Origin of the sequence: Citrobacter sp. MGH103 (assembly GCF_001034475.2) — a bacterium.
GTDB classification, from domain to species: Bacteria; Pseudomonadota; Gammaproteobacteria; order Enterobacterales; family Enterobacteriaceae; genus Citrobacter; species Citrobacter freundii.
This window is the reverse complement of record NZ_CP073043.1, coordinates 4,664,380-4,779,722: the sequence shown is the minus strand read 5'-3', so window position 1 is coordinate 4,779,722 and position 115,343 is coordinate 4,664,380. Positions and strand designations below refer to the sequence as shown.

107 protein-coding genes and 2 pseudogenes (2 of these 109 only partly in view) are annotated in these 115,343 nt (G+C 52.0%); 54 read left to right on the top strand and 55 right to left on the bottom strand.

The genetic code is table 11. The annotated features are described in order from the left end of the window. The 3 genes from SK33_RS22995 to tnpA all read left to right on the top strand — a co-directional run. Window positions 1-373, top strand: partial view of a serine/threonine protein kinase gene (locus SK33_RS22995; protein ID WP_003028618.1) — the end only. Its footprint begins 614 nt before the window's first position; the window shows 373 of its 987 coding nt (coding positions 615-987); the start codon falls outside the window, past its left edge; the stop codon is at window positions 371-373. Window positions 374-389: 16 nt separating this feature from the next. Further along, window positions 390-1,013, top strand: coding sequence for a thiol:disulfide interchange protein DsbA (gene dsbA, locus SK33_RS22990; protein WP_032950650.1), 624 nt, complete (start codon window positions 390-392; stop codon window positions 1,011-1,013). Between the two features lie 153 nt (window positions 1,014-1,166). Further along, window positions 1,167-1,601: an IS200/IS605 family transposase gene (gene tnpA, locus SK33_RS22985; RefSeq protein WP_041162689.1), complete on the top strand. Its 435-nt coding sequence runs from the start codon at window positions 1,167-1,169 to the stop codon at window positions 1,599-1,601. Window positions 1,602-1,656: 55 nt separating this feature from the next. Here the strand turns inward: tnpA and SK33_RS22980 are convergent, their stop codons facing one another. Next, window positions 1,657-2,592 carry an acyltransferase gene (locus tag SK33_RS22980; RefSeq protein ID WP_048220127.1) on the bottom strand — a complete coding sequence of 312 codons (936 nt, stop codon included), beginning with the start codon at window positions 2,590-2,592 and terminating at the stop codon, window positions 1,657-1,659. A gap of 363 nt (window positions 2,593-2,955) precedes the next feature. Between SK33_RS22980 and polA the strand changes: the two genes are divergently transcribed. Then, complete coding sequence (polA, locus tag SK33_RS22975) at window positions 2,956-5,742, top strand: DNA polymerase I (RefSeq protein WP_003840413.1); 2,787 nt, start codon at window positions 2,956-2,958, stop codon at window positions 5,740-5,742. A 166-nt stretch (window positions 5,743-5,908) separates the two neighbouring features. After that, a complete protein-coding gene (locus SK33_RS26815; RefSeq protein WP_071892919.1) occupies window positions 5,909-5,956 on the top strand; it encodes a spot 42 RNA, inhibition of DNA synthesis in 48 nt (15 codons plus the stop codon). 118 nt (window positions 5,957-6,074) lie between these two features. Here SK33_RS26815 and yihA read toward each other — a convergent pair whose 3' ends face one another. Next, entirely contained in the window at window positions 6,075-6,707 is a 633-nt protein-coding gene (gene yihA / locus SK33_RS22970; RefSeq protein ID WP_049003219.1) for a ribosome biogenesis GTP-binding protein YihA/YsxC, read from the bottom strand. A 209-nt stretch (window positions 6,708-6,916) separates the two neighbouring features. On the opposite strand from yihA, the pseudogene SK33_RS26510 reads away from it, so the two are divergent. From SK33_RS26510 to hemN, 3 genes and pseudogenes are all read left to right on the top strand, one after another. Continuing rightward, window positions 6,917-7,102, top strand: a pseudogene (locus SK33_RS26510) (hypothetical protein). A gap of 168 nt (window positions 7,103-7,270) precedes the next feature. Then, the gene (gene yihI / locus SK33_RS22965; RefSeq protein WP_191229400.1) at window positions 7,271-7,780 is read left to right on the top strand and encodes a Der GTPase-activating protein YihI; all 510 of its coding nucleotides are present in this window, start codon (window positions 7,271-7,273) and stop codon (window positions 7,778-7,780) included. Window positions 7,781-7,968: 188 nt separating this feature from the next. After that, window positions 7,969-9,342, top strand: a complete 1,374-nt coding sequence (hemN, locus tag SK33_RS22960) for an oxygen-independent coproporphyrinogen III oxidase (protein WP_048220075.1) — start codon at window positions 7,969-7,971, stop codon at window positions 9,340-9,342. An 89-nt stretch (window positions 9,343-9,431) separates the two neighbouring features. Here the strand turns inward: hemN and SK33_RS22955 are convergent, their stop codons facing one another. From SK33_RS22955 to glnA, 4 genes are all read right to left on the bottom strand, one after another. Continuing rightward, window positions 9,432-9,542, bottom strand: coding sequence for a YshB family small membrane protein (locus SK33_RS22955; RefSeq protein WP_003028631.1), 111 nt, complete (start codon window positions 9,540-9,542; stop codon window positions 9,432-9,434). 111 nt (window positions 9,543-9,653) lie between these two features. Then, a complete protein-coding gene (glnG, locus tag SK33_RS22950; protein ID WP_003028633.1) occupies window positions 9,654-11,063 on the bottom strand; it encodes a nitrogen regulation protein NR(I) in 1,410 nt (469 codons plus the stop codon). A gap of 10 nt (window positions 11,064-11,073) precedes the next feature. After that, the gene (gene glnL, locus SK33_RS22945) at window positions 11,074-12,123 is read right to left on the bottom strand and encodes a nitrogen regulation protein NR(II) (RefSeq protein ID WP_003028636.1); all 1,050 of its coding nucleotides are present in this window, start codon (window positions 12,121-12,123) and stop codon (window positions 11,074-11,076) included. Window positions 12,124-12,404: 281 nt separating this feature from the next. Beyond that, complete coding sequence (glnA, locus tag SK33_RS22940; RefSeq protein WP_003028638.1) at window positions 12,405-13,814, bottom strand: glutamate--ammonia ligase; 1,410 nt, start codon at window positions 13,812-13,814, stop codon at window positions 12,405-12,407. Window positions 13,815-14,194: 380 nt separating this feature from the next. Between glnA and typA the strand changes: the two genes are divergently transcribed. After that, window positions 14,195-16,018: a ribosome-dependent GTPase TypA gene (gene typA, locus SK33_RS22935; RefSeq protein ID WP_003028641.1), complete on the top strand. Its 1,824-nt coding sequence runs from the start codon at window positions 14,195-14,197 to the stop codon at window positions 16,016-16,018. Window positions 16,019-16,088: 70 nt separating this feature from the next. Here the strand turns inward: typA and ompL are convergent, their stop codons facing one another. The 8 genes from ompL to yihU form a co-directional block, all read right to left on the bottom strand. Then, window positions 16,089-16,781 carry a porin OmpL gene (ompL, locus tag SK33_RS22930; RefSeq protein ID WP_003028643.1) on the bottom strand — a complete coding sequence of 231 codons (693 nt, stop codon included), beginning with the start codon at window positions 16,779-16,781 and terminating at the stop codon, window positions 16,089-16,091. Window positions 16,782-16,847: 66 nt separating this feature from the next. Then, complete coding sequence (locus tag SK33_RS22925; RefSeq protein WP_003028645.1) at window positions 16,848-18,269, bottom strand: MFS transporter; 1,422 nt, start codon at window positions 18,267-18,269, stop codon at window positions 16,848-16,850. A gap of 46 nt (window positions 18,270-18,315) precedes the next feature. Then, a complete protein-coding gene (locus SK33_RS22920) occupies window positions 18,316-19,698 on the bottom strand; it encodes an MFS transporter (protein WP_003028647.1) in 1,383 nt (460 codons plus the stop codon). A 45-nt stretch (window positions 19,699-19,743) separates the two neighbouring features. After that, window positions 19,744-21,780 carry an alpha-glucosidase gene (locus SK33_RS22915; protein ID WP_048220077.1) on the bottom strand — a complete coding sequence of 679 codons (2,037 nt, stop codon included), beginning with the start codon at window positions 21,778-21,780 and terminating at the stop codon, window positions 19,744-19,746. A 48-nt stretch (window positions 21,781-21,828) separates the two neighbouring features. After that, entirely contained in the window at window positions 21,829-22,671 is an 843-nt protein-coding gene (locus SK33_RS22910) for an aldose-1-epimerase (RefSeq protein WP_048220078.1), read from the bottom strand. A gap of 18 nt (window positions 22,672-22,689) precedes the next feature. After that, entirely contained in the window at window positions 22,690-23,931 is a 1,242-nt protein-coding gene (gene yihS, locus SK33_RS22905; RefSeq protein WP_048220080.1) for a sulfoquinovose isomerase, read from the bottom strand. Window positions 23,932-23,945: 14 nt separating this feature from the next. Beyond that, on the bottom strand, window positions 23,946-24,821 hold the full coding sequence (gene yihT / locus SK33_RS22900; RefSeq protein ID WP_048220082.1) for a sulfofructosephosphate aldolase: 876 nt from the start codon (window positions 24,819-24,821) through the stop codon (window positions 23,946-23,948). A gap of 10 nt (window positions 24,822-24,831) precedes the next feature. Beyond that, a complete protein-coding gene (gene yihU, locus SK33_RS22895; protein ID WP_048220084.1) occupies window positions 24,832-25,728 on the bottom strand; it encodes a sulfolactaldehyde 3-reductase in 897 nt (298 codons plus the stop codon). A 166-nt stretch (window positions 25,729-25,894) separates the two neighbouring features. Here yihU and SK33_RS22890 point away from each other — a divergent pair, with 166 nt between their 5' ends. The 6 genes from SK33_RS22890 to fabY all read left to right on the top strand — a co-directional run bounded on the left by SK33_RS22890 (window position 25,895) and on the right by fabY (window position 30,619). Then, a complete protein-coding gene (locus SK33_RS22890; RefSeq protein ID WP_032950674.1) occupies window positions 25,895-26,791 on the top strand; it encodes a sugar kinase in 897 nt (298 codons plus the stop codon). Between the two features lie 33 nt (window positions 26,792-26,824). Continuing rightward, entirely contained in the window at window positions 26,825-27,628 is an 804-nt protein-coding gene (locus SK33_RS22885; RefSeq protein WP_003028661.1) for a DeoR/GlpR family DNA-binding transcription regulator, read from the top strand. A 105-nt stretch (window positions 27,629-27,733) separates the two neighbouring features. After that, window positions 27,734-28,333, top strand: coding sequence for a glucose-1-phosphatase (gene yihX, locus SK33_RS22880; RefSeq protein WP_003028663.1), 600 nt, complete (start codon window positions 27,734-27,736; stop codon window positions 28,331-28,333). Next, window positions 28,327-29,199, top strand: coding sequence for a virulence factor BrkB family protein (locus SK33_RS22875; RefSeq protein WP_003028669.1), 873 nt, complete (start codon window positions 28,327-28,329; stop codon window positions 29,197-29,199). The genes yihX and SK33_RS22875 overlap by 7 nt, the downstream gene beginning before the upstream one ends. Next, window positions 29,196-29,633, top strand: coding sequence for a D-aminoacyl-tRNA deacylase (gene dtd / locus SK33_RS22870; protein ID WP_003028671.1), 438 nt, complete (start codon window positions 29,196-29,198; stop codon window positions 29,631-29,633). Before SK33_RS22875 ends, dtd begins: the two co-directional genes overlap by 4 nt. A gap of 44 nt (window positions 29,634-29,677) precedes the next feature. Further along, a complete protein-coding gene (gene fabY / locus SK33_RS22865; protein ID WP_003825286.1) occupies window positions 29,678-30,619 on the top strand; it encodes a fatty acid biosynthesis protein FabY in 942 nt (313 codons plus the stop codon). A gap of 150 nt (window positions 30,620-30,769) precedes the next feature. On the opposite strand, the gene SK33_RS22860 is transcribed toward fabY, so the two are convergent. Further along, window positions 30,770-31,678 (bottom strand): alpha/beta hydrolase, encoded by a 909-nt coding sequence (locus SK33_RS22860; protein ID WP_032950680.1) that lies wholly within the window; start codon window positions 31,676-31,678, stop codon window positions 30,770-30,772. 205 nt (window positions 31,679-31,883) lie between these two features. Here SK33_RS22860 and SK33_RS22855 point away from each other — a divergent pair, with 205 nt between their 5' ends. Together SK33_RS22855 and SK33_RS22850 are read left to right on the top strand one after the other, a co-directional pair. Continuing rightward, on the top strand, window positions 31,884-32,126 hold the full coding sequence (locus SK33_RS22855) for a CopG family transcriptional regulator (RefSeq protein ID WP_043018956.1): 243 nt from the start codon (window positions 31,884-31,886) through the stop codon (window positions 32,124-32,126). Continuing rightward, complete coding sequence (locus SK33_RS22850) at window positions 32,126-32,500, top strand: type II toxin-antitoxin system VapC family toxin (RefSeq protein WP_003028682.1); 375 nt, start codon at window positions 32,126-32,128, stop codon at window positions 32,498-32,500. Before SK33_RS22855 ends, SK33_RS22850 begins: the two co-directional genes overlap by 1 nt. 36 nt (window positions 32,501-32,536) lie before the next feature. Here SK33_RS22850 and fdhE read toward each other — a convergent pair whose 3' ends face one another. Genes fdhE through fdnG form a run of 4 tightly spaced genes read right to left on the bottom strand, consistent with a single transcriptional unit; the run spans window position 32,537 to window position 38,060 of the window. Continuing rightward, the gene (gene fdhE, locus SK33_RS22845) at window positions 32,537-33,466 is read right to left on the bottom strand and encodes a formate dehydrogenase accessory protein FdhE (RefSeq protein ID WP_048220087.1); all 930 of its coding nucleotides are present in this window, start codon (window positions 33,464-33,466) and stop codon (window positions 32,537-32,539) included. Then, the gene (gene fdoI, locus SK33_RS22840; RefSeq protein WP_003028686.1) at window positions 33,463-34,098 is read right to left on the bottom strand and encodes a formate dehydrogenase cytochrome b556 subunit; all 636 of its coding nucleotides are present in this window, start codon (window positions 34,096-34,098) and stop codon (window positions 33,463-33,465) included. The genes fdhE and fdoI overlap by 4 nt, the downstream gene beginning before the upstream one ends. Beyond that, the gene (gene fdoH / locus SK33_RS22835) at window positions 34,095-34,997 is read right to left on the bottom strand and encodes a formate dehydrogenase O subunit beta (RefSeq protein WP_003028691.1); all 903 of its coding nucleotides are present in this window, start codon (window positions 34,995-34,997) and stop codon (window positions 34,095-34,097) included. The genes fdoI and fdoH overlap by 4 nt, the downstream gene beginning before the upstream one ends. A gap of 12 nt (window positions 34,998-35,009) precedes the next feature. Then, window positions 35,010-38,060 carry a formate dehydrogenase-N subunit alpha gene (gene fdnG / locus SK33_RS22830; protein ID WP_085952512.1) on the bottom strand — a complete coding sequence of 1,017 codons (3,051 nt, stop codon included), beginning with the start codon at window positions 38,058-38,060 and terminating at the stop codon, window positions 35,010-35,012. A gap of 192 nt (window positions 38,061-38,252) precedes the next feature. Between fdnG and fdhD the strand changes: the two genes are divergently transcribed. After that, window positions 38,253-39,089 (top strand): formate dehydrogenase accessory sulfurtransferase FdhD, encoded by an 837-nt coding sequence (gene fdhD / locus SK33_RS22825; protein WP_003028711.1) that lies wholly within the window; start codon window positions 38,253-38,255, stop codon window positions 39,087-39,089. A gap of 128 nt (window positions 39,090-39,217) precedes the next feature. Beyond that, the gene (locus SK33_RS22820; RefSeq protein WP_003825262.1) at window positions 39,218-39,430 is read left to right on the top strand and encodes a DUF1471 domain-containing protein; all 213 of its coding nucleotides are present in this window, start codon (window positions 39,218-39,220) and stop codon (window positions 39,428-39,430) included. A 42-nt stretch (window positions 39,431-39,472) separates the two neighbouring features. On the opposite strand, the gene SK33_RS22815 is transcribed toward SK33_RS22820, so the two are convergent. Beyond that, window positions 39,473-39,796, bottom strand: a complete 324-nt coding sequence (locus SK33_RS22815; protein WP_003028717.1) for an AzlD domain-containing protein — start codon at window positions 39,794-39,796, stop codon at window positions 39,473-39,475. Further along, window positions 39,796-40,455, bottom strand: coding sequence for an AzlC family ABC transporter permease (locus SK33_RS22810; RefSeq protein WP_048220089.1), 660 nt, complete (start codon window positions 40,453-40,455; stop codon window positions 39,796-39,798). The genes SK33_RS22815 and SK33_RS22810 overlap by 1 nt, the downstream gene beginning before the upstream one ends. Window positions 40,456-40,556: 101 nt before the next feature. Between SK33_RS22810 and SK33_RS22805 the strand changes: the two genes are divergently transcribed. Beyond that, window positions 40,557-41,105, top strand: coding sequence for a helix-turn-helix domain-containing protein (locus SK33_RS22805; protein ID WP_003028726.1), 549 nt, complete (start codon window positions 40,557-40,559; stop codon window positions 41,103-41,105). Between the two features lie 57 nt (window positions 41,106-41,162). On the opposite strand, the gene rhaM is transcribed toward SK33_RS22805, so the two are convergent. From rhaM to rhaB, 5 genes are all read right to left on the bottom strand, one after another. Next, a complete protein-coding gene (gene rhaM / locus SK33_RS22800) occupies window positions 41,163-41,477 on the bottom strand; it encodes an L-rhamnose mutarotase (RefSeq protein ID WP_032950683.1) in 315 nt (104 codons plus the stop codon). After that, window positions 41,474-42,622 (bottom strand): lactaldehyde reductase, encoded by a 1,149-nt coding sequence (gene fucO, locus SK33_RS22795; RefSeq protein ID WP_032950685.1) that lies wholly within the window; start codon window positions 42,620-42,622, stop codon window positions 41,474-41,476. The genes rhaM and fucO overlap by 4 nt, the downstream gene beginning before the upstream one ends. A gap of 11 nt (window positions 42,623-42,633) precedes the next feature. Beyond that, on the bottom strand, window positions 42,634-43,458 hold the full coding sequence (rhaD, locus tag SK33_RS22790; RefSeq protein ID WP_032950687.1) for a rhamnulose-1-phosphate aldolase: 825 nt from the start codon (window positions 43,456-43,458) through the stop codon (window positions 42,634-42,636). Between the two features lie 143 nt (window positions 43,459-43,601). Further along, entirely contained in the window at window positions 43,602-44,861 is a 1,260-nt protein-coding gene (rhaA, locus tag SK33_RS22785; protein WP_003028731.1) for an L-rhamnose isomerase, read from the bottom strand. Continuing rightward, window positions 44,858-46,327 carry a rhamnulokinase gene (gene rhaB / locus SK33_RS22780; protein WP_048220092.1) on the bottom strand — a complete coding sequence of 490 codons (1,470 nt, stop codon included), beginning with the start codon at window positions 46,325-46,327 and terminating at the stop codon, window positions 44,858-44,860. Before rhaB ends, rhaA begins: the two co-directional genes overlap by 4 nt. A gap of 303 nt (window positions 46,328-46,630) precedes the next feature. On the opposite strand from rhaB, the gene rhaS reads away from it, so the two are divergent. The 4 genes from rhaS to SK33_RS22760 all read left to right on the top strand — a co-directional run bounded on the left by rhaS (window position 46,631) and on the right by SK33_RS22760 (window position 50,012). Continuing rightward, window positions 46,631-47,479 carry an HTH-type transcriptional activator RhaS gene (gene rhaS, locus SK33_RS22775; protein ID WP_048220094.1) on the top strand — a complete coding sequence of 283 codons (849 nt, stop codon included), beginning with the start codon at window positions 46,631-46,633 and terminating at the stop codon, window positions 47,477-47,479. Window positions 47,480-47,610: 131 nt separating this feature from the next. Then, complete coding sequence (rhaR, locus tag SK33_RS22770; RefSeq protein WP_032950692.1) at window positions 47,611-48,450, top strand: HTH-type transcriptional activator RhaR; 840 nt, start codon at window positions 47,611-47,613, stop codon at window positions 48,448-48,450. A 182-nt stretch (window positions 48,451-48,632) separates the two neighbouring features. Then, window positions 48,633-49,346 carry a hypothetical protein gene (locus tag SK33_RS22765; RefSeq protein WP_032950695.1) on the top strand — a complete coding sequence of 238 codons (714 nt, stop codon included), beginning with the start codon at window positions 48,633-48,635 and terminating at the stop codon, window positions 49,344-49,346. 186 nt (window positions 49,347-49,532) lie between these two features. Further along, a complete protein-coding gene (locus SK33_RS22760) occupies window positions 49,533-50,012 on the top strand; it encodes an Hcp family type VI secretion system effector (protein ID WP_032950696.1) in 480 nt (159 codons plus the stop codon). Window positions 50,013-50,101: 89 nt separating this feature from the next. Here the strand turns inward: SK33_RS22760 and rhaT are convergent, their stop codons facing one another. After that, window positions 50,102-51,136, bottom strand: coding sequence for an L-rhamnose/proton symporter RhaT (rhaT, locus tag SK33_RS22755; protein ID WP_003840477.1), 1,035 nt, complete (start codon window positions 51,134-51,136; stop codon window positions 50,102-50,104). 288 nt (window positions 51,137-51,424) lie between these two features. Here rhaT and sodA point away from each other — a divergent pair, with 288 nt between their 5' ends. Continuing rightward, a complete protein-coding gene (gene sodA, locus SK33_RS22750; protein WP_008323178.1) occupies window positions 51,425-52,045 on the top strand; it encodes a superoxide dismutase [Mn] in 621 nt (206 codons plus the stop codon). A gap of 233 nt (window positions 52,046-52,278) precedes the next feature. Further along, window positions 52,279-53,262, top strand: coding sequence for a 2-keto-3-deoxygluconate transporter (gene kdgT, locus SK33_RS22745; RefSeq protein ID WP_003028743.1), 984 nt, complete (start codon window positions 52,279-52,281; stop codon window positions 53,260-53,262). 41 nt (window positions 53,263-53,303) lie between these two features. Here kdgT and SK33_RS22740 read toward each other — a convergent pair whose 3' ends face one another. Beyond that, on the bottom strand, window positions 53,304-54,200 hold the full coding sequence (locus tag SK33_RS22740) for a dihydrodipicolinate synthase family protein (protein ID WP_003028746.1): 897 nt from the start codon (window positions 54,198-54,200) through the stop codon (window positions 53,304-53,306). Between the two features lie 152 nt (window positions 54,201-54,352). Between SK33_RS22740 and yiiM the strand changes: the two genes are divergently transcribed. From yiiM to SK33_RS22720, 4 genes are all read left to right on the top strand, one after another. Further along, window positions 54,353-55,027, top strand: coding sequence for a 6-hydroxyaminopurine reductase (yiiM, locus tag SK33_RS22735; RefSeq protein WP_046671344.1), 675 nt, complete (start codon window positions 54,353-54,355; stop codon window positions 55,025-55,027). A gap of 228 nt (window positions 55,028-55,255) precedes the next feature. Next, window positions 55,256-55,960: a GntR family transcriptional regulator gene (locus SK33_RS22730; protein ID WP_048220096.1), complete on the top strand. Its 705-nt coding sequence runs from the start codon at window positions 55,256-55,258 to the stop codon at window positions 55,958-55,960. 8 nt (window positions 55,961-55,968) lie between these two features. Further along, the gene (locus SK33_RS22725) at window positions 55,969-56,925 is read left to right on the top strand and encodes a sugar phosphate isomerase/epimerase family protein (protein WP_048220098.1); all 957 of its coding nucleotides are present in this window, start codon (window positions 55,969-55,971) and stop codon (window positions 56,923-56,925) included. A gap of 117 nt (window positions 56,926-57,042) precedes the next feature. Further along, window positions 57,043-58,293, top strand: coding sequence for an MFS transporter (locus SK33_RS22720; protein ID WP_113772705.1), 1,251 nt, complete (start codon window positions 57,043-57,045; stop codon window positions 58,291-58,293). 43 nt (window positions 58,294-58,336) lie between these two features. On the opposite strand, the gene cpxA is transcribed toward SK33_RS22720, so the two are convergent. Continuing rightward, complete coding sequence (gene cpxA, locus SK33_RS22715) at window positions 58,337-59,710, bottom strand: envelope stress sensor histidine kinase CpxA (protein WP_003028758.1); 1,374 nt, start codon at window positions 59,708-59,710, stop codon at window positions 58,337-58,339. Beyond that, complete coding sequence (gene cpxR / locus SK33_RS22710; RefSeq protein ID WP_003028763.1) at window positions 59,707-60,405, bottom strand: envelope stress response regulator transcription factor CpxR; 699 nt, start codon at window positions 60,403-60,405, stop codon at window positions 59,707-59,709. Before cpxR ends, cpxA begins: the two co-directional genes overlap by 4 nt. Before the next feature lie 150 nt (window positions 60,406-60,555). Here cpxR and cpxP point away from each other — a divergent pair, with 150 nt between their 5' ends. Then, complete coding sequence (gene cpxP, locus SK33_RS22705; protein WP_048220101.1) at window positions 60,556-61,056, top strand: cell-envelope stress modulator CpxP; 501 nt, start codon at window positions 60,556-60,558, stop codon at window positions 61,054-61,056. A gap of 206 nt (window positions 61,057-61,262) precedes the next feature. Here cpxP and SK33_RS22700 read toward each other — a convergent pair whose 3' ends face one another. From SK33_RS22700 to SK33_RS22690, 3 genes are all read right to left on the bottom strand, one after another. Further along, window positions 61,263-61,622: a putative T6SS immunity periplasmic lipoprotein gene (locus tag SK33_RS22700; protein WP_032950704.1), complete on the bottom strand. Its 360-nt coding sequence runs from the start codon at window positions 61,620-61,622 to the stop codon at window positions 61,263-61,265. Between the two features lie 117 nt (window positions 61,623-61,739). After that, a protein-coding gene (locus SK33_RS22695) for an IS3-like element ISSen4 family transposase (protein WP_096147877.1) occupies window positions 61,740-62,860 on the bottom strand; the annotation gives its coding sequence in 2 pieces (ribosomal slippage) (window positions 61,740-62,602 and window positions 62,602-62,860; 1,122 coding nt in all). 49 nt (window positions 62,861-62,909) lie between these two features. Next, the gene (locus tag SK33_RS22690; protein ID WP_211140409.1) at window positions 62,910-63,407 is read right to left on the bottom strand and encodes a type IV secretion protein Rhs; all 498 of its coding nucleotides are present in this window, start codon (window positions 63,405-63,407) and stop codon (window positions 62,910-62,912) included. Window positions 63,408-63,734: 327 nt separating this feature from the next. Here SK33_RS22690 and fieF point away from each other — a divergent pair, with 327 nt between their 5' ends. The 6 genes from fieF (at window position 63,735) to SK33_RS22660 (ending at window position 70,794) form a co-directional block, all read left to right on the top strand. Further along, entirely contained in the window at window positions 63,735-64,637 is a 903-nt protein-coding gene (gene fieF / locus SK33_RS22685; protein WP_003028775.1) for a CDF family cation-efflux transporter FieF, read from the top strand. Between the two features lie 183 nt (window positions 64,638-64,820). Then, on the top strand, window positions 64,821-65,783 hold the full coding sequence (gene pfkA, locus SK33_RS22680; protein ID WP_003028778.1) for a 6-phosphofructokinase: 963 nt from the start codon (window positions 64,821-64,823) through the stop codon (window positions 65,781-65,783). 203 nt (window positions 65,784-65,986) lie between these two features. Continuing rightward, window positions 65,987-66,976: a sulfate/thiosulfate ABC transporter substrate-binding protein Sbp gene (gene sbp, locus SK33_RS22675; RefSeq protein ID WP_003028779.1), complete on the top strand. Its 990-nt coding sequence runs from the start codon at window positions 65,987-65,989 to the stop codon at window positions 66,974-66,976. A 104-nt stretch (window positions 66,977-67,080) separates the two neighbouring features. Then, on the top strand, window positions 67,081-67,830 hold the full coding sequence (locus tag SK33_RS22670; protein WP_003028780.1) for a CDP-diacylglycerol diphosphatase: 750 nt from the start codon (window positions 67,081-67,083) through the stop codon (window positions 67,828-67,830). A gap of 73 nt (window positions 67,831-67,903) precedes the next feature. Further along, entirely contained in the window at window positions 67,904-69,208 is a 1,305-nt protein-coding gene (locus SK33_RS22665; RefSeq protein ID WP_048220104.1) for an SLC13 family permease, read from the top strand. Window positions 69,209-69,321: 113 nt separating this feature from the next. Continuing rightward, window positions 69,322-70,794, top strand: coding sequence for a DASS family sodium-coupled anion symporter (locus SK33_RS22660; RefSeq protein ID WP_048220106.1), 1,473 nt, complete (start codon window positions 69,322-69,324; stop codon window positions 70,792-70,794). A gap of 39 nt (window positions 70,795-70,833) precedes the next feature. On the opposite strand, the gene tpiA is transcribed toward SK33_RS22660, so the two are convergent. Further along, a complete protein-coding gene (tpiA, locus tag SK33_RS22655; protein ID WP_003028783.1) occupies window positions 70,834-71,601 on the bottom strand; it encodes a triose-phosphate isomerase in 768 nt (255 codons plus the stop codon). Between the two features lie 111 nt (window positions 71,602-71,712). After that, window positions 71,713-72,309: a YiiQ family protein gene (locus SK33_RS22650; RefSeq protein ID WP_003028785.1), complete on the bottom strand. Its 597-nt coding sequence runs from the start codon at window positions 72,307-72,309 to the stop codon at window positions 71,713-71,715. A 100-nt stretch (window positions 72,310-72,409) separates the two neighbouring features. On the opposite strand from SK33_RS22650, the gene SK33_RS22645 reads away from it, so the two are divergent. Further along, complete coding sequence (locus tag SK33_RS22645) at window positions 72,410-72,838, top strand: DUF805 domain-containing protein (RefSeq protein WP_048220107.1); 429 nt, start codon at window positions 72,410-72,412, stop codon at window positions 72,836-72,838. 63 nt (window positions 72,839-72,901) lie between these two features. On the opposite strand, the gene fpr is transcribed toward SK33_RS22645, so the two are convergent. The 4 genes from fpr to SK33_RS22625 form a co-directional block, all read right to left on the bottom strand. Continuing rightward, complete coding sequence (gene fpr, locus SK33_RS22640) at window positions 72,902-73,648, bottom strand: ferredoxin--NADP(+) reductase (protein WP_048220108.1); 747 nt, start codon at window positions 73,646-73,648, stop codon at window positions 72,902-72,904. 95 nt (window positions 73,649-73,743) lie between these two features. Further along, window positions 73,744-74,754 carry a class II fructose-bisphosphatase gene (gene glpX / locus SK33_RS22635; RefSeq protein ID WP_003840506.1) on the bottom strand — a complete coding sequence of 337 codons (1,011 nt, stop codon included), beginning with the start codon at window positions 74,752-74,754 and terminating at the stop codon, window positions 73,744-73,746. A 135-nt stretch (window positions 74,755-74,889) separates the two neighbouring features. After that, window positions 74,890-76,398, bottom strand: a complete 1,509-nt coding sequence (gene glpK / locus SK33_RS22630) for a glycerol kinase GlpK (RefSeq protein WP_003028792.1) — start codon at window positions 76,396-76,398, stop codon at window positions 74,890-74,892. A 21-nt stretch (window positions 76,399-76,419) separates the two neighbouring features. Further along, window positions 76,420-77,265: an MIP/aquaporin family protein gene (locus SK33_RS22625; RefSeq protein WP_003028793.1), complete on the bottom strand. Its 846-nt coding sequence runs from the start codon at window positions 77,263-77,265 to the stop codon at window positions 76,420-76,422. Window positions 77,266-77,693: 428 nt separating this feature from the next. Between SK33_RS22625 and zapB the strand changes: the two genes are divergently transcribed. The 3 genes from zapB to SK33_RS22610 all read left to right on the top strand — a co-directional run bounded on the left by zapB (window position 77,694) and on the right by SK33_RS22610 (window position 79,086). Continuing rightward, on the top strand, window positions 77,694-77,939 hold the full coding sequence (gene zapB, locus SK33_RS22620) for a septal ring assembly protein ZapB (protein ID WP_088732415.1): 246 nt from the start codon (window positions 77,694-77,696) through the stop codon (window positions 77,937-77,939). Window positions 77,940-78,031: 92 nt separating this feature from the next. Beyond that, the gene (locus SK33_RS22615; RefSeq protein WP_048220110.1) at window positions 78,032-78,700 is read left to right on the top strand and encodes a hypothetical protein; all 669 of its coding nucleotides are present in this window, start codon (window positions 78,032-78,034) and stop codon (window positions 78,698-78,700) included. Further along, window positions 78,697-79,086 carry a hypothetical protein gene (locus tag SK33_RS22610; protein WP_048220112.1) on the top strand — a complete coding sequence of 130 codons (390 nt, stop codon included), beginning with the start codon at window positions 78,697-78,699 and terminating at the stop codon, window positions 79,084-79,086. Before SK33_RS22615 ends, SK33_RS22610 begins: the two co-directional genes overlap by 4 nt. Window positions 79,087-79,122: 36 nt before the next feature. On the opposite strand, the gene rraA is transcribed toward SK33_RS22610, so the two are convergent. The 7 genes from rraA to priA all read right to left on the bottom strand — a co-directional run bounded on the left by rraA (window position 79,123) and on the right by priA (window position 87,115). After that, complete coding sequence (gene rraA, locus SK33_RS22605; RefSeq protein WP_003028798.1) at window positions 79,123-79,608, bottom strand: ribonuclease E activity regulator RraA; 486 nt, start codon at window positions 79,606-79,608, stop codon at window positions 79,123-79,125. 92 nt (window positions 79,609-79,700) lie between these two features. After that, on the bottom strand, window positions 79,701-80,630 hold the full coding sequence (gene menA, locus SK33_RS22600; RefSeq protein WP_003028801.1) for a 1,4-dihydroxy-2-naphthoate polyprenyltransferase: 930 nt from the start codon (window positions 80,628-80,630) through the stop codon (window positions 79,701-79,703). Between the two features lie 67 nt (window positions 80,631-80,697). Next, a complete protein-coding gene (gene hslU, locus SK33_RS22595) occupies window positions 80,698-82,029 on the bottom strand; it encodes an HslU--HslV peptidase ATPase subunit (RefSeq protein WP_003028803.1) in 1,332 nt (443 codons plus the stop codon). 9 nt (window positions 82,030-82,038) lie between these two features. Beyond that, window positions 82,039-82,569 (bottom strand): ATP-dependent protease subunit HslV, encoded by a 531-nt coding sequence (hslV, locus tag SK33_RS22590; protein WP_003028805.1) that lies wholly within the window; start codon window positions 82,567-82,569, stop codon window positions 82,039-82,041. 91 nt (window positions 82,570-82,660) lie between these two features. Further along, window positions 82,661-83,641: a cell division protein FtsN gene (gene ftsN / locus SK33_RS22585; RefSeq protein WP_003840513.1), complete on the bottom strand. Its 981-nt coding sequence runs from the start codon at window positions 83,639-83,641 to the stop codon at window positions 82,661-82,663. A 93-nt stretch (window positions 83,642-83,734) separates the two neighbouring features. Next, window positions 83,735-84,760 (bottom strand): DNA-binding transcriptional regulator CytR, encoded by a 1,026-nt coding sequence (gene cytR, locus SK33_RS22580; RefSeq protein ID WP_003028807.1) that lies wholly within the window; start codon window positions 84,758-84,760, stop codon window positions 83,735-83,737. Between the two features lie 156 nt (window positions 84,761-84,916). Next, window positions 84,917-87,115 (bottom strand): primosomal protein N', encoded by a 2,199-nt coding sequence (gene priA / locus SK33_RS22575; protein ID WP_048220113.1) that lies wholly within the window; start codon window positions 87,113-87,115, stop codon window positions 84,917-84,919. A 204-nt stretch (window positions 87,116-87,319) separates the two neighbouring features. On the opposite strand from priA, the gene rpmE reads away from it, so the two are divergent. From rpmE to SK33_RS22560, 3 genes are all read left to right on the top strand, one after another. Then, window positions 87,320-87,532: a 50S ribosomal protein L31 gene (rpmE, locus tag SK33_RS22570; RefSeq protein WP_003028810.1), complete on the top strand. Its 213-nt coding sequence runs from the start codon at window positions 87,320-87,322 to the stop codon at window positions 87,530-87,532. 336 nt (window positions 87,533-87,868) lie between these two features. After that, window positions 87,869-88,549 carry an oligogalacturonate-specific porin KdgM family protein gene (locus SK33_RS22565; RefSeq protein WP_003028811.1) on the top strand — a complete coding sequence of 227 codons (681 nt, stop codon included), beginning with the start codon at window positions 87,869-87,871 and terminating at the stop codon, window positions 88,547-88,549. A gap of 78 nt (window positions 88,550-88,627) precedes the next feature. Continuing rightward, window positions 88,628-90,052, top strand: a complete 1,425-nt coding sequence (locus SK33_RS22560) for an MFS transporter (RefSeq protein ID WP_003028813.1) — start codon at window positions 88,628-88,630, stop codon at window positions 90,050-90,052. A 52-nt stretch (window positions 90,053-90,104) separates the two neighbouring features. Here the strand turns inward: SK33_RS22560 and metJ are convergent, their stop codons facing one another. After that, entirely contained in the window at window positions 90,105-90,422 is a 318-nt protein-coding gene (gene metJ / locus SK33_RS22555; RefSeq protein WP_003028816.1) for a met regulon transcriptional regulator MetJ, read from the bottom strand. A gap of 264 nt (window positions 90,423-90,686) precedes the next feature. On the opposite strand from metJ, the gene metB reads away from it, so the two are divergent. After that, the gene (gene metB / locus SK33_RS22550; protein WP_003028818.1) at window positions 90,687-91,847 is read left to right on the top strand and encodes a cystathionine gamma-synthase; all 1,161 of its coding nucleotides are present in this window, start codon (window positions 90,687-90,689) and stop codon (window positions 91,845-91,847) included. A 2-nt stretch (window positions 91,848-91,849) separates the two neighbouring features. Then, window positions 91,850-94,282, top strand: coding sequence for a bifunctional aspartate kinase/homoserine dehydrogenase II (gene metL / locus SK33_RS22545; RefSeq protein WP_003028820.1), 2,433 nt, complete (start codon window positions 91,850-91,852; stop codon window positions 94,280-94,282). Window positions 94,283-94,317: 35 nt separating this feature from the next. Here metL and SK33_RS22540 read toward each other — a convergent pair whose 3' ends face one another. After that, a complete protein-coding gene (locus SK33_RS22540) occupies window positions 94,318-95,493 on the bottom strand; it encodes a hypothetical protein (RefSeq protein ID WP_048220115.1) in 1,176 nt (391 codons plus the stop codon). A gap of 133 nt (window positions 95,494-95,626) precedes the next feature. On the opposite strand from SK33_RS22540, the gene SK33_RS22535 reads away from it, so the two are divergent. Next, a complete protein-coding gene (locus SK33_RS22535) occupies window positions 95,627-97,183 on the top strand; it encodes a bifunctional metallophosphatase/5'-nucleotidase (RefSeq protein ID WP_048220117.1) in 1,557 nt (518 codons plus the stop codon). 38 nt (window positions 97,184-97,221) lie between these two features. Here the strand turns inward: SK33_RS22535 and SK33_RS22530 are convergent, their stop codons facing one another. Next, entirely contained in the window at window positions 97,222-97,599 is a 378-nt protein-coding gene (locus SK33_RS22530; RefSeq protein WP_003028825.1) for a carboxymuconolactone decarboxylase family protein, read from the bottom strand. 89 nt (window positions 97,600-97,688) lie between these two features. On the opposite strand from SK33_RS22530, the gene SK33_RS22525 reads away from it, so the two are divergent. The 3 genes from SK33_RS22525 to katG all read left to right on the top strand — a co-directional run bounded on the left by SK33_RS22525 (window position 97,689) and on the right by katG (window position 101,989). Next, the gene (locus SK33_RS22525) at window positions 97,689-98,597 is read left to right on the top strand and encodes a LysR family transcriptional regulator (protein WP_048220118.1); all 909 of its coding nucleotides are present in this window, start codon (window positions 97,689-97,691) and stop codon (window positions 98,595-98,597) included. Between the two features lie 157 nt (window positions 98,598-98,754). Then, complete coding sequence (gene metF / locus SK33_RS22520; RefSeq protein WP_003028830.1) at window positions 98,755-99,642, top strand: methylenetetrahydrofolate reductase; 888 nt, start codon at window positions 98,755-98,757, stop codon at window positions 99,640-99,642. A 166-nt stretch (window positions 99,643-99,808) separates the two neighbouring features. Then, complete coding sequence (katG, locus tag SK33_RS22515) at window positions 99,809-101,989, top strand: catalase/peroxidase HPI (protein WP_003028832.1); 2,181 nt, start codon at window positions 99,809-99,811, stop codon at window positions 101,987-101,989. An 86-nt stretch (window positions 101,990-102,075) separates the two neighbouring features. Here katG and gldA read toward each other — a convergent pair. The 6 genes and pseudogenes from gldA to argE all read right to left on the bottom strand — a co-directional run bounded on the left by gldA (window position 102,076) and on the right by argE (window position 111,119). Next, a pseudogene (gldA, locus tag SK33_RS22510) lies at window positions 102,076-103,179 on the bottom strand (bifunctional L-1,2-propanediol dehydrogenase/glycerol dehydrogenase). Window positions 103,180-103,190: 11 nt separating this feature from the next. Beyond that, on the bottom strand, window positions 103,191-103,853 hold the full coding sequence (gene fsa / locus SK33_RS22505) for a fructose-6-phosphate aldolase (RefSeq protein WP_016151282.1): 663 nt from the start codon (window positions 103,851-103,853) through the stop codon (window positions 103,191-103,193). 247 nt (window positions 103,854-104,100) lie between these two features. Further along, on the bottom strand, window positions 104,101-104,949 hold the full coding sequence (locus tag SK33_RS22500; protein ID WP_032950728.1) for an AraC family transcriptional regulator: 849 nt from the start codon (window positions 104,947-104,949) through the stop codon (window positions 104,101-104,103). 151 nt (window positions 104,950-105,100) lie between these two features. Next, complete coding sequence (locus SK33_RS22495) at window positions 105,101-106,834, bottom strand: phosphoethanolamine transferase CptA (protein WP_048220121.1); 1,734 nt, start codon at window positions 106,832-106,834, stop codon at window positions 105,101-105,103. A 212-nt stretch (window positions 106,835-107,046) separates the two neighbouring features. Then, the gene (ppc, locus tag SK33_RS22490) at window positions 107,047-109,698 is read right to left on the bottom strand and encodes a phosphoenolpyruvate carboxylase (protein WP_044714678.1); all 2,652 of its coding nucleotides are present in this window, start codon (window positions 109,696-109,698) and stop codon (window positions 107,047-107,049) included. 269 nt (window positions 109,699-109,967) lie between these two features. Next, window positions 109,968-111,119: an acetylornithine deacetylase gene (gene argE, locus SK33_RS22485; protein ID WP_003028848.1), complete on the bottom strand. Its 1,152-nt coding sequence runs from the start codon at window positions 111,117-111,119 to the stop codon at window positions 109,968-109,970. 155 nt (window positions 111,120-111,274) lie between these two features. Here argE and argC point away from each other — a divergent pair, with 155 nt between their 5' ends. The 4 genes from argC to oxyR form a co-directional block, all read left to right on the top strand. Continuing rightward, window positions 111,275-112,279 carry an N-acetyl-gamma-glutamyl-phosphate reductase gene (gene argC, locus SK33_RS22480; RefSeq protein WP_048220123.1) on the top strand — a complete coding sequence of 335 codons (1,005 nt, stop codon included), beginning with the start codon at window positions 111,275-111,277 and terminating at the stop codon, window positions 112,277-112,279. 10 nt (window positions 112,280-112,289) lie between these two features. After that, window positions 112,290-113,063 carry an acetylglutamate kinase gene (gene argB / locus SK33_RS22475; RefSeq protein WP_032950733.1) on the top strand — a complete coding sequence of 258 codons (774 nt, stop codon included), beginning with the start codon at window positions 112,290-112,292 and terminating at the stop codon, window positions 113,061-113,063. A gap of 108 nt (window positions 113,064-113,171) precedes the next feature. Continuing rightward, window positions 113,172-114,545 carry an argininosuccinate lyase gene (argH, locus tag SK33_RS22470; protein WP_032950735.1) on the top strand — a complete coding sequence of 458 codons (1,374 nt, stop codon included), beginning with the start codon at window positions 113,172-113,174 and terminating at the stop codon, window positions 114,543-114,545. A gap of 263 nt (window positions 114,546-114,808) precedes the next feature. Further along, window positions 114,809-115,343, top strand: partial view of a DNA-binding transcriptional regulator OxyR gene (gene oxyR, locus SK33_RS22465; RefSeq protein ID WP_003028858.1) — the 5' portion only. 383 nt of this gene lie beyond the right edge of the window; only the first 535 of its 918 coding nucleotides appear in the window; its start codon is at window positions 114,809-114,811; the stop codon falls past the right edge of the window.

Sequence of the window (115,343 nt, the reverse complement as noted above, 5' to 3'; positions counted from 1 at the left end):
TAATATTCTGTGGCGCGATGGCCCGATGTTTGTCGATTTAGATGATGCCCGCAACGGTCCGGCTATTCAGGATTTATGGATGCTCCTCAATGGCGATAAAGCTGAACAACGTATGCAGCTTGAAACCATTATCGAGGCTTATGAAGAGTTTAGTGAGTTCGACATCTCTGAAATCGGACTGATAGAACCTTTACGCGCTATGCGTTTAGTTTATTATCTTGCCTGGCTAATTCGACGTTGGGCTGACCCTGCATTTCCAAAAAACTTCCCGTGGTTAACCGGGGAAGATTACTGGCATCGTCAGACCGCGACCTTTATTGAGCAGGCAAAAATTCTGCAAGAGCCCCCCTTACAATTAACGCCAATGTATTAACCGGAGAAACTTGAACATGAAAAAAATATGGCTGGCGCTGGCTGGTATGGTCTTAGCTTTTAGCGCATCTGCAGCGCAGTTCCAGGATGGCAAACAATACATCACTCTGGAAAAGCCAGTTGCGGGTGAACCGCAAGTGTTGGAGTTCTTCTCCTTCTACTGCCCGCACTGCTACCAGTTTGAAGAAGTGCTTCACGTATCTGATAATGTGAAGAAAAAGCTGCCGGAAGGCACCAAGATGACCAAATACCACGTCGAGTTTCTCGGGCCTTTGGGTAAAGATCTGACGCAGGCATGGGCGGTTGCAATGGCGCTGGGTGTTGAAGATCAGGTCACCGTTCCGCTGTTTGAAGGCGTTCAGAAAACCCAGACCGTTCAGTCTGTCGCTGATATCCGTAAAGTGTTTGTCGACGCAGGTATTAAAGGCGAAGATTATGATGCGGCATGGAACAGCTTCGTGGTGAAATCACTCGTGGCACAGCAGGAAAAAGCGGCGGCTGATTTACAGCTGCAGGGCGTTCCGGCGATGTTCGTGAATGGCAAATATCAGATCAACCCGCAGGGTATGGATACCAGTAGCATGGATATCTTCGTACAACAGTATGCGGATACCGTGAAGTACCTGGTTGGTCAGAAATAAAAGCAAAAGCCGGTCACTGACCGGCTTTTTTATTGTCACCCCTAAACCACCTCCTAGGGAGGTGGTGATTGATCCTGTAAGGCTATAGCCTGAAGAATGCCCATGCCGGAATATCTCTGCTTACTCACCACAAGTAAAAGGAGACAAACCAACATGGGGCTTTACAGGAGTTCATCACATGTATATTGGCGTTGCAAATACCACATAGTCTGGACACCAAAATATCGATTCAGGATCCTCAAAGACAAGCTGGGCAAGGAGCTTTACAGGACAATCTACATTCTCTGCGGAATCAAGGATTGTGAAGTTCTGGAGTTAAATGTCCAGCCAGATCATGTACATCTAGTCGTCATCGTCCCACCTAAAATCTCAATATCAACGCTAATGGGCCATTTGAAAGGTCGCAGTGCCATCAGGCTCTACAATCGTTTTCCACACATCAGGAAGAAGCTCTGGGGAAACCATTTTTGGTCGCGTGGTTACTTTGTAGATACGGTAGGAGTGAACGAGGAAATTATCAGAAGATATGTGCGGCATCAGGAGAAAACGGAACAAACACATGAACAACAGATGGAATTGCTAGAGTAGTAAGCGAAAGGTGAAAGTAGCCCCCCTTACAGGGGGCATTTTCAAAAGCCACCTTCTAAGAAGGTGGTCTTTTACTTGAGGCTTTAATCGCGTCGAGCTGCGCGTCTTTCTCACTCCATAGCGTATTTAGCCAGAGCTGAAACCGACGCTTGAATCCCTTATCGTTCACGTAATCACCGTGCAACTCTTCATGAATTGGCTCCAGATTCACCCGCACGACAATCCGCGTTAACTTACCGCTCAGCATGTCGTAGAACGGTCGACTGCTGTTTTCCGGATAGCACAACGTGACGTTCAACATTTTATCGAACTGTGAACCCAGTACATTCAATGCCATTGCAATACCGGCCGCCTTAGGTGGGAGCAGGTTTTGATAGGGCGAGCGGGTTTGCTCACGTTTATCTTTGGTAAAGCGCGAACCTTCGACAAAATTCACAATGGTTGTCGGGTGTACGCGAAATTTCTCGCAGGAACGACGCGTTGTTTCGACATCTTTACCACGGCGTTCCGGATGGCGAAGCAGATAGCCACGTGAATAGCGTTTCATAAACGGCATATCCAGCGCCCAGCAGGCTAGGCCAATAAAGGGTACCCAGGCCAACTGCTGCTTGAGGAAATATTTATTCATCGGGATGTGCTTACGGAACAGAACGCAAAGCACAACGATATCGGCCCAGCTGTAATGATTACAAATGAGCAGATACCAGTTTTTCTTGCTAAGACCTTCCAGTCCTTCAACATCCCACTTTAGCCGTGGATTAAGGTGCAGCAGTAGCGCCAGACCTTCACACCAGCAGTACATCATGAAATTACAGAAGACAGAAACCTTGCGCCAGACGACAGGAATAGGCAAAAGGAGTTTCACAACCCCGGCAAGGATGATCGGCACAGAACAAAAAATCGTGACCAATATGGTCAATACGATACTCAGCAACAGCGTTATCGCAGCGAGTATTCTCGTCATAATTAAATTATTCAAAAGGTTAGCCATAGACAGTGCGCGAAAGAGGCGCAAGGGGCTGATTTTATCAGAAAACGAACCAAATGATGGATCTTCCCTCAATAGAAAAAAGAGGAATATCTATCCACATCAGGATATAAGCTGTAAAAATGGGATAAAATGCTGTGTATTTATTTAATTCATTGAAATACATATAAAAATATTATGAGGCAGTAATTGCCTTGTTATATTTAAAGAGCTGTAAATTATTTATTCACAAAGTTATCCACAGATGTCTTTGCGAGCAAAGCAGAAGATCTACAAAAGTTTTTCGACAAATGCGGCGAAAAACTCATGTTTTCATCCTGTCTGTGGCATCCTTTACCCATAATCTGATAAACAGGCACGGACATTATGGTTCAGATCCCAGAAAACCCACTTATCCTTGTAGATGGCTCATCTTACCTGTATCGCGCATACCACGCGTTCCCACCGCTGACTAACAGCGCAGGAGAACCTACGGGCGCGATGTACGGTGTCCTCAACATGCTGCGTAGCTTGATTTTGCAATATCAGCCGACCCACGCGGCGGTGGTATTCGACGCCAAGGGTAAAACCTTCCGTGATGAGTTATTCGAACACTATAAGTCGCACCGCCCACCCATGCCGGACGATCTGCGTGCGCAGATTGAACCTCTGCATGCGATGGTAAAAGCGATGGGGCTGCCATTGCTGGCGGTTTCTGGCGTGGAGGCGGATGATGTCATCGGTACGCTGGCGCGGGAAGCGGAGAAGGTGGGTCGTCCGGTGCTGATTAGCACTGGTGATAAAGATATGGCTCAGTTGGTGACGCCGAATATCACTCTTATCAACACCATGACCAATACGATCCTCGGCCCGGATGAAGTGGTGAATAAATACGGTGTCCCGCCGGAACTGATCATCGATTTCCTGGCGCTGATGGGGGATTCCTCAGATAACATTCCTGGCGTTCCAGGCGTAGGTGAAAAAACTGCGCAGGCTCTGCTGCAGGGGCTGGGTGGGCTGGATACTCTCTATGCTGAATCAGACAAAATTGCGGGGCTGACTTTCCGTGGTGCGAAAACCATGGCGGGCAAACTCGAGCAGAATAAAGAGGTGGCGTACCTCTCTTATCAATTGGCTACTATCAAAACGGATGTTGAGCTGGAGTTGACCTGCGAGCAGCTGGAAGTCCGTCAACCGGCAGCAGAAGAACTGCTTGGCCTGTTTAAACAATATGAATTCAAACGTTGGGTTACTGACGTTGAAGCGGGTAAATGGCTACAGGCGAAAGGGACGAAGCCGGCGGCAAAACCGCAAGAAACTATTGTCGTCGATGAAACGCCTGAGGAGCCGGCTACGGTTCTTTCGTATGATAACTATGTGACGATTCTGGACGAAGCGACGCTGGAAGAGTGGATCGCGAAGCTGAAAAAAGCACCTGTCTTTGCCTTCGATACTGAAACTGACAGCCTGGACAATATTTCCGCGAATCTGGTTGGCCTGTCTTTTGCCATTGAACCGGGTGTGGCGGCATATGTTCCTGTTGCCCACGATTACCTGGATGCCCCCGATCAAATAGCTCGCGATCGCGCGCTGCAGCTGCTGAAGCCGCTGCTTGAAGATGAGAACGCGCATAAAGTTGGGCAGAACCTGAAGTACGATCGCGGTATCCTGGCGAACTATGGCATCGAGCTGCGCGGCATCACCTTTGACACCATGCTTGAATCCTACATTCTTAACAGCGTTGCTGGCCGACACGATATGGACAGCCTGTCGGACCGCTGGCTTAAACATAAAACTATCACCTTTGAAGAGATCGCTGGAAAAGGCAAAAACCAGCTGACCTTTAACCAGATAGCATTGGAAGAAGCCGGGCGCTACGCTGCGGAAGACGCCGACGTTACGCTACAGCTGCATCTGAAAATGTGGCCAGAATTACAGCAGCATAAAGGGCCACTGAACGTCTTTGAAAATATCGATATGCCGCTGGTGCCTGTTTTGTCTCGTGTTGAGCGCAACGGTGTGAAAATCGATCCGGCTGTTCTGCACAAGCATTCAGAAGAACTGACGCTGCGTTTGAACGAGCTGGAGCAAAAAGCGCACGAGATCGCCGGAGAAGCGTTTAACCTGTCTTCCACCAAGCAACTGCAAACCATCCTGTTTGAAAAGCAGGGTATTAAGCCGCTGAAGAAAACGCCGGGCGGCGCACCATCAACGTCGGAAGAGGTGCTGGAAGAGTTAGCGCTGGATTATCCGTTGCCGAAAGTTATCCTGGAATATCGTGGGTTAGCCAAACTGAAGTCGACCTATACGGATAAGCTTCCGTTGATGATTAACAAGAAGACCGGGCGCGTGCACACTTCCTATCATCAGGCAGTTACCGCAACGGGTCGCTTGTCTTCAACGGATCCGAACCTGCAAAACATCCCGGTACGTAATGACGAAGGTCGTCGTATTCGTCAGGCGTTCATTGCGCCAGAAGACTACGTGATTGTCTCTGCGGACTACTCACAGATTGAACTGCGTATCATGGCGCACCTTTCACGTGATAAAGGTCTGCTTACCGCGTTTGCCGAAGGGAAAGATATTCACCGCGCAACGGCGGCAGAAGTCTTTGGTTTACCGCTTGATTCTGTGACCAGCGAGCAACGCCGCAGCGCGAAAGCCATTAACTTCGGTTTGATCTACGGGATGAGCGCCTTTGGTCTGGCGCGCCAGTTGAATATTCCGCGTAAAGAAGCACAGAAGTACATGGATCTCTACTTCGAACGCTACCCAGGCGTGTTGGAATATATGGAACGCACCCGCGCGCAGGCGAAAGAGCAGGGTTATGTAGAAACGCTGGAAGGTCGCCGTCTCTATTTACCGGATATTAAATCCAGTAATGGTGCTCGTCGTGCAGGTGCAGAACGCGCGGCAATTAACGCCCCGATGCAGGGTACTGCCGCAGACATTATCAAACGAGCGATGATTGCGGTGGACAGATGGCTGCAAACCGAGCAACCGCGTGTGCGTATGATCATGCAGGTACACGATGAACTGGTGTTTGAAGTGCATAAAGATGACCTCGAAAGCGTCTCTAAAAAGATCCACCAACTGATGGAAAACGAGACCCAGATTGACGTGCCGTTGCTGGTGGAAGTCGGTAGTGGCGAAAACTGGGATCAGGCGCACTAAGGGTTTACTGAATAACGGCTCTTTTTCGTAACTAAGCAACATAAGAGAGAACTTTTTGTGATGTCCATTAGAATTCCCTATGTAAGGAATGAAAAAAAATTACAAAAAGTGCTTTCTGAGCTGCTCAAAAAAGAGTAAAGTTATTCACGTAGGGTACAGAGGTAAGATGTTCTATCTTTCAGACCTTTTACTTCACGTAATCGGATTTGGCTGAATATTTTAGCCGCCCCAGTCAGTAATGACTGGGGCGTTTTTTATTGTGCGAAAGAAGGTTTCGCACATACTGTAGGCCGGATAAGACGCACAGCGGCGCCATCCGGCAATACGGTGGGTTATTCCCCTTCCTGCATCTCTTCAACCGGTGCCAGTTCACTAAACCAGCTATCCAGTTTTTGCCGCAGTTTGTCCACACCCAGCTTTTTCAGCGATGAAAATGCTTCTACCTGCACATCACCGTTAAATGCCAGTACGGCTTCGCGTACCATATTCAACTGCGCTTTGCGTGCACCGCTGGCCAGCTTATCTGCTTTAGTCAGCAGTACCAGAACCTGAACGTTGCTCTCAACCGCCCACAGGATCATCTGTTGATCGAGATCTTTTAACGGGTGACGAATATCCATCAGTACCACCAGACCCTGCAGGCTCTGACGTTTTTCCAGATATTCAGCCAGCGCGCGCTGCCATTTACGCTTCATCTCTTCTGGAACTTCGGCATAACCGTATCCTGGCAAATCGACCAGGCGTTTGCCGTCAACGACTTCAAACAGGTTGATGAGCTGAGTACGACCTGGCGTTTTAGATGTACGTGCCAGACCCTTTTGATTCGTCAGGGTATTTAGCGCACTGGATTTGCCTGCGTTGGAACGGCCAGCAAAAGCCACTTCTATACCGGTGTCGGAAGGTAAGTGGCGAATATCAGGCGCACTCATCACAAAGTGCGTCTGTTGATAATTCAAGTTAGTCAAAGCAGTCCTCTCCATCAATCAGGGCTTTGCAGCGATTATACCTGAACCCCAGCAAAAGGCTGGTTTTTCGACGAGTGGGCTGTGAGAGTAAAAACCACGCGCTTTGTGAGACATTGCCGACAGTTTCTATACGAGATGACAGAGTAAAAAATGACAGAACTAAAATAAATCATAGAGTTATATTTGGGCGCTATTCTTAAAATCAGAAATTGTTACCCAGGTTACTTGTACGTTTAAACCAAAACGGTAAAGTAGCGTCCATAGCGAGGAAGCTGACAGGATAGACGACTCAGGATGAGGGTCCGGAGCGCCAGGAGGCGAAGACACAGGATTGTCAGGAAGACAAACGTCCGGAGACGTTAGTAAAAGGAAATGGAAACAACACGGAATGTTAGAGGCTAAGGGAAAAACAGGGTGTGTTGATAGCCAACAGGGATTGTAGAGCCCGTAAGGGTTGAGAGTCAGGAAAAAAGGCGACAGATTACTCTGTCGCCTTTTTTCTTTATTTCTGCTAGATTCCGGCGCAATTATATACTGAATAAAACAGCCAAAGACGAATCATGATGAAACCAACTTCTACACCACGCGGTAAAGGTCCTGCAAAAGCGCGTCGTAAAACACGCGAAGAAATTAACCAGGAAGCTCGCGACCGTAAGCGCCAGAAAAAACACCGTGGTCATGCGGCAGGTAGCCGTGCGTCCGGTAGCGAAGGCGCATCTGGTGGCGGAAACCAAAATAAGCAAAAAGATCCTCGTATTGGCAGCAAAACCCCCATTCCATTGGGCGTGACCGAAAAAGTCACCAAACAGCACAAACCGAAGAGTGAGAAACCTATGCTTTCACCACAGGCTGAGTTGGATTTACTGGAAACGGATGAGCGCCTGGATGCGCTGCTGGAGCGTCTTGAAGCAGGAGAGACCCTGAGCGCGGAAGATCAGTCCTGGGTTGATGCCAAGCTGGACCGCATTGATGAGCTGATGCAAAAGCTGGGTCTTTCTTACGATGACGAGGAAGAAGGGGAAGAAGAAGAAAAACAGGAAGACATGATGCGCCTGCTGAAAGGCGGCAACTAACGGTTTTACACCGTGGGTCTTCCCGTCCTGCTTATAACCCTTCCGGTTATATGTTATCTGGTGTGGTTATTCGTTAAACTACAGCGGTTGTCGCGGCGACAGAAGTGGCTGCGCAACCGACTTATCACCCGTACTGGGGTTAAGTCGGTACGCCGTACCCGCCAGAGACGCCATCGGAAGGAGTGAGCATGTCAGAGCAGTTAATAGACTGGGACCTGGCCCTGATCCAGAAATATAACTATTCCGGGCCACGATATACCTCGTACCCGACCGCGCTGGAGTTTTCTGAAGACTACGGCACTGAAGCATTTCTAAAGGCCGTGGCACGTTATCCTGAGCGTCCTCTCTCGCTGTACGTTCACATCCCGTTCTGCCACAAGCTGTGTTATTTCTGCGGCTGTAACAAGGTCGTGACTCGCCAGCAGCATAAAGCCGATCAATACCTCGATGTCTTAGAACAAGAAATTATTCATCGCGTACCGCTGTTTGCCGGACGTCATGTCAGTCAACTGCACTGGGGCGGCGGCACGCCAACGTATCTGAATAAAGCGCAAATCAGCCGTTTGATGTCGCTGCTGCGTGGCAACTTTAACTTTAACGACGACGCCGAAATCTCGATCGAAGTGGATCCGCGTGAAATTGAGCTGGATGTGCTCGATCATTTACGCGCTGAAGGTTTTAACCGCCTGAGCATGGGGGTGCAGGACTTCAATAAAGAAGTTCAGCGCCTGGTGAACCGTGAGCAGGATGAGGAGTTTATCTTTGCGCTGCTGAATCATGCGCGTGAGATTGGCTTTACCTCAACGAATATCGATCTGATTTATGGTTTGCCAAAACAGACGCCGGAAAGTTTCGCCTTTACCCTGAAACGCGTTGCTGAGCTGAATCCAGACCGACTGAGCGTCTTCAACTACGCGCACCTGCCGACGCTGTTTGCCGCTCAGCGCAAGATTAAAGACGCCGACCTGCCCAGCGCGCAGCAGAAGCTGGATATCCTGCAGGAAACCATTTCTTCACTGACCGAAACCGGTTATCAGTTCATTGGTATGGATCACTTTGCTCGGCCGGATGATGAGCTGGCGATTGCTCAACGCAAGGGTGTGCTGCATCGTAATTTCCAGGGTTATACCACCCAGGGTGATACCGATCTGCTGGGAATGGGCGTGTCAGCCATTAGTATGATTGGTGACAACTATGCGCAGAACCAGAAAGAGCTGAAGCGCTATTATCAGCAGGTAGACGAGCAGGGGGACGCACTGTGGCGCGGAATTGCCCTGACCCGCGATGACTGCATTCGTCGTGATGTTATTAAGCTCCTGATCTGTAACTTCCGCCTCGACTATGCCGCTGTGGAACAGCAATGGGATCTGAACTTCGCTGACTATTTTGCCGAAGACCTGAAACTGCTGGCACCACTGGCGAAAGATGGGCTGGTGGATGTGGATGAGAAGGGGATTCAGGTTACGCCGAAGGGGCGCCTGTTGATCCGTAATATTTGCATGTGCTTTGATGCTTATCTGCGGCAGAAAGCACGCATGCAGCAGTTCTCCCGCGTCATTTAACCGGGTTGCCCGGTGGCGCTACGCTTACCGGGCCTACACGTCGCAATAATCTGTAGGCCGGATAAGCGTTAGCGCCATCCGGCGCGCCTTCAGCTGAACAGCCCAACCAGCGCTGCACACAGCACTGCGGCAACCGCAGTTTGTGGCGTATGGCTTTCGACCGCACCGCTCGACAGCAGATTAATCATTGATTCCAGCATGATGACTTCCCCCGTTTGCCGGGCACGATCATACTTAACTCATCGGAACAGTAAAGCGCAAAATAGCAGCAATTTGCGCTCAATTATCAATCTTTACACTGTGACGAATCGTCACTCCATTCCGAGTTCTTTTAACTTACGCGTCAAGGTATTACGGCCCCAGCCAAGCAGGCGTGCGGCTTCCTGTTTGTGCCCCTGGGTATGACGTAGCGCGGTGGTCAACAGCGTGCGCTCCATTTCCGGTTGAGCCTCAGAAAGCAGGTTTTGATGACCGGAACGCAAGGCCCGGTCTGCCCACTGTGCCAACAGGGTTGCCCAGCTGTCTGGCTGCATATGGGACGGTGCGTCAGGCACGGTGGTTTCAAACAGCTCGGCTGGTAAGTCCTGAATCAGTACTTCCTGGCCGGCGGCCATGACGGTTAACCAGCGGCATGTGTTCTCAAGCTGACGCACGTTACCCGGCCAGGCCAGACGGGTCAGCGCCGCCTCGGTCTCCGGGTGTAATTGTTTGGCTTCAACCCCCAGTTCGTGCGCGGCCTCCTGCAGGAAATGGCGCGCCAGACGTGGGATATCTTCCCGACGTTCACGCAGCGGCGGCAAATGCACGCGGATGACGTTCAGACGATGGAATAAGTCTTCGCGGAATTTGCCTTCCTGTACGCGTAGTTCCAGATTCTGGTGCGTGGCGGCGATAATACGTACGTCCACCTTCACGGGCGCATAGCCGCCAACGCGGTAAAACTGTCCATCGGCTAATACGCGCAGTAAACGCGTTTGCACGTCCAGCGGCATATCGCCAATTTCATCGAGGAACAGCGTACCGCCGTCAGCCTGTTCAAAGCGCCCCTGGCGAATCGTATTCGCCCCGGTAAATGCCCCTTTTTCATGACCAAACAGCTCAGATTCGATCAAATCTTTCGGAATAGCCGCCATGTTCAGGGCGATAAACGGCGCTTTGACGCGCGGGCTATGACGATGCAACGCATGGGCGACCAGCTCTTTACCGGTCCCGGACTCCCCGTTAATCAATACGCTGATTGACGACCGGGACAGTCGGCCAATAATGCGAAAGACGTCCTGCATTGCCGGCGCTTCGCCGATGATGTCAGTTGTTGGGCCATTGATCTGAACATTGCGCGGCTGCTGCTGTTCCTGATAATGGCTGATGGCACGTTCGACCAGCGCCACGGCTTCATCAATATCAAAAGGTTTGGGCAGATAATCAAACGCCCCTTGCTGATAGGCGCTGACGGCAGCATCCAGATCGGAGTGCGCGGTCATTATGATGACCGGAAGCATCGGATGCCGCTGTTTAATCTGTTTTAACAGCGTTAGACCGTCCATGCCCGGCATGCGAATATCCGACAACAGTACGTCAGGCGTTTTGCTGGCCAGCGCGTCCAGCACCTCTTTACCACTTTCAAATGTGGTACAGCTTAGCCCTGCCCCTGCGAGCGCACGTTCAAGCACCCAACGGATGGAACTATCGTCATCAACGACCCAGACTATTCCTCGTTGCATAAACGTCACCTTATTTCCTGATAGGCAGGTAAACCGAGAACTCGGTATGACCCGGCCAACTGGTAAATTCAATTTTGCCGGAATGTTGATCAATTAAATTGCGGGCGATGGATAATCCAAGCCCGGTACCGCCTTCGCGACCGCTGACCATTGGGTAGAACAGCGTGTCCTGCAAATGCGAGGGAATACCCGGACCGTTGTCCTCAACATCAATCCGTGCCGCCAGGCGATAACGTACGCCGTGCAGCGTGAGCTGAAACGCGGTGCGGGTACGCAGAATGATCTCACCGCCTTCCGCTCCCAGCGCCTGCAAAGCATTGCGCACGATGTTTAACAGAACCTGCTCGATCTGGTCCGGGTCGTGCAGTAATTCGGGCAGACTCGGGTCGTAATCACGAATCAGCGTGACGTTTTCCGGGAGCTCCATTGAGACCAGCGCCACCACGCGCTCCGCCACCTTGTGAATACTTTCCGTGACATGCATGCCAGGCTGTTGTGGTCCCAGCAGACGGTCGACCAGATTACGCAGGCGGTCGGCCTGCTCAATAATGACTTTGGTATATTCGGTCAGCGCCGGGTCCGGAAGCGCTTTGCTGAGTAGCTGCGCTGCGCCGCGTAATCCACCTAAAGGGTTCTTGATTTCGTGCGCCAGACCGCGCACCAGATCGCGGGCGGCAATCTGCTGGGCGTGCTGGAGCTGCTCCTGACTCAGACGGCGCTGGTTATCCATTGGCGCCATCTCCAGCAGGATAAGGCCATCAGGCAGCCTCTGAGCGGTCACTGACAGGATATGTGAGTGGCTGTCTATCACCAGCGTCACTTCGTTATCCGTAAAGCCCTGGCCTGCTTCCAGGCTCTCTCGCATCAGTCCGATGTTTAAGGAGAAATAACTCAACAGATCGGGAAGCGGTGTACCAAACAGTTTGCGGGAGCTTTGGGCGAGCAGCTGCTGTGCCGCCGGATTGGCGTAATGTACCGCCAGCTCATCGTCGACGAGCAAAATGCTGTTGATTAAAGAATTGAGGATCTGCCCAGCATCGGGCAGCGTGCCGGTTGCCATTCAGCAGTCTCCTGAAAAGTGTTGCACCAATTTAGTGCATTATAGCTTTTTACATCAAAAAAGCGCGAGAAAGCAGGTTGTTAGTGGAGAAAAAAGCCCATCCTGGGATGGGCTACAGATGACTGGCAAACGCAGATGCCGGATGGCGGCTTTGCTTTATCCGGCCTACAAGGTGATGTTACCGGTAGGCCTGATAAGCTTGCGCCATCAGGCGTCCTATCATTCGCCATCGATCTCAAGCCTGCCTGAGCAGGCTAAAAGTTCCACGGCAACTCAAACGATTAAACGCTGTAGTACAGCTCAAACTCTACCGGGTGCGGAGTCATACGCACACGGTCATCTTCTTCGCGACGCAGCGTAATGTACGCATCGATCGCTTCATTGGTGAACACGCCGCCTGCAGTCAGGAACTCACGGTCCAGATCCAGTTCTTTCAGTGCTTCTTCCAGAGAACCAGCAACCTGTGGGATCTCTTTCGCTTCTTCCGGCGGCAGGTCATACAGGTTTTTGTCCATGGCTTCGCCCGGGTGGATCTTGTTCTTGATACCGTCAAGACCAGCCATCAGCAGCGCTGCGAAGCACAGGTACGGGTTAGCAGCCGGGTCCGGGAAACGCACTTCGATACGACGCGCTTTCGGAGAAGCAACTACCGGAATACGGATAGAAGCAGAACGGTTACGGGCAGAGTAAGCCAGCATTACCGGCGCTTCGTAGCCTGGGACCAGACGCTTATAGGAGTTGGTGGTCGGGTTAGCCAGGGCGTTGATCGCTTTAGCGTGTTTGATTACGCCGCCGATGTAGAACAGCGCCTGCTCAGACAGACCCGCATATTTGTCGCCAGAGAACAGGTTTACACCGTTCTTGGACAGGGACATGTGGCAGTGCATACCGGAGCCGTTATCACCGAACATCGGTTTTGGCATAAAGGTCGCGGTTTTACCGAAACGGTGCGCAACGTTGTGCACAACGTATTTGTAGATCTGAATTTCGTCCGCTTTTTTGGTCATGGTGTTAAAGCGGGTCGCGATTTCGTTCTGGCCAGCGGTCGCCACTTCGTGGTGATGCGCTTCAACAACCAGGCCCATTTCTTCCATGATCAGACACATGGTAGAACGGATGTCCTGAGAAGAATCTACCGGAGGAACCGGGAAGTAACCGCCTTTCACACCAGGACGGTGGCCTTTGTTACCACCTTCGTATTTGGTGGAGGAGTTCCATGCGCCTTCGATGTCATCGATTGCCACATGGGAACCGGAAATAGACGCGCCGAAACGGATGTCGTCAAACAGGAAGAATTCTGGCTCTGGCCCGAACAGAACGGTGTCTGCGATGCCGGTAGAACGCAGATACTCTTCAGCGCGTTTTGCGATGGAGCGCGGGTCGCGGTCATAGCCCTGCAGCGTACCCGGTTCCAGGATATCGCAACGGATGATCAGGGTAGACTCTTCATAGAACGGGTCGATGAGTGCAGTCGACGCATCTGGCATCAGAACCATGTCTGATTCGTTAATGCCTTTCCAGCCACCGATTGAGGAGCCGTCAAACATTTTGCCTTCTTCAAAGAATTCGGCATTTACCTGATGAGCAGGAATAGTGACGTGCTGTTCTTTACCTTTGGTATCAGTGAAGCGCAAATCAACAAACTTCACTTCGTGTTCGTTCAGCATCGTCAAAACGTGTTCAGCGGACATACTTACTCTCCCGGATTGGTCATGGTCGTCGTGGTAACGAAGTCTTCAATTCTGCAAAAAATTGGCCGTGTCGCCGTAAAAAATATAAAGCGAAATCTGTGCCAACTTTTAAATTGCCCCTAAAAGGCGTTATCATGCGCACTATCGTGCAAAGGGGCTGCACCATGAAGGTTGTATTGCACCATTATAGTGCTTTAATGTGAACATTAAGCACCATATTGGTGCAAAGCATGTCAGATTACCCCTTTTAACGCTCCGTGAATGTGATCACAAAGAAACTCTGCAATACTTGTTTGCGGAGGATGTTTGTGATCCTGTTTTGTACTGCGATTAATCCGTGTACAATAACGCGCTATTTCTAAAATGCCTGAGGCAAAGTTGTGATCGAAAATTTGCGTAACATCGCCATCATCGCGCACGTAGACCATGGTAAAACGACCCTGGTAGACAAGCTGCTCCAACAATCCGGTACGTTCGATGCACGTGCTGAAACCCAAGAGCGCGTGATGGACTCCAACGATTTGGAGAAAGAGCGTGGGATTACCATCCTCGCTAAAAACACCGCTATCAAATGGAATGACTACCGCATCAACATCGTTGATACCCCGGGGCACGCCGACTTCGGTGGTGAAGTTGAACGTGTAATGTCCATGGTCGACTCCGTGCTGCTGGTGGTGGATGCAATGGATGGTCCGATGCCGCAGACGCGCTTCGTGACCAAAAAAGCCTTTGCCCATGGCCTGAAGCCAATTGTTGTTATCAACAAAGTTGACCGTCCTGGCGCTCGTCCTGACTGGGTTGTTGATCAGGTATTCGACCTGTTCGTTAACCTCGACGCTACCGACGAACAGCTGGACTTCCCGATCGTTTACGCTTCCGCGCTGAACGGTATCGCAGGTCTGGATCACGAAGATATGGCTGAAGACATGACTCCGCTGTATCAGACCATCGTTGATCGTGTACCGGCTCCGAACGTAGACCTTGATGGCCCGCTGCAGATGCAAATCTCTCAGCTGGACTACAACAACTACGTTGGCGTAATCGGCATCGGCCGTATTAAACGCGGTAAAGTTAAACCGAACCAGCAGATCACTATCATTGATAGCGAAGGTAAAACCCGTAACGGTAAAGTCGGTAAAGTTCTGACTCATCTGGGTCTGGAACGTATCGAGAGCGATATTGCCGAAGCCGGCGATATCATCGCGATTACCGGTCTGGGCGAACTGAACATCTCCGACACCATCTGCGATCCGCAGAACGTCGAAGCGCTGCCGGCTCTGTCCGTTGATGAACCGACCGTAACCATGTTCTTCTGCGTAAACACCTCTCCGTTCTGTGGTAAAGAAGGTAAATATGTTACCTCTCGTCAGATCCTTGACCGCCTGAACAAAGAGCTGGTGCACAACGTTGCGCTGCGCGTTGAAGAAACCGAAGATGCGGATGCGTTCCGCGTATCCGGTCGTGGTGAGCTGCACCTGTCTGTTCTGATTGAAAACATGCGTCGTGAAGGTTTCGAAATGGCGGTTTCCCGTCCGAAAGTTATCTTCCGCGAAATCGATGGCCGTAAACAAGAGCCGTTCGAAAACGTAACGCTGGACGTCGAAGAGCAGCATCAGGGTTCTGTCATGCAGGCTCTGGGTGAGCGTAAAGGCGACCTGAAAAACATGAATCCAGATGGCAAAGGCCGCGTACGTCTTGACTACGTGATCCCAAGCCGTGGTCTGATCGGTTTCCGTTCAGAATTCATGACCATGACTTCCGGTACCGGTCTGCTGTACTCCACCTTCAGCCACTACGACGATGTTCGTGCGGGTGATGTGGGTCAGCGTCAGAACGGCGTACTGATCTCTAACGGCCAGGGCAAAGCAGTTGCGTTCGCACTGTTCAGCCTGCAGGACCGCGGTAAGCTGTTCCTGGGTCACGGTGCTGAAGTTTACGAAGGCCAGATCATCGGTATTCACAGCCGCTCTAACGACCTGACTGTAAACTGCCTGACCGGTAAGAAACTGACCAACATGCGTGCGTCCGGTACTGACGAAGCAACGGTTCTGGTTCCGCCGGTTAAGATGACTCTGGAGCAGGCTCTGGAATTCATCGATGACGACGAACTGGTAGAAGTTACTCCAACCTCTATCCGTATTCGTAAGCGTCACCTGACTGAAAACGATCGTCGCCGTGCAATGCGTGGCGCGAAAGAAGAGTAATTAACGCTCTTTCTCAGGTAAGCATAAAAAAGCCGCTGATTATCAGCGGCTTTTTTTATCATCAGCAGTATCAGAAGAAATACTTTGCCCCAACACGAATCTGGTTTTGTTCGCGATGATAAGGTTCAACATTGCGATCTAACCAGCGTAATTCCAGGTAGGGCAACCAGTGTTCATTGATCCGATATTTAAAGGTATTGGTAATTTCCCAGTGATGATCTTTTCCGTTGCTGCTATTGAAGTCATTGACTCGCATAAAATAGTGCGGTTCAAAGGTATAGGAAAATTTATCGGTAATGGCAAAGTTCCAGTAGTTACCTATTTCATAGGTATCATTATTATCCAGGTCACCGTTCAGGTCGGTTGAACTGTAGTTATTATGATTATATCGATTACGCACGGTAAGATTAAACCATGGTGTAAATTTATAGTTAACATCCAGATAAACAGCACCGCCAGAACCAATACTCTTATCGTTTATTAGCCCGCCAGGTTGGATTGTTAATTTATCTGTCGGTTTAAATAACGGATACCAGCCCTCTATTTCGTTATAGCCGTGTTTTAGCTCATCCTTGCGTTGCATCGTGTAGGTGTTGGTGAGCATGATACCTGCGCCCATATCAGAGTTATAGCCGACGCGCATCATGACCTCTATTTGATCGGACGCCAGATTATATGCTTCCCGGTTTTCTACATAGGCTCCAGCGAAAGCAGAGGTTGATACCACAGAGGATAAGAAAATTATTGTCGTTAATTTTTTCATGATAAATCCATTTTTTAAGCGTAGGGAGGCCGCCATCCATTGGGATGGAATAGGCGGCTATTATTTTTATACGTTTACAGCAGAGGTATTCTTTTTATTGGTAATAGGGTCCGGTTGGATGTTGTTTTTCTTCCGTTGGCTGATTTCCTCAATAATAAAAGCAAAACGTGTTTCGTTGAGTTTATAAAAGAAGCCCATTGTGAGTGCTGCAATAATTGCAAGTCCGCAAGGCCAGAGAAAAATGAGTTGACGCAAACCGAGCAGGGTAGCATCGCTCTGGGCTATGTTGGGGATATAACCGATTTGTGTCAGCATAATCCCAGGCAGGAAGCCTGCGAGCGCCGCGGAAATTTTGCGAGAAAAGGTATAACCCGTATATACCGAACCTTCCGCACGGATCCCCGTCTTCCATTCGCCATAATCGACCGTATCCGGAACCAGCGCCCAGTTCAGGCTGTTAACAAAAGCGGTTCCGAAGAAGGCCATGCAAGAAAACATCACGAATAAAAATGACGTGCTGCCCCAGAAAAAGTTCAGCACATCGCCGATTGCCCATAGCGCCAGACCGCCGAGGTAAACCTGTTTTTTACCGAAGCGTTTTACAGCTGTGGGAACCAGCAGTACCCCAACCAGAATGCATCCCATGCTGAAGAAACCCATCCACGACAGTAGATGTATATCGTTCAGCACGTACTGGGTGTAATACACCTGAATCGCAAGCTTAATGTTGAATGCCGCCAGCGTGCACAAGTTGGCAACACATAGCACCAGTAGTGGAGGGTTACGGAAAATGGCGCAGAACGATTTGAGAATACTGGGCTTATGATGGTCCGGCACGATTTCGATATAGCGTTCCTTCACACCGCTAAAGCACCACCACATACTGAACAGTCCGCAGACAGAGAAGAGCAGTGCGGCAATCAGATAACCCAGCGAAGGTGAACTGACAAATAGCGCCTGAATTGGCATAAAGCCAACGGTACACAGTAACAGGCCTACGGTAGCGCCGCCCTGACGCCAGGCGGCGAGCTGAGCGCGTTCATGTGGATTTTTAGTAATTGCAGGCACCATCGCGCCGTAGGAACAGTTCATCAGGCTATAGAACAGGCCGAACAGCATGAACAACACCGTTGCCAGCCCCGTTTTCACTGTTAGCGTAAATCCTGTCGCTAAAAACTGCGCGCTGGCGACGACGGCGACAGGAAATGACGCATACAAAATAAAGGGTCTGAATTTCCCCTTTGCGCCAATATTACGCCTTGAGTCCAGCAACACGCCGGTCAGAATATCGGTGAAGGCGGTGAAGAACTTCGCTACTAAAAAGATAATCCCACCGTACCAGGCCGGCATCCCTAGTTCATCGGTATAAAATTTAAGCAGATACAGCGTGCCGATACACAGCATCAAATTTGAGCCGAAGTCACCCACTCCGTAGGCGAATTTTTCACGCAGGCTCAGTTTTAGCGTTAGCGGATCATGAAAAGACATAATCGCTCCTCAATAGCGCCCCGTAGAGCGCTATTCATTATTATTATCAAACGGTTTGTTTACGCGCTTCTATCTCTTCAACGATGCGGACATACATCTTCTCGTTAAGGTTGTAGAAACAGCCCATAGCTACAATGGTGATCACCGCCAACGCGCAGGGATAAATAAAGATCAGCTGACGCAATCCTTCGACCGTACTGGCAGATTGCACCACGTTGGGGACATAGCCGATTTGCGTCAGCATCCAGCCGGGGAAGAATCCTGCCAGCGCTTGTGACACTTTACGAAAGAAGGTGAAGCCGGTGTATACCGTTCCTTCCGAACGTACGCCGGTACGCCATTCGCCATATTCCACCGTGTCAGAAACCAGTGCCCAGTTCAGGCTGTTGACGAATGCTGAGCCGAAGAACGCCAGGCACGAGAAAGCGACAAAGCTGACGGAACCGCCGCCAAAGAAGTAGTTCAGCAGATCGCCCGCGACCCAAATCAACAAACCGCCGATGTAGACCTTTTTCTTGCCGAAACGTCTGACCATTCCCGGCATCAAGAAGACACCGATGAAGATACAGCCCATGCTGAAAAAGCCCATCCAGGAAAGGAGGATCGGGTCGTTCAGTACGTACTGGGTGTAATAGACCTGAATCGCCAGCTTGACGTTAAACGCGCCAAGTGTGCAAAGGTTGGCAACGCACAGAATAAACAGCGGGCGGTTACCTGCGATGGCGCGGAAGGATTGCAGCAATCCCGGTTTTTGCGCGGCATCAACGGGTTTCACTTCCACGTAGCGTTCTTTAACCCCGGCATAGCACAGCCACATAAACAGCAAGCCGAACAGAGAGAATAAGGTGGCGGCGAAGATATAACCCAACTGTGAGTTGCCTTCGATCAGGTTCATTACTGGCACAAAACCGACGGTGCACAGCAGCAGGCCAAGAGTGGCTCCGCCCTGTCGCCAGGCTGCCAGCGAGGCGCGTTCGTCCGGGTTTTTGGTGATCGCGGGGACCATCGCACCGTAAGAGCAGTTCATCATACTGAAGAACAGTCCGTACAGCATAAACAGTACCGTTGCCATCACCGTTTTACCGGTGACTTCAAATGGTGTACCGACAAAGTTCGCAATCGCCAGCAGCGTCACTGGAAATGCGGCATACAGAACGAACGGGCGGAATTTGCCTTTCGGGCCGATTTTGCGGCGCGAGTCGAGCATAATCCCAGTCCCCATATCGGTAAACGCGGTAAAAAACTTGGCGATAAGGAAAATGATACCGCCATAAGTTCCAGGTAAACCAAGAACATCGGTATAAAACTTGAGTAAATAGAGCGTACCTATGTCCAGCAGGATATTGGAACCTAAATCACCCATCCCATAGGCGAGTTTTTCTTTGAACGGCAAGCGTAGGGTTGCCGGATTAGAAGAGGTCTGACTCATTATTATTCTCCATGTGCCCGTGAGTCTCCTCACGGGCGAGCCGTATTAGATGTTGCGTAAAGTGGCAAACAGTGGCGCCCATTCACTCTTCGCGCGATAAAACACCGGAGGCTTGCCAATAGGCGCATCCACGGTAATTTCACCGCCCTGATAGGTTTCCCCGGTCCAGACATTTATCCAGCTATCTTCCGGCAGATACAGGGTCCAGTCGGATTTGCCTTGCTCGTGAACTGGCGCGACCAAAAGATCTTGTCCCAGCAGATACTGATATTTCAGGGTATAGGTACGCGCATCGTCTTCGTAATGCAGGAACAGCGGACGCATCACCGGCAGACCGGTAGCGCTGTTTTGCGCGACGGCCTGTTTGAGATACGGTTTCAGGGTGGTAAACACGGTGGTCATTCGTGCAAAGTGGGCGATGGTTTCAGCATCACCATCAAACTGCCAGTTATCGCTTGGGCGGTTACCCTCGTGGGTACGCATCATCGGCGTGAAGGCGCTGAAGTCACACCAGCGCAGCAGCAGTTCTTTGCTGCGTTTCATGTCAAACAGGGTGGTGTAGCCGCCGATATCGCTGTGGTGCAGACCGTGGCCGGTCATCGCCAGCGACAGCGCCGCAGGAACGACGGAAGCCAGACCGTCGTCAAGGCTCCAGTCCACGTTCTGATCGCCCGCCCACATCATGGTGGAGTATTTCTGGCTGCCGGTGTAACCCGCACGCATAAAGAACAGGATCTCGCCGAGTTTGCCGGTCTCCTGTAGCGCTTCGTAGTTACATTTCGCCCACAGTGCGGGCCAGGCGTTGTGCATGATCTCGGCGCTGACGCCGTTGTGCAGATACGTATCTGTCGGCAGGTATTCGCCAAAATCTGCCATCCAGCCGCCGCAGCCCAGTTCGATCATGTTTTTCTTGATGACCTCTTTGAACCAGTCGTAGGCTTCCGGGTTGGTCAGATCGACCACGCCGCCGTAAAACTCGCCAAACTCTACGAGGTAATCGCCGCCGGATGCATCTTTCGCCAAATAACCGTGTTTGGCTGCTTCGGCACAGAGATCTTTATCGCTGGCAACATACGGATTGATGTAGGAGAGAAACTGCACGCCTTCTTCTTTCCACTGCTTAATACGGCTATCCAACTGCGGATAATTGTCGCTGTTCCATTTCCAGTTCCACATCACGCGCTTGCCAAAGGAGGTCATGCGGATCCCGGACCAGTCCTGCGCCCAGATGCCGTTTACTTTCACGCCTGCGTTACGCATGGTGTCCAGTTTGCTCTGGCAAACCTCAGTACCGCCCTGAATACCGAGCGTGACGCCATCGTAGATCCAGTCCGGCAGCTCCGGCTGGCGTCCTAACAGCGCAGTCAGTTTTTCCAGCAGAGAGATGTAGGTATCAGCGCACTCAAAGCGCAGGGTGGTTTTGTCCTCCCACAGCGCCAGTTCGTGATACTCCGGCGCGCTGAAGTCGAAATTCATATAGCAACTGTTATCAACGTGGCAGTAGTACTTCTGCGTGCTGACGAAGGTCGGCTGTGGGAAGAAGGTCCAGTAGTAGTCGCCACCGGCGTTCTCTTTACAGTCGGCTTGCCAGGTGACATAGCTGTTTTTGTTTCGGCCCACGCCCTGTTCGCTGGTCCACAGCGGGAACGGCTTACCGCGTAAGTCGAAATAAGAGAACTGTTCGCCGCAGCCGTAAATATGATCGTCCGCCCTGGCGGCCAGACGCAGCCAGATGCGGTTATGGTTGAGATCGCCGTTGTGCAGATCCAGCTTCAGGCGACCCTGTTCATCGGTGGAAATATGCAGCGTGGCGTTGATGGTATCACCGCGGCTGAAATGCACCCGCCAGCCGTCTGGGGACTCGCTTACAGTGGCGCCAGTTAGAGCAATCTTCTCATTGAGCCTGTCTTTAATGCTGAAGTTGCCGCGAAACATGTCAATGTCGGCAACGCCAGCGCCGACCCACAGGCAGGGCGTTTCTGTGCTGTGGCGTAAAATCAGGCGTTGGTGGTACGTTAAAGCAAATCCATCAGGTAATGATGTGAGTTCTATGGCGGTTGACCGTTGTTGTAGCGAATTCATTGTCGTCTCCGTAAAAATAGGGTAATTCGGTAATTTGTCGGAAATCTGTTATTCACTGCCGATTAAAAAATGCATCTGATGTTGTTCTCCGGGCGCGAGATGAATCAGGCTTATTCCGGAGTTATAGGCGTCGGGCGGGCAGGTCATCGGTTCAACCGCCAGGCCGCGCCGTGCTAATTTTTCGCCGGTATACACTTGCAACCAGGGCTGGTGGCTGCGTAAAAAAGTGGACATGTTTTGCGATGGACTGGTCATCCTGACTTCCCACTCAGCGTCAGGTGGCATAGTCCTGAACGTATGATCGATAGCGGTCTGCGCAATGCGTTGCGGCGTGGTGAAATATCGTTCATCACATGTTTCTTCACTCACCGGGAGTGTTAATTCACAGTCATCAATGGGTTGCAGATTGCAGGTCAAATAGGGATGTGCTCCCACGCCATACGGCGCGATTTCGTCACCCACATTCTGTGTGTGGATAAAAACTTGCAGTCCACGGGTTGCCTCCAGTCGGTAAATCACCTCTGAAACCAGCGCGAAGGGATAACCATAAGAAGGCGGCAGAAAAATCGTCAGCGACACTTCCGATGCCGACTGCTGGTTAATCTGCCAGTCCCGCCAGGCCAGTAACCCATGAATGGCGGTATGTGAAACCGAGTCGTTAACGGCAAGCTGGTAATCCTTGCCGTTATAGTGATAGCTGCCGTCTACAACGCGGTTTGGCCAGGGGATTAACACTTTCCCCAAGTGTGCTAGCGGCATTTCTTCCGGTTTGTGGGGAATAACGATATGACGTCCACGGTGCGTCAATTCCGCTAGCCCAGCGCCAACCGTGACGATTTTCGCCTGATAGTGTCCGGCCTGAAGATGAATGGTTTTTCCACCGCTATGCATGGCAGCCCACCTTGTTACTTATTTAGCGTTGATATCCAGCAGACCGGCGGCAACAGCCGGAGCAAGGCCCGGAGCCAGTGGCAGACGTGGGATTACCAGGCAGTGCAGCAGGTGATAAATATCCTGCTTGCCGTCCCAGACTTTGGTGGTCACCTTGTTATCGGTGTCCAGCTCCTGCCACCATGAACCGGTCTCGTAATCCATCAGGTAGGTGATGCAGTAATCCCACCATTTCTGGTACCAGGCTTCGTACTGGCTGTCGCCTGTGAGGGTGTACAGGGCGTAGGCGGTACCCATCGCTTCGACTATCGGCCAGCGCACTCTTTCGCGAACGATCGGTTTGCCATCCCAATCCACCGAATAGACAAAACCGTCTGCGCCGTCCGGTGCCCAGGCGTCGCGGATAGTGGCGTGGAAAAGTCCTTTTGCATCTTCCAGCAGCCAGGCAGGAGGCGTTTCGAAGCGAGCTTCCAGCGCGGCATGTAGATGCAGCATCAGGCGGCCCCACTCGATCCAGTGACCCGGCGTGCCACCGTAGGCGCGGAAACGGTGAGCTGGGTTGTCCTTGTTGTAATCGCGGATTGGATTCCACTGTGAATCGAAGTGTTCATTGACGCGGTACTCCCCACTACGGGCCACGTCGTGAATAATCACCGAAGCGATACGCAGTGCGCGATCGAGCCATTTACGGTCATGAGTCACGTCATACACGATCAGGAAAGCCTCGACCGCGTGCATGTTAGCGTTGCCGCCGCGATAATCTTCTGTCTGGCTGAAGGCTTCGTCCCAGGACTCCAGGCACATTTGTTCGTCTTCGCTCCAGAAGTACTTCTCAATCACCTCGATGGCGTCATCCAGCAATTTTCTGGCCTGTGGATGACCGGTAGTGACTGCGCTTGCCGCGCCAAGTAAAACGAAGAAATGCTGATAACCCTGCTTGGAGGCATCCATCACGCCTTCGTCATTGACGCAGGCGTACCAACCGCCGTAGCGTGTGTCGCGTAGCGCGCCGTTCAGCGCCTTAATGCCGTGGTCGACGAGTTGATATGCACCTGGGCGACCCATGGAGGTGGCAACGGAATAGACGTGCAGCATGCGGGCGGTGATCCACAGATGTGTTCCCATATCCGCTCTGACCTGACCACTGTTTCCTAACCAACCAAACCCGGTGGGCACCGCCGCGTTCTTACCAAAGTTAAAGATGCGATCGGTTTCTTGTTCCAGCCAGCGGTTGTGGCTTAGGGTGTTAAACCATTTCATGCTTTGATCCTCTATTAGCGGCGGGCCATCATTTCGTCGACGATATCGCCCAGACGCTGCAACTTCGGTGCGGAAACATCACGCAGCATCAGTTCGGTATCCGGCAGACCCACGACGGATGACCAGACCGCACGCCCGGCCAGGAAGCCGGATGCGCCTGCGGTCATTGCTACGCTGACCGCGCGTGGGAACAGTTTTTCATCCACACCAGAGGAGAGAATGACCCACGGCATGCTGATGTTTTCATTCAGGCGCTGAGAGGCGCTAAGCAATTCCTGTTGGGTTCCTTTGCCGTACAGCGGCATTTCGACCTTGTAGAGATCGGCACCGCTGTCGCCCAGCTCTTTCGCGGCATCGATGATGGCCTGTTCACGGCAGAACTTATCGCCACGACGCGGTGGGCGAACAACCGGCTCGATGATGCTCAGTAGCCCATTGGAATGGCATAACTCATTGAATTCTTTCACCATGTCCAGGCGCTGTTGGGCATCTTCATCGCTACGCCACAGCACCAGCAGTTTGAGAGCCTTAGCACCATCTTGCTTCACAGCCTGCGGGTTGATTTTTTTATCAATCACTACGCTATCGACCGGAATTCCGTTACCCGGAATAAACTCATCAGCGGCCACAATCATGGCGCAGCTTTTGGCTACCGCGTTTTGCTCTACAACCTGGCGGTAGCAGAACTGCTGATCGACCAGAATGGCGGAGGCATAGGGGGACAGGATCTTTGCCGCATTGACTTTGAAATCGGTCAGCACGCTGTCATTGACCGGGGATTTTGCACCCGCAGCGGCAAACATTAAGCGCATGGCTTCGCGCTGATCGACCGCCAGCATGGCAAAACCGCCGGAAGCTCGGGTGATATCTTTCAGGGTGTACTTCGTCATTGTTCAGTCCTTACTTATCTGTGTGTTTATTTAGCCCGGCGGATGCGCGAACCTGTTCAAGAATGGCCGTCCAGTCTTCCCGGCCACGGCCAGCGGCGCGTGCCTGGTTATAGACTTCGCGAGATGCGGCACCGAGCGGCATCGGCACATGTAGTTGGTTGGCAACGTCCAGCGCGATGCCAAGATCCTTGTGAGCTAAATCGATCATGAAGGCCGGGGAAAGATCGCCTTTCAGCACTTTGTTCGGCCAGGACGTCGTGAAGTGGCCTTTCCCGGCGGGAGTGCCGCTCATGACTTGCAAGGCCACATCGAAGGAGAGGCCGAGCGCTTCGCACAACACGGCGGCTTCAGCAGACAAGGCGTTTAACGCGATGCTCATGTAGTTGTTGATGAGCTTGACGCGAATGCCCATGCCGGGACCGCCTGCGTTGATCAATTCATTACCCATCGCCATCAGAACCGGTGTGGCGCGTTCTACCTGCTGTGCCGTTCCACCTGCCAGCAGCAACAGCGTTCCCGCGATAGCGTGATCGGAGGTACGTCCAACCGGGCAATCCATCATGTCGAAGCCTTTGTCACGCATACCGGCGATCAGTTTGTCGGTTTGCAGTGGGTGAATAGTCGACATATCAATCACTAATGCCTGTGGGGAAAGGCTTTCACAGATACCCTGCTCGCCGAACAGTACGCTGCGCACTAGATCGCCGTTTGGCAGCATTGTGATGACAAATTCTGCCCCTTTTACTGCCTGAGCCGGGCTACTGGCAGGTTGAGCTCCTTTTTCCACCAGGAGCTGAACGGCATCCGGGTTAACGTCAAAGACGCTGAGTTGATGACCCTGCTTCAGCAAGTTGCTCGCCATGGGTGAACCCATCTGACCTAATCCGATAAATGCTATAACTGCCATAACGTTCTCCTGAGACGTGGATGTCATTTTTTGTCATTTAAGGTCGTTTGTTTTTGTCTGTTTTTGATCGTATTTGTAATTTATGGTCAAAAAATTGACAGCCGTCACTTTTTAAACATTTTGTGAAATTAAAATGATCCCATCTTGAAACGCCTAAGGAATGACCATGATTCGTATTGCTTGTGTAGGTATTGCCGTGATGGATCGCATCTATTACGTGGAAGGTTTACCGACCGAAGGAGGTAAGTATGTGGCGAAGCGTTATACGGAAGTGGGCGGCGGGCCTGCTGCAACGGCCGCAGTGGCTGCAGCGAAGCTGGGCGCGCAGGTGGACTTTATTGGCCGTGTGGGCGATGACGACACCGGAAATAGCCTGCTGGCGGAGCTGGAATCCCTGGGGGTAAACACCCGCTACACCCGGCGCTATGCGGGGGCAAAGTCTTCGCAATCGGCAATTATGGTTGATGCGCAAGGAGAACGGATTATCGTTAACTATCCCAGCCCGGATTTACTGCCGGATGTTGCCTGGCTGAATGAGATCGATTTTTCCCAGTGGGATGTGGTGTTGGCGGATGTTCGCTGGCACGAAGGCGCCAGGCAGGCGTTCACGCTGGCGCGTCAGGCGGGAGTGATGACGGTACTGGATGGTGACGTCACGCCACAAGATATCAGTGAGCTGGTGGCGTTGAGCGATCATGCGGCGTTCTCTGAACCGGGTCTGGCGCGTTTAACCGGGATAAATGATTCTGAAGCTGGACTTAAACAAGCAAAAACGCTCACAAATGGTCATGTCTATGTGACACGAGGGAGCGAAGGCTGTGACTGGATAAAAAATAATACGTTGCAGCATCAATCTGGATTTAAAGTCGATGTTGTGGATACTACGGGAGCTGGGGATGTTTTCCACGGTGCGCTCGCATTCAGCCTGGCGGGTGGCGATGCTCCAGAAGAGGCCGTCAGGTTTGCCAGTGGGGTTGCTGCGTTAAAATGCACTCGCCCGGGAGGAAGGGCCGGAATCCCTGACTGTGATCAAACCCGATCTTTTCTGTCACTTTTTGTATAAAATGCCAGGGCAATGGTTTTTCGAGGAAATTTCATGAGTCTTACCGAACTGACCGGTAACCCGCGGCACGATCAGCTGTTGATGCTGATTAGCGAGCGCGGTTATATGAATATCGACGAGCTGGCGAGCCTGCTGGACGTGTCCACGCAAACTGTGCGTCGTGATATTCGTAAACTCAGCGAGCAGGGATTAATTACGCGTCATCATGGTGGCGCGGGCAGAGCCTCCAGCGTGGTGAATACGGCGTTTGAGCAGCGTGAAGTTTCCTGGACGGAAGAGAAGAAGGCCATCGCGGAAGCGGTGGCTGACTACATTCCCGATGGATCAACGGTGTTTATTACCATTGGCACCACCGTTGAGCAGGTGGCCCGCGCGCTGTTAAACCATAATCATTTGCGCATTATTACCAACAGCCTACGCGTGGCGCACATTCTGTATAACAACCCACGTTTTGAAGTTATGGTACCAGGTGGAACGTTACGCCCGCACAACAGCGGCATCATTGGCCCTTCTGCTTCAGCATTTGTGGCTGATTTTCGGGCCGACTACTTGGTTACCAGCGTTGGTGCGATCGAAAGTGATGGCGCGCTGCTGGAGTTTGATGTCAATGAAGCCAGCGTAGTGAAAACGATGATGTCCCATTCAAGACACATTCTGCTGGCAGCGGATCATACGAAATATACGGCTTCTGCCGCGGTAGAAATTGGTAACGTGTCTCAGGTGACTGCGTTGTTTACTGATGAATACCCAGATCCGGCATTACACAATTTACTCCAGTCACAGCAGGTTGAAATTGTGCAGGTGAGTCCTTCACAGGATGATGCTCTGGCCGTGTAATTCCTTCTAATGATGGCTTGATAAGTTCGTAGCCATCACTCTCGCATAGTCAAACTTCTCCTTTCCCGCTACAGTTATTCATCCACGGCGAATAAGGAGAAGGGCATGCTCTATATCTTTGATTTGGGTAATGTGATTGTCGATATCGACTTCAACCGCGTGTTGGGCACATGGAGCGATCTAAGTCGTGTACCGTTGGCTTCGCTAAAGCAAAGTTTCACCATGGGGGAGGCTTTTCACCAGCACGAGCGAGGTGAAATAACGGATGAAGCCTTTGCCGAGGCGCTATGTCATGAGATGGCGCTGCCGCTAAGTTACGAGCAGTTCTCTCACGGCTGGCAGGCCGTTTTTGTCGCCTTGCGCCCTGAGGTCATCGACATCATGCAAAAGCTGCGTGAGCAGGGGCATCGGGTGGTCGTCTTGTCGAATACCAACCGCCTGCACACCACGTTTTGGCCGGATGAATATCCCGAGATCCGTCAGGCTGCTGACCATATTTACCTTTCCCAGGAACTGGGCATGCGTAAACCGGAAGCGCGGATTTACCAGCACGTCCTGCAGTCTGAAGGTTTTTCTGCGCACGATGCGGTCTTTTTTGACGATAACGCCGATAATATTGAAGGGGCTAACCGGTTAGGGATCACCAGTATCCAGGTCGTCGATAAAAAGACCATTCCTGACTATTTCGCGACGTTGTTATGCTAAAAAATGTTCAGCAGCAAGCCAGGCATCATACGCGTCCTGTCCGAGACTGGCTGAAGCTACTATGGCAGCGGATTGATGAGGACAACATGACGACGCTGGCAGGGAATCTTGCCTACGTTTCATTGCTCTCATTAGTGCCGCTTATTGCCGTCGTATTTGCGCTTTTCGCCGCATTTCCGATGTTTTCCGACGTCAGTGTCCAGTTACGTCATTTTATTTTCGCAAACTTTATCCCGGCGACGGGAGACGTCATTCAACGTTATATCGAACAGTTTGTCGCCAACTCGAACAAAATGACGGCAGTCGGGGCATGCGGGCTGATTGTCACAGCGTTATTGTTGATGTATGCCATTGATAATGCGTTGAATACTATCTGGCGCAGTAAGCGTACTCGCCCTAAAGTTTACTCTTTCGCCGTCTACTGGATGATTTTAACGCTGGGGCCGCTGTTGGCGGGGGCCAGTCTGGCGATCAGCTCTTATCTGTTGTCATTGCGCTGGGCCAGCGATCTCAACACGGTGATTGATAACGTCCTGCGTATTTTCCCGCTGGTGCTTTCCTGGCTCTCGTTCTGGCTGCTTTACAGCATTGTACCGACTACGCGTGTACCCAACCGTGATGCGGTTATTGGTGCCTTTGTGGCTGCTGTGTTGTTCGAAGCCGGAAAGAAAGGATTTGCGCTCTATATCACGATGTTCCCGTCTTATCAGCTCATTTACGGTGTTCTGGCGGTGATCCCCATTTTATTTGTCTGGGTATACTGGACCTGGTGTATCGTCTTGCTAGGCGCGGAAATAACTGTCACTCTCGGGGAATACCGCAAACTTAAACAAGCCGCAAAAGAAGAAGAAGCAGAGCAACCATGATTGCATTAATTCAGCGCGTAACCCGTGCCAGCGTTACCGTGGAGGGTGAGGTGACGGGTGAAATTGGCCCAGGACTTTTGGTCCTGTTAGGTGTCGAAAGGGATGATGACGAACAGAAAGCGAATCGCCTGTGCGAGCGTGTACTCGGTTATCGAATCTTTAGCGATGCCGAAGGTAAAATGAACCTCAACGTGCAGCAGTCAGGCGGCAGCGTGCTGGTGGTTTCACAGTTTACGCTGGCGGCAGATACCGAGCGTGGCATGCGCCCGGGGTTTTCGAAAGGCGCAGCGCCCGAGCGTGCAGAAGCGCTGTATGAATACTTTGTTGAGCGTTGCCGCCAACAGGAAATGAATACGCAAACTGGTCGATTCGCTGCGGATATGCAGGTTTCACTGGTTAATGATGGCCCGGTGACGTTCTGGTTACAAGTATGAACCAGCTACCGGTATGGCCGCGGACAACAAGAGAGAATACGACTATGTATCACCTTCGAGTACCGCAAACAGAAGAAGAATTGGAGCGCTACTACCAGTTTCGCTGGGAGATGCTGCGTAAACCATTGCACCAGCCAAAAGGCTCCGAACGGGATGCATGGGACGCGATGGCGCATCACCAGATGGTGGTGGACGAAGAGGGGAATCTGGTTGCGGTAGGGCGTCTGTATATCAATGCGGATAACGAAGCTTCCATACGCTTTATGGCCGTAGATCCTTCCGTGCAAGAGAAAGGGTTGGGCACGCTGATGGCGATGACTCTGGAGTCTGTGGCGCGTCAGGAAGGGGTCAAACGCGTAACCTGTAGTGCCCGTGAAGATGCGGTCGAATTTTTCGCCAAGCTCGGTTTTGTGAGCCAGGGGGAAATCACCACGCCACAAACCACGCCGGTGCGCCACTTTTTGATGATTAAGCCCATTGCGACGCTGGACGATATTCTCCATCGCGGTGACTGGTGCGGACAGCTACAACAAGCCTGGTACGAACATATTCCATTGAGTGAGAAAATGGGCGTACGCATTCAGCAGTACACTGGGCAGAAATTTATCACCACGATGCCCGAGACAGGCAATCAGAATCCGCACCATACCCTGTTTGCCGGTAGCCTGTTTTCACTGGCTACGCTAACGGGCTGGGGACTTATCTGGCTGATGCTGCGCGAGCGTCATCTGGGTGGGACAATAATCCTGGCCGACGCGCATATCCGATACAGCAGGCCGATCACCGGGAAACCAACTGCTATTGCCGATCTGGGGTCGTTGAGCGGTGACCTCGACCGCCTGGCAAGAGGTCGCAAGGCGCGCGTTCAGATGCAGGTCGGGGTGTTTGGCGATGACACACCGGGCGTCGTGTTTGAAGGCACTTACATTGTGCTACCTGCGAAACCGTTTGGCGCATATGAAGAAGGCGGTAACGAGGAAGAGTAGGTCCTCTGGCTAAAATGTAATGTTGGGTTCATTTGCTGATGTAAAATGCGGATTATGAAAATGCCATAATCCGCATTTTGATAAAAATCGCATGCTGTCGATGATTGTATTGACGGGTACCTTCCTTAATTTCAGAACTCATGAACATCCTTATTGGCCAAGCCTCCAGGCCACATCTCGCATCACATTTCGTGCCGCCGGGCTCACCCCTGCCAACTGGAAAAAACCGTGGATGACGCCGAGATAGCGTTGGCAAGAGCACTCCACGCCTTGCTCCAGGAACCGTTGATACAGGGCTTCACCCTCATCTCGCAGTGGGTCGAATTCAGCAGTAATGATGTGCGTGGGCGGTAAACCGTTGAAGTCTTTGCGCCAGAGTGGGCTGACTTCGGGATGTAATGGATCGGTTTTCGGCATATACATTTCGTAGCCCGAAAGCAGTGTATCGCGAGTGATAATGTAATCCCGTCCATTATGGTCATAGCTCGCAAAGCTGGCAGTTGCGTCCAGCATCGGGTAGATCAGCATAAGCTGTGCAGGTTGCCATTGCCTGGCCGCTTTCAGGCGTAGTGCGGTGACTAGCGCCAGGTGTCCACCTGCGCTGTCGCCAGCAAGCGTAATGTTGTCCCGGTCTACCCCCAGTTTCTGGGCATACTTCCAGATAATGTTGGCCCCGGTTTCAGCATCGTTATGTGCTGCCGGGAAGGTATGCTCTGGTGCGAGGCGATACTGCACCGCAATGACCCGACAGCCGCTGTACCAGGCGAGTTGCCTTAGCTGGTTATCATGTGTGGCAAATCCACCGCTGACAAAGCAGCCACCGTGATAATAGATAACGCAGGGGAGATTTCCCGTGCTGCCCCGCGGCGAAATAACGCGAAATGCCATGGCATCGAGTTCAATATCTTCAACCTGTACGCGGGTTTCAGTTTCTCCGGCCAGCGCCGTACTGGCAATATAGGCCGCTCTCCGGTCATCAATATTCTGCTCACGGGAAGAAGGGCGTCCCGCCGCGATAAATGCCTCAACTAACTGCGCAATCCCGCTTTCCAGTGCCATTTTTAAATACTCTTATCTGTATGGATATACAGTTTTATAACCTGGATTACTAAGAATGAAAATGGGAAAAATAGGGGTGGGAATGAATCTGGAAAGCGGCTCGCAAAAGTAAAAATCGTTCGCGTGGAGGCTATTTTCTCGCTTTTTTCAGGTGTATGTTGTGTGGAAATTAATCGCTGATGATATACTGGAGGTATATATGAGTATGATGGCTGGGATGGATATGGGCAGAATTTTACTCGATTTATCAGATGAAGTGATTAAACGTCTTGATGATCTCAAGGTGCAGCGCAACCTGCCGCGAGCAGAACTTTTACGGGAGGCCGTTGAACAGTATCTTGAGAGGCAGGATCAGGCTGAAACCACAATTTCACGTGCTCTTGGGCTGTGGCAAGGCTGTGAGGAAGATGGTGTTGAATACCAGCGTAAACTCCGTGAGGAATGGTAATGGTCAAAGGATCCGCGCTTTTTGATACCAACATCCTCATCGATCTGTTTAGTGGGAGAAATGAAGCAAAACTAGCGATAGAAACATGGCCGCCGCAGAATGCAATCAGCCTCATTACATGGATGGAGGTGATGGTGGGTGCAAAAAAATACCATCAGGAAGCCCGTACTCGTGTTGCGCTAGGTGCTTTTAACGTGATCGGCGTTTCACAGGATATTGCTGAACGAAGCGTGAGTATCAGACAGGAATATGGGATGAAATTGCCGGATGCCATTATTTTGGCAACAGCACAGATTCATCGTCTTACGCTGGTTACGCGAAATACTAAGGATTTTGCAGGCCTATCCGGTGTGGTCACACCGTATACATTATAACCCGGGCGACTTACGCCGCCCGGTAGTGCGAAGAACTTACTCCCCTTCACCCGGGAACAGGAACGGGTTGATGGAGCTGCGGGCAAAGCCCTCTTGCTCCATGTGCGCGTCCAGCATCAGTGAAGCGAGATCGTCGGCCACGGCTTCGACTTTCGGGTCTTTTTCCTGATAGAGAATCTTCAGGTATGTCCCGCAGTCGCCGCAGCTTTCAGCTTTGATTGCCGCCTGTTCGTTATCCAGTGACCAGTAGTTCAAATCACGGCTCTGCTCGCAGTTGCTGCACTTCACGCGCACCACGTGCCACTCGGTTTCGCACAGGTTGCAGTGCAAATAACGCAGACCTTGGGTGGTACCGATTTGCACCATGCTGGAGACCGGCATTGAACCACACACCGGGCAGTACTGACGCTGTTCACCGTATTCCGCACGGGCTTTGCCGGGGATCAGGCTTGCCATCTGGGCCCAGTAGAGCGACAGGGCAGCCCAAATGAACGGTGCTTTGTCGCTGCTGACGGAGGCAAAATCAGAGGCAAACAGCGCGCTGGCTATCAGCTCCAGTTCTTGCTCTGAGGCTTTTTCCAGATTCTCGATCACCGCTAACGCGGGACCGCTCATCTCTGGCTTCAGCTCAGCAATCAACGACTGCAGCAGCTTTTGCCAGTGCTTGTCGCGTGGCAGGACGTGGATATCCAGCGGCGGTTTGCCCTGATCGTTCGCTTCTTTGATGCGCGCGGTCAGATCCATCTGCAGCGGATGGTCGTACAGCACCACTTCCTGCGCGTGGGCGATCAGCGCGGCAAAGCGCAGGTAGTCGCCCAGCGGGTTGTTCTCGGCCAGCTCGCGCAGGCGCTCAGCGCGGCGGTTATACAAATTTTTGAGTCTGGGGAATAATAACGGCGGAATCATATCCGCCGTGCGTTTCTCGCTCTTCTCCAGCTCATCTTGCGGGATTATGCGAATACTCATTCAGATGACTTTTCCTGTTTCTGGCGGACTTCACGGTACCAGCGCGGGTGATGTTTCTTCGCCCATGAGCTGGTAACCCATCCTTCCACCATCGCGGTAATGGTGCCTTTCACCCAAAGGGCGGCGTAAATGTGCACCATGATAACCACAATTAGCGCTACTGCGGCAAATGAATGCAGCATTAACGCGAATCGGATCACCGGGATTGAGAAAGCAGGTGCAAAATACGGACGCCAGATGACCACTCCGCTCACCAGCAACAGGACCAGGAAGATAATCGCCGCCCAGAATACGCATTTCTGGCCGAAGTTATAACGTCCCGTGTCACCTACTTCCTCGTTGACGACAATCTTACGAATATTCTTCGCCCAAAAGATATCATCCCGATTGATTAGATTGTGGTGCCAGTAACGGAAAAACATGATGATAAACGAGGCAAACATGATCACGCCGACAAACGGGTGCACAATTCGCGCCAGTTGCGGAGTGCCCATGATGTGCATTAGCCAGTTAAAAGACGGGAAGAGAAAGCCCATCCCGCTCACTGCCGCCAGAATGAAGCAGAAGGCAGTGATCCAGTGGTTGATGCGTTCCGGCGCCGTGTAGCGCACGATGGTGTCACGTCGTTTCATTTGCGCACCTCGTCTTTTTCTTCATGCAGGTTGTCTTCTTCCTCTTCCGCGCGGTTCGGGCCTACACCGACGTAGTGGAAGATACTGGCCGCAAATGTCGCTGCAAAGCCGACGGCTGCGAGAGGTTTCCAGATGCCTTTCCAGAATTTCACGGTGGCGCTGATTTCCGGGTTCTCCGGCAGGCCGTGATACAGATTCGGCTTGTCAGCATGGTGCAATACGTACATGACGTGCGTACCGCCAACGCCTGCCGGATCGTACAGACCCGCGTTTTCGTAACCACGCGTTTTCAGCTCCGCCACACGCTCGCCTGCCAGCGTTTTCATCGACTCTTTAGTACCGAAATGAATCGCGCCGGTTGGGCAGGTTTTCACGCAGGCCGGTTCTTGCCCGACCACGACACGGTCAACGCACAGCGTACATTTGTAGACGCGATTGTCTTCCGGGTTGAGGCGCGGCACGTCGAACGGACAGCCTGCGATACAGTAGCCACAGCCGATACACTGCTCGGACTGGAAGTCGACGATACCGTTGGCATACTGAATGATTGCGCCTTCAGCCGGACACGCCTTCAGGCAGCCCGGATCGGCGCAGTGCATACAGCCATCCTTGCGGATAAGCCACTCCAGTTTGTCGTTTTGTTCCACTTCTGAGAAACGCATCACCGTCCAGGATTTAGCGGTCAAATCAGCCGGGTTGTCGTACACCCCAACGTTGTTGCCCACTTCATCACGGATGTCGTTCCATTCTGAACACGCCACCTGACACGCTTTACAGCCGATACAGGTGGTGACGTCGATAAGCTTCGCCACCTCTTCCTGATGGTCCCGCGCCTGAGGCGCGGGGGTGAAACCGTTAGTGGCGGAACGACGAATGATGTCTTGCGATTGATAAGCCATAGGTCGTCTCCGTTACACCTTTTCCACGTTCACGAGGAAGGACTTAAATTCCGGCGTCTGCGTGTTCGCATCACCGACGAATGGCGTTAACGTGTTAGCGATAAAGCCTTTTTTCGCCACACCTTCGTAGCCCCAGTGAATCGGAATACCGATGGTGTCGATATCCTGACCGTTGGCCTTCAGCGTGCGAATACGTTTAGTCACCACTGCTTTGGCTTTAATGTAGCCGCGGTTAGAGGAGACTTTGACGGTATCGCCATGAGAGATACCGAGTTTATTCGCCAGCTTCTCGCCAATTTCCACAAACTGTTCCGGCTGTGCGATGGCATTGAGCAGCGCATGCTTGGTCCAGTAGTGGAAGTGCTCGGTCAGACGATAGGTCGTACCGACGTACGGGAATTTATCTGCTTTACCCAGTGCTTCCGCGTCACCTTTAAAGATGCGCGCGGCAGGGTTAGAGATAACGTTCGGGTGCAGCGGGTTAGTCCCCAGCGGCGTTTCAAACGGCTCGTAGTGTTCCGGGAACGGACCTTCCGCCATCTTATCGATAGCAAACAGGCGTCCCATCCCTTCCGGTTGCATGATGAACGGCCCAACGTTGCTGCCAGGTGCGGCGGCGCTGTAGTCCGGAATATCCATCCCGCTCCATTTCGCCCCATCCCATTTCAGGATCTGACGTTTTGGATCCCACGGATTCCCCTGCGGATCAGCGGAAGCGCGGTTATACAGAATGCGTCGGTTGAGCGGCCACGCCCATGCCCAGCCCAGCGTGTTGCCAAGGCCTGATGGGTCGGCGTTATCGCGACGTGCCATCTGGTTGCCTTCCGGCGTCCAGCTACCGGCAAAAATCCAACAGCCGCTGGAAGTGGTGCCGTCGTCACGCAGTTGGGCGAACGAGCTAAGCTGTTGGCCTTTCTTAACGATGACTGCACCTGTTGCCGGGTCGATAATGTCGGCCAACGCTTTACCGTTGCTCTCCATCGCCACTTCTTCCGAAGCCGGTTCGTGTGGTGTGGAGTAGTTCCAGGTCATGCTCAGCACCTGTTCCGGGTTCGCGCCACCCTGCTCGGCATACATCTTGCGCATGCGCAGGAAGATACCGGCGAGGATTTCACCATCGGTAACGGCAATCCCCGGGGCGTCCGCGCCTTTCCAGTGCCACTGCAACCAGCGACCGGAGTTGACGATAGAACCGTTCTCTTCGGCGAAGCAGGTGGACGGCAGACGGAATACTTCGGTCTGGATTTTCGACGGGTCAACATCGTTCGACTCACCGTGGTTCTGCCAGAAGGTAGACGTTTCGGTGTTGAGTGGGTCGATGGTGACCAGGAATTTCAGTTTGGACAGTGAAGCCACGACCTTGTTTTTATTCGGGAATGACGCGACCGGGTTAAAGCCCTGGCAGATATAGCCATTCACTTTGCCCTGGTTCATCATCTCGAAGTACTGCAGCACGTCGTACCCTTTATCCCACTTCGGCAGCAAGTCGAAGCCCCAGCTGTTTTCCGCTGTCGCTTTATCGCCAAAGAAGGCTTTCATCATCGAAACGAAGAATTTCGGGTAGTTGCCCCAGTAGTTCACCTGACCTTCCAGCAACGGTTTTGGCGTGTTGGCGGCAAGGTAGGTTTGCAGGTCAGTCTGTTTTTCGCTCGGCAGCGTCATATAGCCCGGCAGGCTTTGTGACAGCAGGCCTAAGTCGGTCAGACCCTGAATGTTGGAGTGACCGCGCAGGGCGTTAACACCGCCGCCGGCCATCCCCATGTTGCCAAGCAGCAACTGGATCATCGCCATGGTACGGATGTTCTGCGCACCTACGGAGTGTTGTGTCCAGCCAAGGGCGTACAGGAACGACGCGGTTTTATCTTTGGCACTGGTTTCTGCAATGTACTCACAGACCTTCAGGAAGTCAGCCTTTGGCGTACCGCAGATATTTTCTACAACGTCCGGCGTGTAGCGGGAGACGTGCTGTTTCAGCAGGTTCCACACGCAGCGCGGGTGTTGCAGGGTGACATCGCGTTTGGCGAAGCCTTTTTCATCCAGCTCGTAGTTCCAGCTGGTTTTGTCATACTTGCGTTTGTCCGCGTCGTAGCCAGTGAACAGGCCATCTTCGAAACCGTAATCCTCACGCACGATCAGGCTGGCGTTGGTATAGGCCTCAGTGTATTCGCGGTTGAATTTTTCGTTGTTCAGCAGGTACAGCAAGACGCCTGACAGGAAAGCAATGTCAGTACCGGAACGAATCGGCGCATAGAAATCAGCCACCGCTGCGGTTCGCGTAAAGCGCGGATCGATCACAATCAGCTTCGCGCCGTTGTGAATTTTAGCTTCCATCGCCCAGCGGAATCCGACCGGGTGAGCTTCAGCGGCGTTACCGCCCATCACCACAACGAGGTTGGCGTTTTTAATGTCGACCCAGTGGTTGGTCATCGCACCGCGACCAAATGTTGGAGCAAGACTTGCTACCGTTGGTCCGTGTCAGACGCGTGCCTGGTTATCGACCGCGAGCATACCGAGCGCGCGGGAGAATTTTTGCGTTAAATAGCCGGTTTCGTTACTGGAAGCGGAAGCACACAGCATCCCGGTGGAAAGCCAGCGGTTAACGGTTACGCCTTCGGCGTTTTGTGCAACGTAGTTTGCGTCGCGATCTTCTTTCATCAGTTTAGCGATGCGGTCAAATGCCTCATCCCAGCTAATCTGTTGCCACTTATCAGAGCCTGGTGCGCGGTATTCCGGGAATTTCAGGCGACTTTCGGAGTGGATGAAGTCCACAAGTCCTGCCCCTTTCGGGCACAGCGCGCCACGGTTAACCGGGTGATCCGGGTCCCCTTCGATATGGAAGATGGATGCTTTGGCGTTTTTTGCTCCGTCACCGAGACTGTACATTAACAGTCCACAGCCAACGGAACAGTAAGTGCAGGTGTTACGGGTTTCGCGGGTACGCAGCAGTTTATATTGCCGTGTTTCCGCGAGCGCTACGCCGGGTGCAAAACCCAGTGCCGCTGCCGTGGTGCCTGCCATACCGCCAGCGCAGATCTTAAAGAACTGCCTTCTGCTGACCTGCATGGTTTGCTCCTTTTTCGACATTGTCACGTTCCCTCACTTTTACGTTACTCGAGCGTGAGGGAAGTGGTTGTTATTTTTCTTTGCGGACGGGACCGCAAAGGTCCAGAATTGGGTGAATTTCCCTCCGTCTAGGAGGGGTTTGTAAAGAATACCACAATGTTGGTATGCGTGTTCCAATATGGTTAAAAGAAAGTGAATAAGATTATTCGAGAAAACATCAAAAATGTGACGACTTTGACAGGATCGCGCCAGTTGACCCTCTGGAAACGCGAGGATTTGCAACATCCTCAGCCGGATGTCGTCGCTGAAGAAGTACCGGTTGCGCTGGTTTACAACGGGATTTCGCACGTGGTGATGATGGCGTCACCGAAAGATCTTGAGCACTTTGCGATGGGCTTTTCACTTTCTGAAGGCATTATTGAGCGCCCACAGGATATCTACGCAATGGAAGTGGTTCCTTCCTGTAACGGATTAGAAGTGCAGGTTGAGCTGTCCAGTCGTCGATTTATGGGGCTGAAGGAGCGTCGTCGCGCGCTGGCCGGTCGCACCGGTTGCGGCGTTTGTGGCGTGGAGCAGCTCAATGACATTGGCAAGCCAGTCCAGCCGCTGCCGTTTACCCAGACATTCGATCTGGTGAATCTCGATCACGCTTTACGACATCTCAATGATTTTCAACCTGTGGGGCAACTGACAGGCTGCACGCACGCGGCTGCCTGGGTACAGCCGTCAGGTCATCTGGCGGGCGGGCATGAAGATGTTGGGCGTCATGTTGCGCTGGATAAACTGCTGGGGCGACGCGCAATCGAAGGCGAAACCTGGCAACAGGGTGCGGTATTAGTCTCCAGCCGCGCCAGCTACGAGATGGTGCAGAAGTCGGCGATGTGCGGCGTGGAGATCCTGTTTGCTGTTTCTGCAGCGACAACGCTGGCGGTAGAAGTTGCCGAGCGCTGCAACCTGACGCTGGTGGGCTTTTGCAAACCGGGCAGGGCGACGATTTATACACACCCCGAGCGTCTGATAGCTGAATAACAAGCATTCAATTATTTTGAATAAGACTGGCAAATCCTTCCGCTTTTAGTTGTGCGATGTGAGGGCTATTATTTATCACATCAAGGCACGGTGCCTTACTCAAACAACTAAGTTAAAGGGTTTATATCATGAAAAGCATCAAAACTTTTGTCGCAGTTATCGCTCTGGCTACTTCTTTCGGTTCTTTCGCTGCTCAGACAGTTACCGCAACCGGTTCTACGCTGGAAAGTGCTGAAGCAAAAATTGCCGCCCAGGCTGAACGTGCAGGCGCCAGCGATTATAAAATCACTCAGGCTTACACCGGCAACCGCGTGCACATGACTGCTGAACTGCTGAAATAAGATACCTCAGTACTGTCGAAAGAGCGCCCTTGAGGCGCTTTTTTAGTTTATGCCCGCTATTCTCAGCAATGCGGTCACCACCGCGGCGGCAACGATCACCACAATTAGCGGCAGCTTGCGCCAGGCGAGAAATACCGCGAAGCCAACCCCAAGAACCCGCGCCATACCGGCAAAGTGCTCGCCTTCATAAAAGGTGGTCGCCAGCGCAACGGAGAACAGTAATACCGTTGCGGCGTCGGAAAGCAGCGCCTGCGAGCGTTCCGAGAACGCTAAACGACCCCCAAGCTTCGCTCCGCCTAAACGCATTAAATAGGTTCCCAGAGATAAGATGGCGATACCGATGATAAACAGCGTCATGTTGCCCATTATTTTTTCCTCGTCAGTAAGCCAAACAGTGAGAGCAAAACCGGTAAACCGACCGGCGCAAAGGGGATGGCGGCAAGCGACAACCCGGCACCGCTACAGGCGCGAATCAGCGTGGTGCGGTTTTTAAAGGCCGGGACCACTAAGGCCAATAAAATAGCAGGGAAGACGGCATCCAGACCGATGGTTTCTGGGGCGGGGAGCAGTTTGCCGACGCCCGCGCCGATCAGTGTGCCAACAGGCCAGAAAATCGCGACGCCCAGACCGCACAGCCAATAGGCTGCTTTACGTTGTTCGGGCGTTTTTTGCGACAGGCCGAATACTACACTTTCGTCGTTCATGATATGACAACCGAGGAAACTCGCAGCCCGGGAGCCCACAAGATCGCGCACCGTGACGCCAAACGGGACGTGTCGGGCGTTGACCAGTAAACCGGCAGCCGCAGCCGCCAGTGGGTTACCGCCGCTGGCGACGATGCCGATAAACATAAACTCGGATGCACCCGCCAGCACGGTAATAGAGAGCACAAACGGTACCCACAGCGGGAAGCCGTAGGCCATTGCCAGCGAGCCGTATGACATGCCGACTACGCCGACGGCCAGACAGACTAAAAATATTGCTTTTATTGTGTCGCTTTTGAGACTGGAAAAATAATGTTGCATACCATTTTAGCCATATCGAACGAATTTCCATTATAATGAACGCGACCAGTCAATATTACAAGTCGAACGATTCGTTCGATATAAAGAACATGGAGTCGTGAATGACCCAGCCCATCAGTATGATCGCGAAAAGCCTGGTGCGTGAACGTCAGCGCACCGGTTTGTCACTGGCAGAGATTGCCCGTCGCGCAGGGATTGCAAAATCGACACTCTCGCAATTGGAAGCGGGCAATGGCAATCCTAGCCTGGAAACGCTCTGGTCGCTGTGTGTGGCGTTGGATATTCCCTTTGCGCGCCTGCTGGAACCACAGGAACAAAAAACGCAGGTGATTCGCCGTGGCGAAGGAACAAAAGTCGTGGCTGAGCAGGCCCACTATCAGGCCATTTTACTGGCCGCCTGCCCACCGGGGGCACGGCGGGATATCTATCTGCTGCTGACGCAGCCGGGCGCGGATCGGATTTCACAGCCGCATCCGCCGGGATCGGTTGAACACATCATCGTGACGCAGGGTAAGGCGATGGTGGGATTGACGGAAGCACCGGAGGAGTTAGGCGAGGGCGACTATATTTGTTACCCCGCTGACCAGGCGCATATCTTTAAAGCGCTGGAGCCTGACACCCAGGCGATTCTGGTTTCTGAGCAGAACTAACTGTTATGTTGCGTTGTGCCGGATGCGGCGCGTTAGCGCCTTATCCGGCCTACAAGACTACTGCAAATAAAACACTTCTTTTAGCTCTGCGCTGACCGGACTGTTGTCTGGGTTTGCTGGCATTACGTCACGCATATGCTTCCACCAACGTTGGCAAACGTCGGTGCTGGCAACGGCATTCCAGCGTTCTTCGGACTCAATCTCAACGGTGGCGAACAGCAGATTGCGCTCCTCGTCGAGATAAATCGCGTAGTGATGGGCGCCGTGTTCTTTCAGCACTGTTTCCAGTTCTGGCCAGATGGGGTTATGACGACGCTGGTACTCAACGTGTGCGTCGGCATTCACCTGCATTATAAAGGCCTTGCGGATCATAACGCCTCCAGATACAGCTCGCGGACCTCGTCGCGGCTGGCGGTGCGCGGGTTGCACGGCGCACACGGATCGGCCAACGCTTTATCCAGCCAGCCCTCAATATCCTCTTTCGTCACGCCAAGTGAACTAAAGCCCGCAGGAATACCGACACGCTTGCTGAGTGCACGAATCGCGTTGATGGCCTCCATACTTGCCGCTTCATCGCTCATGTCACGGATATCGACGCCCATCGCCTGCGCCACGCGGGCAAAGCGCGCCACGGCGTTCGGGCGGTTAAAGTTTTCGATTACCGGCAGCAGGATGGCGTTGCAGACGCCGTGTGGCAGATTATGGGTTGCGCCCGGCTGATGTGCCAACGCATGTACCAGACCCAGGCCAGCGCTATTAAATGCCATCCCCGCCAGATACTGACCAAACGCCATTTGCTCACGAGCTTCGAGGTTATGACCGTCGTCGACCGCTTTTGGTAGCCACAGGTTGATCAGGCGAATCGCTTCCAGCGCGTTAGCGTCGGTGAGCGGATGCGCACCAACGGAAACATAGGCTTCCACCGCGTGGGTTAAGGCGTCCATACCGGTTGCGGCGGTGACGGATGCCGGAATGTCCAGCATGACGCTGGCGTCATCCACGGCGATATCCGGGATGATATTCGGGTCGATGATCACCTCTTTGACCTTACGGGCAGAGTCGATAATGACCGCGTTGCTGGTCATCTCTGCTGCCGTTCCGGCGGTGGTATTGATGGCGACCAGCGGTACACCTGCATTTTTCACTTTGCCTACGCCGGAGTAAGCGGTAGAAGGGCCGGGGTTGGCGGTCAGGATCTTCACCGCTTTAGCGGTATCGATCGGGCTACCGCCACCGAAGGCAATAATGTAGTGACATTCTGCGTCCTGATACGCCGCGAAACCTTTCTGCACCAGCTCTTCCGTCGGGTTTGGAAACACTTCATCAAACAGGTGGTAAGACATCTGATGTTCATCCAGCGCGGCAAACAGGCTATCCAGCAGGCCCAGTTTTACCAGTTGACCATCGGTGACGATCAGCGCTTTACCCCATTGCTTATTCGCCACGAGGTTCACCATATCGGCAATCGCGCCGGCGCCATGCAGGCTAATTTTTGGCAGTGCCAACATAAAGCTCATCATTATTCTCCTTACAATGCCAGTGCGCTGGCCAGCGGCGTCACGCCGAAGCGTTTGCCAAGTGCGATCAGCTCTTCACGCGTAATGGTCTGCTTCATACCGCCCATCGAATAGATTTTGACTAAAACTTCTGCAGATTTCTCTGCGGTATCGATCAAACCGAACGCTTCGTCGAGGGTGGGTCCACTGCCGAACACGCCGTGGAATGGCCACAGTACCAGCGAGTGTTTCTGCATTTCCTCGGCGGTCGCCTGACCAATTTCATCTGTACCTGGCACCATCCACGGCAGAATGCCAACGCCATCCGGGAACACCACCAGGCACTCGGTGCTGCCTTCCCACAGCTTGCGGGTAATCAGCGCGGTGTTGTTTTCCAGCACGTAGGTCAGAGCGATCAGGTTGGTGGCATGGCAGTGCATGATCACGCGGTCTTTACCGTTCGTCGCTTTAATGCGTTCGCAGTGAGAGAGGAAGTGAGCCGGCAGTTCAGAGGTCGGTACAGCCTCGTGATTCAGGCCCCAGAGGATGTGGTAGCCCGCACCGTCGCTGTCGATTTTCACCACGCCCAAATTGGCTGCTGGATCGAGCTGGACGTTGCGGAAAAATTTCCCCGAACCGGTGACGATAAACGGCGTATTCGCCAGTAGCGGCATCGGCTGACTCAGCGCGATATAGCGTGGTTTTTCGTGGAAATCGGCGCTAAATGGCGCGATATCTGCTTCATCAAGACGCAGCGTCAGGTTACCGCCGTTACGCTCGTCCCAGCCTTTCAGCCACGCATCAGAAGTGGCTTTGATCATCCCCTGGACGAACCAGGAAGTAGTAATGTTTTGCATGTTCGGTGTTCCTGTTTAGTGCCCGAACGTTATCGGGTCTTACGTAGGCCGGATAAGCGAAGCACCATCCGGCAATCGTGTTTCATTCATTGCCGGATGGCGACGCGGGGCGTCTTATCCGGCCTACAAGCCTGGCGTCACGGTTAGCTACGTTTGCTCAAAATCTCTTTTTCATAAGTGCGCACGCTGTCCAGCCACTGGCTGCCCGCTGGCGTGTCGTGACGCTGGCAATACATCTCCCAGACGGCCTGCCACGGCAGCGATTTTTGCTCTTCCAGCAGAGCCAGGCGTGCGGTGTAGTCGCCGCTGGCTTCGAGCTGGCGCAGTTGCTCGGTCGGTTCTAACAGCGCGCGCAGCAGGGCTTTTTTCATATTGCGGGTACCGATCACCCACGCGGCGATGCGGTTAATGGAGGCGTCGAAGAAGTCGAGGCCGATGTGTACGCGGTCAAACAGGTTGTGGCGCACGATCTCGCTGGCAATCGCCTGCGTTTCATCATCCAGCAGCACCACGTGATCGCTGTCCCAACGCACCGGACGGCTGACATGCAGCAGCAGGCGCGGCACGTACAGCATGGCGGCGGAGATTTTGTCGGAAATCACTTCGGTCGGATGGAAGTGACCCGCATCCAGACATAGCGCCGTCTGGCGACTGGTGGCGTAACCCATGTAGAACTCGTTAGAGCCCACGGTGTAGCTTTCCGCACCGATGCCAAACAGCTTGCTTTCGACGGCATCGATATGGTGCGCCGGGTCTAGTTTCTCGCTGATCACTTCGTCCAGCGCATCCAGCAGACGCTGGCGCGGCGCTAAACGATCAACGGTGATATCTTTCATGCCATCCGGGATCCAGATGTTCATCACTGATGGCGTACCCAACTGCTCGCCAAAATACGCCGAGACGCGACGGCTGGCTTTGCAGTGATCGATCCAGAACTGGCGAATGGTGTCATCGGCGTGGGCCAGCGTGAAACCGTCGGCGCTCAGCGGGTGTGAGAAGCAGGATGGGTTGAAATCCAGTCCTAACTGGTTCGCTTTCGCCCACTCCACCCAGTTTTTAAAGTGCTCAGGTTTGATTTGGTCGCGGGCAACCGGCGTATCAGATTCCAGATAGATCGCGTGCAAATTCAGACGTTTTGGACCCGGAATCAGGCTCAGCGCCTGCTCCAGATCGGCCCGCAGTTCGGTGGCGTTACGCGCTTTACCCGGATAGTTACCGGTAGCCTGAATACCGCCAGTGAGCGAGCCTTCCGGATTTTCGAAACCGGCGACATCATCGCCCTGCCAGCAGTGCATGGAGACCGGCAGACGATCGAGCTGGCGTAAGGCCGCCTCGACATCAATGCCTACCGCGGCGAAACGCAGTTTTGCCAGTTCCCAGGCTTGTTCAAGTTGAGTGGTCATGCGCAAAGCTCCTTTGTCTGTCGTAGTGATTGAAACTGCGCCTGGTAGCGGGCAATTTCACTTTCAGGATTGGGAATGAAGGTGGTCAGTTCGAAGTTAGCGCGCACCACCTGACGGAAATCATCAACGTTGTTCAGCTCGTCCAGCGTCATCAGCTGGATGCCAATATTGCCGAGCGTGGAGGCCTCAATTGGCCCGGATACCACGCGAATACCGCAGGCATCTGCACACAACTGGTTCAGTAAGGTGTTCTGGCAGCCGCCACCGACAATGTGCAGTTGGCTAAATGCTGCACCACGCAGTTGTGCCAGCTCTTGCAGGATGTCGGCGTACAGCAACGCCAGGCTGTCGAAGATACAGCGCGCCAGTTCGGCGTTTTGCAGGGGTACGGGTTGGCCTGATTCACGGCATGCTGCCTGAATTTCTGCACTCATATCGTCGGGGTTGATAAAGCGGTCGTCGTTCGGGTTTATCAGGAATTGACAGGCCGGCAGCGCTTGCGTTTGGCTGATAAGCGTTGGCAGGTCGGAAATCTGGCGCTCTTTTAATACGCGCTGGAGCAGCCACAGCCCCATAATATTTTTCAGGACACGGTAGCGCCCTTCCGCGCCGCCTTCGTTGGTGATATTCGCCGCCAGCGCCGCATCGTTGGTATACGGCGTTCTGCTCTCAAAGCCCATCAGCGACCAGGTCCCGGAAGAGAGATAGGCGCTGTTTTTGTCGGCCAGCGGAGAAGCTATGACCGCGCTGGCCGTGTCGTGACTGGCGACGGCTACGACCGGAATTTGATTTTTCTGCGGGCAAATCCAGTGACCAATTACGTTCCCCGGATGCGTCGGACGACCAAACCAGGCTTTGTCTGCTCCGGTCCACGCCAGCAGAGTGTCATCCCAGTCGTCGGTATTGATATTGACTAACTGGGTGGTGGTGGCATTGGTGTATTCCCAGTTCATTTTGCCGGTCAGGCGAAAGCTGAAGTAGTCGGGGATCAGTAGGGCATGGACCACCTGCGGGAGCAGTTCTGGCTGTTGTTCAACCAGCGCACGCAACTGATACAGGGTGTTAAAGGGCAGAAACTGAATGCCGCTACGGCGGTAAATTTCACCTTTACCCGGCTGCGCCATCGCTTGCGCCATAATGCCGGTCGTGCGGCTGTCACGGTAAGAGACCGGCAGACCGACACGTTGACCGACGTTATCGATCAGAACGTAATCCACGCCCCAGGTATCAATGCCGATGCTGTCTATCCGAATGCCTTCATCGCAGACTTTTTTCAGACCAAGACGAATATCGTTTTCCAGGCTGTCGATGTCCCAGGTGTCAAAACCGTCTGTTTTTTGCAGGCAGTTCACGAAGCGGTGGATTTCACGCAGCGTCAGGGTGCGGTGTTCACTGTCGTAACGCGCCAGCATTACGCGCCCACTGGATGCGCCGAGATCGACTGCGACACAATGGCGAAAAGTCATAGCGAGGTCCTTCTGAGTTTTATTGCACTCAGTCTAAGAACCCCAGATAACGCGTACCTTCTTGACAGTGACAGCCACAATTAGCGGCTGGCAACATGGCAAAGGTGAACGTGATGCTGTTCACAATTTCTATTAATAGGGTCGGTTTTAGCGGATGTGACGTCTTCCGCAATTCCCGATCTTTCCCACCATTTCTTGAAGAATTGACCGTGTTTACGCACTTTGGCGTCAAAAATTTAAGGTGAGGGTGATAACCCTTAATTACTATTCAGCCATGTTCATTTGATCGGGAAGGATGTCATCATGACGATATTGCATTGCGTGGATTTTTTTCCGACAGGTAAAGCGCCAGTGGCTATTGAACCGCGGCTTCCTCAACCTGCGTTTCCAGAACATCATCATGATTTTCATGAAATTGTGGTGGTCGAACATGGAACGGGGATCCATGTGTTCAACGGACAGCCTTACACCATCAGCGGCGGTACGGTGTGTTTCGTTCGCGATCATGACCGGCATTTATATGAACATACTGACAATCTGTGCCTGACCAATGTGTTGTATCGCTCCCCGGATGCGTTTCAATTTCTGGCTGGGCTGAATCAACTTTTACCTCAGGAACAGAATGGGCAGTATCCTTCGCACTGGCGGGTGAATCAGGGTGTGTTGCAGCAGGTTCGACAACTGGTGGGGCAGATGGCAGCGCTCGGTGAGGGGATGGATACACCAACGGCGGCAAATCGCGAGATCCTGTTTATGCAGCTGCTGGTGCTGCTGCGTAAAAGCAGCCTGATGGAAGCAGCGACCGATAACGACGCGCGGCTTAACCTCCTGATGGCGTGGCTGGAGGATAACTTTGCCGACGAGGTATGTTGGGAGGCGCTGGCCGAGAAGTTTTCCCTCTCTTTGCGTACTCTTCATCGCCAGCTTAAACAGCAAACCGGATTGACGCCGCAGCGCTACCTTAACCGCTTGCGGCTGATCAAGGCTCGGCATCTGCTTCGTCACAGTGATGATAGCGTGACAGACATCGCTTATCTCTGCGGATTCGGCGACAGTAACCACTTTTCGACGCTTTTTCGCCGTGAGTTCAAGTGGTCGCCACGCGATATTCGTCAGGGGCGCGATCTCGTTGTGGCAAGCAGCCTCCAGTAACGCGAAAGCTATCAACGTTTTTTATCGCCGAATCTCAGATAATCATGTTCCTTAACGCCGGATGGCGGCTACGCCTTATCCGGCCTACAGATTACGTGACACGTAGCCGCCACCCGGCAGGGAATATTGTGATGGCGAACCATCTGGTCCTTCTGAAATCAGACTTTTTTGCGCATGAACAGCAGGCTGTCGCCGTAGCCGATCGTTATCCGCAGGATGTCTTTGCTGAGCATACCCATGAGTTTTGCGAGCTGGTTCTGGTCTGGCGCGGTAATGGCCTGCATGTCCTTAACGATCGCCCGTACCGGATAACCCGTGGCGATCTGTTTTACATTCGCGCCGAAGATAAACACTCCTACACTTCTGTTAACGACCTTGTGCTGCAAAATATCATCTACTGCCCGGAGCGGTTGACGCTGAATGTTGACTGGCAAGGGGCGATCCCCGGATTTGATGGTACGCCAAGGCACCCGCACTGGCGACTCGGTAGCGTTGGCATGAGCCAGGTCAGACAGGTGATAAGCCAGCTTGAGCATGAAAGTAATCAACGTGATGCGCAGGCTTTTACCATGGCTGAGCTGCTGTTCGGGCAACTGGTGACCCACCTTAAGCGGCATCGTTATGCAACGGATACGCTCCCGGCGACGTCGAGCGAAACGTTGCTGGATAAACTGATCACCGCGTTAGCCGGTAGCCATGAGCATGCGTTCGAACTGAATAAGTTTTGCGAGCGCGAACGGTGCAGCGAGCGCGTTTTGCGCCAGCAGTTTCGCAGCCAGACCGGCATGACCATCAACCAGTATCTCCGCCAGGTGCGGGTTTGCCATGCGCAGTATCTTCTCAAGCATAGTCGGTTGATGATTAGTGAGATTTCCATGCGCTGCGGCTTTGAGGACAGTAACTACTTTTCGGTGGTGTTCACGCGCGAAACCGGGATGACGCCGAGCCAGTGGCGTCATCTGGCTGAGTGAGTAACCATGATTACGTCGGATATCAAGATGATAAAATCTGACCGCGATCCCTCCAAAAATTGAAAATTTCGCGATGGCTCACTTCTGTAAATAAAGCCTAAAATAGGAATGACGACCATTATCAGGAGAGAATGATGAGCGTATGTTGAAATAATTTACCAGAAATTATTGGGCGTTAAACAATGCAGGCTTCTGACTATTTAAGAATGAAATTTCAAAATGACAGGCGGCTGGCGCTAACCACTCAGAATGCGGTTGGTGGAGTTTTGCAGTCAGCCCGGGGAGTTGCTTCAGATATATATTCGGGTATGGAGCGAGCTAGTTGGTATTCATCATGCTTTATACCGCAATATAATGATGTTTGTCAGGAGTTAAAGACTGAAGAAATAAGAGCACTCTATTCCATAGAGTCTATATATAGATATCGTGATGTAATTGCATATATGCTCTATTTGTACTTCAAAATGATAAGTGATGATGTTGATGAAGGTAATCCAGAAGGTTCGGCGCGGCAGTTAATCAGAAAAATGTCAGCAATAGCCTCTCATATGAATATTGCAGGAGGGACCAGGTACGCTTTTGCTTCCGCGGCTTCTCTTACGTTGTCTCAGTCTGGTTTCATGTCTAAAATCATTGTTGAACGTCTATCTACAAAGCTACCACAAGCAGTATTCGTGCTTCAGTTTTTCGGCGTTCAACAAAAGTGTGCGCTTGCTGCCCGTCATCTAAAAGCAGTGGATTCAGATTATTATTGGATTTTATATCAGGCAAAGCTTGAAATGCTTTATTATTTTGTCGAACCAGCAATTTCCAAAATGATTAGCAGAGCAAAGTCTCAACTCTTCTCAAATCTTGATGACTTAGCTGATTTTTTACAGGGGGATTTTAGTGTTTAAGAGTTTGATAACACTTTTATTAGAAGGTGTAGTGTTTCCAGTTCTGTTAATAGGCTTTGGTTTATTATGGCTTCATCTGTTCCCTAAATGTTGTTTATTGCTAACATTAATTACACTTATTATTCTGATGTGGTTGTTTCCCCGATTGACTTCACGGTTCACCAAGTTTAAATAAAAGGAGTTTAAATTTCTAACCCAGCTTATTTGTGGCTAACAGATGAAAATGGTTCTCCTATGTCAGGCTCCTCTCTGGTTGTCGGACGTGTCGGAGCTATTGAAATAAAGTCACTGACTCACAACGTCAATATCCCGGTTGATAGTAATACAGGGCGCCTAACGGGTATGCGAATTCATGCACCCATCATGTTTCAAAAAGAATTCGACCGGGTTACACCTTTTTTGTACAGAGCATTAAGTACCGGAGCTACGCTCAAATCAGCGACGATCAAAATGTACTCAATTAATGAAGCAGGGATTGAAAAGGAATATTTCAACATCATTCTTCACAACGTAAAGCTTACGTCCATCACGCCTGATTTGTATCCCGGCTCATCAACAGGTACACATCTTGAAACGGTACTGCTTCGCTACGAGAAAATCACCTGGAAGCATTGCGATGGTAATATCATCTATACCGATGAATGGAATCACCGTACTATCTATTAAAAAATTAATCTGGCAAATAAAAATTTGTGTGTATCAAACTAACGATAGATGACGCCCAGCCAGTGGCGTCATCTCAGCAACCAACATGATTAACTGGCCATTCCCAGACCAACAATGTTTGCCGCGACAATGATCACCACGCAGCCAAGGCTTAGCACACTGACCGGACGGCGACCCGCGTTTTTCCACTCTTTCAGCACCAGCCCGACAATCCCGCCGCACAGAACATAGAAGCTCATGTGCAGCATCCAGCTTACATAATCATATTGAGCCGGAATTCGCGCGTGGCCCCAGGCGTAGAAGAAGAATTGCAAATACCACATCAGGCCACCAAGCGCAGACAGCAGCACGTTGGTGATAATCAGTGGTTTGGCTAGCGAAAAATCGGCTTTTATCGACAAGTTTTTCACTTTTGCCAGACGAATGAAGCAAAAGCCCAGGTTGACTAACGCGCCGCCGCCCATGATAACCACATAGCTAGGCAGGGCGACATACAGCGGGTCCACACCCAATGCGGCGGCGGCATCGTGCATCGGTTTCGCGGCGTTCATCGCAAATGACATCCCGGCGGAGAAAATGCCGCACATGACCGCCAGAACCAACCCTTTTTTCAGGTTGAACTCTTCGGCTTTGATGCCCATTTTGCGTTCTTTTAATTGACCCGCACGGGTCACAATGCCCACGCCAATCAGTGCGACCAGCACGCCAAGCAGCGTCATGCGTCCGCCGGAGGTGTTGATCAGCACGTCAAAGTTGCCATTGATAATTGGGGTCATCAGCGTACCGACAATCAGCGTGATACCAATCGCAATGCCGATCCCCATCGACATACCGAGATAGCGCATGGTCAGACCATAGTTGATATTGCCAATCCCCCACATCGCGCCGAAAAGAAATACCGGGGCCAGTGTGGAAAGGCTGAAGGAGCTGAAATAGGCCCAGAAATTGGGAAGTAACATCGCGCTGATCGTCCACGGAAGGATAAGCCAGGAGACGATCCCGCCCACCGACCACATCGTTTCCCATGACCAATGTTTGACCTGCTTGAACGGGGCATAGAAACAGGCGGCACTGGCTGCGCCTATCAAATGCCAAAAGATACCCATCGTAATCGCGTTACTCATGACTTAATCCTCGTTATTTTTTATCGTCGGTAATGACCCCTCTGACCTAACGAGTTTAAAAATTACGCAGGGTGTTGACCTTTTAACGATTGCCGCCATTTTGCGCAGGTTGGCAATCATCACGTTAAGTGGGTGATTCGGTTCACAACTTTTGCAATAGACTGCACGATTAAAACCTTGTAAAAAGTACGGCATTGATAATCATTTTCAATATCATTTAATTAACTATAATGACCCAACTGCTTACGCGGCGTTAACACAGGCCGCCCGACAATACTGGAGATGATTATGAGTTATACACTGCCATCCCTGCCGTACGCTTATGATGCCCTTGAACCGCACTTCGATAAGCAGACGATGGAAATCCACCATACCAAACACCACCAGGCTTACGTAAACAACGCGAACGCTGCGCTGGAAAGCCTGCCAGAATTCGCCAGCCTGTCCGCTGAAGAGCTGATCACCAAACTGGATCAACTGCCAGCAGACAAGAAAACCGTACTGCGTAACAACGCGGGCGGTCACGCTAACCACAGCCTGTTCTGGAAAGGCCTGAAAATCGGTACTACGTTGCAGGGTGACCTGAAAGCGGCTATCGAACGTGACTTTGGCTCCGTTGACAACTTCAAAGCTGAATTTGAAAAAGCAGCGGCAACCCGCTTTGGCTCCGGCTGGGCGTGGCTGGTGCTGAAAGGTGACAAACTGGCTGTTGTTTCCACCGCCAACCAGGATTCCCCGCTGATGGGTGAAGCTATCTCTGGCGCTTCCGGTTTCCCAATCGTGGGCCTGGATGTTTGGGAACACGCGTACTACCTGAAATTCCAGAACCGTCGCCCGGACTACATCAAAGAGTTCTGGAACGTCGTGAACTGGGACGAAGCTGCCGCGCGTTTCGCAGCAAAAAAATAAGTTCTATGCTTTAACGAAGCCCTGCAAGCGATGCTTGTGGGGTTTTTTTGTGATCAAACTCAATATAAAAACAATGATCCACTTAAATTGAAACAAGGTTTTATTATGCGAGTGGGATCACTTTTATAGTCTCTATGAATGTCTATCTTCTTTTCATCAAGACGGGCGCATCTCAAAGCAAGATGCAATCGCCCATAAAAATTGCCCCATTTTTATGTCTACAGGTGATGGAAATGCAGATCAAACGTACGATAGAGAAAATCCCAGGCGGTATGATGCTGGTGCCGCTTTTCCTGGGCGCGTTGTGTCACACCTTTTCCCCCGGCGCCGGGAAATACTTCGGCTCCTTTACCAACGGTATGATCACCGGTACGGTACCTATCCTGGCGGTCTGGTTCTTTTGCATGGGGGCGTCGATCAAACTAAGCGCCACCGGCACCGTGCTGCGTAAATCAGGTACGTTAGTCATAACCAAGATTCTGGTGGCGTGGGTGGTTGCAGCGATTGCCTCACGCATTCTGCCGGAACATGGCGTAGAGGTCGGATTCTTCGCTGGGTTGTCTACGCTGGCGCTGGTGGCCGCCATGGATATGACCAACGGCGGGTTGTATGCCTCGATTATGCAGCAGTACGGCACCAAAGAAGAGGCTGGGGCGTTTGTCCTTATGTCGCTGGAGTCTGGCCCGCTGATGACCATGGTGATTCTGGGAACTGCCGGGATCGCGTCGTTTGAACCGCACGTATTTGTTGGCGCAGTATTGCCGTTCCTGATTGGCTTTGCGCTGGGGAATCTGGACCCTGAACTGCGGGAGTTCTTCAGCAAAGCGGTGCAGACACTGATCCCGTTCTTTGCCTTCGCATTAGGTAACACTATTGATTTGAGCGTGATTGCTCAGACCGGCGTGCTGGGTATTTTGCTGGGCGTGGCAGTGATTATCATCACTGGTATTCCATTGATTATCGCCGATAAACTGATTGGTGGTGGCGATGGTACGGCGGGGATTGCGGCTTCCAGTTCTGCGGGGGCAGCGGTTGCTACGCCTGTGCTGATTGCTGAAATGGTTCCGGCATTTAAACCGATGGCACCGGCAGCAACTTCTCTGGTCGCCACGTCGGTGATTGTGACCTCCATTCTGGTGCCGATTATCACGTCTATCTGGTCGAAAAGGGCCAAAGCAAGGGCGGCAGAAATTGATCTTCGTGGCACCGTGAAGTAAGTCTCTTAAGCCGGATGGTCTGCACCATCCGGCTTAATTATTTACCCTTTGACGACAAACACCTCATCGATTGTTCTACACTCACTCTCGTTCAACTCTCCACCGGCATTACGTGACACGCCGGAGCAATAGCCAAACTTACGCGATACCACGGTTTTGATGGTGGTGACAAAATCTTCGCCGATGGCATAGATGGACATGTAGGTGCCAATCTGGTCCTGAATATCGCGAAGCGCTGCCAGGTCGCCCTGTTTAAACGCTTCCCGCGCGCTGACAAACAGTTCCGGCATGACGTTGTTCAACCCTGAAATAATCCCTGCGCCACCTGCCAACAGGTTGGGAATATAGTATTCGTCGTAGCCGGACAGCACGGCAAAATCCTCCCGCACGGCGCGGGTGGTCTGAATCATACTGCGGGTATGGGACTGGCAGTCGACGGTGTCTTTGATACCAGCGAAATTCGGGAATTCAGCGGCGAGGGAGGCAACCAGCTCGGGGGTTAAATCGCAGCCGGTACGTGCCGGGAAGTTATAGGCAAACCATTTGCCGCTGAGTTTCTGCCCCAACTGACGGAAGTAACTCAGCAACTGTTTCGCCGTTTGTCCGTAGTAGTAGGGCGGCAGGATCATCACGGCATCGTAACCTGAGCGATACGCTTCCTGCGCCATCAACAATACATCATTCTGGCAGGTGGATGAGACGTTGGCGACCATCTTCAGCGAGCTCATGGCGCGGGCCTCGCGGATCAGCAGCAGCCTTTCTTCGAGCGTAAAGGAAGCAAATTCCCCGATGCTGCCCATCAGCAAAATCACGTCGATTTTGGCCTCGGTAAGGCGTTTGAGATGCTGGCTTAGACCGTTGAGATCGATCTTACCGTCATTGTCCATTGGCGTAATGGAAGGACACCAGACGCCAGCAAATTGCGATTGATCAGTCACGTTGTCGACTCCTTATTTGAAATGATGTTTCAAAACCAGCTTACATTGATAGCATGTGTCCCTAAGTTTCATGTGAACCGTGCTCTCATTTTGAGCGACTGGGGTAAAATAAATGTGGTGTAATGGGGGAAATTTATCGGGAGAGGGAACAGATGCGATATCCGGTCGATGTTTTTACGGGCAAAGTTCGGGACTACACGGGAAGCCGTCCCAGCGCGATTGCTAAAGTCCAGATTGACGGCGAGCTGATGCTGACCGAACTGGGGCTGACAGGGGATGAACAGGCGGAAGCGAAAATTCATGGCGGGCCGGATCGCGCGCTGTGTCACTATCCGCGTGAACACTATCAGCACTGGAGACAAGCGTTTCCGGAGCAGGCGGAGCTATTTGTCGCGCCCGCGTTTGGTGAGAACCTCTCTACTGAGGGGCTGACTGAAGAGAATGTGTATATTGGTGACATTTTCCAGTGGGGAGAGGCGTTGATTCAGGTCACACAGCCGCGCTCGCCGTGCTTTAAGTTGAATTTCCATTTTGGCATCAGCGATATGGCCTGCCAGATGCAGGATGCAGGTAAGACGGGCTGGCTGTGCAGCGTCATCGCGGCAGGGCTGGTATCTGCAGATGCGCCGTTGATCCTGGCGTCACGCGTGAGCGACGTCAGCGTGCGGGAGGCGATTGCCATTGCCTGGCATATGCCGTTTGATGATTCGCAATATCACCGTTTACTGTCGGCTGCCGGGTTATCAAAAAGTTGGACCAGAACGATGCAAAAGCGTCGTTTAAGCGGCAAGATCGAAGACAATTCCCGCCGTTTGTGGGGGAAATAGCCCACGTCAGTCTCTGCAATTAAATCAGGTGGCGACACCTGATTTACCTCTCCCCCGCGGTTCATTTCCCTGCATACAAAACCGGGCAAAAACCTGCCGGTCACGGTTTGCTTCAAAGCCATTCTTGATACCTGGTCCACAAAAAGAAACTCTGCGTTGAAAAAAAACTTGAGTATTTCCTGCACTCAAATATCTTAGCTTCAAATTGGTTTAAACCAGATGAGCGAAATGAAAAAGAAAAATAATGTTGATGTGCTCAGAGAGCGCTTTGAAAGCTGGTTAAACGAGAAGAATTTACCAGCGGGGTCCAAATTGCCTTCGGAGAGGGAGTTATGTGAGCTTCTGGATGCAAAGCGTATGACCTTACGTCAGGTTTTGATTGAGCTCGAGATCGATGCGCGTATTTTCCGCAAGAACCGCAGTGGTTGGTTTATTTCGTCGAAGCGATTTATTTATAACCCTAAATCACTTTCCAGCTTCAATGCTGAAGCCTGTGCTCAGGGACGTGAACCTTTTTGGGATTATTTAACCAAAGAAACCATTGAAACAGCCCCGCATCATGTTGATGATGTTTTTCTCTCCTCCGGCGATCGCTATTTAGTTACTGGCTGGTGCGGTCTTGATTCACATAAAGTGTTTTACCATGAATCCTATATTGATGCCGATGTTGCGCCAGGATTCATTAATAAATTGGGCAGTCAGTCTTTTGCCAGCGTCTGGGAAGATGCATTTGGCTATGTTTTAAATATCAAAGAAATGATTTTTAAACCGGTCAATATGCCAGAAGTGGCCTGCAAAGAGCTGGGAGTTGCGCCTAATACGTATGGAATTTTAGTAGAAAAACATCGGGCTACCCAAGATAAAAAAGTGGTTCAGGTTGATTTCGAATACTGGCGACTTGAATCAGTGGAACTTGTTATTCGTGATGAATGAGAAAAATAATGGGAAAATATAACAAAGAACTTCTTGCCGAACGCGCGAGAAATATACCGCTGTACCTACATGCTTATGCTTTTCATCTGAATATGCGCTACGAGAGAGTCCTGCCGGGGGATCTTCTGGATATTGCGTATCAGCAAAAATTGAAGGGTGTAAAAATACATGTTGAGGATGGTGAGTCCCAATCACTGCAGAAACTAAACGATCAGCAGCTACACGATTTTAAAGAGAAGGCCAAAAAATATAATCTGGATGTGCATATCGAAACGAGCGCATCGGATAAGGCGACATTGACGGATGCAATCCGTATTGCTGTTGCTACTGGTGCAACTTCAGTGCGTTTCTACCCGCGTTATGAAGGACATCTGAACGATGTTATGGCGAAGATTGCCAATGATATTGCGTGGCTGTCTCAGTATGACGATTGCGGACTAAGCTTTACTATCGAACAGCATGAAGATCTGCAAGGCCATGAGCTGGTGACGCTGGTTAACAATAGCGGGATGAAAAATCTCTCTATTCTGTTTGATTTTGGCAACATGATTAATGCTAATGAACAGCCGCTTTCTGCGTTAGAGGTTATGTCTCCATTAATCACTCAGGTACATATCAAAGACGCCAAAATTATTAAAGAAGGTAAAGGCTGGGGGCATGAGGCTTGTCGTTCAGGACACGGCGATTTACCCATGGAAGAGATGCTCAAGGTATTATTACTTTTAGGTGAAGATAAACCGCAAGTACATGCTTTTGGTCTGGAAGAAGAAGTTGAATATTATGCCCCTGCATTTCGCTTCGATGATGAGGGTGATAATCCATGGATCCCATGGCGCGACGCAAGTTATACGCCGCTGCCTGACAGTAATATGATTGATGCGCGACTGGCGCAGGAAAAAGAGCATGCTCTTGCACAAATCAAATATATTCGCGATTTATGCGATAAATTTATAACTAATCAATAAATTTCTTTAAATATTATTAAATGTAAGAATGACTATGCAAATAGTCTATCTGTTTTATTGATTAAATATTTTAATTAAATATTTCTCTCAACAAGCAATGAGGGTTTAATTATGTTCATGAATAAATGGGCAAGGCTCTGCTTTTTAATTTTAGGCGGCGGCACGATATTCAAGCTTTCAAGTATGAAAGATGTTTTCTATGTGCCAATGCAGAATGACTGGGGTTTAACCAATACGCAAATTGGCTTGAGTTTTACGGTTTATACGATTGTTCAGACAACCGGGCTTTTTCTTTCTCTCTATATCGCAGATCGTTACTCCAAGAAAATATTATTACCGTTAGGTCTGATTGGTGTTGGGTTATGTGGCTTATATCTGGCAACGCTACCGTCATTTACCGGCTATCTCATTTGCTTTGCCGCGATGGCTTTCTTTGCCGATGTGGTTTATTGGCCGGTATTGCTGAAAGCCGTTCGTTTGCTGGGAACGAAAGAAGAACAAGGGCGCATGTTTGGCTTTTTGGAGGCTGGACGCGGTGTGGTAGACGTCATTGTCGCTTCTGGTGCCCTGTTTGTCTTCGTCCATTTTGGTGAGGGGAAAGCAGGCATGCAGGCGGGGCTGATGTTTTATACGCTCATCACCATTGCGGCAGGTATTGTGACCTACTTTATTGTCGATAATGACGAAGTTAAAGGCGGCGAGAAAACCAGTGCCAACATGGAAGTGTTAAAGGGTATCAAACATGTTTTATCCTGCCCTAACGTTTGGCTGGTTTCTTTAGGTATTTTCTTCGTTTACGCCGCGTACTGTGGACTGACTTACTTTATTCCGTTCTTAAAAGATATCTATATGCTGCCGGTAGCACTCGTTGGCGCGTACGGCATCATCAACCAGTATGCGTTAAAAATGGTAGGTGGGCCGATTGGTGGAATGTTGGCAGATAAAGTTGCTAAATCACCGACAGTGTATCTGAAGTGGACGTTCCTGATCTCTGCTGTTGCGATGCTTGTGTTCATGCAGTTACCGCATCAAACAATGAACGTGTATATCGGTATGGCGGCGACATTAGGGTTCGGAGCTATTATCTTCTCACAGCGCGCCATTTTCTTCGCGCCGATGGATGAGATCGGTACCCCACGTGAGTATGCGGGCTCGGCAATGGCATTTGGTTGCATCATCGGTTATATGCCAGCGATGTTTGCGTACACCTTGTACGGCTATTTGCTGGATACCAATAGCGGCATCACTGGCTACAACTATGTCTTTAGCGTGATGATTGCGTTCAGCTTAATGGGCTTTATCTGCTCGACCATTCTGGTGAAGCGAATTAAAAATCAAAAGCTAGCGGCTGCAGCTGCGGCGACATAACGTGAATGCTTCCCCGGTAATCATGTCGTACCGGGGAAGCCTGTTAAGCGCGTTTATACAGCGGTAACCAAATTACCAGCCGTAAACCACCCAGCGGGCTGTCTTCGGCCTTCACCCAGCCACGATGCTGCTGGATTGCGGTTTCAACAATCGCCAGACCCAGACCTGTTCCGCCAGACTCGCGATCGCGCGCCTCATCGGTACGATAGAACGGACGGAAAATCTGTTCTCTGTCTTCAGGGCTTACACCTGGGCCATCGTCGTCCACGGTGATGGTAATCCCGTCGATATCCACCGCGAAGCCAACTTCAATCTTCGTATGTGAATAGCGCAGGGCATTGCGCACAATGTTTTCCAGCGCACTTTCCAACGCATTTGGGTTACCGTACAGCGGCCACGGACCCGGCGGGAAATTCACCGTGAGCGATTTACCCATCTGCTCAGCTTCAAAGGCGGCGTTATCCAGCACTTCGCCCCAAAGCTGATTAGCTTTCACCGTTTCACTGACCAGCGCGTTTTTCTGCTGATTACGTGACATCACCAGCAGGTCGTTGATCATGCTGTCTAGTCGGTGTGCTTCTGTTTCAATGCGCTCCAGCTCTTTGCTCTCACCGCTACGACGGCGCAGCAGAGCGGTGCCCAGTTGCAGACGCGTTAGCGGTGTTCTCAGCTCGTGAGAGATGTCCGACAGCAGACGTTGCTGTGTGGTCATCATCCGTTCCAGCGCCGTCACCATCTGGTTAAAGCTGGCACCTGCCGCCAGAAACTCCTGCGGACCGGCTTCCAGCTCCGGATGTTGACGCAGGTTGCCCTGAGCTACTTCATCCGCCGCGTTTTTCAACTTACGCGCTGGTTTCGCCAGACTCCAGGCAAGCCAGAGCAATAGCGGAGAGCTGACTAACATGGTGACGATCAGCAACAACAGCGGTCGGTCAAACAGCAGGTTGATAAAGTCAGATTGTGAGCTGCTGGCTGGTCGAATGAGATACAGCTGGTAGTTATCTTCACCGTCTCTGACGGAGAAAGGCCCGACCATCTCAACGCGACCGTATTTTTTCTTTTGCGGATGGTCGGCGTTATCGGCCTGACCAATAAAGTTACGAATGATCTGCATTTCATTGCGTTCTGCGCCGATCACGCGTCCTTCCGTCGTAACAAGTAATAACCGCTGTCCTGGCGGCGCCCACTTGTCTATCGCCCGAAACAAGCGACGCCACCACATCAAATCGTTAGGTGGATCGTTCGCCAGTTCAGCTTCAACGTGTTGCTCAATCATTAACCCCTGGCGCTGCTCGCTGTCCAGTAGCTCGGTCATCTGGCGTGAGTCGAGCTTGGGTAACATCAGTACCAACATCAACACCAGTGCCAGCGTCAACCAGAAGATGGCAAAGATGCGCGCGGTTAAGCTCCCTATCATGAAGCGGAAACCATCAGGTAGCCGCGACCACGCAGGGTTTTAAACCACGGGTGTCCGTCTTTACGCTCTGGCAGCTTACGACGCAGGTTCGAGATATGCATATCGATAGCGCGATCGAAAGGTGTCAGGCGTTTACCCAGCACTTCCTGGCTCAGGTGCTCACGCGAAACCACCTGACCGAGATGCTGTGCCAGCAAATAAAGCAGGGTGAATTCGGTGCCGGTTAACTCCAGAATTTGCCCGTCAAAGCTGGCTTCCTGGCGACCCGGATTAAGGCTTAACGCATCTACTTCCAGAGTCGGCGAGCCGTTATCGCTGTTCTGCTGCTGTTCGCTCCAGTGTGAGCGACGCAGAATAGCGCGGATGCGCGCGACCAGTTCACGGTCGTTAAACGGTTTGGGTAAATAGTCGTCCGCGCCCAGCTCAAGGCCAAGTACGCGATCCAATTCGCTGCCGCGAGCGGTCAGCATGATTACGGGTGTCTGGTGTGTCTGACGAAGTGCTTTCAGCGTATCAATGCCGTTTTTCTTCGGCATCATGACGTCGAGCAAAAGTAAATCGATGCTGTCATCCAGAAGCTCAAGTGCCTGTTCCCCATCATAGGCAACCAGCACATCGAAACCTTCCATTTCGAGCAACTCCTTTAACAGGGAAGTCAGCTCTCGGTCATCATCAACTAACAGGATTTTATTCATTGTTTACGTACCTCCGAGGCAGAAATTACGTCATCAGGCGTCGCTAATCTATGACTTTACGTTGTTTTACACCCCCTGACGCATGTTTGCAGCCCGAATCGTAAACTGTCTCTCGTTGAATCGCGACAGAAAAGATTTTGGGAGCAAGTGATGGGCAAAGTTAGCGCTGCCGTCATGGCCTCAACGCTGGCACTCAGTACATTTAGCCATGCAGCTGAAGTCGTCACAGGCGATCACTGGCACCTGGGTGAAGGCTCATCGCAACGCAGCGTTCAGAGCCACATGTTTGACGGTATCAGTTTAACCGAACATCAACGTCAACAGATGCGAGATTTAATGCAGCAGGCAAGACACGAACAGCCTCCTGTTAATGTTAGCGAAATGGAGACAATGCATCGCCTTGTCACCGCAGAGAAATTTGATGAAAGCGCAATGCGCGCTCAGGCAGAAAGAATGGCGCAAGAACAGGTTGCCCGCCAGGTTGAAATAGCCAGGATCCGCAACCAGATGTATCGCCTGTTAACGCCCGAGCAGCAAGCGGTTTTAAATGAGAAACATGAACAACGAATGGAGCAACTGCGCGACGTAGCGCACTGGAAAAAAAGCTCATCGTTGAATTTATTGAGTAGTAGCAACTCACGTTCCCAGTAGTAACCCTGTTTTCCTTGCCATAGACACCATCCCTGTCTTCCCCCACATGATGTGGGGGTTTTTTTTGCCCAAATTAAATCGGATTACCAAAGATAAGCAGCTACTTACAGAAGATATTTGGAGCTTATAAACGCTTTTGTTATGCGTGATTGACCTCAATGTAACTGACTGCCTTTATGTAGAGCCGTGTAATCTGATAATAATGCTTAGCTTTTTCCTAAATCCAACACAGTACCATCATTGGTAATGATAAAGGTGTAGTAGTGGTTTTTTCCATTTAAGGTATAGCTTGCGCCATACACTAACCCTTTTTCTAAATTTACCGTAAAGCAGGTACTTGGGTAGGTGAGATACTTAAAATCGCCGACTAATAATTTTTTATATTCTCTACCATTAGTTGATAGAATATAGCGGGTTAATACATCATTTTTATCTATGGTAAAGCAAACGCGACTGCCATCTACGTAGATCGCCCGTCGTTCGCCGGACTCTGCACCCTCTCTACCTTTCCCTGGGCATCCGGCCAGAAATAAAAGTATAGGAAGAAAAAAGATCGACTTCTTCATATCGGAAAATCCCCTAATACCTTTTCATATTTCTGTATTAACTCCAGCTCAGGTTCTTCTGGGTCATAATCACGGTAAACATACAGATTGACCTGCCCCCACGATTAGATACAACACTCAGTTAGTAACGTCGGAATCTTCATTCTCAGAATGACCCTTTCTCCAGCCCGCTGCAAATTCAGACGGTGTCTGATAATTCAGCGTGGAGTGCGGGCGGCATTCGTTATAATCCTGCCGCCAGTCATTAATAATTTTCCTGGCATGAACGATATCGCTGAACCAGTGCTCATTCAAACATTCATCGCGAAATCGTCCGTTAAAGCTCTCAATAAATCCGTTCTGCGTTGGCTTGCCCGGCTGGATTAAGCGCAACTCAACACCATGCTCAAAGGCCCATTGATCCAGAGCACGGCAAGTGAACTCCGGCCCCTGGTCAGTTCTTATCGTCGCCGGATAGCCTCGAAACAGTGCAATGCTGTCCAGAATACGCGTGACCTGAACGCCTGAAATCCCAAAGGCAACAGTGACCGTCAGGCATTCCTTTGTGAAATCATCGACGCAGGTAAGACACTTGATCCTGCGACCGGTGGAAAGTGCGTCCATGACGAAATCCATCGACCAGGTCAGATTGGGCGCCGCCGGACGGAGCAGCGGCAGACGTTCTGTTGCCAGCCCTTTACGACGTCTTCTGCGTTTTACGCCCAGGCCACTGAGGTGATAAAGCCGGTACACGCGCTTATGATTAACATGAAGCCCTTCACGGCGCAGCAACTGCCAAATACGACGGTAGCCAAAACGCCTGCGCTCCAGTGCCAGCTCAGTGATGCGCCCTGATAAATGCGCATCAGCAGCCGGACGGTGAGCCTCATAGCGGCAGGTCGACAGGGATAAACCTGTAAGCCTGCAGGCACGACGTTGCGACAGACCGGTCGCATCACACATCAACATCACGGCTTCCCGCTTCTGGTCTGTCGTCAGTACTTTCGCCCAAGAGCCACCTGAAGCGCCTCTTTATCCAGCATGGCTTCGGCAAGCAGCTTCTTGAGTCTGGCGTTCTCTTCCTCAAGCGACTTCAGGCGCTTAACTTCAGGCACCTCCATACCGCCATACTTCTTACGCCAGATGTAAAACGTGGCATCGGAAATGGCATGCTTGCGGCAGAGTTCACGGGCGGGTACCCCAGCTTCGGCTTCGCGGAGAATACTGATGATCTGTTCGTCGGAAAAACGCTTCTTCATGGGGATGTCCTCATGTGGCTTATGAAGACATTACTAACATCGGGGTGTACTAATCAACGGGGAGCAGGTCAAGATCGCTATGTCCATCAAACCCATAATGCTTTAACAACCAGTAATCGCTGACTAATGATGCTTGCTGCTCCAGCCCGTAATCAAGTAAGTTTTTTTCATTTAGGCTGTATGTATAATCAGCTGCCCATGAGAACGCCCCGCGTGTTCGTACCCACATTCCATATTGGTGCTGCCAAACATGCATCATTTCATGTAAAAAAAGATGCTGAGCATTTGGAGTTTGCTGTTTTGTTGGCATCGAGAAATCATCTTCGTATTTTATTTTTCTAAACCACATTTCGCCGTTGGGCGTCATCGCCTGGCCGGGGTTTTGACTATCAAAAGGAAGATAACTTTCCAGATGAACCCAAACTTGATGGTAAAGAATGCTGAAGCCAAAGAGCGAGTTTGCAAGATTTATCTCGCCAAGCCTTAACCTACGCAGCCCTCCTTCTTGAATCGGTTTCCAGTCAATAGAATTAGGGTAATACGTCATCTTAATCCCTCAAGATATGTTGATTGAGTGTTTATCGTACACCTAAAGTAAATCAGCATTGGAAGAGTTATAGAGAGGTCTTAAAAACTCAGAATAAAACGTATTCAACTGACGTATGGTCATGCTGATCCGGCTGTAAGATAGGCCGTAATGTAGATTTTTTATTAGAATAAATTTTTAATTTAAGTGTTGCTATGTATTGCTACAACATTCCATCCCTGTCTTCCCTCACATGATGTGAGGGGGGGCCAAAATTTGTCACTCGGTTATTGCCTGACTGTTTTACTTCATCCGTTATACTAGCGGCATATTCTGGCTGGAGTGTTTATGAATCATACCTATGGGCGGCTGGTGAGCCGGGCGGCAATCGCGGCGACCGTGATGGCATCGCTGTTACTTTTGATCAAAATTTTCGCGTGGTGGTACACCGGATCGGTCAGTATTCTGGCTGCACTGGTGGATTCTCTGGTGGACATCGCGGCGTCGTTAACCAACCTGTTGGTGGTGCGCTATTCGCTGCAACCGGCCGATGATGAACATACGTTCGGACACGGAAAAGCGGAATCACTGGCGGCGCTGGCGCAAAGCATGTTTATTTCCGGTTCGGCGCTGTTTTTATTCCTGACCGGGATTCAGCATCTCATCCAACCGACGCCGATGAAAGATCCCGGCGTTGGGGTGGTTGTCACCATCATTGCGTTAGTGTGTACAATCATTCTGGTCTCGTTTCAGCGCTGGGTAGTGAAGCGTACGCAAAGTCAGGCCGTTCGGGCAGATATGCTTCATTATCAGTCTGATGTTATGATGAACGGTGCGATTCTCATTGCGCTCGGGCTGGCATGGTACGGCTGGCATCGTGCGGATGCCTTGTTTGCGCTCGGGATTGGCATCTATATTTTATATAGCGCATTACGCATGGGGTATGAGGCAGTGCAATCTTTGCTGGATCGCGCTTTACCCGATGAGGAACGTCAGGAAATTATTGATATCGTGACGTCATGGCCTGGGGTCAGCGGCGCTCACGATCTTCGCACGCGGCAGTCAGGGCCGACCCGCTTTATTCAGATTCATTTGGAAATGGAAGATAATCTGCCGCTCGTTCAGGCGCATTTAGTGGCTGAACAGGTTGAGCAGGCAATTTTACGGCGTTTCCCGGGATCAGATGTCATCATTCATCAGGATCCCTGTTCAGTCGTACCCAAGGAAGGCAAGGTGTTTGAGCTTTCATAATTCGTTGTAAAAAGTGAACCGGGCCAGCATTTTGTGTATAAATTACCACCATTTGGCCTGACCTGAATCAATTCAGCAGGAAGTGATTGTTATACTATCTGCATATTCGTTGGATCGTTTCGATATGCGGAATCGACTTCCGGCAGCAGATTTCATTTTGCATTCCAAAGTTCAGAGGTAGTCATGATTAAGAAAATCGGTGTGTTGACAAGCGGCGGTGATGCGCCGGGCATGAACGCAGCAATCCGTGGTGTTGTACGTGCAGCGTTGACGGAAGGGCTGGAAGTCATGGGGATCCATGATGGCTACCTGGGTTTGTATGAAGACCGTATGGTCCAGCTTGACCGCTACAGCGTGTCCGACATGATCAACCGTGGCGGTACTTTCCTCGGTTCAGCTCGCTTCCCGGAATTCCGCGACGAAAACGTGCGTGCGGTGGCTATCGAAAACCTGAAAAAGCGTGGCATTGATGCGCTGGTTGTTATCGGCGGTGACGGTTCTTACATGGGTGCTAAACGCCTGACTGAAATGGGCTTCCCGTGCATCGGTCTGCCGGGCACTATCGACAACGATATCAAGGGCACCGACTACACCATCGGTTACTTCACCGCTCTGGGTACTGTAGTAGAAGCGATTGACCGTCTGCGTGATACCTCTTCTTCTCACCAGCGTATTTCCATCGTTGAAGTGATGGGCCGCTACTGTGGCGATCTGACCCTGGCGGCTGCAATTGCCGGTGGTTGTGAGTTCGTAGTGGTTCCGGAAGTGGAATTCAGTCGCGACGATTTGGTTGCTGAAATCAAAGCGGGCATCGCGAAAGGTAAAAAACACGCAATTGTAGCGATCACTGAACACATGTGTGACGTTGACGAACTGGCGCATTACATCGAGAAGGAAACGGGCCGCGAAACGCGTTCGACCGTACTAGGTCACATTCAGCGTGGTGGTTCCCCGGTTCCTTACGATCGTATCCTGGCATCCCGTATGGGCGCATATGCTATTGAACTGCTGCTGGCAGGTCATGGCGGTCGCTGTGTCGGTATTCAGAACGAGCAACTGGTTCACCACGATATCATCGATGCTATCGAGAACATGAAGCGTCCGTTCAAAGGTGACTGGCTGGACTGCGCGAAAAAACTGTACTGATTGTTTTTTGTTGCCCGGTGGCGCTTCGCTTACCGGGCCTACAGCGTGTACTCTTGTAGGCCGGATAAGGCGTAAGCCGTCATCCGGCACAACCTGCCTCATTTATTCCCCGAAGTTATAGCAAATCTTTTTTTATTCTTTAATGTTTGGATGCCTTTCTGGCACGCTTTGCTCATCACAACATCACATAAGAGAGCTGGGCGATGAACAAATGGGGCGTAGGGTTAACATTATTGCTGGCATCGACCAGCGTTCTGGCAAAGGATATTCAGTTACTTAACGTATCGTACGATCCAACACGTGAACTGTACGAGCAGTACAATAAAGCCTTCAGCGCGCACTGGAAGCAGGAAACGGGCGATAACGTCGTGATCCGCCAGTCACACGGCGGCTCTGGTAAACAGGCGACCTCTGTCATCAACGGTATTGAAGCCGATGTCGTGACGTTGGCACTGGCGTACGACGTGGATGCCATTGCTGAACGTGGTCGAATTGATAAAAACTGGATTAAGCGCTTGCCGGATAACTCTGCGCCTTACACCTCCACCATCGTGTTCCTGGTCCGCAAAGGCAACCCCAAACAAATTCATGACTGGAACGATTTGATCAAACCGGGCGTGTCAGTGATTACACCAAACCCGAAAAGCTCAGGCGGCGCACGCTGGAACTATCTGGCGGCATGGGGCTATGCCCTGCACCACAACAACAACGATCAGGCCAAAGCGCAGGACTTCGTCAAGGCTCTGTTTAAAAACGTTGAAGTGCTGGATTCCGGTGCGCGTGGTTCAACCAATACCTTCGTTGAGCGTGGTATCGGTGATGTGCTGATCGCCTGGGAAAACGAAGCGCTGCTGGCAACGAACGAGCTGGGTAAAGACAAATTCGAGATAGTGACGCCGAGTGAATCTATTCTCGCGGAGCCGACCGTTTCCGTGGTCGATAAAGTGGTGGAAAAGAAAGACACCAAAGCGGTGGCGGAAGCTTACCTGAAGTATCTCTACTCTCCGGAAGGCCAGGAAATTGCAGCGAAAAACTACTATCGTCCACGTGATACAGACGTTGCGAAGAAATACGAAAATGCATTTCCGAAGCTGAAGCTGTTCACCATCGATGAAGAGTTTGGCGGCTGGACGAAAGCGCAGAAAGAGCACTTCTCTAATGGCGGTACGTTCGACCAGATCAGCAAACGCTAAATAAGTCTGTGATTTACCGACCCGGTGGCCTAACGCGACCGGGTTTTTTATTTGTCATGGTTTTGCGTTACTCTTGCCCTTCAATGGGATGCAGGAAACGCGTAATGAAAAAAGCAGGCTATCTTTTACTGGCGGTGATTGTGGTTGCCGCCGCTGCAGGCATCGGGTACTGGAAATTCACCGGCAACCCGGACGCATTACGCCAGATCGTCCTTCAACAATGCTTGCCGCACCAGTTGCAGCAGCAGGATCCTGCACCATGCGCAGAAGTGAAGCCGGATGCCGGATATGTGGTGTTCAAAGATCGTAACGGCCCTTTGCAATATTTGTTGATGCCCACTTATCGCATTAACGGTACGGAAAGCCCACTGCTGTTAAAATCAGGCACGCCGAACTTTTTCTGGCTGGCCTGGCAGGCGCGTAGCTTTATGAGCCAAAAATACGGCCAGGAAATCCCTGACAAAGCAGTCTCTCTGAGCATTAACTCACGTAGCGGGCGTACTCAAAATCACCTGCATATTCATATCTCCTGCCTGCGAACCGATGTCAGAAAACAGCTGGATGACAACCTGGCGAAAATCAGCACCCGCTGGCTACCTCTACCAGGTGGGCTGCGCGGTCATGAATATCTGGCGCGTCGCGTCACGGAAAATGAACTGGCACAACGCAGCCCGTTTATGATGCTGGCAGAAGAGGTGCCGGATGCACGTGAGCATATGGGCAGCTATGCGTTGGCGATGGTGCGTCAGAGCGATGAATCCTTTGTTCTGCTGGCTACTCAGCGCAATCTGCTGGCGCTGAATCTCGCCTCTGCTGAGGAAATTCAGGATCATCAATGTGATATTCTGCGTTAACCCCACCTAATCTGGCGTTTACTCCGCATGCCTGTCCCCGTATTCTTGTTGAAAAAAACAACAGGAGACAGGCATGTCGCTCTGGCTTACACACCCTCTGTTTATCCCCTCTATGGTGGTTGGCATCACCATTCTGCTCTGGGCTACGTCGCTGCTGCCGGAGTTTATAACGGCGCTGCTGTTCTTTGCCGTGGCGATGGTCGCCAAAATCGCGCCACCGGATGTGATCTTTGGCGGCTTTGCGTCCTCCGCATTCTGGTTGGTGTTTAGCGGCTTTGTGCTGGGTATCGCGATTCGTAAAACGGGGCTGGCGGACAGGGCGGCGAGAGCGCTGTCATCACGGTTGACCGACTCCTGGCCGTTAATGGTGGCGAGTGTGGTGCTGTTGAGTTACGCGCTGGCGTTTGTAATGCCATCCAACATGGGCCGCATTGCGCTGCTGATGCCGATTGTCGCAGCGATGGCGAAACGGGCTGGAATTAACGATGGTACGCGCGGCTGGTATGGTCTGGCACTGGCCGTTGGGTTTGGGACATTTCAGCTTTCTGCGACGATTTTACCCGCAAACGTACCGAATCTGGTGATGAGCGGCGCTGCGGAAGGCTCTTACGGCATCCACCTCAATTATCTTCCCTATTTGCTGCTGCATACGCCGGTTCTGGGTTGGCTTAAAGGCGCGGTTCTCATCGTGCTTATCTGCTGGCTGTTCCCTGGCAAGCCCCATGCGCCGCGCGATCTCACGCCGTCGGAACCGATGAGCGGAGATGAAAAACGTCTGGCCTGGATGTTAGCGGTGGTGTTGCTTCTTTGGGTAAGCGAAAGCTGGCACGGCATTGGCCCCGCGTGGACTGGGCTGGCGGCGGCAGTTATCACATTGCTCCCACGGGTTGGCTTTATCAATGGCGACGAGTTTTCCACTGGGGTCAACATTCGTACCTGCATTTATGTGGCGGGTATTCTGGGGCTGGCGATCACCGTCACGCAAACAGGTATTGGTAGCGCCGTTGGTGAAGCGCTGTTACAGGTGATGCCGCTGGATGCGGAAAAGCCGTTTACCAGTTTCCTCGCGCTGACCGGTATTACCACGGCGCTTAATTTTATTATGACGGCGAACGGTGTTCCGGCGCTGTATACCACGTTGGCGCAAAGCTTTGCCGATGCGGCGGGATTCCCGCTGCTGTCGGTGATTATGATCCAGGTGCTGGGTTATTCCACACCACTGTTGCCGTATCAGGCTTCACCGATCGTGGTGGCGATGGCGCTCGGGAAAGTACCTGCAAGGGCAGGGATGCTGCTGTGTATCGCACTGGCGGCGGCAACGTATTTGATTCTTCTGCCGCTGGATTACGCCTGGTTTACGGTGTTGGGAAAACTGTAGCTGTATCAAAATGTTAATTTTATGTTTTGTGAGTGAGTGAATTGTATTATGCGCGGCAATATCGGTTAATGCCTGAGCGCAGATTTGCGCACTGGAAACTCAAGGATTGATTCATGGACAGTTTGACCCCCATCCGCCGCTGGCCTGCCATCATCTCGCTTGTGATTACGCTGACCATCTGGTTTGTTATCCCGTGTCCTCCTGACGTAACCCCGCAAGCGTGGCATCTGCTGGCACTGTTTATTGGTACGATCGCCGCGATTATCGGTAAAGCTATGCCCATTGGCGCAATTGCGATTGTGGCGATTATGCTGGTGGCGATGACAGGCGTTACTAACCCAGGCAAACCCTCGGCGGCATTGAACGATGCATTGAGTGGTTTTTCTAACCAGCTAATCTGGCTGATTGGTTTATCCATTATGCTGTCGCAAAGTCTGTTAAAGACCGGCCTGGGCGCGCGTATTGGCTACGGGTTTATTGCGCTATTTGGTAAAAGAACGCTGGGTATTGCGTGGGCATTAACCCTTGCGGAAACGCTAATTGCACCCGTAACGCCAAGTAATACCGCGCGTGGTGGTGGCATTATCCACCCGGTAATGCGGGCGATTGCGGAGAGCCTCGGCTCGCAGCCAGGCCATGCCGAGAATGGCTCCACGGGCCGTTATCTCGCGCTGGTGAACTACAACATTAACCCGATCAGCTCGGCTATGTTCATCACCGCGACTGCACCTAATCCGTTAATCGTCAGTTTTTTGACAAAGGGGACGGATGGCGTGCTGAACATGACCTGGGGAATGTGGGCTATTGCGGCGCTTCTTCCCGCACTGGTATCACTGGCTGTCATGCCGATTGTAATCTGGTGGCTCTATCCGCCAGCTATCACGCGCACACCAAATGCACCGCAGTTTGCGCGGCAAAAACTGGATGCGCTGGGTCCACTTTCTTTGGCAGAGAAAATCACCCTGGGGGTGTTCATTTTGCTGCTCTGTCTATGGGCGGGTGTTCCAGCAATGCTGATGGGCAGTGCCTGGAGCGTAAACCCCACTAGCGCCGCGTTAATTGGATTGTCGATTCTATTGATGGCGGGTGTATTGAGCTGGGATGACATTCTTAAATGCCGCGGGGCATGGGATACGATAGTCTGGTTTGCCGCGCTGGTGATGATGGCGGATTTTCTCAGCAAACTGGGATTGGTAGGATGGCTGGCAACCAGCGTGGGTAGCGCAATCGACCATCTTGGCGTGCACTGGAGTGTTGCGACGCTGTTGTTGATCCTGCTTTACGTCTACTCGCACTACTTTTTCGCCAGCACAACTGCGCATATTACGGCTATGTTCGCTGCGTTCTTCGCCGCAGGCTTAGGCCTCGGCGCGCCGCCAGCGCTGCTTGGTTTAATGCTCGGTTTCTCCTCCTCCTTGATGATGTCGCTCACGCACTATGGCACGGGTACTGCGCCTATTATCTTTGGTTCGGGCTATGTTACGTTGGCGGAGTGGTGGAAAACGGGGCTGGTGATGAGTGTGGTCAACCTGACCATTTGGGGTGTGACCGGCGCCTTCTGGTGGCACTGGTTGGGATACTGGTAGTTAATACAGCGGGAGGAGGGCTCCTCCCGCCTTAACAACTTAAGCCTGTTTAGCGGCTTCTGCTGCTTTAACGATGACTGCGAAGGCGTCTGCTTTCAGAGAAGCACCACCAACCAGCGCACCGTCGATGTCCGGCTGAGCGAACAGTTCTGCCGCGTTAGCTGCGTTTACAGAACCGCCGTACTGGATGATAACTTGCTCAGCGATTTTCGCGTCAGCTTTAGCAATGTGGTCGCGAATAAATTTGTGAACAGCCTGAGCCTGAGCAGGAGTTGCAGATTTGCCGGTACCGATAGCCCATACTGGTTCGTAAGCGATAACGACGCCTTCGAATGCTGCCGCGCCCTGAGTTTTCAGAACCGCGTCGATCTGACGTGCACAAACTTCTTCAGTTTTGCCCGCTTCGTTTTCTGCTTCGGTTTCGCCGATGCACAGAACTGGAGTCAGACCCTGCTCTTTCAGCACGGCGAATTTTTTAGCGATCAGCTCGTCAGATTCTTTGTGGTAAGTACGACGCTCAGAGTGACCGATAATGATGTACTGCGCGCCGATGTCTTTCAGCATTTCAGCACTTGTTTCACCAGTGAATGCGCCAGACAGGTTCAGGTCAACGTTCTGCGCGCCCAGAATGATGTGGCTACCGGCAGCGGCGTGTTTCGCCAGGTCGATATACATTTCCGGTGGAGCAATCGCTACTGCACAGCCAGCAACGCCAGCCAGTTCTTTACGCAGGTTAGCAACCAATTCGTTTACCATGTGGCGGCTGCCGTTCAGTTTCCAGTTACCCATCACTAAAGGATGTCGCATTTCATTTCTCCACGCTTGTCAGCGAATTAAGGAATATGGCCGCCCGTGAGGGCAGCATGGTCTGTGAAACAGTATAGAGATTCATCCCCTGAAAGGCTTTGCTTTTTGTCATCAATTCGCCTTCTCAAGACTTTCTGATAGTACCAGCTTAATCGGTTCAACAGCGAAGGTCAGTCCTTTTTCACCGTTGTCAGCAACAACATAGCGAATTGCGCCTTCTGTTTCAGCGTAATAGCGCTTACCTTTGCCTGCGGCGAGCAGTTTTTGCAGCTTTTTCTGGCTCTGTTCCTTCGTCAGTAGCGGTGCGACGGTGCGGATGACGGCGGTCATGTATTCCAGCGCTTTCGCTTTGGCTGCCTTTTGTTCTGGCCCCTGAATGGGTAACCAGGTTATCTGCATGCTTTTGATTTTAAGGGTGCCGCGTTCAAGAGCGGAAGACGCATACAGGTTTTCATTGATTTTACTGGCTGCGCGGGTGAGATTTGCTCGATCGCGACTGCTGTCGATGGCACGGAACTCATTCAGAATAAGCTTCGGATTCTGCGTATTAAAGTTTTCACGAAACTGGCTAATCGACAGGTCAAAGGTCGGCGCGCCCGCCAGTAAATAGGGGGCCGTGGTTGCCGTCGACGGCTCTTCCGCCAGTACCGCAGTGCTCGCGGTTAAGGCTGAAAACAATAATAAAAACAGTGTAAATCCTTGCTTCATCAATCGTACCTTTCATTCTCATTGCTCACGATTAAAACGGTAACCGTCGAGCTTGTCAAAAGGGTAAACTGTTCTGGAAGGTAATAATAAAGGAACTTACATGACCATACAGCAGTGGTTATTCTCATTTAAAGGGCGCATCGGGCGCCGTGATTTCTGGATTTGGATTGGCCTCTGGATCGTCAGCATGCTGGTTCTGTTTTCGCTGGCGAGCAAACAATTACTCGATATTCAGACCGCGGCTTTTTGTCTGGTGTGTCTGCTATGGCCAACGGCGGCAGTGACGGTAAAACGTCTGCATGACCGGGGGCGCTCCGGAGCGTGGGCGCTGTTGATGATCCTGGCGTGGATGCTGCTGGCCGGAAATTGGGCGATTTTACCCGGCGTCTGGCAATGGGCGATAGGCCGCTTTGTTCCAACGTTGATTCTGGTTGGTATGCTTATCGATCTGGGGGCGTTCATTGGCACCCAGGACGCGAATAAATATGGTAAGGATACGCAGGACGTAAAGTACAGAGCTGACTCGTAGGCCGGATAAGCGTAAGCGCCATCCGGCAAAATGCCCGGGTGTTTACCGGGCATTGAAACGTTCTTACCAGTAGTGCTCTGCGGTCATATGGCCCGGTCGACGGCGCAGGTGTTTGGTCATTTGCCGGGTCTCTTTCAGCAACTGCTGCGTATCGCGTACCATTTGCGGGTTTCCGCACAGCATCACATGGCTGGTTTCTTTATCCATTGGCAACCCGACTGCTTTTTCTAGCTCACCGCTTTCAATCAACGCCGGTACACGTCCGGTCAGCGAATCTGCGGCTGTTTCACGGCTGACAACTGTCTGGATGCGTAATTTACCTTCGTAGCGTTTTTCCAACGCCTGCATCAACGGTAGATAGCTCAAATCGGCGGCATAGCGCGCGGCGTGGACCAGCACCAGATTTTTAAAGCGATCCAAGTCCTTGCCTAACTGCAGAATCGACAAATATGGGCCGATAGCCGTGCCGGTCGCCAGCATCCATAGCGTTTCGCAATCGGGGACTTCATCCAGCACGAAGAAACCAGCAGCTTCACTCACCACCTGGACTTCATCGCCAGGCTTCAGTGCTGCCAGACGAGGGCTGAGTTTGCCGTCGGGAACTGTCACCAGATAAAACTCTAAATTGGGGTTATCAGGGGCATTTACGTAAGAATAGGCGCGCTGGACGCGTTCGCCGTCGATCTCAAGGCCAAGCTTAGTGAACTGACCTGCAGTGAAAGGAAGAACCGGAGCTCGCACGGTCAAACTAAACAGGGCATCGGTCCAGTTTTGCACCTTTGTGACTTTGCCTGTTACCCAATCTGCCATGGTTTTCTCCTGTCTGTTTTGATTGCCTTATCTTCGTTCGTTGGACGAAAGATTTCCAGCCCATATGGGCTGGAAGGCTCTATTGATCAAATCAATTACAGGATGTGCGCCTGCACATCGGGATCTTTACGATCGAGGTAGTGAATCGACTGAATGCGACGGATCGTACGTGATTTGCCGCGGATCAGCAGCGTTTCGGTGGTCGCGATATTACCTTTACGGCTAATCCCTTCCAGCAAATCGCCTTTGGTGATGCCGGTGGCGGAGAAAATGACGTTGTCGCTACGCGCCATTTCATCGAGGCGCAGCGCTTTGCCCGCTTCAATGCCCATGGCGGCGCAACGAGCCAGTTCTTGTTCGCCAATGCGACGGTTCTCTTCGCTGTCGCCTTTGACGTCATGACGCGCCAGCAAACGGCCCTGCATGTCGCCGTCCAGTGCGCGGATCACAGCTGCGGAAACCACACCTTCAGGTGCGCCGCCAATGCCGTACAGCACGTCAACTTCACTGTCTGGCATGCAGGTCAGAATGGAGGCCGCAACGTCGCCGTCAGGAATGGCGAAGACGCGCACGCCCAGTTTTTGCATTTCGGCGATCGTTTCATCATGGCGTGGTTTGGCCAGAATGGTTACGGTCAGCTCACTCAGCGGTTTATTGAGTGCAGCGGCAACGTTATGCAGGTTGGCTTCCAGCGACAGGTTCAGGTCGATAGACCCTTTTGCGCCTGGGCCGACAATCAGCTTTTCCATGTACATATCTGGCGCATTCAGGAAGCAGCCTTTATCGCCCACAGCCAGTACGGCCAACGCGTTTGCCTGACCCATTGCCGTCATGCGTGTGCCTTCGATAGGATCGACGGCGATGTCGACCGCATCACCAAGACCGGTCCCGACTTTTTCACCGATAAACAGCATCGGCGCTTCATCAATCTCACCCTCGCCAATCACGATGGTGCCGTCGATGTTGACCTGGTTGAGCATAATACGCATGGCGTTCACCGCCGCGCCGTCAGCGGTATTTTTATCGCCGCGGCCCAGCCATTTATAGCCAGCCAGCGCGGCCGCTTCGGTCACGCGTGAAAATTCAATGGCAAGTTCTCGTCTCATTGCAAACTCGTAGCTGAAAGGAATGGCGCGAAGTGTAGCACAGGGGAGGGGGCGAGATTATTGATGTGTGTGCGGGGTTGCCCCCGCACGAAGATTTTGCCGGATAAGCCAAAGTAGCCATCCGGCAATGACGTATTACTCGTCGTGATCTTCCCATGCCATGGCGCGTTTGACCGCTTTTTTCCAGCCGCTGTAACGGAAGTTACGCTCGGTGGTTTCGATGCCTGGACGGAATTCACGCTCGATGACCGCTTTCTCCTGCAACTCATCCAGATTCTGCCAGAAGCCTACTGCCAGGCCAGCCAGGTACGCTGCACCTAATGCGGTGACTTCGCGAACTTCCGGACGCTCTACGCGGGTGCCCAGAATGTCAGACTGGAACTGCATCAGGAAGTTGTTGGCGACCGCACCGCCGTCAACGCGCAGGGCGTGCAGACGAATACCGGAGTCAGCCTGCATCGCTTCCAGAACATCACGCGTCTGATAAGCGATAGACTCAAGCGTTGCGCGGATGATGTGGTTGGAGTTTACGCCACGGGTCAGGCCGAAGATGGCGCCACGTGCATACGGGTCCCAGTACGGTGCACCCAGGCCAGTAAATGCCGGAACGACGTACACGCCGTTGGTGTCTTTCACTTTGGTGGCGAAATACTCAGAGTCGAATGCATCGCTGATGAGTTTCATTTCATCGCGCAGCCACTGAATCGATGCGCCAGCCATAAATACCGCACCTTCCAGCGCGTAGTTCACTTCCCCGGTCGGTCCGCAGGCGATGGTGGTCAGCAGTCCGTTTTCGGACTTAACGGCTTTCTCACCGGTATTCATCAGCATGAAGCAGCCAGTACCGTAAGTGTTTTTCGCCATCCCTTCCTTTACGCACAGCTGGCCAAACAGAGCTGCCTGCTGGTCACCGGCGATACCGGAGATAGGAATACGAATGCCGCCTTTACCACCAATGTTGGTCTGACCGTACACTTCAGAAGAGCGACGCACTTCTGGCAGCATGGCGCGCGGAATATCCAGCGCATCCAGCATCGTGTCATCCCAGTCCAGGGAGTGGATGTTGAACAGCATGGTACGTGAAGCGTTGGTGTAATCCGTGACGTGTACGCGTCCCTGCGTCATTTTCCAGATAAGCCAGGTGTCCACGGTACCAAACAGCAGTTCGCCGCGACGAGCGCGTTCACGCGAGCCTTCAACGTGGTCGAGGATCCATTTCACCTTGGTGCCAGAGAAGTACGGGTCAATCACCAGGCCGGTGTTGTTACGGATGTATTCTTCCATGCCATCGCGCTTGAGCTTTTCGCAGATATCTGCGGTACGACGACACTGCCACACAATGGCGTTGTAGATTGGTTTACCGGTCTCACGCTCCCAGACGATGGTGGTTTCACGCTGGTTGGTAATACCGATCGCTGCAATTTCATCGGAACTGATATCGGCTTTCGCCAGAACTTCAACCAGCGTAGAGCTTTGGGTTGCCCAAATTTCCATTGGGTCGTGTTCTACCCAACCTGCTTTCGGGTAGATTTGCTCGAATTCGCGCTGTGAAACGGCAACGATATTCGCATCGTGGTCCATTACGACCGCGCGGGAGCTGGTGGTGCCCTGGTCGAGCGCAACGATATATTTTTTTTCAGTCATAATTTTTGTCCCGTAGTCACATTACAGCGAAGCTTTTTGTTGAGTGTTGGCCGCCGCGTCTTTTTCTTCAATCACGCAGACATCGCACGGTAAATGGCGACCAATCAGTTTGCGATATGCCCATGCGCCCAAAATCGCGCCGGTAATTGGGCCAAACACCGGAACCAGGAAGTAAGGGATATCGCGACCACCTGTGAAGGCAATCTCACCCCATCCGGCCATCCAGGCGAAGAGTTTCGGTCCGAAGTCACGTGCCGGGTTCATCGCAAAACCTGTCAGCGGACCCATGGAAGCACCAATAACGGCAATTAATAAGCCAATCAGCAGTGGTGCCAGCGGACCACGAGGTACACCGTTACCATCGTCGGTCAGAGCCAGAATCAGCCCCATTAGAATAGCGGTAATGACCATTTCAACCGCGAAGGCCTGCACAAAATTGATATGCGGATTCGGATAGGTGGAGAAAGTACCCGCCAGACCCAGGCTTTCGGTAGTGCCACGCACGATATGGTTGGTTTGTTCAAAATCGATGAAAAGATTGTAATAAAGCCCGTAAACCAATGCCGCTGCGCAAAAGGCGCCGGCAATTTGCGAAATAATAAAAGGGACAACTTTGCGTTTATCAAAACAGGCGAACAGCCAGAGTGCGATGGTTACCGCGGGATTCAGGTGTGCACCAGAAACACCTGCGGTCAGATAGATAGCCATCGCTACCCCCAGACCCCAGATGATACTGATTTCCCACTGACCAAAAGTAGCACCAGCTACTTTGAGTGCAGCGACACAGCCCACACCGAAGAAAATCAACAACCCGGTACCGAGGAATTCAGCAATGCACTGGCCTTTTAAGGTTGAGGTTTGACTCATAATCGGATCCTGAAGAGAGTTTAATGTTTATTGTGTGCGAGAAGGTCACTGACATCCCCGGAGCCGGTAGGCACACTGTTAATTTATCGTTAACGCTCAAAAACGAGAAATATCGAAATTAAAATGTGTGTACTGCATCAACAAAATGAGCGTTTTCGCGCCATTGTGCGGTATTTGTTATACAAAAATAGTGTGAGCTGAATCATTTCACTGATCAATCTGTTAACACTTAAGAGTTATGACAGTCATGTCACCAGGAGAAAGACTAAAAGTGTTGCAAACCGCAATCTGCGCGGGATGCCGCTGGACAGCGATGACGCGGCTTCATACAATCGGTGTTAAGTAGAGTGCGCTCGTTTTTATTAAGGCGTCGCCGGTTATCGGGACGAGGATTTTTATCCATCAACGCCTTGCAATTCAGGAGAGGTATGACGATGTCATTAGAAGTGTTTGAGAAACTGGAAGCAAAAGTACAGCAGGCGATTGATACCATCACGTTGTTACAGATGGAAATCGAAGAGCTGAAAGAAAAGAACAACTCACTGTCGCAGGAAGTTCAGACTGCACAGCAGCAGCGTGAAGAGCTGGAGCGTGAGAACAACAACCTGAAAGAACAGCAGAACGGCTGGCAGGATCGTCTGCATGCCTTGCTGGGTCGTATGGAAGAAGTCTAATTCTGATTTCTTTAAAAAGGCATCCATAATGGATGCCTTTTTACTATGTAGAGATTAGGATATCGTAACTTTTAAATTTCAAAGAATACGATATGACAAAAAGAAACGATATTATTGATAATTCGGATCGATTTATCACCAGTGATATTAAATATGGCCTTATCTATACAGAGAATCTAGGATGGATTGATTTAGGCCATGCTAATCCAGCAGGGGCTGAAAGATTATGGTTTGAAATGATAAGAGCTCGTGGTGGTGATAGCGAATTTTATGAAGTAAATTATCATCAAAGTATGTCCAAAAACATTCATGGCCTAAATATTAATACTGGTATATATCGTAGATATATGGTGCGACGAGGATTACCGGAACGAACCTTACAAGGTATTGCTTTATCGATATTCTTAGGTACGTCACATCGCTTCGAATCCTTGCAGGATTTTTGGCCTTACGTATATTTAACGGATAGTGGCTATAGTGCTGAAGATTTGGTATCGAACTTATTTGGTTTTTACCAAGCTGTAAATTATGCAGATTACACCTCTCGTCTTCAGATCTGTTCGAAAGAAAAGGCTTATCGTATCTGGGACTTCTATGGTCCTGTTGGTGAGTTTAAAAACAAAAGCGTTATTCCGTTACTATTTCCTGACCCAATAGATAAGGATAAGAAACATGAACCCTACTCAGGGGAATTACCTTTATTTATGGATATAATAAAACCTGTTGCGAATCCAAATTATGTTCGGGAACTCCGCATATGAAGTTCAGGAAATCAGGTTTTATTATTGTATTTATGATTTTAATTTCGCTACTTTATTGCTGTTTCATGTTGAGCATCTTTACAGAAAAAATCTATACACAGCAGAATTTATTATTCTATCATCTGCTAACACCGAAACCTCTTAAACAGGTCCCAAGGGTATCCAGCGACTGGTTTTTTGTAAGCTATTCAGATGAAGGTAGCCATCTTCAACTCAGTGAAATAATTTTTATCGGAATACAAAAGAGTGACGTTCAGATAGCTGTGGATAAATTAAATGCTTATATCGAAACTTATCCTGCCAGTCGTGAGATGATGAGCGTCGTTGCCGAAGAAAAAAATGAAAAGTATGATATTAAAGTCATTCATTACGAATCAAATGAATGAAAAAAAGGCCATCAAATTTGCTGATGGCCTTTTTACTTACTCGATATCAAGCGGGTCTTCGGAGAGGATTATCCCGGTGTTGTCGGCGTACAGGTGATCGCCAGAGAAGAACGTTACACCGCCAAAGTTGACGCGCACATCGCTTTCTCCAATACCTTCCCCTGCGGCACCGACCGGAATTGCGGCAATCGCCTGAATGCCGATATCCAGTTCTTCCAGATCGTCTACCTGACGGACTGAGCCGTAGATGACCAGACCTTCCCATTCATTCTGTACGGCCAGTCGAGCCAGTTCGGCATCGACCAGCGCACGACGGACAGAACCACCGCCATCGACCAGCAGAATGCGACCACGGCCGTTTTGTTCGAGCAGATCGTACAGCAACCCGTTGTCCTCGAAACATTTTACCGTGATGATTTGTCCGCCAAACGACGACCGTCCTCCAAAGTTAGAGAACAGTGGTTCCACGACGTTGACATCTTCCTGATAGATGTCACAAAGCTCGGATGTATCGTATTTCATAGGCTCAACGTTCAGTTGCTGCGAGAATTTTTAGTATATCGCGCTATGTGTACTGTTGGCAAAATCATCAATTGTTAATTGATATTTGTCAGTTAAAGAGACCACTGACTTAAGAAAATTCCAACGACAAACAGCAGGTTAGTTAACAATGCCGCTTTTACGGTGCGTTCCAGCATTGGGCGCATTGCCGCAGGATCCATCTCACGCATCACGTATCGCGCCTGTTTAATCAGCAGCGGAGCGGCGAGGATAAACAGCCATCCCCACAGGCTTTGCAGTGAGAACAGGTTAAACAGGGCCAGGCAGACCAGCGTGCCCATCAGCAGACAGGCGTGGTAGCGGCGGGCATTGACAGCGCCTAAACGCACGACCAGCGTGTTCTTGCCGTTCTCTCTGTCGCTGTTGATATCGCGCAGATTGTTGACGTTGAGCACGGCAGTTGCCAGCAGGCCGCAGGCGGTAGCAGGTAGAATGAGCGCCGGAATCAACGTATGCGCCTGCAGATACCAGCTTCCCATAACGCTCAGCCAGCCGAAGAACACCAGCACGGAAATATCGCCCAGACCGATATATCCGTAAGGGCGATTGCCTACGGTATAGGTGATTGCGGCGATGATCGACAGGCCGCCGAGCACCAGGAAGCCGACAAAATCTGCCAGCGTGTGGCAGGCCACAGCAACCAGGGCCAGACCGGACAGGCAGATCAAGACCACGGTGACGATCAGCGCCCGCTTCATCTGCTGTTGGGTGATGACCCCTTTTTGCATACCGCGCAGCGGTCCTATGCGGTCGGGCTTGTCGCTGCCTTTGACGGCATCGCCATAGTCGTTAGCGAGATTGGACAGAATTTGCAGCAATCCCGCCGTAATCAATGCCAGCAGAGCAACCAGCGGATTGAAGTATCCTTGCCACCATGCTAATGCCGTACCGACGATGATCGCCGCGAAGGCGAGCGGTAAGGTCTTAGGTCGTAAACTTTCCAGCCAGGCTTGTGAGCGGCTAATTTGTTGTTGTTCAGTCATATTTAGCGCCAATAAAAATGGGGCTTTATCAGCCCCATCAACAGTGATGAAAATGCATTGAACGCGATTATAGGATAAAACGGCTCAGATCTTCATCTGCGACCAGCGCATCCAGATGTTTGCTCACATATTCGGCATCAATTGTGATGCTTTGGCCGTTCAAATCGCTCGCATCATAGGAAATATCTTCCATCAGACGTTCCAGAACGGTATGCAGACGACGTGCACCGATGTTTTCGGTGGTTTCGTTAACCTGCCAGGCCGCTTCGGCAATGCGTTTAATACCGGATTCAGTGAAGTTGATGTCCACACCTTCAGTCGCCATCAGCGCTTTGTACTGGACGGTGATGGAGGCATTCGGTTCGGTAAGGATACGCTCAAAATCGCTGGTGGTCAGCGCCTGCAGCTCGACACGAATCGGCAGACGACCCTGCAGTTCCGGGATCAGGTCGGACGGTTTCGCCACCTGGAATGCGCCAGAGGCGATAAACAGGATGTGATCGGTTTTCACCATGCCGTGCTTGGTGGACACCGTGCAGCCTTCAACCAGCGGCAGCAGGTCGCGCTGTACGCCTTCGCGGGACACGTCCGGGCCGGAGGATTCACCGCGCTTACAGATTTTGTCGATTTCGTCGATAAACACGATCCCGTGCTGCTCAACGGCGTCGATAGCTTCTTGTTTCAGCTCTTCCGGGTTCACCAGTTTGGCCGCTTCTTCTTCAATCAGCAGTTTCATCGCGTCTTTGATTTTCAGCTTACGCGGTTTTTGCTTCTGACCGCCCAGGTTCTGGAACATGGACTGCAGCTGGCTGGTCATCTCTTCCATTCCCGGAGGCGCCATGATTTCAACGCCCATCGGTGCGGCCGCGAGATCGATTTCGATCTCTTTATCATCCAGTTGGCCTTCACGCAGTTTTTTACGGAACGCCTGACGCGCTGCAGAAGGTTCCTGCGGCTGCTCTGACTGTCCCCAGTTATTTTTAGCCGGTGGGATCAGCACGTCGAGAATGCGCTCTTCCGCCATCTCTTCGGCACGGAAGCGGTTTTTCTCGATTGCCTGAACGCGAACCATCTTAATGGCAGCATCGGTCAGATCGCGGATGATCGAGTCAACTTCTTTACCAACATAGCCAACTTCGGTGAATTTGGTTGCTTCAACTTTGATGAACGGCGCGTTGGCCAGTTTTGCCAGGCGACGGGCGATTTCGGTTTTACCGACGCCGGTCGGGCCAATCATCAGAATGTTTTTTGGCGTGACTTCATGGCGCAACTCTTCGTTGAGCTGCATACGACGCCAGCGGTTACGCAGGGCAATCGCCACGGAACGCTTAGCGTTATCCTGGCCGATGATGTGTTTGTTCAGTTCGCTGACAATTTCGCGTGGGGTCATTTCAGACATGGGGGATCCTTACGCTTTGGAGTTCAATTCTTCGATGGTATGGAAGTGGTTGGTATAAATGCAGATATCCCCTGCAATATCCAACGCTTTCTCAGCAATCTCGCGTGCGCCAAGCTCGGTGTTTTCCAGCAGAGCGCGTGCAGCAGCCTGGGCGTAGGGACCGCCGGAGCCGATGGCAATCAGATCGTTTTCTGGCTGGATGACGTCGCCGTTACCGGTGATGATGAGCGATGCCGTTTCATCTGCGACGGCCAGCAGCGCTTCGAGTTTGCGCAGCATACGGTCTGTACGCCAGTCTTTTGCCAGTTCAACGGCAGCCTTCACCAGGTGACCCTGGTGCATTTCCAGCTTGCGTTCAAACAGTTCAAACAGCGTGAATGCATCCGCAGTACCGCCCGCAAAGCCCGCGATGACTTTGTCGTTGTAAAGACGGCGGACTTTCTTCACGTTGCCTTTCATTACGGTGTTACCCAGTGTGGCCTGACCATCACCGGCGATTACCACATGGCCGTTACGGCGTACGCTTACTATTGTTGTCACGAGCAGACCCCTTGGTTACAAATGCAATGTACAGGCCCCGCACAGTATGCGGGGCGTAATGCAAGTATAGATGGGGGGGATTTTGGGGGTTTCAACCCCCAGTGGCGAGTCGAATGCAGTTTGTGTGACCAGCAACCTTCAGGCGGCTGATGGTGTTGTCGGCATTCTCTTTGCCTTTGACCGGACCAATGACCACGCGATTCCAGCCGTTATTGGTGGTAATACGCGAGTTGAACCCTTCAAAGGCCAGCTGCGCGCGCACGGTTTCTGCCTGCTCAGCGCCTTTAAATGACCCGCACTGAACCATCCAGCGGCGTTCATCTTTTTTCTCCGCCGTCTGTTTTGGCGGCTGCGTTTCATTCGTTATTGGCGCGGCCGGTTGCGTTTTCGGCTGAGCGGCGGTGGTATGCGCAGGCGTTTGCAGCAAATCCTGATACGGCTGTTGCGCCGCCGGTTTTGGCTGTGCTTTCGGCTGCTGTACCGGCGCGGTTTGCGCCGTACGCGTTTGCGGCTGCTGGTAAGGCTGTTCCGCTACCCGTGGTTGCGTGCGCGGCTGTTGAGCCTGCTGCTGCGTGTTGGCCCATTGCTGTTGCTGTACCTGACGCTGGCGCTGCAACGTTTGCTGACGCTGTTCAGGCGTTTGTTCGTTCCACGGCACTTCGTTGAGCTGCGTTGGCTGTTGACGCATATCAGCCTGCATCTGCGCCAATAGCTGGCGCTGCTCATTGGTTAGCTGATCGGCGTTCAGCACCTCGCCGCCGGCAGACGGTTCGGTAGGCGCACGTACGCCAGGCTGACGGCTTTCCAGCTCTTTAATGTATCGCCAGCGCTCTTCCGGTTTTGGCGGGATGCCATTACCGGTGACTTTCTGGTTTTGCAGCGTTTCGGACTCTTCTTTCTTGTGATGCGTAATGAAGTACAGACCACCGATAAAGGTCACGAGTACGGCTGCAGCAATAGCAACCATTGCGGGCGATACCGCAGGCGTATTGCGTTGTTTTTTCCGTGATGTGCTCTTCTTGCGCCGCGAAGGTGCCGGTTGGCCGCGACGTACATAATCTCGTTGTGCCACTATCGTTTCGCTGTATTTATTCGTTCGTCAGCCCGCCATGTTACTTAAGCGGCGGGCCTTTGACCAGACAGGGGAGTCCGAAAGCACTTTACTTTACGTCAGTGCCCGGGTAGTACCCCGAATAATAAGCTCGCAGTCCAGTAAACGTGAGCCACTGCTGACGTTCTGTCCTTGTAATTGATCGAGCAGTAACAGCATAGCTTCACGTCCGATATCGAAACGCGGCTGTGCGACGGTTGTCAGGGGTGGATCACAAAATTCCGCGAGCGAAATGTTATCGAAGCCGATAATCGATAAATCGTCGGGCACTTTCAGACCCTGACGTTTGGCGTAAGAGAGGGCGCCAAGCGCCATGACATCGCTGTGACAAAAGACCGCGGTAGGCGGCTGTGGTAGCGCCAGGAGCTGTTTAAGCGCATTGGCTCCCGCTTCATAGGTAAAGTCACCGCGCGCGATGAAATGCGGATCGACCGTAATTCCGCTGCGACGTAGTGCCTGAACGTAACCTTGCAGACGGTAATGGCACAGCGGCATATCTTCGGGCCCGGCGATACAGCCAATGCGTTTGTGCCCCAGTTCCAGCAGATAGTTCATCGCGTTGAAGGCGGCGGTGAGGTTATCAATGTGCACGGTGGGCAGTTCCAGCTCTGGCGCGAACTCGTTGGACATAACCATCGGTGGCAAGTTGCGTTGCTCTTCCACGCTGGCATCAAACGGCAGGCGCGAGCTGAGCAGCACCATGCCATCGATCTGCTTGGTAATTATGAGGTTGAGGAAGGTCTTTTCCTGCTGGTTCTGGTGCGCGCAATCGCCGATAAGCACCAGATATCCCTGTTCTGCGGCGGTGACTTCGATGCCACGAATCACTTCGCTAAAAAACGGATCGCAGATATCCGGCACAATCACCAGAATGGTACGCGATTCATTACGCTTAACGTTACGTCCCATTGATTGGGGTAAATATCCCACTTCAAGCGCTGCCTGCTCAACCTTGTTACGGGTTGACTGCGAGACTTTGTCTGGGTTCATTAATGCGCGGGATACGGTTGCCGTTGAGACTTTCGCCTTCAGAGCAACATCTTTCATCGTAGCGGCGGCAACCTGCTTATTCGGTTTCACTCTTTCTCCTCGCCAGAGAGCTGCTGGCACAGACTCGTCCTTGAATAGCCTTCATCTGAAACATTTTTATCAGATAGTGAATGGAAGCGGTTACAGAATTTTCATAAAAAGTGTGATGGATATTTAATTTTACGATCCGCCTCGCATCGTGAGGGATTATCCCTCGATGGGATCGACATCCAGCACCCATTTAACCTTACGTGCATCGGGTAACGTATTAATCAGCGCCAGCGTTCCGCTGACGATATGCTGCAGGCGAATTCGCGACGGGTGCTGCAACAAAATTTGCCAGCGATAGCGACCGCCACGTTTGGGCGCCAGGGCGGGAACTGGGCCTAACACCCACAGTTTTTCATCGGCCAGTGGACTGGCCTGAATCAGATTTCGTAACTGCTGTAAGAACATCGGCGCATGCTGGTTGTTGTGATCTTCTGCCCGCACGATCACATGGCTGGTCCATGGGGGAAGCTGGAGCGTTTGTCGCTCTGCCAGCGCCTGCTCGGCAAAGGCGTCATACCCTTTATACAGCAAGGTTTGCAGCAGCGGATGTTCAGGGTGGTGCGTTTGCAGTACCACTTCGCCCTGCTTCCCGGCGCGACCGGCACGCCCGGAAACCTGCGTGTAGAGCTGGGCGAAGCGCTCTGCCGACCGGAAATCTGCGGAGAACAGCGCGCCGTCAACGTCCAGCAACGCCACCAGGGTGACGTCCGGGAAATGGTGGCCTTTCGCCAGCATTTGCGTGCCGATCAGGATTCGCGCGCCGCCGCGATGCACTTCCGCCAGATGCTGCTCCAGCGAGCCTTTGCGGCTGGTAGTGTCGCGATCGATGCGTGAGATTGGCACGCCGGGGAAAAAAGGCACCAGAGCCTGCTCAAGCTGTTCGGTGCCGAGTCCTACCGGAACCATGTGCGTTGAGCCGCAGGAAGGGCATTGACGCGGTATCGGACGCTGACTGTCGCAGTGATGGCAGCGCAGATGGTGTTGCGCCTGATGCAGCGTGTAGTAGTGATCGCAGCGCGGGCATTCAGCAATCCAGCCACAGTCGTGGCACAGCAGGGCAGGCGCAAAACCCCGGCGGTTTAAAAACAGGATCACCTGGTTATCCGCTTGCAGATGCTGACGCATACGGGCGATAAGCGCAGGGGCGAGCCCGGCCTGTACCTGCTGACCCTTGAGATCCAGCACGTGCTGAATGGCTGGGCGTGCATTCCCGGCACGGCGCGTCAGGCGCAACATGCGGTATTTTTTCTGCCGCACGTTGCACAGCGTTTCCAGCGCAGGGGTGGCTGAGCCGAGAATGATGGGAATTTGTTCGCTATGGGCGCGATAAACCGCGAGGTCGCGCGCATGATAACGCCAGCCTTCCTGCTGTTTATAAGAGCTGTCGTGCTCTTCGTCGATGACAATCACGCCCAGATTTTTAAACGGCGTAAACAGCGACGAGCGCGTGCCGATAACAATTGCCGCTTCACCATTTTTCGCCTTCAGCCATGCCGAAAGACGTTCACTGTCATTTAAACCCGAGTGCAGAACTTCGACCGGCGCATTGAAGCGTTCGCGAAAACGGGCAATAGTTTGCGGCGTCAGGCCAATCTCCGGCACCATTACCAGCGCCTGTTTGCCCTGGGCGAGCACATTTTCCAGTACGCTTAAATAGACCTCTGTTTTACCCGATCCCGTCACGCCCGCTAATAGCCAGGCGCTAAAACTGTCAGATGCGCTGTGGATCGCCCCGACGGCGGTGGCCTGTTCGGTATTCAGCCGCAGACGCTCACCGGAAACCGCGTAGTGCGTACGCCAGTCGCTAAAGCCTGGCGTTTCGCTCGCCAGGGAGCACAGCCCTTTTTTCCGCAGCGCCTGTAATGCGGCGTCATTAAATTCCAGTTCAGCCACCTGGTCGCGCCAGATTTTTCCCTGGCGTAGCGCAGCCAGCGCCTGTTGCTGCTTAAGAGAACGCTTCAGGCTGTTGAGGTCAATAACCTGGCCTTCTTCAGTGGCAAACCAGTACCACATGGGCGCGTTTGTAGCCGGACGTCCCTGGCGCAGTAAAATTGGCAGAGCATGAAACAGTACGTCGCCGATAGGATGGTGATAATAGTCAGCCGCCCACAACAGCAGACGCCAGACGGAGGTCGAATAAACCGGTTCGCTGTCCAGTACTTCAAGAACGGCTTTTAATTCGTTGAAAGGTAGTTCGCTGCTCTCGCTGACGGAAAGGACGATACCCACGCGCTCCTGCTGCTTGCCAAAAGGCACGCGTACACGACACCCGGCTTTGGCGCTCAAGCCTTCCGGCAGGAGGTAGTCAAAGGTGCGAGGTAGCGGAACAGGTAAGGCAACGTGCGCAACGGGCATTGAATCATCCTGACTTGAAATCTGGCGGGTTAGTATACACATTAGTGGAGGGTAGAATGCGGATCAGTTTGCATGAGCAGGTTAATTTCTGTATGATTCGCCGCCTTTGATACAAATTTGTATCACTGACCTATACTATTAACATCGCGTGGTGTCTGGCGTTAGGGCTGGAAGAGCGACGCGGCCTTAAACCGAGGTTTTCCCATGAAAAAAGATATTCACCCGAAATACGAAGAAATTACTGCAAACTGCTCTTGCGGTAACGTCATTAAAATCCGCTCTACTGTCGGTCACGATCTGAACCTCGACGTGTGCAGCAAGTGCCACCCGTTCTATACTGGCAAGCAGCGTGATGTTGCTACCGGTGGCCGTGTTGATCGCTTCAACAAGCGTTTCAGCATCCCAGGCAGCAAGTAAGTTCAGCTGTCAGAAAAAAGCGCCTTATGGCGCTTTTTTTGTATCTGCGCTTGAAGACTAAAATTTATATTGATGTGTTGAATAGTGTTTTTATTTAACAAATGAAACGGTGTTTTTATTTTTCAGGTAAAATGTTTCTACTGGTGATCTGCGTCATTTTTATCTTCTGATTTCTGCCACTCATGCCAATTGTTGGCAAAATACCAAAGGTTTCTGCTTTCTTTCTAAAATACACTTTCGTGGAAATATAAAATTATTCTTAATCCTTCATCGTTTCCCATTAATGGACGGGACGAGTTGGGTAATTTCCGTTGTTGAGTGTGAAGAGGGATTGTCATGAAATTTAAATCTGCGTTATTACTGATTCCATTATTCTCTGCGGCCGCACAAGCGGGTTATGTTGATTACCGGCATGAATATTATGACGATGGGCGTAATTACGATCGTGTTTATATGTCTCACCGTTTTGCGACTGGTTTTGGTGTCGCAGTCGAAGCCATTTCACGTTCCGAAGATACGCAATCTAATGATGCGTGGAATAATATGGAAAGTAATGGCAACGAGTATACTGCAAGCTACCAGTTTACCTGGCGGGATCTTATCTGGCAGCCAGGTATTGCGATCGAAACGGGCGATAACATCACGATTTATAAACCTTACATCCGCGTGCAGTACAACATTAACGACAGCTGGTGGACCGCGTTCCGCTATCGTCAGGAGTACATGCGCAGAAACACTGACGGCAAAGATGACCGCATGGTCTATCGTCCGGAAGCCTGGCTTGGTTATAACGTCAATGACTGGATGTTTGAGCTAAATGGTATTTATAAAATTGCCGATAGCGAAGATTTATATAACAACCGGAAAGATGATTATGAATATAACTTCCGCGTGGCGTATAAACTAGGCTCTTGGGTTCCATTTGTTGAGGTTGGTAACGTTTCCTCGGGTTATAACACAACAACGACTGACGATCGTCAGACCCGTTATCGTGTCGGTCTTGGTTATAACTTCTAACCGGTAATAGCTTTCATATCGACTGATTACATCGATAAGCATAGTTTGTGTGAATAATATGTCTAAGGAGTTGACATCATGTCTAATGATGGAACTATTATCGGAAATAATGAACCCACTGCCGTCAGACCTTTCGGAATTCGAGATAAAATTGGTTATTTATGTGGTGACCTCGGAACCTGTTTTATTCTTGGCTTAGTTAATAGTTTTTTAATGATTTATTACACTAACGTCCTCGGTATTTCCGGCGTTATTGTTGGCTCACTCTATTTTGTGACCAAACTCTTTGATGCGTTCGTTGATGTTGGTGTAGGGCGCTTATGCGATACCTCTAAATTGACGGTACATGGACGTTTTAACCCGTGGGTGCGTCGCATGAAGTATCCATTTTGCATCATTGCAGTTGTCCTGTTTCTGCCGTTTGTAAATGATTTTTCTTATACGGCGAAAATTATCTACATCTGTTGCTCCTATTTCATTTACGGTTCGCTGTTATCGACCGTGAGTATTCCGTACGGCGCTATGTCTGCGGCGATTAGCTCGAATCCGGATGATCGTGTCTCGCTGTCAACCTGGCGCAGCGTTGGGTCAGCTATCGGCGGTGGGGCAACTGGCTTTTTCATTCCGATCCTGATGTACACCACCCTGGTGGACGGAAGCCAGGTGATTTCCGGGCAACACTTCTTCTGGATTTCCATTGGTTGCGCAGTGCTGGGCTTTATCTTTTTATCCTTGACCTGTCAGTTAACGACCGAACGCGTGCGCGTGGAGAGAAAAGAGAGCATGCCCGTTTCGGTGTTGCTGAAGGGACTGGCACGCAATAAGGCGCTGATTGTTTTAGTGGTTGTGGATTTGCTGATTGTGATTAATCAGGGATTGTCCGGTACCAATATGACTTACCTGTTTAATGACTATTTCCACAATAAAGAGGCGATGTCAGTCGCGTTGCTGTTTACCTTTGGTTCCCTGGTTTTGCTGGCACCATCGGCATCCTGGCTCACGAAGCGGTTTGGTAAAAAAGAGGCCAGCGTCGGCGCGCTACTCTTTGCAGTAGCGATGTATTTGATTATGTACTTCATCCACATTACCGACGCGAAAGTCTATTTGGTTTTCCTGTTCCTGGCGACGTTGGGGGCCGGACTATTCAACCTGATGATTTGGGCGTTTATGACCGATGTTTGTGATTATCACCAGTATGTCACCGGCGATCGCGAGGATGGTACCGTCTATGGTGTGAACTTCTTTGCCCGCAAGGTTGGTCAGGCGTGTGCAGGGGCCATTGGCGGCTTTATGTTGGCCATCATTGGTTATCAATCATCGTCAACAGGTGGCGCTGTGCAAACCAGCATTGTGCAGGAAAATATTTATACGATGGCGAATCTCTTGCCGGCACTATGCCTGTTTTTGGCGGCGGTCATTCTGATTTATTTCTATCCATTGAACCGTAAAGAGACGCTCAAAATGGAAGAGACATTGAATAAACTCAATGGTATCAGTAAGTAACATAGCGAGAATCGGCGGGAGCAATCCCGCCTTTTCTCATCTGTTCTAACAATCAGTATTCCCACGTTTCCGGGTTGATACCCAGTTCACGCATGATTACCTTTGCTTCTTCCGGGATTTCATCACTGCGCTCTTTACGCAGGTCTTCATCGTTGGGTAATGGTTGCCCGGTAAAAGCATGCAGAAACGCTTCACACAGCAGTTCACTGTTGGTGGCGTGGCGCAGGTTGTTCACCTGACGACGCGTGCGTTCATCGGTAAGGATTTTTAACACCTTCAGAGGAATGGAAACCGTAATTTTTTTGACTTGCTCACTCTTCTTACCGTGCTCAGCGTATGGGCTGATATATTCGCCGCTCCATTCAGCCATGAGATACCTAATCCTCTTTGTCATTAATATTGAGGCCAGAACCTGAGCCCGGACCATAATTGTGCGTAGTTTATCGTAGTGGCGCGGCCCTGACACGAAGTAGCCGACGCAGATGTACGCTAATGCATATAATTTTAACGGCTATTTCCAGTTTGCTCAATCTATACGCAAAGAAGTTTAGATGTCCAGATGTATTGACGGCTATAGTAACAATGATTACTCTGGTGCCTGACTTTTCACCGACTCAGCCAGGATCTTCTCAATATGACGCGTAAACAGGCCACCATCGCAGTGCGTAGCGGGTTAAATGACGACGAACAGTACGGTTGCGTTGTCCCGCCGATTCACCTCTCCAGCACCTATAACTTTACCGGATTTAATGAACCTCGTGCTCATGACTATTCGCGTCGCGGCAACCCAACGCGTGATGTCGTTCAACGTGCGCTGGCGGAACTGGAAGGTGGTGCAGGTGCTGTACTGACCAATACTGGCATGTCGGCGATTCATTTGGTGACCACTGTCTTCCTTAAGCCTGGCGATCTGCTGGTTGCACCGCACGACTGCTACGGCGGGAGCTACCGACTGTTTGACAGTCTGGCAAAGCGTGGCTGTTATCGCGTCCTGTTTGTCGATCAAGGAGATGAGCAGGCATTGCAGGCCGCATTGGCGGAAAAACCGAAGCTGGTGCTGGTAGAAAGTCCAAGCAACCCGCTGCTGCGCGTGGTGGATATTGCGAAAATCTGCCAGTTGGCGCGCGAGGCTGGCGCGGTCAGCGTGGTGGACAACACTTTTTTAAGCCCGGCACTGCAAAATCCACTGGCATTAGGCGCCGATCTGGTGTTGCATTCATGCACGAAATATTTAAACGGTCACTCAGACGTGGTGGCTGGTGTGGTTATAGCCAAAGATCCGGAAACGGTCACTGAACTGGCATGGTGGGCGAATAATATTGGTGTGACCGGCGGCGCGTTTGATAGTTATCTGCTGTTGCGCGGCCTGCGTACTTTGTCTCCTCGTATGGAGGTGGCGCAACGTAATGCTCAGGCGATAGTCGATTATCTGCAAACTCAGCCGCTGGTGAAAAAATTGTATCACCCGTCATTGCCGGATAATCAGGGCCATGAGATTGCTGCGCGTCAGCAAAAAGGCTTTGGCGCGATGTTAAGTTTTGAACTGGATGGCGATGAGCAAACGCTGCGCCGTTTCCTCGGCGGGTTGTCATTGTTTACGCTGGCGGAATCGTTAGGGGGCGTTGAAAGTCTGATCTCCCACGCCGCAACCATGACACACGCGGGCATGGCACCAGAAGCGCGTGCTGCTGCCGGAATTTCCGAAACGCTGCTGCGTATCTCCACCGGTATTGAAGATGGCGAAGATTTAATTGCCGACCTGGAAAATGGCTTCCGGGCTGCAAACAAGGGGTAAACATGAGTGTGATTGCGCAGGCAGGGGCGAAGGGTCGTCAACTGCACAAATTTGGTGGTAGTAGTCTGGCAGACGTGAAATGTTATCTGCGTGTCGCAGGCATTATGGCGGATTACTCGCAGCCTGATGACATGATGGTTGTTTCAGCCGCAGGCAGTACCACTAACCAGTTGATTAGCTGGCTGAAATTAAGCCAGACCGATCGCCTTTCTGCGCATCAGGTTCAACAGGCGTTACGTCGCTATCAAAGTGAGCTTATCAGCGGTTTGTTACCTCCCGAGGTGGCGGATGGACTGATTGGCGCGTTTATTCACGATCTGGAACGCCTGGCTGGGTTACTCGACAGCGGCGTGAACGATGCCGTCTATGCTGAGGTTGTTGGGCATGGCGAGGTATGGTCCGCGCGTTTGATGTCTGCCGTCCTTAATCAACAGGGGCTGGAGTCGGCCTGGCTGGATGCGCGCGATTTTTTACGTGCTGAACGCGGTGCCCAGCCGCAGGTAGATGAAGGTCTTTCTTACCCATTACTGCAGCAACTGTTGGCGCAGCATCCGGGTAAACGCCTGGTGGTTACCGGCTTTATTAGCCGCAGCAATGCCGGTGAAACAGTGCTACTGGGGCGTAACGGTTCTGACTACTCGGCGACGCAGGTTGGTGCGCTGGCGGGCGTTTCCCGAGTAACCATCTGGAGCGATGTCGCTGGGGTTTACAGCGCGGATCCGCGTAAAGTAAAAGACGCCTGTTTGCTGCCGCTGCTGCGTCTGGATGAAGCCAGCGAGCTGGCGCGTCTGGCGGCACCGGTTCTCCATGCCCGTACCTTACAGCCGGTTTCCGGTAGCGATATCGATCTCCAGTTGCGTTGTAGCTATACCCCAGAACAGGGTTCAACGCGTATTGAGCGAGTACTGGCCTCCGGTACCGGGGCGCGTATTGTGACCAGTCATGATGACGTCTGCCTGATTGAGTTTCTGGTTCCGACTGGCCAGGATTTTAAGCTGGCTTATAAAGAGATTGACCAGGTTTTAAAACGTAGCCAGGTGCGTCCGCTGGCAGTGGGCGTGCATCCTGACCGCCAGCTATTGCAATTTTGCTACACCTCCGAAGTCGCTGACAGCGCGCTGAAAATTCTGGATGAAGCTGGCCTGCCAGGCGAGCTGCGTCTGCGCCAGGGGCTGGCGCTGGTGGCGATGGTCGGGGCGGGCGTCACCCGTAATCCGCTGCACTGCCACCGTTTCTGGCAACAGTTGAAAGGTCAGCCGGTTGAATTTACTTGGCAGTCGGAAGAGGGCATCAGCCTGGTCGCGGTACTGCGTACTGGGCCAACGGAGAGCCTGATTCAGGGTCTGCATCAGTCAATCTTCCGTGCTGAAAAACGCATTGGTCTGGTGTTGTTCGGCAAAGGCAACATTGGGTCGCGCTGGCTGGAGCTGTTCGCTCGCGAGCAGAGCACGCTCTCGGCGCGTACCGGATTAGAGTTTGTGCTGGCGGGTGTGGTTGATAGCCGTCGTAGCCTGCTGAATTACGAAGGGCTGGATGCCAGCCGCGCGTTAGCTTTCTTTGATGACGAGGCGGTAGAGCAGGATGAAGAGTCTCTATTCCTGTGGATGCGTGCTCACCCGTATGATGATTTAGTGGTGCTGGATGTGACAGCGAGCGAGCAACTGGCGGATCAGTATCTGGATTTTGCCAGCCATGGTTTCCACGTTATCAGCGCCAACAAACTGGCCGGGGCGAGCAGCAGTAATAATTACCGCCAGATTCATGACGCTTTCGAAAAAACGGGTCGCCACTGGTTATATAACGCCACCGTGGGTGCAGGTTTGCCGATCAACCATACCGTGCGCGATCTGATTGATAGTGGCGATACCATTTTGTCGATCAGCGGGATCTTCTCCGGCACGTTGTCGTGGTTGTTCCTGCAATTTGATGGCACGGTCCCATTCACCGATCTGGTGGATCAGGCATGGCAACAGGGTCTGACTGAACCCGATCCGCGCGTAGATCTTTCCGGCAAAGATGTGATGCGTAAGCTGGTGATTCTGGCGCGTGAAGCGGGTTACGACATCGAACCGGACCAGGTTCGCGTGGAATCGCTGGTGCCTGCGCATTGTGAAGAAGGCTCTATTGACCATTTCTTTGAGAATGGCGATGAACTGAACGAGCAGATGGTGCAGCGTCTGGAAGCGGCGCGTGAAATGGGGCTGGTGCTGCGCTATGTAGCGCGTTTTGATGCTAACGGCAAAGCTCGCGTTGGTGTTGAAGCGGTTCGCCCTGAACACCCGCTGGCGGCGCTGTTGCCGTGCGATAACGTATTCGCCATAGAGAGCCGCTGGTATCGCGATAACCCGCTGGTGATCCGTGGACCGGGCGCGGGCCGTGACGTTACCGCTGGGGCGATTCAGTCTGACATCAACCGTTTAGCGCAGTTGCTGTAATTTGCGTTGCCGGGTGGTGCTTACGCTTACCCGGCCTACATATGGCATGATCCGTAGGCCCGGTAAGCGGCAGTGCCACCGGGCAAATCGCGCTGGGTGATCAGGGTGTTGTATTGCTCCGCCAGCGTCCTTATCGTCTGAAACACCGAATGAGCCGAGTAACGGGCGCTATCCCGAAACTCCGCCTGCTGCTGTAACCAGGCGAGAAAATGGTGGCCTGCCGCCAGTGTGATTGACGCCCCTTTTTCAACCTGACCCTCCGTTAACAGACACACCATTTTGCGTGTGTCGCCTTGTTGCCAAATTTGCCACTGGTTTTGCCACCACCCCTGCCAGGTTTTACCCAGCAATCGCCAGGGCAGTGTGCACTTATCGCTATTGATCTCTTCATCAATAAACCAAAGCGAAGCGTGATGATCGCGATATTGCTGCGCCCATGCGGTAATCGCCGCGCCGCGCAGAAAACATTCGTGGGCAATAATGTGCGTTTTTACCTCAGGCCAGAGATGGCTCAGTATGCGGAAATGTCCGTGCGCGGTAATGACCGGACGTAAAACTGCACCGTTGGCATTTCGTTTGAGCATGGCACTGCCGTACTGGATTTCATCAAACTGGCTGCGGCGTAAAAACAGGGTTTCCCTCTGTCTTACTCGTTCAACGATATCGTCATGAATGACCGTAGGTTCAACGTTGTTACGCCAGCGGTATCGCAATGTATCCCCTACGAGATGGGGCGTGAAATTACTGGAAATATGCAAAATATTGCCGCGAATAGCGTCAAAACTGAGTAATACATAAAGTTTCTGGTCGGTGCAGGCTCCCTGAAAAGGGACGATTAAGGGAACCGTCGCTATTTGTTCTGGTGGAACAATGGTGGTGAGCGGCTGCTGCTTTGGTGTCCAGACTTGTTTGCAGCTCCGGCACTGAACGCGTTGGCTGCCCTGAGGATTATGCCCATAGAGGATGGTTTCCCGCTGATAACATCGTGGGCAAAAATGACCGCTTTGGGCGGCAAAATCCGTTAAATATGCTGACAACCACCCACCAAACTGTTCCTCATTAAACAGCGGTGGATAGCTGCCGCATGCCCGGCAATGCAGCGCAGCATAACCCAACCGATACTCGGGCCAGCTGTAATCTGGTGAGCTCGCCAGTCCCAGATTTTTACAGCCGAAGGACTTACAGCAATTGATGGTGAACAGTGACGTCATCGTATTACCAACGATTTTTAATGGTCGTTGATTTTGACCCGCGACTATCACCAGTGGATGTGAGTTTTCTCACATAAAAAAACCTTTCAGAACGTAACGTAGCGATTCTTTATATGACTGAAAGGGATTGATTATGAAGTTAAAAATGCTTGCTGTTGGTGTTCTGGTATCGTTGCCGCTTTGGGCGAGTGCCAAAGATGTCACGATTATCTATACCAATGATCTTCACGCCCACGTTGAACCTTATAAAGTCCCATGGATTGCTAATGGCACGCGTGATATTGGTGGTTGGGCTAATATCACGACGATGGTGAAGCAGGAAAAAACGAAAAATAGCGCCACCTGGTTTTTTGATGCCGGTGATTATTTTACCGGGCCGTATATCAGCAGCTTGACCAAGGGTAAGGCGATTATCGATATCATGAACACCATGAATTTTGATGCTGTCACCATGGGTAATCATGAATTCGATCACGGTTGGGATAACACGCTACTACAACTGAGTCAGGCGAAATTCCCCATCGTGCAGGGTAATATCTTTTATCAGAACAGCAGCAAAATGTTCTGGGATAAGCCTTACACCATTATTGAAAAAGATGGCGTGAAGATTGGTGTGATTGGCCTGCACGGCGTGTTTGCTTTTGATGATACGGTTTCTGCTGCGACACGTGTCGGTATTGAAGCGCGGGATGAAGTGAAGTGGTTGCAACGCTATATCGATGAGCTTAAAGGTAAAGTCGATCTCACTGTGGCGCTGATCCATGAAGGTACGCCAGCGCGTCAGTCTAGCCAGGGAAGTACAGATGTGCGCCGTGCATTGGATAAAGACATCCAGACCGCAGGTCAGGTAAAGGGGCTGGATATCCTGATTACCGGCCATGCGCATGTGGGCACGCCGGAGCCGATTAAAGTCGGTAACACTCTGATTCTTTCTACCGACAGCGGCGGTATTGATGTGGGTAAACTGGTGCTGGATTATCAGCAGAAACCGCATCAATTTACCGTGAAGAACTTCGAGCTGAAGACCATTTATGCTGATGAGTGGCAGCCAGACCCGCAGACGAAACAGGTCATTGATGGCTGGAATAAAAAGCTTGATAAGTTGGTACAACAGACGGTTGCAAACTCTCCGGTTGAGCTGACGCGTGCTTACGGTGAATCTTCTTCGTTGGGCAATCTGGCGGCGGATGCGTTGCTGGTGGCGGCAGGTAAAGATACTCAATTAGCGCTCACTAATTCGGGCGGTATCCGTAATGAAATCCCAGCAGGTGCTATCACGATGGGTGCAGTCATTAGCACCTTCCCGTTCCCCAACGAGCTGTCAACAATGGATCTCACCGGTAAACAGTTGCGTAGCCTGATGGAGCACGGCGCGGGTTTAAGCAACGGTGTATTGCAGGTGTCCAAAGGACTGGAGATGAAGTATGACAGCAGTAAACCAGTCGGTCAGCGCGTCACCGTACTAACGTTAAACGGTAAACCGATTGAGGATGCCACGGTTTATCACATTGCCACCAATAGCTTCCTGGCAGACGGCGGTGATGGTTTTACGGCATTTACCGAAGGAAAAGCGCGAAATACCTCCGGAGGTTACTATGTCTCTAATGCTGTCGTTGACTATTTCAAGGCGGGAAATACGCTGACGGATGAGCAGCTTAAAGGCATGCGTGTGGCAGATGTGAAACCATAGTGAGCTCAGGCCAGCAGACAATCCGCTGGCCTGTTGTTTTAGCCTCTGTGAGAGGCAAATACCTCTTTCGCGGCGAACAAACCATTGAGTGCGGCAGGGAAGCCGGCATATACGGCCATCTGCATAATCACTTCAACGATCTCATCCTGCGTTAAACCAACGTGTAATGCCGCGCCAATATGCACTTTCAACTGCGGGGCGGCATTGCCCATTGCCGTTAAAGCGGCGACAGTGGCAATTTCTCGGCTGCGCAGGTCCAGACCTGGACGTGCATAGATGTCGCCAAACGGAAATTCCAGCAGGTAGCGGGCAAAATCCGGCGCGATATCCTTCAGGCTCTCAACGACGGCCTCTCCCCCTTTACCATCTACCTGTTGCAGCATTTTCTGGCCGGTAATAAAACGTTCTGATTCCATGATTTTTCCCTCGTAGGTGTGGCGTATGGCGAGAGAATAGGGGGCGTAGAATGATTTGGATAATACCGTTTCCGTGATACCTTTTCGGTATGACAACATCGCCATTACACTCTCTGGATATTCGCCTGCTGCGCTACTTTTCCGTAGTAGCGGAAGAGAACAATATGAGCCGGGCTGCGCAGCGCTTGTTCATGTCGCAACCGCCGTTGAGCCGCCACATTCGCCAGCTTGAAGATCGCCTGGGGGTCATACTGTTTGTCCGTCATACCCGTGGATTAACGCTGACGGAGGACGGCCAGCACGTACTTGAAATGGTGCGCCCGCTGCTTGATCTCCAGGACAAAACCTACGCTGCGTTGAGTCAATTAACGCAAATCGGGGAGCCATCTCTGCGCTTAGGGCTAAGTACAGCGTTTGAACAGGGCGTTTTTGCGGCGCTTGAGTCACAGCTGACTACGCATATGCAGAAGCGACATATTGTCCGTCATGGTTCGCCTGAACTCGCGCGTCTGGTGCGTCGTGGAAAGCTGGATGCCGCGCTGGTGGCGTTACCGCTTGAGACTTCGGGGCTTAGCGTCACGCCGCTCGGCTGGCAAGAATCGTTGATCGTCGCCTTACCCGCGCTCTGGCCAGAGGCAGCGCTGCCTTCGCTCTCGTTAATGTCGCTGAGCCACCGACCACTGTTCTGGTTCAAACGTGAACGTAACCCCGCCTTTTTTGATTACACCCGACATATTTTTAGTCATGCTGGTTACTCTCCTGCCTGTATTGAAGAACCGCTGGAACATGATGTGTTGTTGGCGCGGATCGCGCAGGGTGAAGGTCTGAGCCTGCTTCCGGCCTCCTTTTCCGCTATCCAACGTCGGGGGGTGATATTCCTGCCGCTTACCGATACCGAATTGCGTATTAGCACGGGGTTGCTGATGCTGCCTGAAAACGTAAAAAAATTAGCATGGCTGCAGACGGTCATGGCGCAATCCCTCATCAATTCAGACTGATGTGAATTTTTTTCACGTTGGCTGAGTATTCCTCACCTTTAGCGATGATTTTTGTGTTGACGCCAGCATGCTTTTCCGTCATTTTTACATCTAGACGTCTAAACGTATAGCAGTTCACAACACAACATATAACGACAAAAGATTGATGAGGTAAGGTATGAGCTTTTTTCACGCCAACCAGCGGGAAGCCCTGAATCAGAGCCTGGCAGAAGTTGCCGGTCAGATTAACGTTTCATTTGAGTTTTTCCCGCCGCGCACCAGTGAAATGGAGCAAACCCTGTGGAACTCCATCGATCGCCTGAGCAGCCTGAAGCCGAAGTTTGTTTCAGTCACTTACGGTGCAAACTCTGGTGAGCGCGACCGTACGCACAGCATTATTAAAGGCATTAAGGATCGCACTGGCCTTGAAGCGGCTCCGCACCTGACCTGTATTGATGCAACCCGCGATGAGCTGCGTACCATTGCTCAGGACTACTGGAACAACGGTATTCGTCATATTGTTGCCCTGCGCGGTGACCTGCCGCCGGGAAGCGGTAAACCGGATATGTATGCTTCTGACCTGGTGACGCTACTGAAAGACGTTGCAGACTTTGATATCTCCGTTGCGGCTTACCCGGAAGTGCACCCGGAAGCGAAGAGCGCTCAGGCCGATCTGCTGAACCTGAAGCGTAAGGTTGATGCCGGTGCGAACCGTGCGATTACCCAGTTCTTCTTCGATGTAGAAAGCTATCTGCGCTTTCGTGATCGCTGTGTGTCTGCGGGAATCGACGTGGAAATTATTCCGGGTATCCTGCCAGTCTCCAACTTTAAGCAGGCGAAAAAATTTGCCGACATGACCAACGTCCGCATTCCGGCGTGGATGTCGACCATGTTTGATGGTCTGGATGATGACGCGGAAACCCGCAAGCTGGTGGGCGCTAATATCGCTATGGACATGGTGAAGATTCTCAGCCGCGAAGGGGTGAAAGATTTTCACTTCTATACCCTTAATCGTGCCGAGATGAGCTACGCTATTTGTCACACACTGGGTGTAAGACCGAACTAAACAGATCCCAGCCCTCTACGGAGGGCTTTTTGTTGATCATTTTGATCTACATCTCTGTAACGTAAAATATAAAAGGAATTAGCTATCGAATCTGTGGGTTATTTCGACTATATCTTATCACTGGTGGTGTATATCGTAGTCAGAACACTGTAAAGGGAGCATATAGATGAGCATGTCCGACGATAGCCAGAACACATCAACTGCCGGTAAGTGTCCTTTTCATCAGGGCGGTCACGACCAGAGCGCGGGAGCAGGAACGAACAACCGCGACTGGTGGCCAAATCAACTGCGCGTTGATCTTTTAAACCAACATTCCAACCGTTCTAACCCGCTGGGTGAGGACTTCGACTACCGCAAAGAGTTTAGCAAACTCGACTACTCTGCCCTGAAAGGGGATCTCAGAGCCCTTCTGTCCGAATCTCAACCGTGGTGGCCCGCTGACTGGGGAACCTATGCTGGATTGTTTATCCGCATGGCATGGCACGGTGCAGGGACCTATCGCTCCATCGATGGACGCGGTGGCGCGGGTCGCGGACAGCAGCGTTTTGCACCACTGAACTCCTGGCCGGACAACGTCAGCCTGGATAAAGCGCGTCGTCTGCTGTGGCCAATCAAGCAGAAATATGGCCAGAAAATTTCCTGGGCCGACCTGTTTATCCTCGCGGGTAACGTGGCGCTGGAAAACTCCGGCTTCCGCACCTTCGGCTTTGGTGCTGGTCGTGAAGATGTCTGGGAACCGGATCTCGACGTAAACTGGGGTGATGAAAAAGCCTGGCTGACTCACCGTCACCCGGAAGAACTGGCCAAAGCGCCGTTGGGCGCAACCGAAATGGGCCTTATCTATGTGAACCCGGAAGGACCGGACCATAGCGGCGAACCGCTTTCAGCGGCAGCGGCTATTCGCGCGACCTTCGGTAATATGGGTATGAACGACGAAGAAACCGTGGCGCTGATTGGCGGTGGTCATACGTTGGGCAAAACCCACGGCGCTGCACCGGCTTCGCACGTAGGCGCCGATCCTGAATCCGCACCGATTGAAGCACAAGGCCTGGGCTGGGCGAGCAGCTACGGCAGCGGCGCGGGCGCGGATGCCATTACATCCGGTCTGGAAGTTGTCTGGACGCAGACGCCAACCCAATGGAGCAACTATTTCTTCGAGAACCTGTTCAAATACGAGTGGGTACAAACCCGCAGTCCGGCAGGCGCTATTCAGTTTGAAGCGGTTGACGCGCCAGAAATTATTCCTGATCCGTTTGATCCATCGAAAAAACGTAAGCCGACGATGCTGGTTACCGACCTGACGCTGCGTTTCGATCCTGAGTTCGAGAAAATCTCCCGCCGTTTCCTGAACGATCCGCAGGCGTTCAACGAAGCGTTTGCTCGTGCGTGGTTTAAACTGACGCACCGTGATATGGGGCCAAAAGCGCGTTACATCGGACCGGAAGTGCCAAAAGAAGATCTGATTTGGCAAGACCCGCTGCCGCATGCGTTCTTCAACCCAAGCGAAGAAGATATCCTGAAGCTGAAAGCGACCATTGCCGCTTCCGGGCTGTCCGTGGGCGAACTGGTATCGGTAGCGTGGGCGTCGGCATCGACTTTCCGCGGTGGGGATAAACGTGGCGGCGCTAACGGTGCGCGTCTGGCGCTGGATCCACAGCGAGGCTGGGATGTGAATGCCACCGCAGCACGCGTTCTGCCTGTGCTGGAAGGGATTTATAAGTCTGCCCATACCGCCTCGTTGGCCGATATTATCGTGCTGGCCGGGGTTGTTGGTATCGAGCAGGCGGCTAGCGCTGCGGGCGTCAGCATTAAGGTACCTTTTGCGCCGGGCCGCGTGGATGCGCGCCAGGATCAAACGGATATTGAGATGTTTGAACTGCTTGAGCCGATCGCCGATGGCTTCCGTAACTACCGCGCCCGTCCTGACGTATCGACCACCGAGTCGCTGCTGATCGATAAAGCACAGCAGCTGACGCTAACCGCACCGGAAATGACCGTGCTGGTGGGCGGTATGCGCGTACTGGGCACCAACTTTGATGGTAGCCAGCACGGTGTCTTTACCGATCGTCCAGGCGTACTCAGCACTGACTTCTTCGTCAATCTGCTGGATATGCGCCATGAGTGGAAGGCGGTTGATGAGTCACAAGAGCTGTTTGAAGGTCGTGACCGTCTGAGTGGCGAAGTAAAATACACCGCAACCCGCGCCGATCTGGTATTTGGTTCTAACTCTGTACTGCGCGCAGTGGCTGAAGTTTATGCCTGCAGCGATGCCCACGAGAAGTTCGTGAGAGATTTCGTGGCCGCATGGGTGAAAGTGATGAACCTGGATCGTTTCGATCTGCTGTAACAGACAATGCCGGATGCCGCTTGCGCGGGTCCGGCATGGTAGGAATAAAAAAATCCCCGCATTTGCGGGGATTTTCTATTTGCAGGTTATTCCCACTCTTGCAGGTAACGTTGACCGTACTGGTCAGCCACAAGCAGGGCGGCATACACCTAGTCCGGCGTTGCGCCGCCAGGCATGTTGTGGATGGTTTCGCCTTCGGCACAGGCTGCCTCAGCCACAATGCGCATTTTCGCCTGAATATCCTGTTTGATATCCAGTTGTGCCAGGGTAATCGGCAAGCCAACGGAATGGCACAGCGCGGCAACGGTTTCAATTTCATCGACCGGCGCGTTTTCCAGCACCAACTGCGTCAGCGTACCGAAAGCCACTTTCTCGCCGTGGTAATAATGATGTGCATCCGGGATTGCGGTCAGACCGTTATGAATGGCGTGAGCCGCTGCCAGACCACCGCTTTCAAAACCGACGCCACTCAGATAGGTGTTGGCTTCAATAATGCGCTCCAGTGCTGGTGTAACCACGTGCTGCTCTGCAGCCAGCATCGCTTTTTCACCTTCTTCGATCAGCGTATTAAAGCACAGCTCTGCCAGCGCCAGCGCCGCCTGAGTACACTGACCGCCCGCCATGGTGGTTGCGCCGCTGCGTGAACAGGCACGCGCTTCGAACCAGGTCGCCAGCGCATCGCCAATACCCGCAGCTAACAGACGCGCCGGTGCGCCCGCGACAATTTTGGTATCAACAATGACCCTGTCCGGGTTATTAGGCAGCAGCAGATAGCGATCGAATTCACCGGCATCGGTGTAAATGACGGACAGCGCGCTGCACGGCGCATCGGTAGAGGCGATGGTTGGCGCAATGGCGACAGGCACGCCCATAAAGTGCGCCAGCGCTTTGGCGGTATCCAGCGTTTTACCGCCACCAATACCAAGTACTGCCGCACACTGCGCTTTTTCCGCTACGACGCGCAGACGGTCGATTTCGTTTTGTGAACATTCGCCGCCAAACGGTGCAATCTCCAGCGCCAGTCCGGCATCCAGGAAGCTTTTTTCCAGTGCACCCTGGGCAAAGCCTAAGACAAACTTGTCTCCAACGACCAGCCAGCGCTCTGCCAGTGGTTTGAGGTAGCTGCCAAGACGGGTAATAACATCAGCACCCTGGATGTACTTACCAGGTGATTGAATAATGCGATCCATACTTTATTTCCTCACAGGTTGATGTGACCAAATGCGTTGTTCCAGTCCTGCTCAAACTTCTCTATTGCTGACTCTACCGCAGGGGTATTGAGCATTTGTTGCGCTACGTCTAATGGTAGGGTGATTGCTTCACATCCTGCCAGCAAGCAATCCAGCGCCTGACGTGGAGTTTTAAAGCTGGCCGCCAGTACCATGCTGTTCGGTGCATGCAGTTCCAGCAATGTTTGCAGTTCCTGTACTGTGCGAATCCCGTCGCCGCCCTGCGCGTCGATACGGTTAACGTAAGGCGCGATATATTTCGCTCCTGCCAGCGCAGCCAGTAGCCCCTGAGAAGCACTGTAAACGGCGGTTCCCAGCGTGGTGATACCCTCTTTTTTCAGCATCTTGATCGCGGCCAGACCTTCGGATGTCACCGGGATTTTCACTACCAGACCGGGCACCGCATTGCTCAGGCGTTTAGCTTCTTCCACCATGCCCTGCGCATCCCGGCTCATGGTCTGGGCAAACAGAATGCCCTCTTTGCCAATGGCGTTCTGCAGGCGTGGCAGCACATCCCAGATGGATTCTTTGCTTGCTGCCACAATGCTTGGGTTGGTGGTGACGCCCGCGATAGGGAAGATGCGGGCCAGACGTTCGACTTCCGCGACATTGGCGGTATCAAGATAAAGTTCCATACAAAAACACCCTCTACGTTTTCCGTTAGCTGCCCGTTGCCGGGTTGCTTTGCTATGCACAGGATAAGAGTGTTTCGTCACGCAGTGCTATCTGACAAATCTGTCAAAAGCTGGATAAATGTAATATGTCTATAAAAGTGAGAGATACTTCACATGTAAGTGATATGTGCTGGTATATGTTTTTTGATAATACAAAAATCCAGTAAATGTTACCTTTGTCTCCGTTTTCTGTCCCAGTATGCGATTATTACTGGTCAGTTTTTTTCTCCGTCAACTGGCTGTGATACTGCCGACGATACTCTGACGGCGAACGTTCAGTATTCTTGCGAAACAGGCGGCAGAAGTAGTTGCTGTCAATAAACCCACAGGTGTGCGCCACGTCTTTGATCTTCAGCTCGTAACCCTTTAACAGCGTTTTTGCGTGTTCCAGTCGCGTGTGGTTCAGGTATTCGTTAAAACCGATAGCGCCCGTTTTTTGAAACAGGTGGGAGAGGTAATTGGGTGAAATGTAAAACGCCTGTGCGACGGATTCACGGGTGAGTGGTGAAGCGTAGCGTTCGTCAATATAGCCGCGAATGGCGTCGAAAAGCGCCTGACTACGTGATGCGGTTTGGATCTGGCTGCCGAGCAGATCGCGACAGTGGCTCAGCAAGCTCGCAACGATTAGCCTGGCCGTTTGCTGCTCCTGTGGCTGCATTTGCATCTCATGGAGCGTTTGCAGCAGAAAAGAGCCAATACGCGGCCCGCGCCGAGCGACGTGCTGGTGGGTAATGTTTTGATATTGCTTGCCGTCCCATTGGACGACGCTGAAACCCAGTTGCTGTTTGCCGAACAGAATGCTGAGTGTCGTGACCGGTGTGATCCACTGCGGAATATTCCAGCCGCCAGCCGGAACAAACAAGACATCGCCGGGGGTAAGCACCTTATCGATGCCAGAATCCGCAAATTCACCTTCCAGCACAATTTCCAGCCGGGGAAAATCGACCTGATACGCCAGTTCCGGCGTTGTGCTATTGGTGCTGGCGAAATAAATCTGCCGCAGCGGCGTGGGGCCGTTAATCAGGCGGGAGAGAAGATGGCTGACGTCGTGATACATGTTAATCCCTTGCAGGCAGCAGACAGGGAAACAGTAACGTTGAAAACAATCGCCCTCAAGTGATTATTGCCGGATGGCGGCTAATGCCATATCCGGCCTACAAGTCTTTGCGAGCTGTAGGCCGGATAAGCGTAGCGCATCCGGCAGACGGTTATTGATTACCGATTTGATCGCCGTAAGGCAGGGAATCGTAATCTATCAGGGCATTTTTCTTGTACGGATTGCCAATCCAGCGGGTTGTCTCTTTGAACTGCGGACTGGTAATGGCGCGAGTTGGATCGAAGCCATCGTAGGTGAAGCCCGCTAAGTCAGACCATGTATGGATAAGCTCTGAGCTGCTGTATTTACGATTCACATCCTGTGAGAAGTCGCGCGGGTGCGCGGCCTGCCATTTTTCCGAAGTCCACAACAGGAACGGCACCGTGTACATATGGCGCGTTGGGTTGTCTTCATTACGACCCTGCGTTTTGTGCGGTGGCGTATCGTAAACCTCTTCGCCATGATCGGAGAAGTACAGCAGGAAGCCGTTCGGATCGGTCGCTTTATAGTCTTTGATCAGGCTGGCAATAATATGATCGTTATAAACATTCGCGCTGTCGTAATCGTTGTAGGCTTCCAGCTCATCGTTACTCAGGCCTGCGGGAACATGGTCGATATTATTATCGAACTTACCCTGGCCATCCGGATAGCGGAATTTGTACTTAATATGCGTACCCAGCAGATGCACGATGATGAACTTTTTCGGTGCCGGGTCGGCCAGGACTTCTTTAAATGGCGCCAGCACGTTGCTGTCATATTCGCGCGCACTTTGCGTACGCTGCTGGTTCATATAGAACTGTTTATCCGTCTGCTTAGAGAACACCGTCAGCATGGTGTTGCGGGCGGTCATCGTCTGCTGATTAGTGATCCAGAAGGTTTTATAACCCGCCTGTTTCATCATGTTCATCAGGGACGGCTGAGTCAGATACAGATCCGGGTTCTTCTCGTTAGCGAAGGTCAGCGCCTGCTGCAGGATTTCAATGGTGTACGGACGGGAAGTCACGACATTATTGAATACGGTGAAGTTAGGATCGGATTTATGCAGCGCATCCAGTTCTGGCGTCGTTTCACGCGGATAGCCATACAGGCTCATGCGGCCACGTTGCGTTGACTCACCAATCACCAGTACCAGCGTACGCGGTGCGTCACCTGAACTGTCTTTAAAGTTAGCCAGCGGCGGCAGGGCATTGTTCTCATTCAGCAGGCTATTGAGCGAGGTCAACTGCTGACGATATTGATAATACCCGGAGATGAATTGCCACGGCGCGGCGGGCTCCATACGTGAAGCGAGCCCATCCAACGTTTTTTCAAACGGCTTATGTTTGATAAATGTGTTCACTGTCATCGGATGCAGAATCAATCCGTATAACAGTGCAAACGACACCAGATAGCGCCAGGGTGATGGAATATGTACCGGACGCAGACGTGTCCATAGCAGAATTGCCATTGCTGTATATGCCAGCGCAATTAAGACGATCTTCAGGCTGAAGTATTGACTCAGGTACTCGCTGGCTTCGTTCGCATTGGTTTCAAACATTACGTACAGAACGCTTTGCGAGAACTCTTGCCCGTAAATGACGTAATAGCTCAGCGCAGCCAGCGAGGCCGCCCATAGAATTACGCCAATGACGGCAGCAATAATGCGGATACGGTTTGGAAATAAAAATACCGGGATCAACCACAGCGAGCTGAACAGTAGGGAGTCGCGTAGGCCGGTAGATCCGCTATAGCCGCTAAAATAGATAACGGTCTGCAGTAATGAGGAAAAAAACCAAAAATAGAGGAGCGCCCAACCCAGGGCTTTCCAGCTAAAGGCGGGTTTAGACTGGAGTTGTAAGGATTGCATAATGTGAGCCTGTCTTTAATCGTAGCGCCAAGAGTAGCGACTAAACATTAAGAGGAACTGAAGCATCACGATCTCAGGATCGTGTTTTGCTGTTGTAATATTCACGTAGTGAATATGTTCAGGCAGGAATATATTGAAAATGAAGTGGTTGTAACAGCGGTTTTTACTGTCGCCTTCGTACAGTAGCACGAAGGCGACAGCAGGAGGGGACGTTAGCCTGTATTGCGCATACCGGCGGCGACACCCGCGATGGTCACCATCAGCGCTTGTTCAACGCGTGGATCCGGTTCATGGCCTTGCTCTTCGGCCTGGCGTGAGCGGTGTAACAACTCTGCCTGTAAGACGTTCAGCGGGTCAGTATAAACATTCCTTAACTGAATGGACTCGGCAATCCACGGCAGGTCGGCCATCAAATGTGAGTCGTTGGCAATCGCCAGTACGACATCGATATCTGCTGCCAGGCGTTGGCGTAGCTCTTCACCCAGCGGCCACAGCTCTTTTTTGACCAGGCGCTGATCGTAATACTCTGCCAGCCACAGGTCTGCTTTCGCGAAAACCATTTCCAGCATGCCAAGGCGTGTGGAGAAGAATGGCCAGTCGCGGCACATCGCTTCGAGTTCGCTTTGCTTACCATCTTCAACCACTTTTTGCAGCGCGGTACCAGCACCAAGCCAGGCCGGGAGCATCAGACGGTTCTGCGTCCAGGCAAAGATCCACGGTATAGCACGCAGAGACTCAACGCCGCCGGTCGGACGGCGTTTTGCCGGACGTGAACCGAGCGGCAATTTACCCAGTTCCTGCTCTGGTGTAGCTGAGCGGAAATAAGGGACGAAGTCTTTGTTTTCACGCACATATCCACGGTATAGCTCGCAGGAAATATCGGAAAGCTCATCCATGATATGACGCCAGTTATCCTTCGGTTCTGGCGGTGGTAACAGGTTGGCCTCCAGAATTGCTCCGGTATACAGCGACAGGCTGCTGATGGTCACTTCCGGCAGGCCGTACTTAAAGCGGATCATCTCCCCTTGTTCTGTCACGCGCAGACCGCCTTTCAGGCTGCCTGGTGGTTGAGAGAGCAGCGCCGCATGCGCAGGCGCGCCGCCGCGACCAATGGATCCGCCGCGACCATGGAACAGCGTCAGTTCGATACCGGCTTTTTCGCAGGTTTTGATCAGCGCGTCCTGAGCCTGGTATTGCGCCCAGGACGCTGCCATCACGCCCGCGTCTTTTGCGGAATCAGAGTAGCCAATCATGACCATCTGTTTGCCCTGGATAAAGCCGCGGTACCAGTCGATATTCAGAAGCTGGGACATGACGTCATCGGCATTGTTGAGGTCGTCCAGCGTTTCAAATAGCGGAGCGACCGGCATAGCAAAACCAATTCCGGCTTCTTTCAGCAGCAGATGCACGGCCAGCACATCCGACGGCGTTTTCGCCATCGAGATAACATAGGCGGCAATGGAGCCATACGGGGCTTCGGCAATGACCTGACAGGTGTCGAGCACTTCACGGGTGTCATTGCTCGGCTCCCAGTTACGCGGCAGGAGCGGACGCTTGGAATTCAGTTCGCGGATCAGGAAAGCCTGTTTATCTGCTTCCGACCAGTTTTCGTAGTCGCCAATGCCCAGATAACGAGTCAGCTCGCCCAGGGCTTCAGTATGGCGGGTGCTTTCCTGACGAATATCAATACGCACCAGCGGCACGCCGAAACACTTCACGCGCCTAAGGGTGTCGAGCAATTCGCCATTGGCGATGATGCCCATACCACAGGCCTGTAGAGACTGGTAGCACGCGTAAAGCGGGTCCCAGAGCTGTTCGTTTTGGGTGAGAAGTCCCGCAGGTTTCGGCAATTTCTCGCCTTTCAGACGAGCTTCAAGCCAGGCCTGGGTCGCCATCAGACGAGAACGCAGGGTTTTCATCAGATATCGGTAAGGTTCCGCTGCGCCTTCTTCACCTACCAGTGCCATCAGCTCCGGTGTAGCATCCACCATCGACAGCTCAGAAATCAGAAACTGGATGTCTTTCAGGAACAGGTCTGTCGCTTTCCAGCGGCTGAGCAATAGCACGTGACGGGTGATATCCGCCGTTACGTTCGGGTTGCCGTCACGGTCGCCGCCCATCCAGGAGGTAAATCGAACCGGGACAAAATCAACCGGCAGCTTATATCCAAGATGCTCTTCCAGTTGTTCATTCAGCTCGCGCAGGTAGTTCGGCACACCTTCCCACAGGCTGTTTTCAACAACCGCGAATCCCCATTTAGCTTCATCAACCGGGCTTGGGCGCAGTTTGCGGATTTCATCCGTATGCCAGGACTGAGCAATGAGCTGACGCAGACGGCGCATCAGTTGGTTGCGTTCATAATCGACGAGGTCTTTGTTATCAAGCTGCTTGAGGCAGGCGTTCACTTCACCCATTTTATGGATCAGCGTACGACGAGTGATCTCGGTCGGGTGGGCGGTGAGTACCAGCTCCAGAGAGAGTGATTCTACGGCTTTCTTGATGGTGGCGTCATTGAGGTTGGGCTGCTCTTTCAGTTTACGCAGAGTGCGAGCAATCACTTCCGGGTTGCTGGCGGCTTCGCCTTTTGGCGAAATGCTGTGGTACTGCTCGGCGGTGTTGGCCAGGTTTAGGAACTGGCTAAATGCGCGGGCAACCGGCAGCAGCTCGTCGTTAGACAGATTTTGCAGTGTGGTGAGCAATTCCTGGCGATTAATTTCATTGCCAGCGCGAGATGATTTGGACAGCTTTCGAATTGTTTCTACGCGATCAAGAATGTTCTCTCCCAACGCATCCTTGATGGTCTCTCCCAGCACTTTGCCGAGCATACTGACATTACTACGCAACGCGGAATATTGTTCGTTCATATTAACCCAGACACCCCATCTATTTTGAATATGTCCTGTATCTTTCGCGCCTGACTATCACGCAAAATCTTGCGGACTTAACTTTTTAGCCGTCTTTTATAAAGCCACGTAAAACACGTGACGTCAATTGCTGCGAAATCGGTTCAGCAAACGAATAAATGCCGTGAATTTACGTTATTTAATTCACATCCAATCAAATAAGCGTTGCTTATGGAAATGTTAAAAAATCGCCCCGCTTACCACTAAGGGATTAGCGGGGTGACAAGCAGTTAATGCCAGCAGAAATGGTGCACAACCTGGGTGATTAATTCGCGGGTTGGCTTAATAAAGCGCGTTTCCAGATACTCATCCGGCTGATGCGCCTGATTAATGGAGCCTGGACCCAATACCAGCGTTGGGCAAAGCGTCTGGATAAACGGCGCTTCGGTGCAATAGTTCACCACTTCAGTCTGTGCGCCCAGCAGTTTCTCAACCACCTCTACCAGTTGATGGTCAGGTGGGCACTCATAGCCTGGAATTGGCGGATGCAGTTCCGATACGGTCAGGCGACCCGGCCAACGTTCGCTGACAGGGGCCAGCGCTTCGTTAAGTAACCCATTGAGATCGTTTAGCGTCATACCCGGTAGCGGGCGAATATCCATATGCAATTCGCAGCAGGCGCAGATTCGGTTGGCGGCGTCACCGCCGTGGATGTGGCCCAAATTTAACGTTGGATACGGGACGGTAAAGGCATCATGGTGATAGCGCGCTTTCAGGTCATCGCGCAGATGCATGATATGGCCGATGGCATCATGCATCAGTTCAATCGCATTAACGCCACGCGCTGGATCGCTTGAATGACCCGACTGACCCAGAATGCGTATCGCATTAGAGATATGGCCTTTGTGCGCGCGCACCGGTTGCAGGGATGTGGGTTCGCCAATGATCGCGCAGTCCGGGCGCAGAGCGGTAGTTTCAGAGAAGTAGCGAGCTCCCGCCATGCTGGTCTCTTCGTCAGCAGTGGCCAGAATGTACAGGGGTTTTTTCAGTTTCGTGACGTCGACATCACGCAACGCGTCGAGGATAAAGGCGAAGAAGCCTTTCATATCCGCCGTACCCAAACCATACAGCTTATTGTCATGCTCGGTTAGAGTGAACGGATCGCGCGTCCAGCGTCCGTCGTCAAAGGGTACGGTATCTGTATGGCCCGCCAACAACAGGCCGCCAGCGCCCTGTCCAATGCTCGCCAGCATATTGAATTTATTTCGCGTATCGGGAACCGGTTGGACCTCCACATTGAAGCCTAAATCTTTAAACCAGCCCGCCAGCAGAGTGATTAAACCTGCATTGCTTTGATCGAGCGCTTCTTCGGTGGCACTGATCGATGGCGTGGCAATCAGAGCGCGGTAAATCTCGATAAATGGCGGTAAATTGTTTTTCATTGTTGACACACCTCGGGTCATGATAGTATCAATATTCATGCAGTATTTGTGAATAAAAATACATTAACGTTGAGCGTAATAAAACCCACCAAGTGTAAGGTGAGGTGATAAAGGCTTATACCTGGCAACAGAATCTAAGAAGGTGAGCTGCCCCGATGTTGAATACGCTGATTGTGGGCGCCAGTGGCTATGCCGGCGCAGAGCTTGTGACCTATGTAAATCGCCATCCTGATATGACCATAACCGCTTTGACCGTCTCAGCGCAAAGCAATGATGCAGGAAAATTAATCTCCGATTTGCATCCGCAGTTGAAAGGCATTGTCGATTTACCGTTGCAGCCAATGTCAGATATCAGCGAGTTTAGCGCAGGGGTGGATGTTGTGTTCCTCGCAACGGCTCATGAGGTGAGTCATGACCTGGCTCCGCAGTTTTTGCAGGCCGGTTGCGTGGTGTTTGACCTTTCGGGCGCGTTTCGCGTAAACGACGGCGCGTTCTATGAAAAATATTATGGCTTTACGCATCAGCATCCTGAGCTGCTGGAGCAGGCCGTTTATGGGCTGGCGGAGTGGAACGCGGATAAACTGAAAGAAGCGAATCTGATTGCTGTGCCAGGTTGTTACCCGACGGCGGCGCAGCTTTCGCTGAAACCGTTGATTGATGCCGGGCTGCTGGATCTCAGCCAGTGGCCGGTAATTAATGCGACCAGCGGCGTGAGCGGTGCGGGGCGTAAAGCGGCTATCTCCAACAGCTTTTGTGAGGTGAGCCTGCAGCCGTATGGCGTGTTTACCCATCGTCATCAGCCGGAAATCGCCACTCATCTGGGGACAGAAGTGATTTTCACCCCGCATCTGGGTAACTTCCCGCGCGGAATTCTGGAAACTATCACTTGCCGCCTTAAGGCGGGCGTAACCCATGCACAGGTGGCTCAGACGCTGCAACAGGCGTATGGCGATAAACCGCTGGTGCGTCTGTATGACAAAGGGGTTCCGGCGCTGAAGAATGTGGTTGGATTACCGTTCTGCGATATCGGGTTTGCCGTACAGGGTGAACACCTGATCGTCGTGGCGACGGAAGACAACTTATTGAAAGGCGCGGCGGCACAGGCGATGCAGTGCGCAAATATTCGTTTTGGCTTTGCCCAAATGCAGTCTCTTATTTAAGGGTGCAACAATGAATCCATTAATTATCAAGCTGGGCGGCGTTTTACTGGATAGCGAAGAGGCGCTGGAGCGCTTGTTTGCTGCACTGGTGAATTATCGTGAGTCGCACCAGCGTCCGCTGGTCATTGTGCACGGTGGCGGCTGTGTGGTTGACGAGCTGATGAAGCAGCTGAATCTGCCGGTGAAAAAGAAAAATGGTCTGCGCGTCACGCCTGCCGATCAAATTGACATTATTACCGGTGCTCTGGCAGGAACGGCGAATAAAACCTTGCTGGCCTGGGCGAAAAAGCATCACATCGCGTCTGTGGGTCTGTATCTTGGCGATGGCGACAGCGTAAAAGTGACGCCGCTCGATAAAGAACTGGGTCATGTTGGACTGGCGCAGCCGGGTTCGCCTAAGCTGATTAACACGCTGTTGGAAAGCGGTTTTCTGCCGGTAGTGAGCTCTATTGGCGTCACTGATGATGGGCTGCTGATGAACGTGAATGCCGATCAGGCGGCAACAGCGCTGGCGGCAACGCTGGGTGCGGATCTGATCCTGCTCTCTGATGTGAGCGGTATTCTGGATGGTAAAGGCCAGCGTATTGCCGAAATGACCGCAGCGAAAGCGGAACAGCTGATTGAACAGGGCATTATTACCGATGGCATGATCGTGAAGGTGAATGCGGCGCTGGATGCCGCGCGTACGCTGGGTCGTCCGGTGGATATCGCCTCCTGGCGTCATGCAGAGCAACTCCCGGCGCTGTTTAACGGCACGCCAATTGGTACGCGTATTCTGGCTTAACTATTAATGTGCCGGATGGCGGCTTCGCCTTATCCGGCCTACGTGGGTTTTGTAGGCCCGGTAAGCGCAGCGCCACCGGGCAAAAATATCATATTAAGGAAATTCGTTATGGCACTTTGGGGTGGGCGTTTTACACAGGCAGCAGATCAGCGGTTCAAACAGTTCAACGACTCGTTGCGTTTTGACTACCGCCTGGCAGAACAGGATATTGTTGGCTCTGTGGCCTGGTCCAAAGCGTTGGTAACGGTCGGTGTACTGACTGCTGATGAACAGCTGCGGTTGGAAGAGGCGCTGAATAATCTGCTGGAAGAGGTTCGTGCGAATCCTCAGCAGATTCTGCAAAGCGATGCCGAAGATATTCACAGTTGGGTGGAAGGTAAGCTGATTGATAAAGTCGGCCAGCTTGGTAAAAAACTGCATACCGGACGTAGCCGTAACGACCAGGTCGCGACCGATCTCAAGCTGTGGTGCAAAGACACGGTTATCGAATTACTATCGGCCAATCGTCAGTTGCAAACTGCGCTGGTGGTGACGGCGGAGAATAACCAGGACGCCGTCATGCCGGGTTACACCCACCTGCAACGTGCGCAGCCGGTGACGTTTGCTCACTGGTGTCTGGCCTATGTTGAAATGTTGGCGCGTGACGAGAGCCGCCTGCAGGATGCGCTCAAACGCCTGGACGTCAGTCCGTTAGGCTGCGGCGCGCTGGCGGGTACGGCGTATGAAATCGATCGCGAGCAGCTGGCGGGTTGGTTGGGCTTTGCCTCGGCTACGCGCAACAGTCTGGACAGCGTTTCTGACCGTGACCACGTTCTGGAGTTACTCTCAGACGCCTCTATCGGCATGGTACACCTGTCGCGTTTTGCTGAAGACCTGATTTTCTTTAACACCGGCGAAGCGGGCTTTGTCGAGCTGTCCGATCGTGTGACTTCGGGTTCATCTTTGATGCCGCAGAAGAAAAATCCGGATGCGCTGGAGCTGATCCGTGGCAAATGCGGTCGCGTGCAGGGTGCGTTGACCGGCATGATGATGACGTTAAAAGGCCTCCCGCTGGCATACAACAAAGATATGCAGGAAGACAAAGAAGGGCTGTTCGACGCGCTCGACACCTGGCTGGACTGTCTGCATATGGCCGCGCTGGTGCTGGATGGCATCCAGGTGAAACGTCCGCGTTGTCAGGAAGCGGCGCAGCAGGGCTATGCTAACGCCACTGAACTGGCGGATTATCTGGTGGCGAAAGGTGTCCCGTTCCGCGAAGCGCACCATATCGTAGGTGAAACGGTGGTCGAGGCGATTCGACAGGGCAAACCGCTGGAGGCGCTGTCGCTTGCTGACTTACAAAAGTTTAGCCAGGTGATTGGCGATGATGTTTACCAGATCCTCTCGTTGCAATCGTGCCTGGACAAGCGTGCGGCGAAAGGCGGCGTGTCACCCCAGCAGGTTGCACAGGCGATCGACTACGCGAAGGCACGTCTGGCATAAAGTGATGGGTAATCATTCGAGCCTGGCGTCACGCCGGGCTTTTTTATGCAAAAAAAATGCGGACACAAGGTCCGCAAAAGTTCACGTTGGCTTTAGTTATTTCGAGTATGAGAGAAACTCTCAGAACGGACAGTAGCTTCAAGGGTTAAAGGGGTACCGTTCCGTTTCTGTGGTGCATTATTAAACAGAAAGCTTGATAGGGATAATCGTTCGTTGCTATGCTACCTATCGCTACGAACTATCGTGGCGATGGAGGATGAATAATGAATATTCGTGATCTTGAATACCTGGTAGCGCTAGCCGAACATCGTCACTTCCGACGAGCGGCAGACTCCTGTCACGTTAGCCAACCAACGCTGAGCGGGCAGATCCGCAAGCTGGAAGATGAGCTTGGCGTCATGTTGTTGGAGCGTACGAGTCGCAAGGTGCTGTTCACCCAGGCTGGTTTGCTGCTGGTGGATCAGGCGCGCACCGTGCTGCGCGAGGTCAAAGTGCTCAAGGAGATGGCAAGCCAACAAGGCGAGACAATGTCTGGCCCGCTGCATATTGGTTTGATCCCAACGGTGGGGCCATACCTGCTGCCGCATATTATTCCGATGTTGCACCAGACCTTCCCAAAACTGGAAATGTATCTCCATGAGGCGCAGACACATCAGCTGTTAGCGCAACTGGATAGCGGCAAGCTTGACTGCGTCATTCTGGCGCTGGTGAAAGAGAGTGAGGCGTTCATCGAAGTACCGCTATTTGATGAGCCTATGCTGCTGGCGATCTATGAAGATCATCCGTGGGCAAACCGTG

Coding starts and splice junctions, on each gene's coding strand:
- dsbA (WP_032950650.1), top strand. CDS start 390: ATGAAAAAAATATGGCTGGCGCTGGCTGGTATGGTCTTAGCTTTTAGC.
- tnpA (WP_041162689.1), top strand. CDS start 1,167: ATGGGGCTTTACAGGAGTTCATCACATGTATATTGGCGTTGCAAATAC.
- SK33_RS22980 (WP_048220127.1), bottom strand. CDS start 2,592: ATGGCTAACCTTTTGAATAATTTAATTATGACGAGAATACTCGCTGCG.
- polA (WP_003840413.1), top strand. CDS start 2,956: ATGGTTCAGATCCCAGAAAACCCACTTATCCTTGTAGATGGCTCATCT.
- yihI (WP_191229400.1), top strand. CDS start 7,271: ATGAAACCAACTTCTACACCACGCGGTAAAGGTCCTGCAAAAGCGCGT.
- hemN (WP_048220075.1), top strand. CDS start 7,969: ATGTCAGAGCAGTTAATAGACTGGGACCTGGCCCTGATCCAGAAATAT.
- SK33_RS22955 (WP_003028631.1), bottom strand. CDS start 9,542: ATGCTGGAATCAATGATTAATCTGCTGTCGAGCGGTGCGGTCGAAAGC.
- glnG (WP_003028633.1), bottom strand. CDS start 11,063: ATGCAACGAGGAATAGTCTGGGTCGTTGATGACGATAGTTCCATCCGT.
- glnL (WP_003028636.1), bottom strand. CDS start 12,123: ATGGCAACCGGCACGCTGCCCGATGCTGGGCAGATCCTCAATTCTTTA.
- glnA (WP_003028638.1), bottom strand. CDS start 13,814: ATGTCCGCTGAACACGTTTTGACGATGCTGAACGAACACGAAGTGAAG.
- ompL (WP_003028643.1), bottom strand. CDS start 16,781: ATGAAAAAATTAACGACAATAATTTTCTTATCCTCTGTGGTATCAACC.
- SK33_RS22925 (WP_003028645.1), bottom strand. CDS start 18,269: ATGTCTTTTCATGATCCGCTAACGCTAAAACTGAGCCTGCGTGAAAAA.
- SK33_RS22920 (WP_003028647.1), bottom strand. CDS start 19,698: ATGAGTCAGACCTCTTCTAATCCGGCAACCCTACGCTTGCCGTTCAAA.
- SK33_RS22915 (WP_048220077.1), bottom strand. CDS start 21,780: ATGAATTCGCTACAACAACGGTCAACCGCCATAGAACTCACATCATTA.
- SK33_RS22910 (WP_048220078.1), bottom strand. CDS start 22,671: ATGCATAGCGGTGGAAAAACCATTCATCTTCAGGCCGGACACTATCAG.
- yihS (WP_048220080.1), bottom strand. CDS start 23,931: ATGAAATGGTTTAACACCCTAAGCCACAACCGCTGGCTGGAACAAGAA.
- yihT (WP_048220082.1), bottom strand. CDS start 24,821: ATGACGAAGTACACCCTGAAAGATATCACCCGAGCTTCCGGCGGTTTT.
- yihU (WP_048220084.1), bottom strand. CDS start 25,728: ATGGCAGTTATAGCATTTATCGGATTAGGTCAGATGGGTTCACCCATG.
- SK33_RS22890 (WP_032950674.1), top strand. CDS start 25,895: ATGATTCGTATTGCTTGTGTAGGTATTGCCGTGATGGATCGCATCTAT.
- SK33_RS22885 (WP_003028661.1), top strand. CDS start 26,825: ATGAGTCTTACCGAACTGACCGGTAACCCGCGGCACGATCAGCTGTTG.
- yihX (WP_003028663.1), top strand. CDS start 27,734: ATGCTCTATATCTTTGATTTGGGTAATGTGATTGTCGATATCGACTTC.
- SK33_RS22875 (WP_003028669.1), top strand. CDS start 28,327: ATGCTAAAAAATGTTCAGCAGCAAGCCAGGCATCATACGCGTCCTGTC.
- dtd (WP_003028671.1), top strand. CDS start 29,196: ATGATTGCATTAATTCAGCGCGTAACCCGTGCCAGCGTTACCGTGGAG.
- fabY (WP_003825286.1), top strand. CDS start 29,678: ATGTATCACCTTCGAGTACCGCAAACAGAAGAAGAATTGGAGCGCTAC.
- SK33_RS22860 (WP_032950680.1), bottom strand. CDS start 31,678: ATGGCACTGGAAAGCGGGATTGCGCAGTTAGTTGAGGCATTTATCGCG.
- SK33_RS22855 (WP_043018956.1), top strand. CDS start 31,884: ATGATGGCTGGGATGGATATGGGCAGAATTTTACTCGATTTATCAGAT.
- SK33_RS22850 (WP_003028682.1), top strand. CDS start 32,126: ATGGTCAAAGGATCCGCGCTTTTTGATACCAACATCCTCATCGATCTG.
- fdhE (WP_048220087.1), bottom strand. CDS start 33,466: ATGAGTATTCGCATAATCCCGCAAGATGAGCTGGAGAAGAGCGAGAAA.
- fdoI (WP_003028686.1), bottom strand. CDS start 34,098: ATGAAACGACGTGACACCATCGTGCGCTACACGGCGCCGGAACGCATC.
- fdoH (WP_003028691.1), bottom strand. CDS start 34,997: ATGGCTTATCAATCGCAAGACATCATTCGTCGTTCCGCCACTAACGGT.
- SK33_RS22820 (WP_003825262.1), top strand. CDS start 39,218: ATGAAAAGCATCAAAACTTTTGTCGCAGTTATCGCTCTGGCTACTTCT.
- SK33_RS22815 (WP_003028717.1), bottom strand. CDS start 39,796: ATGGGCAACATGACGCTGTTTATCATCGGTATCGCCATCTTATCTCTG.
- SK33_RS22810 (WP_048220089.1), bottom strand. CDS start 40,455: ATGCAACATTATTTTTCCAGTCTCAAAAGCGACACAATAAAAGCAATA.
- SK33_RS22805 (WP_003028726.1), top strand. CDS start 40,557: ATGACCCAGCCCATCAGTATGATCGCGAAAAGCCTGGTGCGTGAACGT.
- rhaM (WP_032950683.1), bottom strand. CDS start 41,477: ATGATCCGCAAGGCCTTTATAATGCAGGTGAATGCCGACGCACACGTT.
- fucO (WP_032950685.1), bottom strand. CDS start 42,622: ATGAGCTTTATGTTGGCACTGCCAAAAATTAGCCTGCATGGCGCCGGC.
- rhaD (WP_032950687.1), bottom strand. CDS start 43,458: ATGCAAAACATTACTACTTCCTGGTTCGTCCAGGGGATGATCAAAGCC.
- rhaA (WP_003028731.1), bottom strand. CDS start 44,861: ATGACCACTCAACTTGAACAAGCCTGGGAACTGGCAAAACTGCGTTTC.
- rhaB (WP_048220092.1), bottom strand. CDS start 46,327: ATGACTTTTCGCCATTGTGTCGCAGTCGATCTCGGCGCATCCAGTGGG.
- rhaS (WP_048220094.1), top strand. CDS start 46,631: ATGACGATATTGCATTGCGTGGATTTTTTTCCGACAGGTAAAGCGCCA.
- rhaR (WP_032950692.1), top strand. CDS start 47,611: ATGGCGAACCATCTGGTCCTTCTGAAATCAGACTTTTTTGCGCATGAA.
- SK33_RS22765 (WP_032950695.1), top strand. CDS start 48,633: ATGCAGGCTTCTGACTATTTAAGAATGAAATTTCAAAATGACAGGCGG.
- rhaT (WP_003840477.1), bottom strand. CDS start 51,136: ATGAGTAACGCGATTACGATGGGTATCTTTTGGCATTTGATAGGCGCA.
- sodA (WP_008323178.1), top strand. CDS start 51,425: ATGAGTTATACACTGCCATCCCTGCCGTACGCTTATGATGCCCTTGAA.
- kdgT (WP_003028743.1), top strand. CDS start 52,279: ATGCAGATCAAACGTACGATAGAGAAAATCCCAGGCGGTATGATGCTG.
- yiiM (WP_046671344.1), top strand. CDS start 54,353: ATGCGATATCCGGTCGATGTTTTTACGGGCAAAGTTCGGGACTACACG.
- SK33_RS22730 (WP_048220096.1), top strand. CDS start 55,256: ATGAAAAAGAAAAATAATGTTGATGTGCTCAGAGAGCGCTTTGAAAGC.
- SK33_RS22725 (WP_048220098.1), top strand. CDS start 55,969: ATGGGAAAATATAACAAAGAACTTCTTGCCGAACGCGCGAGAAATATA.
- SK33_RS22720 (WP_113772705.1), top strand. CDS start 57,043: ATGAATAAATGGGCAAGGCTCTGCTTTTTAATTTTAGGCGGCGGCACG.
- cpxA (WP_003028758.1), bottom strand. CDS start 59,710: ATGATAGGGAGCTTAACCGCGCGCATCTTTGCCATCTTCTGGTTGACG.
- cpxR (WP_003028763.1), bottom strand. CDS start 60,405: ATGAATAAAATCCTGTTAGTTGATGATGACCGAGAGCTGACTTCCCTG.
- cpxP (WP_048220101.1), top strand. CDS start 60,556: ATGGGCAAAGTTAGCGCTGCCGTCATGGCCTCAACGCTGGCACTCAGT.
- SK33_RS22700 (WP_032950704.1), bottom strand. CDS start 61,622: ATGAAGAAGTCGATCTTTTTTCTTCCTATACTTTTATTTCTGGCCGGA.
- SK33_RS22690 (WP_211140409.1), bottom strand. CDS start 63,407: ATGACGTATTACCCTAATTCTATTGACTGGAAACCGATTCAAGAAGGA.
- fieF (WP_003028775.1), top strand. CDS start 63,735: ATGAATCATACCTATGGGCGGCTGGTGAGCCGGGCGGCAATCGCGGCG.
- pfkA (WP_003028778.1), top strand. CDS start 64,821: ATGATTAAGAAAATCGGTGTGTTGACAAGCGGCGGTGATGCGCCGGGC.
- sbp (WP_003028779.1), top strand. CDS start 65,987: ATGAACAAATGGGGCGTAGGGTTAACATTATTGCTGGCATCGACCAGC.
- SK33_RS22670 (WP_003028780.1), top strand. CDS start 67,081: ATGAAAAAAGCAGGCTATCTTTTACTGGCGGTGATTGTGGTTGCCGCC.
- SK33_RS22665 (WP_048220104.1), top strand. CDS start 67,904: ATGTCGCTCTGGCTTACACACCCTCTGTTTATCCCCTCTATGGTGGTT.
- SK33_RS22660 (WP_048220106.1), top strand. CDS start 69,322: ATGGACAGTTTGACCCCCATCCGCCGCTGGCCTGCCATCATCTCGCTT.
- tpiA (WP_003028783.1), bottom strand. CDS start 71,601: ATGCGACATCCTTTAGTGATGGGTAACTGGAAACTGAACGGCAGCCGC.
- SK33_RS22650 (WP_003028785.1), bottom strand. CDS start 72,309: ATGAAGCAAGGATTTACACTGTTTTTATTATTGTTTTCAGCCTTAACC.
- SK33_RS22645 (WP_048220107.1), top strand. CDS start 72,410: ATGACCATACAGCAGTGGTTATTCTCATTTAAAGGGCGCATCGGGCGC.
- fpr (WP_048220108.1), bottom strand. CDS start 73,648: ATGGCAGATTGGGTAACAGGCAAAGTCACAAAGGTGCAAAACTGGACC.
- glpX (WP_003840506.1), bottom strand. CDS start 74,754: ATGAGACGAGAACTTGCCATTGAATTTTCACGCGTGACCGAAGCGGCC.
- glpK (WP_003028792.1), bottom strand. CDS start 76,398: ATGACTGAAAAAAAATATATCGTTGCGCTCGACCAGGGCACCACCAGC.
- SK33_RS22625 (WP_003028793.1), bottom strand. CDS start 77,265: ATGAGTCAAACCTCAACCTTAAAAGGCCAGTGCATTGCTGAATTCCTC.
- zapB (WP_088732415.1), top strand. CDS start 77,694: ATGACGATGTCATTAGAAGTGTTTGAGAAACTGGAAGCAAAAGTACAG.
- SK33_RS22615 (WP_048220110.1), top strand. CDS start 78,032: ATGACAAAAAGAAACGATATTATTGATAATTCGGATCGATTTATCACC.
- SK33_RS22610 (WP_048220112.1), top strand. CDS start 78,697: ATGAAGTTCAGGAAATCAGGTTTTATTATTGTATTTATGATTTTAATT.
- rraA (WP_003028798.1), bottom strand. CDS start 79,608: ATGAAATACGATACATCCGAGCTTTGTGACATCTATCAGGAAGATGTC.
- menA (WP_003028801.1), bottom strand. CDS start 80,630: ATGACTGAACAACAACAAATTAGCCGCTCACAAGCCTGGCTGGAAAGT.
- hslU (WP_003028803.1), bottom strand. CDS start 82,029: ATGTCTGAAATGACCCCACGCGAAATTGTCAGCGAACTGAACAAACAC.
- priA (WP_048220113.1), bottom strand. CDS start 87,115: ATGCCCGTTGCGCACGTTGCCTTACCTGTTCCGCTACCTCGCACCTTT.
- rpmE (WP_003028810.1), top strand. CDS start 87,320: ATGAAAAAAGATATTCACCCGAAATACGAAGAAATTACTGCAAACTGC.
- SK33_RS22565 (WP_003028811.1), top strand. CDS start 87,869: ATGAAATTTAAATCTGCGTTATTACTGATTCCATTATTCTCTGCGGCC.
- SK33_RS22560 (WP_003028813.1), top strand. CDS start 88,628: ATGTCTAATGATGGAACTATTATCGGAAATAATGAACCCACTGCCGTC.
- metJ (WP_003028816.1), bottom strand. CDS start 90,422: ATGGCTGAATGGAGCGGCGAATATATCAGCCCATACGCTGAGCACGGT.
- metB (WP_003028818.1), top strand. CDS start 90,687: ATGACGCGTAAACAGGCCACCATCGCAGTGCGTAGCGGGTTAAATGAC.
- metL (WP_003028820.1), top strand. CDS start 91,850: ATGAGTGTGATTGCGCAGGCAGGGGCGAAGGGTCGTCAACTGCACAAA.
- SK33_RS22540 (WP_048220115.1), bottom strand. CDS start 95,493: ATGACGTCACTGTTCACCATCAATTGCTGTAAGTCCTTCGGCTGTAAA.
- SK33_RS22535 (WP_048220117.1), top strand. CDS start 95,627: ATGAAGTTAAAAATGCTTGCTGTTGGTGTTCTGGTATCGTTGCCGCTT.
- SK33_RS22530 (WP_003028825.1), bottom strand. CDS start 97,599: ATGGAATCAGAACGTTTTATTACCGGCCAGAAAATGCTGCAACAGGTA.
- SK33_RS22525 (WP_048220118.1), top strand. CDS start 97,689: ATGACAACATCGCCATTACACTCTCTGGATATTCGCCTGCTGCGCTAC.
- metF (WP_003028830.1), top strand. CDS start 98,755: ATGAGCTTTTTTCACGCCAACCAGCGGGAAGCCCTGAATCAGAGCCTG.
- katG (WP_003028832.1), top strand. CDS start 99,809: ATGAGCATGTCCGACGATAGCCAGAACACATCAACTGCCGGTAAGTGT.
- fsa (WP_016151282.1), bottom strand. CDS start 103,853: ATGGAACTTTATCTTGATACCGCCAATGTCGCGGAAGTCGAACGTCTG.
- SK33_RS22500 (WP_032950728.1), bottom strand. CDS start 104,949: ATGTATCACGACGTCAGCCATCTTCTCTCCCGCCTGATTAACGGCCCC.
- SK33_RS22495 (WP_048220121.1), bottom strand. CDS start 106,834: ATGCAATCCTTACAACTCCAGTCTAAACCCGCCTTTAGCTGGAAAGCC.
- ppc (WP_044714678.1), bottom strand. CDS start 109,698: ATGAACGAACAATATTCCGCGTTGCGTAGTAATGTCAGTATGCTCGGC.
- argE (WP_003028848.1), bottom strand. CDS start 111,119: ATGAAAAACAATTTACCGCCATTTATCGAGATTTACCGCGCTCTGATT.
- argC (WP_048220123.1), top strand. CDS start 111,275: ATGTTGAATACGCTGATTGTGGGCGCCAGTGGCTATGCCGGCGCAGAG.
- argB (WP_032950733.1), top strand. CDS start 112,290: ATGAATCCATTAATTATCAAGCTGGGCGGCGTTTTACTGGATAGCGAA.
- argH (WP_032950735.1), top strand. CDS start 113,172: ATGGCACTTTGGGGTGGGCGTTTTACACAGGCAGCAGATCAGCGGTTC.